The following is a 115,343-nucleotide window of genomic DNA, read 5'->3' as shown; positions in this document are numbered from 1 at the left end:
TCTACGAGCTCACGGAGCACGTCAGCGCGTTGAAGATCGCCACCCTGGTGCTGAACATCCTCGCCGTCCTCTACATCGCCATCGCCAAGCGGCTGTTCGGGCTGCGCGGCGGACGCAGGGCGTTCGACGAGGAGCGGCGGAGCGCATCGCTGCTGGAGGTCGAGGAGTCGGCGGGGCTGGCGGGCGCACGGTAGGTCCCCGGACCTCGCGAGCTCCTCACGAGGCCTCGGCCGCGTACCGCCAGAAGTCGCGCATCAGGGCGGTGGGGCTCGGGTTCTCCATCGCGCGCTGGGTGAGCAGGATCGCGACCGTGCCGGTGGCCGGGACGATGTGCGCGGTGGTGCCGGTGCCGCCGACCCAGCCGTAGCGACCCGGCACGGTCCACGGGTCGGTGGTCGCGATGTCGACCGAGCCACCGTAGCCCCAGCCCTGTCCCTCCAGGAACAGCGTGCTCGAGGCGCGCTGCTCCGGGGTCAGATGGTCGGTGGTCATCCGGCGCACCGACTCGGCGGTCAGGACACGGCGTCCGTCCGGCGCGGTCCCGCCGTTCAGCAGCATCCGGCCGAAGGCCAGCCAGTCCGCGGCCGTTCCGGCCAGTCCGCCCGCTCCGGAAAGGAACGCGGGCAGGCTGCTCCAGGCGCCGTCCGGGGTGTCCGTCGGCTCCAGGCCGCCCTTGCCGTCCGGCTGGTAGGCGGTGGTGAACCGGTGCCGCCTGGCGGCCGGCACCTCGAATCCGGTGTCGGCCATGCCGAGCGGTGCGAGGATCCGCTCGGTCAGAACCTCGGGAAGCGGGCGGCCGGTGGCGCGGGAGATCAGGATCCCCTGGAGGTCCGAGCAGGTGTTGTAGAGCCAGGCGGTGCCCGGCTGGTGCAGCAGTGGCAGACGGGCCAGTCCGGCGAGCCAGGTGTCCGGGTCGGGGAGGCCGGCCGGGGTGCGGCCGTCCTTGTGCACGGCGAGCAGTGCCTTGACCTGCGGAAGGGAGAAGTCGTCGGGGAAGCCGTATCCGGCGCGGAAGGTCAGCAGGTCGTCGACGGTGATCGGGCGGGTGGCGGGCACCACGTCCTGAAGCGGACCGGCCGGCGTACGGACGACCGCGGGCTGGGCCAGCTCGGGCAGCCACTCCGAGATCGGGGCGTCGAGGGCGAGGGTGCCGTCGTCGACGAGGGTCATGACGGCGGCGGCGACGACGGGCTTGGTGATCGAGGCCAGCCGGAAGACGGCGTCCGGAGGCATCGGGGCCGATGCGGTGGCGTCGAGGAAGCCGACCGCCGCGGTCTCCGTGCTGCCGTGACGGTCGATCAGCGCCACCGCGCCCGGGGCCCAGCCCTTGTCGACATACGTCTGGAGGAGGTGGTGCAACGTGGTCATCGATCCGTCCGCCTTCGTCGGGGGCTTTGGGAGACGAGACCGCCGGGGCGGGCGGAAATCATCGGTGCGCCCGGACACCGCGGTCGACGGGGGTCTCCGGCCGGCCGATCGGGCGCGGAGAGCAGCCCCACCGCCGTCGTCCTCGGCGAACTGGCCGCTGCCTTCCAGGTCCCCATCTCCGTCCGGCTCGCCCCGGCCGAGGCCAGTGGGGTGCACCGGACGGCCGACGCCACGGAGTGGCACGATCCGGCCACCGGATATCGCCGGCGCCAGATCACCGGGCCGCGCTTCCCGGCAGACATCGCCGAGGTCCGCCTGCCGCCCGGGGCCCGCGTGTCGTATCCGGCGGCATCCCTGGCCTTCCAGCGGGAGGCCGTCTGGGGTGCTCGACGGCCGGCTGACCTTCCACGAGGGCGATGTGGTGCATGAACTCGGCCCGGGTGACTCGATCGAAGTCGACGGACCCGTTCCGTGCGTCTTCGCCAACACCGGCGATGCCGAGTGCCGCTATGCGGTCATCCTGGCCCGCGCCGAAGGGCCGTGATCCTTCCCTGCATCCGGCAATTCCCACGGCGTCAGTGCCCGGCCCCACGACGACGACGTCGATCGTCCCGTCGTCCCCCGGTGGGGCGCGAGTGGGCGGGCCGCCCGGCCCGAGCGCTTCCCCTGACCCCGGCGTCAAGGATTACGGTCGAACGCATGCGAATCGGCGAGCTGGCGGCGCGGGCCGGTACCACCACACGGGCCCTGCGGTACTACGAGTCGCGGGGGCTGCTGCCCGCGCGACGAACCGGCAACGGGTACCGCACCTATGACGATCGGGATCTGAAGCTGCTGCGGCAGATCCGCACGCTGCAGGACTTCGGGTTCGACCTGGAGGAGACGCGGCCCTTCGTGGAGTGCCTGCGGGCCGGGCACCCGGAGGGTGACTCGTGCCCGGCGTCGCTCGCGGTCTATCGGCGCAAGCTGGACGAACTCGACACGCTCATCGGCGAGTTGCAGGCGGTGCGGGCGCAGGTCGGCGAGCAGTTGGTGAGGGCCGAGCGGGCGCGTGCGGCGCTGGCCGCCGACGCGGCGGTTCCGGGTGGTCCGGAACCGGAGTGCGAGCTGGGAGGACGCAAGCAGTGATCAGGGCGGCAGGCGTGACCGAGGTGACGGACGCGGACTTCGAGACCGAGGTGATCGGGGCGGACCTTCCCGTGCTGGTGGAATTCACCGCGGACTGGTGTCCCCCGTGCCGGCAGATGGGGCCGGTGCTCACCGACCTCGCGGCCGAGGAGGAGGGCCGGCTCAAGGTGGTGCAGCTGGACGTGGACGCCAATCCGGCGACGACGAACGCCTACAAGGTGCTGTCGATGCCCACGTTCATGGTGTTCCGCGGCGGTGAGCCGGTGAAGGCGATGGTGGGGGCGCGGCCCAAGCGGCGGCTGCGGGAGGAACTGACCGACGTGCTCTGAGCCGTCTGCACGAAGAAATCCCCCGAGCAATTGCGCTCGGGGGATTTCTCTGCGTATATTCAATGATTCGCGACTTCAATGATTCGGTCGCGAAGAAGTTCAATGCGCACAGTATATCCGGGCGGGAGCGGAATTGTCAAACACCGAATTTCCAGACGACGACTTGCGCCGGGAACAGGAATTCATCGACGCGTTGTATGCGCGCGTGGACGTGCTGCGCGGCGACACCGAGTCCTCCGTCGAGGACGCGCTGGCGCAGGGCGACAAGCCCATGCAGGCCCGGCTGGAGCGGGACATCCTCGTCGCCGAACGCTCGGGACTGCTCGCGGCGCTCAACGCCGTGGACGGGGCGCTCTGCTTCGGCCGTATCGACCTCTCCTCCGGGCAGAGCCACCACATCGGCCGCATCGGGCTGCGCACCGACGACGCGGACCGGACACCGGTCCTGATCGACTGGCGGGCCGAGGTCGCCCGGCCCTTCTATCTGGCCACCGGTCACACCCCGATGGGGCTGCGCCGGAGGCGGCACATCGCCACCGAGGGGCGCCGGGTGACGGCCCTGCACGACGAGATCCTCGATCTGAGCGACCGCGAGCGCACCGGACACGAGGACCCGACGGGCGACGCCGTGCTGCTCGCCGCGCTGAACTCGGCGCGCACCGGCCGTATGAGCGACATCGTGCAGACCATCCAGGCAGACCAGGACCGCATCATCCGCGCGCCGTACCGGGGCGTGCTCGTGGTGGAAGGCGGCCCCGGCACCGGCAAGACCGCCGTCGCCCTGCACCGGGCGGCCTACCTCCTCTACGAGTACCGGGAGTTGCTCGCCCGCCGCGCGGTCCTCGTCGTCGGCCCGAACCCGGCGTTCCTCGGGTACATCGGCCAGGTGCTGCCCTCGCTCGGTGAGACCGGCGTCCTGCTGGCCACGGTGGGGGAGTTGTTCCCCGGTGTGAAGGCGAGGACGGCAGACACCCCCGAGGCGGCCGCCGTGAAGGGGCGCGCCGACATGGCCGACGTCCTCGCCGCCGTCGTACGCGACCGGCAGTCGCTGCCCGACCCGGTGATCGCCATCGCTCACGACCGCGAGGTCCTGATGCTCGACGACGGCCTGGTGAACATGGCCCGCGAGCGCACCCGTGCCGCCCGGCTGCCGCACAACGAGGCGCGCGAGCACTTCGAGGGCCACATCCTCAACACGCTCACCGACATGGTCGCCGAACGCATCGGCACGGACCCGTACGACGGGTCCAGCCTCCTCGACCCGAGCGACCTCACCCAGATCCGCGACGAACTCGCCGAGAACCGCGAGGTGTGGTCCGCGATCGACTCGCTGTGGCCGCGGCTGACGCCGCAGCGGCTGGTCGCCGACTTCCTCGCCGATCCCGGGGGCTATCTGTCCGACGAGGACGCGTCCGCCGTCCGCCGCCCGGTCACCCGCGCCTGGACCACCGCCGACGTGCCGCTGCTCGACGAAGCGGCCGAACTGCTCGGCGAGGACGACCGGGTGGCGAAGGCGCACGCGGAGCGCGAGCGGGAGACACAGGTGGCGTACGCGCAGGGCGTGCTGGACGTGTCCTACGCCTCCCGGACGTACGAGTTCGAGGACAAGGAGGAGGGCGACCCCGAGGGCTCGGAGGTGCTGTCCGCGCACGACATCATCGACGCCGAGCGGTTCGCCGAGCGGCAGGAGGAGGCGGACCACCGCAGCGCCGCCGAGCGAGCGGCGGCCGACCGCACCTGGGCGTTCGGGCACATCATCGTCGACGAGGCGCAGGAACTCTCGCCGATGGCGTGGCGCCTGCTGATGCGGCGCAGTCCGACGCGCTCGATGACCCTGGTCGGGGACCCGGCGCAGACGGCCGAGGCGGGCGGTGTCGGATCGTGGTCGGAGATCCTCGAGCCGTATGTCGGGGACCGCTGGGAGCACACACGACTCGGCGTCAACTACCGCACGCCGTCCGAGATCATGGAAGTGGCGGCTGCCGTGGTCCGCGCGGAGAACCCCGGCTTCGAGCCTCCGAGTTCGGTGCGGTCCACGCGGGTACGGCCCTGGGTGCGCGCCACCGACGACCTGCCCTCCGCGGTGGAGAAGGCGGTCGAGGAGCTGACCGCGTCCCTCACGGGCCCGGAGCCGGAACGGGATGAACCGCAGGAGCGGGACGGCACCCCCGCGGGCAGGCTCGCCGTGATCGCCCCGCGCGAACTGCACCGGGCGCTGGCCGTGCGCCTCGAAGGGGTGACGGCAGGCGAGGAACCGGATCTGACCCGGACCGTCGTCCTGCTCGACCCCCGCCAGGCCAAGGGGCTCGAGTTCGACGCTGTCCTGGTGGTCGAACCCGGACGCTACGGCACGAGTGATCTGTACGTGGCGCTGACCCGGGCGACGCAGCGGCTGGGTGTGCTGCACACCGGCAAGCTGCCGAAGGCGCTGGGGGCCGGGCTGTCCGAGCGGCCCGACTCCTCCGCCTGAACGGGCTGCTCCCGGGTGTCCGGAAGCCGGATCACGGCTTCCGGACGCCCGGGAGTGACGACGTCACGCCGGGCGGAGCCAGAGTGTCGCCAGCGGGGGCAGGGTCAGCCGCAGGCTCGCCGGGTGGCCGTGCCAGGGCGTGGGCTCCGGCTTCAGCGGGTCGGGGTTGTGGATGTCGCTGCCGCCGTACTTGGCCAGGTCGGTGTTGAGCAGTTCGTGCCAGGCGGGGATGTCGTCGGGGACGCCGAGGCGGTAGTCGTGGCGTACGACGGGGGAGAAGTTGGACACGGCCAGCACGGGTGTGTCCTCGTCGTCGTAGCGCAGGAACGCGAACACGTTGTCCTCGGCGGCGTCCCCGACCGTCCACCGGAATCCGGAGGGTTCGGTGTCCCGCTGCCACAGGGCCGGGGTGCGCAGGTAGACGGCGTTCAGGTCGCGTACCAGGTCGCGTACGCCGCGGTGGTCGGCCTGTGCGCCGTAGGCCGGGTCCAGCAGCCACCAGTCGGGGCCGTGGGCCTCGGACCATTCCGCGCCCTGGGCGAACTCCTGTCCCATGAACAGGAGTTGCTTGCCCGGGTGGGCCCACATGAAGCCCAGGTAGGCGCGGTGGTTGGCGCGCTGCTGCCACCAGTCGCCCGGCATCTTCGACACCAGCGAGCGCTTCCCGTGCACGACCTCGTCGTGGGAGATCGGCAGCACGTAGTTCTCGCTGTAGGCGTACACCATCGAGAACGTCATCTCGTGGTGGTGGTACCTGCGGTGGACCGGCTCATGACTCATGTACTGCAGCGAGTCGTGCATCCAGCCCATGTTCCACTTCAGTCCGAAGCCCAGACCGCCGAAGCCGCTCGGGCCCCTGTGGTGCGTGGCGCGGGTGACGCCGTCCCAGGCGGTGGACTCCTCGGCGACGGTGACGACGCCGGGGCAGCGGCGGTAGACGGTGGCGTTCATCTCCTGCAGGAAGGCGACCGCGTCCAGGTTCTCCCGGCCGCCGTGCTCGTTCGGGCTCCACTGACCGGGCTCGCGGGAGTAGTCCAGGTAGAGCATCGAGGCGACCGCGTCCACCCGCAGCCCGTCGATGTGGAACTCCTCGCACCAGTACACGGCGTTGGCGACCAGGAAGTTGCGCACCTCGCGCCGGCCGTAGTCGAACTCCAGGGTGCCCCAGTCCGGGTGGGCGGCCCGCAGCGGGTCCTGGTGCTCGTACAGGGCGTGCCCGTCGAACTCGGCCAGCGCCCAGTCGTCGCGCGGGAAGTGCGCGGGCACCCAGTCCATCAGGACACCGATACCGGCCTGGTGCAGCGCGTCGATGAGGTACTTGAAGTCGTCGGGGCCGCCCAGCCGGGCGGTGGGCGCGTAGAAGCCGGTGACCTGGTAGCCCCAGGAACCGCCGAAGGGGTGCTCGGCGACCGGCATCAGCTCCACATGCGTGAAGCCCAGCTCCTTCACATACGCGGGAAGCTGCCCAGCGAGCTGACGGTAAGTCAGCCCCGGCCGCCAGGACGGCAGATGCACCTCGTACACGGAGAACGGCGCCCGGTGCACCGCGGTGTCCGCGCGATGCGCCAGCCACTCCCCGTCCCCCCACTCGTGATGCGACGCATGCACGATCGAGGACGTGTTCGGAGGAGTCTCCGTACGGCGCGCGAGCGGGTCGGCCCGCAGCGTCCTGGACCCGTCGGGCCGGGTGATGTCGTACTTGTAGAGCGCGCCCTCGCCGACGCCCGGCACGAACAGCTCCCAGACACCGCTCGAGCCCAGCGAACGCATCGGGTGGCCGGTGCCGTCCCAGAAGTTGAAATCACCGGACACGCGTACGCCCCGGGCGTTCGGCGCCCACACCGAGAAGCGGGTGCCGGTCACACCCTGGTGGGTCATCGGGTGGGAGCCGAGCACCCGCCACAGCTCCTCGTGCCGGCCCTCGCCGAGCAGGTGCAGATCGAACTCACCGAGGGTGGGCAGCAGGGCGTAGGCGTCCTCGGTGTCCTGCACCGAGCCCTCGTACTCCACGAGGAGCCGGTACGACGGGACGTCCCGAAGCGGCAGCAGCCCGGAGAAGAAGCCGTCACCGTCGTCGTGCAAGGCGGCCCGAAGGGAGTCGGCGACGACGGTGACGGAGAGCGCGTACGGCCTGAAGGCCCGGAAAGCGACCCCGCCGGGCACCGGGTGTGCGCCGAGCACCCCGTGCGGATCGTGGTGGGTGCCGGCGAGCAGCCGTTCACGGTCCTGAGCGGCGACGGCGGGGGAGAGGACCACGTCCTGTCCCGCAACGCCGGTCGGTACCGCAGGCGCCCCGGCCACGGGGGCCGCCGCTGAGTCCTGCTCGACCGCCTCACGTGCCATCGGCACCGTGGCCGGGCGGCCCGCGCGGGTCCCGACCGGGGACGCCGGGCCGGCGGAACCCCGGTGTGCCGAGGTCCTCGCGTCCGCTGCCTTTCCTGCGCCCGCCTTCTTGACCGCGGCCTTCCTCGCCGGAGCCGCTTCGGCGGTTCGTGCGGCGGCGATCGGGGCGGCTGCCGTCCCCGCCGTGGTCTTCACCGGGGCCGCCTTCTTGGCGGAAGCCTTCTTCGCCGGCGCCTTCTTCGCAGGCGCCGTTTGCGCCCCGGTCCGTTCGGCCGCGGCCTTCTTCAGCGCGGCCGTCGCCTTCTGCGTTCCGGTCGCCGCCTTCTTCGCCACCGCCTTCTTCTTGCCGGCCGCCGACTTCCCGGCGGCGGCTGCCGCCTTCTTCCCGGCGGTCGCCTTCTTCGCACCGGTCTTCTTCGGACCGTCGCCGTTGTTCTTCGTACTGTCGTCGGACGGAGGACGGGGGGTCACGGACGGGGCCTCCTCGGCAGGGGGTTGGTGGTTCACGGTGTGACGCCGGCGGACAGGCGGTGTATCGCGGCCATCGGCACGGGCAGCCAGTCGGGGCGGTGCCGGGCCTCGTACACGACCTCGTAGACGGCCTTGTCCGTCTCGTACGCGCGCAGCAGGACCGGTTCGGTGCGTGGATCGTGCTCCGCGACGTCCGCGTACCCGGAGCAGTAGGCGGCCCGGCAGGAGTCGGCCCAGTCCGCTGCCGGGGGCCCGGCCGAGTGCGCGGCGTAGTCGAACGAGCGGAGCATTCCCGCGATGTCCCGTACCGTCGGCTGCGGCATCCGCCGCTCGGCCAGCGGCTTGGACGGCTCGCCCTCGAAGTCGATCAGTGACCAGGAGCCGGACGGTGAGCGCAGGCACTGGCCCAGGTGCAGATCGCCGTGGATGCGCTGGGCGGTCCAGACGTGCCCCTCGGCGGCGAGGTCGGCCAGCGCCTCGAACGCGGAGCGCAGCCCGGGCGCGTACGGCCGCAGCGCGGGCACCGCCTGTGCCGCCGCGTCCAGACGCTCGATCATGCCGTCGGCGAGCAGCCGTATCCGGGCGTGGCCGAGGGTGACCGTCGGCAGGGCGCGGGCCAGCGCCAGATGCACCTCGGCCGTCGCCCGCCCCAGTGCCCGTGCCTCCCCGGTGAAGTCCTCGCCCTTGGCTAGTTCGCGCAGCGCGAGTTCCCAGCCGTCGGTCGCACCGCGCAGATAGGGCTGGAGCACGCCGAGGACGTAGGAGTCGTCGAGCCCGTCGAGGTCGGCCAGCAGCCAGCCGGCCGGCGCCGGCACCCAGGGGCTGTTCTCGCGCGCGAGCATCAGCGGAAGCTCCAGGTCCGGGTTGGTGCCCGGGACGAGGCGCCGCAGAAGCTTGAGGATGAACGTATCTCCGTATACGACAGAGGAGTTGGACTGCTCCGCGGTCACCACCCGCGGCGTCAGTCCTTCCCCTATCGTCTGGTGCGCGTCCCCCTCGAAGCGCAGCCGGCCGATACGGGCGCGGCTGCGGATCGCCTCCAGGAGGACGGACGTGGCCCGGGCGTCGTACAGCGCCTCGTAGACGGTCCGCCCGGCGAGCGGTCCGTCCTCCGGGTGCCCGATGAGTGCGGGCGCCAGCCGCGGCGGCAGTGCCTCGCGCACCCCGATCAGCAGCTGGTAGCAGTCGCCGGGGTGCGGCACGGCACCCTGGGTCGGTACGTCGGGTTGATGGGCCCGCACGAGCAGATGGAGCAGGCTCAGCGTGCCCCCGGGCGGCAGCAGTTCGGTGGCCGCCACCAGGGAGAACCCGGTGACGGGGCGGCCTTTGCCCGCGAACCAGCGCTGACGCGGCAGCCATTCCCTGAGCAACGGGTCCAGGGAGGCGAGCAGACCGGGCTGGGTCGCGGCGGGGTGGGTGACGGCTTCCGGCATGGCGTGCGTCCTTTCCCCGGGGGGCGGTCGGGGTGTCACTGGCTGCGTGCCCCGGGCGGGGCGGTGGAAACCGCCCCGCCCGGCCACTACACGGGGTCCTTGCGGAGTCGGAACCAGTAGAAGCCGTGGCCTGCGAGGGTGAGCAGGTAGGGGAGTTCGCCGATGGCGGGGAAGCGGACTCCGCCGATGAGTTCCACCGGGTGGCGGCCGTTGAAGCGGCTGAGGTCGAGTTCGGTGGGCTGGGCGAACCGGGAGAAGTTGTGCACACACATCACCAGGTCGTCCTTGTACTCGCGCAGGAAGGCCAGCACGGCCGGGTTGGAGGACGACAACTCCGTGAAGGAGCCCAGACCGAACGCCGGGTTCTGCTTACGGATCTCGATCATGCGGCGGGTCCAGTGCAGCAGCGAGGACGGCGACGACATCGACGCCTCCACGTTCGCCACCGGGTAGCCGTAGACCGGATCCATGATCGTGGGCAGGAAGAGCCGGCCCGGATCGCACGAGGAGAAGCCCGCGTTGCGGTCCGGGGTCCACTGCATCGGGGTGCGGACCGCGTCCCGGTCCCCGAGCCAGATGTTGTCGCCCATACCGATCTCGTCGCCGTAGTACAGGATCGGCGAGCCGGGCAGCGACAGCAGCAGCGCGGTGAACAACTCGATCTGGTTGCGGTCGTTGTCCAGCAGCGGAGCCAGCCGTCGGCGGATCCCGATGTTGGCGCGCATACGGGGATCCTTGGCGTACTCCGCCCACATGTAGTCGCGTTCCTCGTCGGTGACCATCTCCAGGGTCAGCTCGTCGTGGTTGCGCAGGAAGATGCCCCACTGGCAGTTGGAGGGGATCGCCGGGGTCTTGGCCAGGATCTCCGAGACCGGATAACGCGACTCACGCCGCACCGCCATGAAGATGCGCGGCATGACGGGGAAGTGGAAGGCCATGTGGCACTCGTCGCCACCACTGCCGAAGTCCCCGAAGTAGTCGACCACGTCCTCCGGCCACTGGTTCGCCTCCGCCAGCAGCACCGTGTCCGGATAGTGGGCGTCGATCTCCTTGCGCACCCGCCGGAGGAACTCGTGCGTGGCGGGCAGATTCTCGCAGTTGGTGCCTTCCTGCTGGTAGAGGTAGGGGACGGCGTCGAGGCGGAATCCGTCGATGCCCAGGTCCAGCCAGAATCTCAGCGCGGAGATGATCTCCTCCTGCACGGCCGGATTCTCGTAGTTGAGGTCCGGCTGGTGGGAGAAGAAGCGGTGCCAGTAGTACTGCTTGCGGATCGGGTCGAAGGTCCAGTTGGAGGCCTCGGTGTCCACGAAGATGATCCGCGCGTCCTGGAACTGCTTGTCGTCGTCGGCCCATACGTAGTAGTCGCCGTAGGGGCCGTCGGGATGGGCGCGCGATTCCTGGAACCACGGGTGCTGGTCGCTGGTGTGGTTCATCACGAAGTCGATGATCACGCGCATGCCGCGCTGGTGGGTGGCGTCCACGAACTCCACGAAGTCCGCCAGATCACCGAACTCCGGCAGCACCGCCGTGTAGTCCGACACGTCGTAACCGCCGTCCCGCAGCGGCGACTTGAAGAACGGCGGCAGCCACAGGCAGTCCACACCCAGCCACTGCAGATAGTCCAGCTTCGCGGTCAGCCCCTTCAGATCACCCACACCGTCGCCGTTGCTGTCCTGGAAGGACCGGACCAGGACCTCGTAGAAGACGGCACGCTTGAACCACTGCGGATCACGGTCCGCGGCGGGAGTGTCCTCGAAGGTGTCCGGGACGGGCTCGTTGACGATCATCGTGTGGGTGACCCTCCGGTCTGCAGTGAGGACGGTCGCAGGACGGTCAGCACGTGCGCGGGAGCCTCGCCCGGCGAAAGACGCACGTAGTTGGTCCTGCCCCAGTGGTAGGTGACACCGGTGAGCTCATCACGCACCGGCACCGACTCGTGCCAGTCCAGACCGAGCCGCGGCATGTCCAACGACACCGTCGCCTCCTGGGTGTGGTGCGGATCGAGGTTCGCCACCACCACAACCGTGTTCGAACCCGAACGCTTGGAGTAGACGATCACCTCGTCCTTGTCCGCGTGATGGAAGTGCAGGTCCCGCAACTGCCGCAGCGCCGGACTGGCCCGCCGGATCGCGTTCAACCGCGTGATGAGCGGTGCGATGGTGCGTCCCTCACGTTCGGCCGCTTCCCAGTCCCGGGCCCGCAACTGGTACTTCTCGGAGTCCAGGTACTCCTCACTGCCCTCCCGCAACGGCACGTTCTCACACAACTCGTAACCCGAGTACACCCCCCACGTCGGCGACAACGTCGCCGCCAGCACCGCCCGCACCTCGAACGCCGCACGCCCCCCACCCTGCAGATACGCATGCAGGATGTCCGGCGTGTTCACAAAGAAGTTCGGCCGCAAGTACGACGCCGACTCCCCCGACAACTCCGACAGATACTCCGTCAACTCCGCCTTCGTGTTCCGCCACGTGAAATACGTGTACGACTGCTGGAACCCCACCTGCGCCAGCGTCCGCATCATCGCCGGCCGCGTGAACGCCTCCGCCAAAAAGATCACATCCGGATCCCGCCGGTTGATCTCCCCCAGCACCCGCTCCCAGAACACCACCGGCTTGGTATGCGGATTGTCCACCCGGAAAATCCGCACCCCATGCCCCATCCAGAACCGAAGGACCCGCAACGTCTCCGCCACCAGCCCCTCCATGTCCGCATCGAAGAACACCGGATAGATGTCCTGATACTTCTTCGGCGGATTCTCCGCATACGCGACCGACCCGTCCGCCCGATGCCTGAACCACTCCGGATGCTTCTCCACCCACGGATGATCCGGCGAACACTGCAACGCGAAATCCAGCGCCACCTCCAACCCCAACGACCGCGCCCGCCCCACGAACCACACAAAATCCTCGACCGACCCCAGATCCGGATGCACCGCATCGTGACCGCCCTCCGGCGACCCGATCGCCCACGGCACCCCCACATCCCCCGCACCCGCCGACACACTGTTGTTGCGCCCCTTGCGGAACGTCGACCCGATCGGATGCACCGGCGGCAGATACACCACGTCGAAACCCATCCCCGCGATCACCGGCAACCGCCGCGCCGCCGAACGAAACGTCCCGTGCGGACGCTCCACCGTCCCCTCCGACCGAGGGAAGAACTCGTACCAGGAGCCGAACAACGCCCGCTCCCGCTCCACCACCACCCCCCGCACCTCCGAACACGACACCCCCTCACGCAACGGAAACCGCCCCAACACCCCACCCACCTCAGGCGTCAACGCACCCGCCAGACGAGCGGCCGCCGGACGGCCGGTGTCCCGCAGGGCGTCCACCGCGGCCAGGAGGGCCTGTCGTCCGTCCTCGTCCTCCGGGACGCCGGCGGCCGCGCGTTCGTAGAGCCGTGCGCCTTCCTCCAGGACCAGTTCGGTGTCGAGACCGGCAGGGATCTTGATCTCGGCGTGATGCCGCCACGTGGTGACCGGATCGCCCCACGCCTCAACGGCGTAGGTCCACCGGCCCTCGCTCGGCAGGGAGACGGTGGCGCCCCAGCGGTCGGTGCCGGGGGCCAGTTCGCGCATCGGGGTCCAGGGGCCGGGCCGGCCTTCGGGGTCTGCGAGGACGACATTGGCGGCGACGGCGTCATGGCCCTCGCGGAAGACCGTGGCGGAGATCTCGAACTCCTCGTCCACCACCGCCTTGGCCGGACGCCGGCCCTGGAGGACGAGGGGGCGTACGTCGAGTACGGGGATTCGCCCGATCGTGGGACCGGTGTCCGGGGGCGGAGTGGGACTCGGGCCCGCGGAGGGTGCCCGCGGGGCGGCGGGCACGGCGTCGGCCTGCTCCAACGAGGAGGTGACGGTGCTGTTGGTCGAGGGTGCCGGCGAGTGGTGCGTCGGGGGCATGACCGCTCCTGTCCGCATCGACGTGGGTGGGCGGATGAGGGTGTCGGAAGACGGGGCAAGCGGGGCTACCGGAGGAGCCTTCCCACCCGGTGCGGGTGGGCATTCCGGCACTTTGTTAACTACTCACGCGTATGTCTACCTTCAAGACCGGCCGCATCCGGAACGGCGAAAAGGTCCGGCCCCGCCCTCAGGGGCGAGGCCGGCAAGGTTACGCGTGTCCGGTTAATTCTTCTTTACGCCTGTCCGTTCGACTGTCGGTCAGGGATTGGCCACGTGCAGCAGCCTGTCGGGTGATCCGGTCCCCGCGTTCTTCACCCTCCCGCGCACCGCCTGCTGCACCAGTGCCCGGCTCACCTGTGCCGGAGTGGCCTTCGGATGTTTGGCGAGATAGAGCGCCGCCGCCCCCGCGGCATGCGGTGCCGCCATCGACGTACCGGACAGGGTCGCCGTGGCGGTGTCGCTCGCGGACGAGTCGGAGGTGATGGCGACGCCGGGGGCGAACAGGTCCAGGCCCGAACCCCAGTTGGAGAAGACCGCCCGGGTGTCCTTCCGGTCGCCGGCACCCACCGTGATGGCCTGGGGGACGCGGGCCGGGGAGTACAGACCGGCCGGGAGCCCCTCGTTGCCGGCGGCGACCGTGTAGCTGACGCCGGAGGCGATGGAGTTGCGCACGGCCGCGTCCAGTTGGGTGCTCGCGTAGCCGCCGAGGCTCAGGTTGGCCACCGCGGGCTTTCTCGCGTGCCTGGTGACCCACTCGATGCCGGCGATCACCTGCGCGGTGGTGCCCGCGCCCTTCGCGTCCAGGACGCGCACCGCGACGACCTTCGCCCGCTTGGCGACCCCGTACCGGGTGCCCACGGCGGTCCCGGCGACGTGCGTGCCGTGCCCGTTGGCGTCGGACGCGGTCCTGTCGTTGTCCACGAAGTCCCAGCCGTAGCCGGCCCGGCCGCCGAAGTCCTTGTGCGAGATGCGGATCCCGGTGTCGATGACGTACACCGTCACGCCCGCGCCCGCCGGTTCGGGCCAGGTGTAGCCGTGGTCGAGCCGCTGGTTCGGCTGGTCGATACGGTCCAGGCCCCACGAGGGCGGGTTCTTCTGGTAGTGGTCCAGGGTGACTCTGGTGTCCTGGACGACCGATGCCACGTGGGAGTCCGCCGCCAGGCGCCGGGCCTGCCGCTCGTCGACTCTCACCGCGTACCCGTTGAGGGCGGTTCCGTAGGTCTGGCTTATTTTCGCCCCGTACTTCTCGGCGATGCTCCTGCCGAGTGCCGACGGGGCCTTCGTTCCCCCCTTGAGCGTGACGATGTAACTTCCGCTGACTGTGCCGGGGCCACCGGCGCCCAGGACGACCCCCTCCGGGGCGGCCTGCGCGGTCGGGCTGAGGGCCGAGAGCGCGGCGACCGTGGTGACCGCGGTGAGGCTGCCTGCCCAGCGCAGACGCGCGTTTCCCGTCCGTGTCATGACTCGAGTTCCCCTCCTCGACTCGGCGTGGCGCGGCCGGGGTTCGTCCGTGTCCGGGCGGTGCTCCGGCCGCTACGCCAGTGGGCAGCCTCTCGTGCGGCGTGAACCGTCACAAGGTCGCCCAGGAGGGCGGAATCGGCCATATCGGTAGGGGTCGGTATGTAAAGGTTGCGTTGTCTTTCGGGCGTCCCGGTTCGGGCGATCCCGTCCCGTCCGGCGCGCGGGGGCGCCTCGTAGGGCCGCCGGGCGGGCGTCCGGAGGACGGCGGAACCTCGCCGCGGCCGCGACCCGGGCTGCGTACAAACCCGACGGTAGGCGAACCGAGCGGCGTACCGTCGGGTGTGACATGCCGCCCACGTCCTCCGTGAAGGTGGAATTCGTGAAGGCCATCCGCAGGTTCACCGTACGTCCCGTCCTCCCCGAAGCCCTTCACCCGCTGAGCGACCTGGCGCGCAATCTGCGCTGGTCGTGGCATGCGGAGACCCGTGACCTCTTCCAGTCCGCCGACCCCGAGTGCTGGGCCGCCTGCGACGGCGACCCGGTGCGGCTGCTGGGGAGCGTGCCTCCCGCCCGGCTCGCCGAGCTGGCCGAGGACCGCCGCTTCCTGCGCCGCCTCGCCGCGGTCGGCGACGACCTCGCCGACTATATGAGCGGCGACCGCTGGTACCAGTCCCGTTCGTCCGGCTCCGACCTCCCCGCCGCCATCGCCTACTTCTCGCCCGAGTTCGGCATCACGGCGGCGCTGCCCCAGTACTCCGGCGGCCTCGGCATCCTCGCCGGCGACCATCTGAAGGCGGCCAGCGACCTCGGCGTCCCCCTGATCGGCGTCGGTCTGCTGTACCGCCACGGCTACTTCCGGCAGACCCTCTCACGGGACGGCTGGCAGCAGGAGCACTATCCGGTGCTGGACCCGAACGAACTGCCCGTGGTGCCCCTGCGCGAGCCCGACGGCACGCACGCCCGGGTCTCCCTGGGGCTGCCGGGCGGCCGCCGGCTCCAGGCCCGCGTCTGGCTCGCCCAGGTGGGCCGGGTGCCGCTGCTGATGCTCGACTCGGACGTCGAGGAGAACGACCTCGGCGAACGGGGCGTCACCGACCGGCTGTACGGCGGCGGCAGCGAGCACCGGCTGCTGCAGGAGATGCTGCTCGGCATCGGCGGGGTGCGCGCGGTACGCACGTACTGCCGGCTGACCGGGCACGCCGAGCCCGAGGTGTTCCACACCAACGAGGGCCACGCCGGTTTCCTCGGCCTGGAGCGGATCGCCGAGCTGTGCGACGGCGGTCTCGACTTCGACTCCGCCCTGGAAGCGGTCCGGGCGGGCACGGTCTTCACCACCCACACCCCCGTCCCCGCGGGCATCGACCGCTTCGACCGGGAGCTGGTGGCCCGGCACTTCGGCCCGGACGCGGAACTGCCCGGTATCGACGTGGAGCGGATTCTGCGACTCGGGATGGAGACGTACCCGGGCGGTGAGCCGAATCTGTTCAACATGGCGGTGATGGGTCTCAGGCTCGGCCAGCGCGCCAACGGCGTGTCCCTGCTGCACGGCAACGTCAGCCGGGGGATGTTCTCGGGCCTGTGGCCGGGCTTCGATCCCGACGAGGTGCCGATCACGTCCGTGACCAACGGGGTGCACGCGCCGACCTGGGTGGCGCCGGAGGTGTTCCGGCTCGGGGCGCGGCAGATCGGCGCCGAGCGCACCGAGGACGCCCTGACGGTGGGCGGCCCCGAACGCTGGGACGCGATCGAGGAGATCGCCGACCAGGAGATCTGGGATCTGCGCCGGGACCTGCGCGAGCAACTGGTGGTGGAGGTACGGGAGCGGCTGTACGCGTCGTGGCGGCAGCGGGGTGCGGGGACGGCCGAACTCGGCTGGATCGACGGGGTGCTGGATCCCGACGTGCTCACGATCGGATTCGCCCGGCGTGTGCCCTCGTACAAGCGGCTGACGCTGATGCTGCGCGATCGGGACCGGCTGATGGAACTGCTGCTGCATCCCGAGCGCCCGATCCAGATCGTGGTGGCCGGCAAGGCGCATCCGGCGGACGACGGCGGCAAGCGCCTGATCCAGGAACTGGTCCGGTTCGCGGACGACCCGCGCGTGCGCCACCGGATCGTCTTCCTCCCGGACTACGGCATGGCGATGGCGCAGAAGCTCTATCCGGGCTGCGACGTCTGGCTGAACAACCCGCTGCGCCCGCTGGAGGCCTGTGGCACCAGCGGTATGAAGGCGGCGCTCAACGGCGGCCTCAACCTCTCGGTCCGGGACGGCTGGTGGGACGAGTGGTACCAGCCGGACTTCGGCTGGGCGATCCCCACGGCCGACGGCGCGGCGACGGACGAGGACAGGCGCGACGACCTCGAGGCACATGCGCTGTACGAGCTGCTGGGGCAGCGGGTGGCCCCGCGCTTCTACGAGCGGGGCCAGGGCGGACTGCCCGACCGCTGGATCGAGATGGTCCGCAGGACGCTGATGAACCTGGGCCCGAAGGTGCTGGCCGGGCGGATGGTGCGCGAGTACGTGGAGCGCCTCTACACCCCGGCGGCCCATGCGCACCGGGCGATGCGGCCGGACGCGGCGCGTGAGCTCGCGGTGTGGAAGGCACGGGTACGGGCGGCCTGGCCGGGCGTCACGGTCGACCACGTCGAGACCCCGGCAGCGGCGGCGACGGCCGAACTGGGCACGACACTGGCGCTCCGCGTCCGTGTCGGCCTCGGCGAACTGGCGCCCGGCGACGTGGAGGTCCAGGCGGTCTCGGGCCGCGTCGACTCCGACGACCGCCTCGCGGACGCGACGGCGACCGCGCTGAAACCGGCGGCCGGTCCCGAGCCGGACGGCCGCTGGGTGTACGAGGGCCCGCTGGCGCTGGACCGGACGGGGCCGTACGGCTACACCGTGCGGATCCTGCCGGCGCATCGCCTGCTGGCCTCCGGTGCGGAGCTGGGCCTGGTGGCGGTGCCGTCGGAGGAGGCGGGGGAGGGAGCCGGGGTGCTGCTGCGCTGAGCGCGGCGTGCGGGCCGGCGCCGGTCCTGTCGCCGTGGGCCAGGGCCTGTCGTTCGGATCATGTCGGCGTCGATCGAGTGGCGCGGTGCCGACCTGATCCGGACGACGGACCCTAGGAGTCCTCGTCCCCGCACAGCCTCTGCAGCGCCGCGCCGCACCGTCGTGCGTAGGCGTGCTGGAGGCCCCGCGCGGCCGGGCCGCCCGCCTTGGTGTACCACTTGGCCGGGCGGCTGAAGGCCGTGATCGTCAGCCAGACCGTGCCGTCCCCGGTGCGGTCCACGACGAAGGACTCCTCGCCGCACTCCGGGTGGCCGGGCAGCGTCCCGTACGCCCAGCCCGCCCGGCGGTGCTCCTCGACGGTCCAGACCACCCGACAGGGTGCCTTGATCACACCGCCGAGGGTGACGGTGACATCGACTCCGGTGGCGGCCCGGTCCTCGGCCGCGATGACGCCGAGGCCCGCAGCCCGGTGCATCTCCCAGGTGAGGACCGCCTCGGCCGCCCGGCGGAACACCTCCTGGCCCTCGCCGATCCTCGTGCGAAGGTGCAGGGGACGGAAGCCCTCTGGGCAGTGGCCGGGCTTGCGGGTCGCACCCACATCCTCGTACGTGAACGACATGGGCCCAGCGTAGGACGGTCCCCGGCGACGTCGTCGCGCCGGGGGCCGCCATGTCCTATCTGCGTACTAGTTCACGTTGACGGCGGACCAGGCCGATGCCACCGCGTTGTACTCGGCGCTGCCGGAGCCGTAGAGGGCGGCGGCAGCCGAGAGCGTGCCCGTGCGGGCCGACTTGTAGTTGGTGGTCGACGTGAAGTACGTCGTGAGCGCCTTGTACCAGATCTGGAGCGCCTTGGCGCGGCCGATGCCGGTGACGGTGGAGCCGTTGGAGGTGGGTGAGTTGTAGGTCACCCCGTTGATCGTCTTGCTGCCGCTGCCCTCCGACAGCAGGTAGAAGAAGTGGTTCGCCACGCCCGACGAGTAGTGCACGTCGAGGTTGCCCACGCTCGAGGACCAGTTGTCGGCGGAGCCGCCGTCCTTGCTGGGCTTGTCCATGTAGCGCAGCGGCGTGCCGTTGCCGTTGATGTTGATCTTCTCGCCGATGAGGTAGTCGCCCGGGTCGGCGGAGTTGTTCGCGGCGAACTCGACGCCGGTGCCGAAGATGTCCGAGGTGGCCTCGTTCAGGCCGCCGGACTCGCCGGAGTAGTTGAGGCCCGCGGTGTTGGAGGTGACGCCGTGGCTCATCTCGTGACCGGCCACGTCCAGCGAGGTCAGCGGGTGGTTGTTGCCCGAGCCGTCGCCGTAGGTCATGCAGAAGCAGCTGTCGTCCCAGAACGCGTTGACGTACGAGTTGCCGTAGTGCACCCGGGAGTAGGCGGCCTTGCCGTCGTTCTTGATGCCGCTGCGGCCGAAGGTGTTCTTGTAGAAGTCCCAGGTGGCCTGTGCGCCGTAGGCGGCGTCCGCGGCCGCGGTCTGGTCCGTGGAGGAGCTGGAGGCCGTGCCCGTGCCCCAGACGTCGTCCGCGTCGGTGAACAGCGTGCCGGTGCCGGAGGTCCTGTGCGCCAGGTTGTACGTCTTGTGACCGCCGCGCGTGGTGTCGTACAGCTGGTACGTCGAACCGGACTTGGTGGTGTTCAGGGTGACCGTGCCCGAGTACAGGCTCTTGCCGGTGCCGGTCTCGATCCCCTGGTACTCGTAGAGCTTCTTGCCGGTGGCGGCGTCGGTGACGACGTGCAGCTGGTTCGGGGTGCCGTCGTCCTGGAGCCCGCCGACGACCGTCTCGTACGCGAGGACCGGGGTGCCCGAGCCGGCCCAGATCACCTTGCGCGCCGTGCCGTCGGCCGCGGACCGGTCCGAGCCCGCCGCCTGCGCGGCCTTGACGGCCTGCTTCTCGGCCGTCGCCGCGGTGACCTGCGGCTTGAGGGAGGCCACCTTGATCGTCGCCTGCGTCGCTCTGGTCACGCCCTCGGTCCTGCCGGACTTCGACTCGTGGACGACCAGGTCGCCGCCGAGGACCGGCAGGCCGGCGTACGTGCGCTCGTAGCGTGTGTGGACCGTTCCGTCGACGTCCTTGACGACGTCCTTGACGACCAGTTCCTCCTTGACGCCGAGGCCTATCTTCCGGGCCGTCTCGGGTGCCGCGGTCCGTGCCTGCTCGACGAGGGAGGCGCGCGCGGTCGAGGACAGGGTGACCGGGGCGGCGGCGAGCGGGGCTGCGGTCCTGCCCGCTCCCGGGGTCGCGTCCTGGGCGGTGGCGACGCCGGTGCTCAAGCCGGTGGTGAGCAGGGCCCCTGATGCGACGGCGGTGGCGATGGCCAGGGTGGTGCGCTTGTGACGCGCGTAGAGGGAAGTCACGCAAACTCCTTCTGTGGGGGCGCCCGGACGGCGTGGGGTGCCGTTCGGACGGAATGAAGTTGCGGTGCGGGTGAGCCGTGCGGTGGAAGAGTGACACCAAAGACGCGTACATGTCAGGTGCAGGACGTGAGGTTGTCTCAAATTCGACAGAGCGATGAACGTTGCCGGAAGACGAACGGGCGCCGCCCGGAGGGGTCGACCCCCGGACGGCGCCCTGTCCCCGCCGCTTGCGTGAGCGGTTTACGGGAAGGTCAGCTTCCAGCTGTTGATCCGGCCGACGTCCTGGGCCGCCTGGTCCTGGACCCTCAGCTTCCACGTCCCGTTGGCCGTTTGGGCCGAGGCGTTGACCGTGTAGGTGGCCTGCACGTTGTCCGCCGAGTCGGACGAACTGGCGTTCTTCAGCCGGTACGCGGTGCCCGAGGGACCCACCAGGTCGATGACCAGGTCGCCCCGCCAGGTGTGCGTGATGTCGACGGTCACCTGGAGATTGCTCGGCGCGTTGCCGGTCCTGCCGGACACGGTGATCGACGAGGTGACCGCCGGTCCGTTGTCCGGAATGGACACCGGGGTGGTGTTCTCGAACGAGGTGCCGCCACCGCCGCCCCCGCCGGAGCGGGCCCCGACCGCGACCGCCGCCCAGGCGTCCTGCACCGCCTTGTACTCGGCGCTCGTGGTGCCGTACAGCTCACCGGCCGCCGCGAGCGTGCCGGTGCGGGCCGCCGCGTAGTTGGTGGTCGAGGTGAACTTGGTGGTGAGCGCGCGGTACCAGATCTGCAGCGCCTTGTCGCGGCCGATGCCGGTGACCGGCAGGCCGTCCGCGGTCGGCGAGTTGTAGCTCACGCCGTTGATGACCTTGGCGCCGCTGCCCTCGGACAGCAGGTAGAAGAAGTGGTTCGCGGGGCCCGACGAGTAGTGCACGTCGACCGACCCGATCCCCGAGTACCAGCTGTCCTTGGACGCGCCGTCCTTGCTGGGCTTGTCCATGTAGCGCAGCGGGGTGCCGTCGCCGTTGATGTCGATCTTCTCGCCGATCAGGTAGTCACCCGGGTCGGCGGAGTTGTTCGCGTAGAACTCCACGCCGGTGCCGAAGATGTCCGACGTCGCCTCGTTCAGGCCGCCGGACTCGCCGGAGTAGTTGAGACCGGCGGTGTTGGAGGTGACACCGTGGCTCATCTCGTGACCGGCCACGTCCAGGGCCGTCAGCGGGTCGGCGTTGCCCGAGCCGTCGCCGTAGGTCATGCAGAAGCAGCTGTCGTCCCAGAACGCGTTGACGTACGAGTTGCCGTAGTGCACCCGGGAGTAGGCGGCCTTGCCGTCGTTCCTGATGCCGCTGCGGCCGAAGGTGCTCTTGTAGAAGTCCCAGGTGGTCGCGGCGCCGTAGTGGGCGTCGGCGCCGGCGGTCGCGGCGTTCGACGTGGTGCCGTTGCCCCACGTGTCGCTCGACTGCGAGAACAGCGTGCCGGTGCCGGACGTACCGCGGTTGAGGTTGTACGTCTTGTGGCCGCCGCGCGAGCCGTCGTTCAGCGTGTACGTCGAGCCCGACTGCGTGGTGGTCAGCGTGACCTGCCCGCTGTACTGGGTGTTGCCGATGCCGTTCCTGACACCTTGGTAGCGGAAGAGCTCCTTGCCGGTGGCGGCGTCGCTGACGACGTGCAGCTGGTTCGGCGTCCTGTCGTCCTGGAAACCGCCGATGACCGTCTCGTACGCGAGGGTGGGCTTGCCGCCGGCCGCCCAGATCACCTTGCGGGGCGCGCTGTCGGCGCCGGTCTGCTGCGAGCCCGCCGCCCGGGCGACGGACAGCGCCTGCTTCTGCGCGGTCGAGGCGGAGACCGCCGGCGTGAGCGAGGCGACCTTGATGGTGGCCTGGGTCGCCTTGACGACCTGCTCGGTCTGCCCGGACGCGGCCGTGTCCACCACCAGGTCGCCGCCGAGGACCGGAAGGCCGGCGTAGGTGCGCTCGTAGCGGGTGTGCAGGGTGCCGTCGCCGTCCTTGACGACGTCACGGACGACCAGCTTCTCCTGGGCGCCGAGGCCGATCGTCCGGGCGGTGTCCGCCTTCGCCGTGTCGGCGTCGCGGATCAGCTCGGCACGCTGCGAGGGGGACAGCTTCAGCGCGGTGTGCGCGGGATTGATCTTCCCGGCGGCGGGGGCGGCCGGAGGAGCCGCGGCGCTCGCGGCGCCCGTCTGGACGGCGGCGGCCAGCAGGGCGGAGACGCCGACGAGGGCGAAGGCGACGGCGCTGCGGGCGGGGGTGTGGGAGGTGCGTCTGCGAGAGGAACTGCTTCTCAACACTGACTCCTTCTGCGTGGCCGCGGGTCGCGCGGCCAGGGGAGACCGGACGGCTGGTCGGCCGTCCGGGCAGAACAGGCGGAACGCGGAACCAGGTGCATGAAGGTGACGGGCCGCCGCACGACGTGGAGCTGTGGGGGTGCTGTGAAGCGGCCGTGGGAAGCGTGCCAGGGGAGTGCGCTTTCTGTCAGGAGCGCGTCAAGAACTTGTCCGGAAATGGTTCGTTGGGTGAAAGGTCACGTTCGGTATACGGACTGTTCGGCCGATCCCGGGGTGCGGACCGTCCCCTCAGGCAGGCGTCGGCCGCTCCCCGTGCCAGGAGCGCCACAGCGCGGCGTACGCTCCGTCGGCCGCCACCAGGTCGTCGTGCGAGCCCAGTTCGGCCAGCCGGCCGTCCTCCATCACGGCCACCCGGTCCGCGTCGTGCGCGGTGTGCAGCCGGTGCGCGACGGCGATCACGGTTCTGCCCTCGAGCACCGCGGCCAGGGCGCGCTCGGTGTGGCGTGCGGTGCTCGGGTCCAGGAGCGCCGTCGCCTCGTCGAGGATCAGGGTGTGCGGATCCGCCAGGACCACCCGGGCCAGGGCGAGTTGCTGCGCCTGGGAGCCGTCCGTGGCGAGGCTCCCTCCCGGCCGATCGGCACCGGAGCCCGGCGAGTGGCCGCCCGGTTCCAGCGCGGTGTCCAGGCCCTCCGGCAGGTCCCGCACCCAGCCGTCGGCGCCGACGGCGGCCAGGGCGGCCCACAGGCTCTCGTCCGTGGCGGACGGGTCGGCGATCCGCAGATTGTCGCGGACGGTGCCCAGGAAGACGTGGTGCTCCTGGGTGACGAGGACGACCTGGCGGCGCAGTCGTTCGGGGCCGAGACCGGCGATCGGCACCCCGCCGACGGTCACCGAGCCCGCTCCGGGCGCGTCGACGCCGGCCAGCAGTCTGCTCAGTGTGGTCTTCCCGGCGCCGGAGGGGCCGACGACCGCCAGCCGCTCCCCGGGCCGCACGGTCAGGTCCACCCCGCGCAGCACCTCGCCCCCGCGGTCGTAGGAGTAGCGGACCCCGCGCACATCGATCCGGTCGTCCGCCGGGCCGGGACCGTCGCCGTCCGGCGCGGAGCGCGGGGACCGGGCCAGCCCCTCCACCCGGGCGAAGGAGGCGCCGCTGCTCTGCAACTGCTCGACGCGCACCAGGATCTGGTCGAGCGGTTCCGCGAACTGCCGCAGATAGAGCGAGGCCGCCACCACCGCCCCGAGACTCATGGCCCCGTGCGCGTGCAGCACCCCGCCGACCAGCAGCACGCCCGCGACCGGGAGGATGTACGAGACCTCCACCACCGGGAAGAACACGGTGCGCAGGTGGAGCGTGTACATGCGGGTACGCCGTGAGGTCTCCAGCGCGTCGTGGCTCGCGGCGGTCCGCCGCTCCTGCAGCCCGAACGCCTCGACCGCGCGGGCACCGGACGCGGTGGCCGCGAGGATCTCCGCGACCTCCGAGGTCGCCGCGCCCTCGGCCAGATAACCGTCCCGGGCCCGGCGCAGATACCAGCGCAGCGCGAACCGGACGGGCACGATCCCGAGGATCCCGACGGCGCCCAGCAGGGGATCGAGCACGAACACCGTACCGAGCACGAACGCCGCGTGCACGGTGTTGATCAGAAGCTCGGGACCGGCGTCGCGCAGGGTGGTGCCCACGGCGGACACATCGGCGGTTCCACGGGCCGTCAGATCGCCGGTGCCGGCCCGTTCCACCACGGAAGCGGGCAGCGCGAGGGCCCGGTCGACGAACTCCTCGCGCACGCGTGCGAGCGTCCGCTCCCCGAAGCGGTGCCCCACGTACCGGGCCCAGCGGGCCAGCAGCAGCTGTGCCAGCGAGCACAGCAGGATGGCGAGTGCCATCCGGTCCACGGCACCGACACCGTGCCCGGCCTTGACCTCGTCGACGATGCGGCCGACCAGCCACGGCCCGACGAGCCCGGCGCCGGCCGCCGCCGCGTTCAGGGCCAGTGCGGCGCCGAAGGCGCCCGCGTCGGCCCGCACAAGGCGCGCGGCGGCGCGCCGCACGTCCGCCGGCTCCGCGATCGGCAGCCGGCCCATGGCCTTCGTGGTCAACGCACGGCCTCCTCGGCGTCCGCGTCCCGCGCCACCAGCGCCCGGTAGCCAGGGTCCGCCGCGAGCAGGCCACGATGGCTGCCGGTGGCCGCGACCTTCCCGTCGACCAGGAAATGCACGGTGTCCGCACGGTCCAGGACGAGCGGCGAGGTGGTGGTGACGACGGTGGTGCGGCCGCTGCGGGCGGCGCTCAGCCGGTCGGCCACCACCGCCTCGGTGTGGGCGTCGAGCGCCGAGGTGGGTTCCACCGCGAGCAGCACCTCGGGGTCGGCCAGCAGTGCCCGTACCAGCCGTACACGCTGGCGCTGGCCGCCGGAGAGGCTGCGGCCCTGCGCGGCCACCTGCGTGTCGAGACCCTCGGGCAGGCCGAGCACGATGTCGTCGGCGGCGGCCGCGTGGACCGCTCGCCCGATGTCGTGCTCGTCGCGCTCCCGGCGCCCGCTCACCAGTTCGCGCAGCGGTCCGGCGAACAGGTCGGCCTCGTGGTCGGCGACCAGGATCCGTTCGCGCACCTGCGCCAGGGCGATCCCGTCCAGCCGGGATCCGCCCCAGGTCGCCTCGGACGGGACGTAGCGGCCCAGCCGGTCGACGACGGCCCTCGCGTCGGCGGACCGGGCGGCGGCCAGCGCCGTCAACCGGCCCGGCGGCACCCGCACACCGGACTCCGGGTCGTGCAGAACCGAGGGTTCGGCGGGCGCGTCCGCGGTGCCGTCGTCCGCCACCGGTTCGAGACGCAGCAGCCCCACGACGCGGCGGGCGGCCACCACTCCCCGGCTGAGCTGGTAGCCGGACTCGATGAAGAACGCCACCGGGCCCACCAGGACGGCGACATAGCCGTACACCGACACGAGCTCGCCCACGGTGATGTCGCCGCGCGCGGCCAGCCGGGCCGCCAGCCAGGTCACCACCGCGAGGAACAGCGTCGGCAGCCCCACGCCGAGTGCCTGGATCCAGCTCGTCACCGCCCCCACCCGGTAGCCCTGCTCGCGCAGCCGCTGCGAGTCCCTGCGGAAGGCGTCGGCGAACAGGCGCTTGCCGCCCAGGCCGTTGAGCACGCGCAGACCGCCCGCGAGATCGCCGATCCGCGCGGTCAGCACACCCTGCCGCTCCCGGTAGCGCGCCTCCGCCCCCTGAAGCCGCACCGTCAGCGGTCCGACCAGCAGGGCGATCAGCGGGACGCCGAGCAGGACCACGACGGCGAGTTGCAGGGACACCGACAGCAGCAGTCCGGCGATCACCGCGTAGGCGACGACCGCCCCGACCCCCGGTCCGACGAAGGTCAGGGACTGGCCGATCGTCTGCACGTCGCCCACCCCGATCGTGACCACCTCCCCGGCCCCGGCACGTCCGGGCAGCGACGCCCCGAGCCGGACGGCCTGCCCCAGCACGACCTTGACCGTCCGGAAGTTGGCGTCCATCCGCACCCGGGTCATCGTGCGGTGCCGCATGATGCTCAGCCAGGCGTTGAACGACCCCACCACGAACAGCGCCACGGTCCACCCGCACAGCGCGCCCATGTCACCCGGCTCCAGGCCGTCGTCGATCGCTCGGGCCATGAGGTACGGCGTCGCGGCCAGCAGCACCATCCACGCGGTGCCCAGCAGAGCCCCGGCGGCGCACCGGCCCGGCTGACGGGTCACCAGCCACCACAGGTACCACCAGCCGCCGCGGTGGTCGGGCGTCCCGGGATCCTCGTACGCGTCGACGCCCCTCACGCGAGACTGTCCCGCCAGGCCCGGTGCAGGTCCGCGAACCGGCCCGTGCCCGCGATGAGCGCGGCCGGGCTGCCGTCCTCGACGACACGGCCGTTCTCCATGACCAGCACACGGTCCGCGATCTCCACCGTCGACAGCCGGTGCGCGATCACGACGGCCGTGCGTCCCCGCAGCACCGTCACCATCGCCCGCTGGACGGCCCGTTCACCGGGGATGTCCAGGGAGCTGGTCGCCTCGTCGAGGATCAGGACGGCCGGGTCGGCGAGCAACGCGCGGGCGAACGCGACGAGCTGCCGCTGACCCGCCGAGATCCGGCCGCCGCGTTTGCGCACATCGGTGTCGTAGCCCTCGGGGAGTGCGCTGATGAAGTCGTGCGCGCCGATGGCCTTGGCCGCCTGTTCGATCTCCTCCCGGGTCGCGTCGGGGCGGCCGATCGCGATGTTCTCGGCGACCGTGCCCGAGAAGAGGAACGCCTCCTGGGTCACCATCACCACCCCGCGCCGCAGCTCGGCCAGGCCGAGGTCGCGCAGGTCCGTGCCGTCCAGCAGGACCCGGCCGTCTGAGGGGTCGTAGAAGCGGGCGAGCAGCTTGGCGAGCGTGGACTTCCCGGCACCGGTCGCGCCGACGACCGCGACGGTCCGGCCGGCGGGCAGCGTCAGCGAGAAGCGGGGGAGCACCTCGGCTCCCGTACGGTACGCGAAGCGCACTTCATCGAACACGACTTCACGTCCGGGCTGCTCGCCCTCGAGCGGCGGGAGCTGCGCGGGCTCGGAGGGCTCGGGCACCGTGGGAACCTGAGCCAGCAGCCCCGCGATCTTCTCCATCGAGGCCGCCGCCGACTGGTAGGCGTTGAGGAACATGCCGAGCCGGTCGATGGGGTCGTACAGACGTCGCAGATACAGGACCGCGGCCGCCAGCACACCGAGCTCCAGCGAGCCCTCCGCCACCCGGTAGGCGCCCCACAGCACGATTCCGGCGACGGCCGTGTTGGCGATCAGCCGGGAGCCGACGACATAGCGGGCCATCTCCAGGAGCGCGTCGCCGTTGGTCCGGGCGTGCCGCTCGTTGAGGACGCGGAAGGCGGCGTCGTTGGCTGTCTCGCGCCGGAACGCGCGCACCGGTCTGATGCCGTTCATCGTCTCGGCGAACTTCACGATCACCGCGGCGATGGCCGTCGACCGACGGTGGAAGATCCGCCCGGCCCGGCGCTGGTAGAGCCGTACGAGCCAGTAGAGCGGCACCAGCGACGCCACGGCCACCGCGCCGAGGCCGAGGTCCAGCCACAGCAGCAGCGCCGAGATGTAGACGAACGACAGGACGACCGTGACCAGTTCCTGCAGTCCCTCGGCGAGCAGTTCGCGCAGCGACTCGACGTCCGTGGTGGACCGCGAGATCAGCCGGCCGGAGGTGTAGCGCTCGTGGAAGTCGACGCTGAGCGCCTGCGCGTGACGGAAGATCCGGCCGCGCAGATCGAGCAGTACGTCCTGGTTCACACGGGCGGAGACGACGATGAACAGGTACTGCAGCCCGCCCGCGGTCGCTGCGGCCAGCAGATAGGCGACCGCCACCGCGATCAGCGGCCCGTGGTCGTGGTCCCTCAGCGCCGGTACCGCGTGGTCGATCGCGTACGCCACCAGCAGCGGGCCCACCTGCACCGCGGCCTGCTGAAGCAGGAGCAGCACACAGGTCAGCACGACCTGGGGCCTGAGCGGTGCGAGCAGCGAGCGCAGCAGCAGGGCCGTGGCGCCCGGGGGCGCCGGGAGGGTGTCGTGGTCGAAGGGGTCGTCGGAGGCGGCGGACGGCGGTTGTGGCCGGTACCGGTCCAGGTCCCGGCCGTGCGGCGCGTCCGGTCGGGGTCCTTCCTGCTCGGACGACGTAGAGAGCTTGGGGGCGGGCGCGGTCATCGGGCCTCCTCGCATTCCTCGTCCTGGGGATCTCCGGACATCAGATGGGCGTACTCGGCGTTCGTGCGCAGCAGTTCATGGTGGGTGCCGACGGCGGTGATACGGCCGCCGGAGAGCAGGGCGACGCGGTCGGCCAGCAGGACCGTGGACGGGCGGTGGGCCACGACCAGGGCGGTCGTCCCTTCGAGGACCCGGCGCAGGGCCGCCTCGACCGCGGCCTCCGTGTGCACGTCGAGGGCGGAGAGGGGATCGTCCAGGACGAGGAAGCGAGGGCTGCCGACGACCGCGCGGGCCAGGGCGAGGCGCTGCCGCTGCCCGCCGGAGAGGCTGAGTCCTTGCTCGCCCACCTGGGTCCGGGTGCCCTGGGGGAGCGCGTGGGCGAAGTCGGCCTGTGCGATGCCGAGGGCCTGCTCGAGGTCCTGCTCGCCGGCGGTGTCCGGGGCGCCCATCAGGACGTTGTCGCCGACGGTGGCGGAGAAGAGGGTCGGTTCCTCGAAGGCGACGGCCACGAGTTCGCGCAGGGCGGCCCGGGGCATGGCGGTGATGTCCCGCCCGTCCAGCGTGATCCTGCCGGAGGTGACCTCGTGCAGTCGGGGGATGAGGGCGGTGAGGGTGGTCTTTCCGCTGCCGGTGGCCCCGACGAGGGCCATGGTCTCGCCCGGGCGGATATGGAGGTCGATGCGGTCGAGGACCGCGGGGGAGCCGGGCGGGGCGTCCGGGTAGCGGAACCGGACGTCGTCGAACCGGAGTCCGTCCTGTGCCGTGAGGACCGCTCCGGCGGGTTCGGGGCGGGCGCCTTCGGGCGCCGGGCCGCGCGGCCCGGTCCCGGCCGGTGACGGCTCCGGGACGCCGGCCCCGGCGGACTCCGGTTCCTCGCCCATCACCTCGAAGTACCGCTCCGTCGCGGTCGCCGCCTCCTGGCTCATCGCCAGCAGGAACCCGATCGAGTCCACCGGCCACCGCAACGCCAGCGCCGTGGACAGGAAGGCCACCAGCGTCCCCGCGGACAGGCCGCCGTCCGCCACCTGGACCGTCCCCAGCACCAGCGCCGCCCCGATGGCGAGCTCCGGCAGGGTGACGATGACCGCCCAGATCGACGCCAGCAGCCGTGCCTTGGCCAGTTCCGTGCCGCGCAGCGTCCTCGACAGCTCCCGGAAGGTGCGTGCCTGGCTGCGGTGCCGCCCGAACCCCTTGATGATGCGGATGCCGAGGACGCTCTCCTCGACCACGGTGGTCAGATCGCCCACCTGGTCCTGGGCCTGCCGCGCCACCTCCGCGTACCGCCGCTCGAAGAGCGCGCACATCACCACGACCGGGATGCCCGGGCCGAGGATCACCAGCCCGAGCGTCCAGTCCTGGAGCAGCATGATGATCACGCCCACCAGAATGGTCACGCCGTTGACCAGGAGGAACGTCAGGGGAAAAGCGAGGAACTGACGCAGCAGCATCAGATCGGTCGTGGCACGCGAGAGCAGCTGCCCCGACGCCCAGCGGTCGTGGAAGGCGACGGGCAGCCGCTGCAGATGCCGGTACAGGTCCGCCCGCATGTCCGCCTCGACCCGGGACAACGGACGGGCCACCAGCCACCGCCGTATCCCGAACAGCACCGCCTCGGCGATCCCGAGCAGCAGCAGGTACAGCGCGCCGAGCCACACCCCCGCCGGATCCCGGTCGGCCACCGGCCCGTCCACGAGCCACTTGAGGACCAGCGGGATCACCAGGCCGACGCACGACGCGACGATCGCGACGAACGCGGCGGTGGACAGCCGCACCCGCACCGGTCGCACATACGGCCACAGGCGCAGCAGGGTGCGCACGGCGGAGCGGTCCTTGGGGGTTACACGTTGTGTGGGCATCAGGGGGAGCCTACGGACCGGCACCGACAGTGCCCAGCGAGTTTTGGCCGGACCCGGATCGGTCTGCGGTCCTACGACCTGCGTGTACGAGGAGTCGCCCGGTCCGTCGGCCGCCGGGTCGTACCCCCGCATCAACCGATCGGCTGATGCACCTTCGAGCGAGGCGGCCGATGTGCCGGACGGGCTCCGGCCGGGACCCTCGAGCCATGACCACGCATCCCGTCATCGAAGTCAGCGGACTGCGCAAGTCCTACGGGGGAAGGGCCGTCGTCGACGGCGTCACCTTCGCCGTGGAGGAGGGCGAGATCTTCGGAATCCTCGGCCCGAACGGCGCGGGCAAGACCACCACCGTCGAGTGCGTCGAGGGCCTCAGGACTCCCGACGAGGGACGGGTCCGGGTCGCCGGGCTCGATCCCGTCGCCGACCACGAGCAGGTCTCCCGGGTCCTCGGCGCCCAGCTCCAGCAGAGCGAACTGCAGGCCAAGATCACCGTGCGCGAGGCGCTGGAGCTGTACGCGTCCTTCTACCCGCACCCCGCCGACTGGCGCCCGCTCGCCGAACGCCTCGACATCACCGGACAGCTCACCGCCCGGTTCGGCAAACTCAGCGGCGGCCAGAAACAGCGCCTGTTCATCGCGCTCGCCCTCATCGGCAACCCGAGGGTGGTCGTCCTCGACGAGCTCACCACCGGACTCGACCCGCGAGCCCGCCGCGACACCTGGCGGCTCATCGAGGACGTACGGGGGAACGGCGTCACCGTCCTGCTCGTCACGCACTTCATGGAGGAGGCGCAGCGGCTCTGCGACCGGATCGCGGTCATCGACAAGGGCCGGATCGCCGCCCTGGACACCCCGGCCGGACTGATCCGCAGGGCGTCCGGCTCCACGGTCATCAGCTTCACCCCGTCTGCGCCGCTGGACGAGGACGAACTGCAGGCGCTGCCGGCGCTCGCGTCCGTCGCCCACAAGGACGGCCGGATCACGCTCGCCGGCACCGACGAGACCGTCAACGCGGTCATCTCCCTGCTCGCCCGGCAGCACATCACCGCCCATCAACTCCGCGTCACCGACGCCACGCTGGACGACGCGTTCCTGGACCTGACGGAGGCCTCGGCATGAGCACCTCGACCCTTTCCGCGGCGCGTCCGCGGGCGGCCGTCCTGCGCACGGAGGTACGGCTCTTCCGCCGCGAACCCGGCGGCATCTTCTGGATCCTGATGTTCCCCACGCTGCTGCTGGTGATCCTCGGCTCCATCCCGGCCTTCCGGGAGAGCGACAAGTCCCTCGGCGGCCTCAGGCTGGTGGATCTGTACGTCCCCGTGGTGGTCCTGGTCGCCATGATCACCGCCGGGGTGCAGTCGATGCCGCAGGCCCTCACCGGCTACCGCGAGCGCGGCATCCTGCGCCGTATGTCCACCACGCCCGTGCGGCCCTCGTCACTGCTGTCCGCGCAGATGTTGGTGCACGGACTGGCCGTCCTCGTCTCCACGCTGCTCGCGCTCGCCGTGGGCCGGGTCGCCTTCGACGTGCGTCTGCCGGAGCAACTCGCCGGATACGTCCTCGCCCTGGTCCTGGCCGTCCTCGCCGCCCTCGCGCTGGGTTCGGTGGTCTCGGCCGTCTCCCGTACGACGAAGATCGCGGGTGCGATCGGGTCCGCCGTGTACTTCCCGATGATGTTCTGCGCGGGGGTGTGGCTGCCGGTGCAGTCCATGCCGCACACCCTGGCCCGGGTCGTGGAGCTGACCCCGTTCGGGGCGGCCGCCCGTGCGCTCGGCCAGGCGGCCTCCGGCGACTGGCCCGGCTGGGGCCACCTCGGCGTGCTCGCCGCATGGACGGTGCTCCTGTCGGCCCTGGCCGCACGATGGTTCCGCTGGGAGTGAGACCGGTACCCGCTGTGCAGACTGGTCGTATGACAGCCGAGACGCAACAGGTGCCGGGCATCGCCGTCGGTGCCTGGTCGGCCCCGGGCTCGGCCGCGGTGGAGCAGCGCTGGGCGGCCTGGCACCGGTGGGGACCGTACGGTCTCCTCGCCGGGGGGACCCTGACCTCGATCGTCTCCGCGGACGCGGTCGGCATGACCACCCGGGCCAGGTACGCGGCCGGTGCGATGGTGGCGGCGGCCCTCCTCCTGCAGTGGGTGTGGGGGAGGGCGTCCCGTGGGCGCACGGGACCTTCCCGGGCGGGCGCCGCCTACTACACCGTCCGCTGGGTGCTCGGCTTCGCCCTCAGCTGGCTCAATCCGTTCTTCGCCCTCTTCGCCGTCACGGGCTACTTCGGCGCCAACCGGCTGCTGCCGCAGCGCCTGGTGAAATACGGCCTTGTCGCCACAGCCGTCACGATGTCCGGTTCACAGGCCGGGGGCATGCCGCCGCAGGGCGGGGTCGGCTGGCTCGGCTTCGGGGTGCTGCTCGGAGTCAACCTCGCCCTGCTCGCCGTCTTCGCCCGCATCGCGGCGCACGAGGACGAACGCGCCCGTGTGCAGAGCGACACCATCGCCGAACTCGAGCGCACCAACGCGGCCCTGAAGCAGGCCCTCGACGAGAACGCGGCCCTTCACGCCCAACTCCTCCTCCAGGCCAGGGAAGCCGGGGTCGCCGACGAGCGCCGGCGCCTCGCGGCCGAGATCCACGACACCATCGCGCAGGGCCTGACCGGGATCATCGCCCAGCTCCAGGTGGTCGCGGGCGCCTGCGACCTCACGGTGGCCCGCACCCATCTCGACCGGGCCTCCGCGCTCGCCCGGCACAGCCTCGGCGAGGCCCGCCGCTCCGTCCACAACCTCGCCCCCGTCGACCTGGAGCACGCCGGGCTGCCCGAGGCCCTGGACAAGACGGTCGCCCAGTGGGGCGAACGGACCGGAGTGGGGGCCCGGTTCACGGTCACGGGCACCGCGGTGCCGCTCCACGACGAGGTGTCCGCCACGCTGCTGCGTATCGTGCAGGAGGCACTCTCCAACACCTCCCGTCACGCCTGCGCCACCCGCGTCGGAGTGACGCTCAGCTTCATGGGCGACGAGGTGAGCCTCGACATCCGCGACGACGGCCGCGGTTTCGATCCGCACCGGCTCCCGGAACGCACCGGCACGAGGGGCTTCGGGCTTGACGGCATGCGGGCCCGTGCCGAGCGCATCGCGGGCTCCCTCGTCCTCGAGTCGGAGCCGGGACAGGGCACGGCGGTCTCGGCTCGCGTACCGTTGGTGGGCGATGACCGATGACGCGACCGTCTCCCTGCTGATCGTCGACGACCATCCCGTCGTTCGGGACGGGCTGCGCGGCATGTTCGAGAACGCCCCCGGGTTCCGCGTCCTGGGCGAGGCGTCGGGCGGTGTGGAGGCGGTGGCCCTGGCCGCGGGACTCGACCCGGACGTCATCCTGATGGATCTGCGGATGCCGGGAGGCGGCGGGGTGGAGGCCATAGCCACGCTCACCCGCTCGGGCGCCCGCGCGAAGATCCTGGTCCTGACGACGTACGACACCGACTCGGACACCCTGCCCGCGATCGAGGCGGGCGCGACGGGCTATCTGCTCAAGGACGCGCCGCGCGACGAACTCTTCACCGCGGTACGGGCCGCGGCCGAGGGCCGCACGGTGCTGTCCCCGGCGGTGGCCTCCCGGCTGGTCTCGGCGGTGCGCTCCCCCGGGAACGAGCCGCTCTCCGTCCGTGAACGCGAAGTGCTGGCGCTCGTGGCCAAGGGCACGTCCAACCGCGAGATCGCCCGGGTGCTGTTCATCAGCGAGGCCACGGTGAAGACCCATCTGACGCATCTCTACGCCAAACTGGGCGTCAAGGACCGGGCGGCGGCGGTGGCGGTGGCCTACGACCGCGGGATTCTGGGCTAGGGCCGGTCCGCCCGGTGCCACGGGACACCCTCACTCCGAGACCCGCAGCAGCAGCACCGCCCGCGCCGGCACCGTCACCGTCGTACCCGCCCGGTGCACCGTCTGCGGTGGCAGGGTCTGCTCCTCGCAGGAGGTGTCCACGACCAGTTCGTAGCGTTGCGCCCATGGCGGTCCCGGCAGCACGAAGGCCGTCGGGCGGTCCCCGGCGTGCAGCACCGCGAGGAAGCTGTCGTCCACCACCGGGGCGCCCCGGGAGTCCCGGCCCGGGATGTCGCGGCCGGAGAGGTACATGCCCAGGGTGGCCGCGGGCGCGTACCAGTCGCGTTCGGTCATCTCCGCCCCGTGTGCGGTGAACCACGCCAGGTCCCGCAGACCGTCCGCCGAATGGGCCCGCCCGGAGAAGAACGCACGGCGGCGCAGCACCGGATGGCGGTGGCGCAGCTCGATCAGACGCGAGGTGAGGTCGAACAGCGCCCGCCAGCCCGGGTCCTGAAGCAGGCTCCAGTCCACCCAGCCGATCTCGTTGTCCTGGCAGTAGGCGTTGTTGTTCCCGCGCTGGGTGCGGCCCATCTCGTCGCCCGCCACCAGCATCGGCACACCCGTCGACAGCAGCAGTGTGGTCAGCAGGTTCCGCAACTGCCGCCGCCGCAGCGTGCGTACCCGCTCGTCGTCGGTCTCGCCCTCCGCGCCGCAGTTCCAGGAGCGGTTGTCGTCGGAACCGTCTCGGTTGCCCTCGCCGTTCGCCTCGTTGTGCTTGCGCTCGAACGACACCAGGTCGCGCAGTGTGAAACCGTCGTGCGCCGTCACGAAGTTGACCGACGCGTACGGCCTGCGGCCGCCCCATGCGTACAGGTCGCTGGAGCCGGACAGGCGGTAGCCCAGGTCCCGTACGTCCGGCAGCGCACCCCGCCAGAAGTCCCGTACGGCATTGCGGTAGCGGTCGTTCCACTCCGTCCACAGGGGTGGGAACGCGCCGACCTGGTATCCGCCGGACCCCACGTCCCACGGTTCCGCGATCAGTTTCACCCGGCGCAGCACCGGGTCCTGGGCGATCACCGCCAGGAACGGGGAGAGCATGTCCACATCGTGCATGGACCTGGCGAGCGCCGCTGCGAGGTCGAAGCGGAAGCCGTCGACGCCCATCTCGGTCACCCAGTAGCGCAGGGAGTCGGTGATCAGCCGCAGGACGTGCGGCTGCACCACGTGCAGCGTGTTGCCGCAGCCCGTGTAGTCCGCGTACTGGCGGGCGTCCGACTGGAGTCGGTAGTAGCCGCGATTGTCGATGCCCTTGAGGGACAGCATCGGGCCGAGCTGGTCCGCCTCCGCCGTGTGGTTGTAGACGACGTCGAGGACGACCTCGATCCCCGCAGCGTGCAGCGCCCGCACCATCCGCTTGAACTCGCCGACCTGCTGGCCCGTCGTGCCGGAGGCCGCGTAGCCCGCGTGCGGGGCGAAGTAGCCGATCGAGTTGTAGCCCCAGTAGTTCCTCAGTCCGCGCCGCAGCAGGTGGTCCTCGTGCGCGAACTGGTGGACCGGCAGCAGCTCCACGGCGGTCACGCCCAGCTTCACCAGGTGCTCGACGGCGGCCGGGTGCGCCAGACCGGCGTAGGTGCCGCGCAGTTCCCCGGGGATGTCCGGGTGCAGCCGGGTGAAGCCGCGGACGTGCAGCTCGTAGATCACCGAGTCCGCCCACGGCGTTTTCGGACGGTGGTCGTCCGCCCAGTCGTCGTCATCGTGCACGACCACGCCCTTGGGCACATGGGGCGCGGAGTCGCGTTCGTCGCGCACGGTGTCCGCCACCCGCTGGTCGGGCCAGTCCCGCACATGCCCGTACACCTCGGGCGGCAGGCCGAAGTCGCCGTCCACAGCGCGTGCATAGGGGTCGAGGAGGAGCTTGGCCGGGTTCCACCGCGCCCCGGTCCACGGGTCCCAGCGGCCGTGCACCCGATAGCCGTAGCGCTGCCCCGGCATCACGCCCGGTACGAAGCCGTGCCAGATCTCATGGGTCAGCTCGGTGAGCCGCACCCGAGTCTCGCGGCTCTCCGCGCCCGCCCCGTCGAACAGGCACAGTTCGACCGCCTCCGCGCCGCCCGCCCACAGCGCGAAGTTGGTGCCCACGACCCCGTCCGGGCCCGCACGGAAGCGCGCCCCCAACGGCGTGGGCGCGCCCGGCCACACGGGCACGGGCAGCACCGGACGCCGACTGCCGTTCAGCACGGCGGCCGGGCGCACGGACCGCACCCCGTCCGCCCGCTCCCCCTGCACTGCCTCCCGCTCGGCTGCGCTCGACACCTGTAAGCCTCCCGCGGCTCGGTGGACGACGCGGAAAACGGCGCACGGCGTCCCGCCCTTTCCTGGCTTGTCCGCCTTCGACGCGCCCCTGCGGCTCACGGGCGCGGCTCGTCGTCGCGTCGTCCTCCCCCCTGTTCTGCCCAGAGCTTGGCTCGCACTCACGTTTCCCCAGGAGGGGCTGGGTCGTTGGAATCGTCGTGATGCACGTACAGACGCGCGCGTGGCGCGCAGGCGCCGTCCTCGCGACGGCACTGACCTGGGTGGCCCTCCTGGCCGGCTGCACTTCGAGCGGGGTCGGCGACGTGTTCGGCAGGCCCGCCGCGCCCGACGACGTCATCCGCGTCTCTCCCGACGACGGCAGCAGGGACGTGCACGCCGGGGGGCGGCTGCGGGTCCAGGTGCCGAGCGGCCGTCTCGAGTCGGTGACCGTCGTCAGGTCGCAGGACGGCCAGGAGTTCCCGGTGCTCGGGCGTCTGTCCGCCGACGAGACGGTCTGGAAGCCCGACGACCCCCGGCTGGTCCTCGCCGCCGAGTACACGATCGACGCGGTGGCCCTCGACGGTGACGGCCGGCGTGTGGCCCGCCACGCCACCTTCACCACCTTTGTTCCCGACCGGCGCTTCGTCGGATACCTCATGCCGGAGAACCGCGCGACCGTGGGCACCGGAATGATCGTGTCCGTCCAGTTCAACCGGCAGATCACGAATCGTGCCGCCGTCGAGCGGGCGATCCGCGTGACGGCCAGGCCGGCCGTCGAGATCCGTCCCCACTGGTTCGGCGACAAACGCCTCGACTTCCGGCCCCGGCAGTACTGGAGACCCGGCACCAGGGTGACCGTCGCGCTGCGGCTGCGTGATGTCGAGGGCGCGCCGGGGGCGTACGGACTGCAGTACAAGAACGTCTCGTTCACGGTCGGACGCAGTCAGGTCTCGCTCGTGGACGCGGCGGCGCACACGATGAAGGTCCGCCGCGACGGCAAGGTGGTCGCCACCGTGCCGATCACCGCGGGCGCTCCCAGAACCACCACCTACAACGGGAAGATGGTGGTGATGGAGAGGCTGGCCGTCACGCGTATGAACAGCCGCACCGTCGGCTTCGGCGGCGAGTACGACATCCCCGACGTCCCGCACGCCATGCGCCTGACCGAGTCGGGCACCTTCGTCCACGGCAACTACTGGTCGCCCGACGCCCCCGGGCGCGTCAACGTCAGCCATGGGTGCGTCGGTCTGAAGGACGTCAAGGGCGGCGGGTCCGGCACCCCGGCGGGCTGGTTCTTCGACCGCAGCCTCGTCGGCGACGTGATCGAGGTCGTCCACAGCGACGACAAGAAGGTGGCGCCCGACAACGGGCTGGGCGGCTGGAACATGGGCTGGGACGAGTGGAAGGCGGGCAGCGCGGTGTGGTAGTGCCGCATGGGGGGCACACGGGGGGTGCGCGGCCCCTGGACGCGATGCGCCTGCGCGCGGCCCCGCTTTGGGACTGAACAGTGACAATCGCGGGGAGTCATCGGGGCAGGGGGTGTGATTAATTTGCGCAATGCGCGCGCGGGTCGCGCAGGAGTGCGGGCCTCAACAGGCCGTGCGAGGGGAGAAACAACGTGAACGGGCGACCGATATCGGGGGCGTCGGTTGGTGCGGGGAAGCGCGGACGGACGGGGGTCGTGGCGCTGATATGCGGTGCCCTCCTGCTCGCCGCCACCGCGTGCGGCGGAGGAGGGGGCTCGGACGCAGGAGCCGGGGACGCCAAGGCCGGGGACTCGACCAAGTCCGCCAGCAAGCAGTCCCAGGCCGTGGTCACCATAGCCCCGAAGAACGGGGCCAAGGCCGTGGACACCAGCGGTGCCCTCAAAGTGACGGCCGCCAAGGGCAAGTTGACCGAGGTCAAGGTGGAGGACGCCAAGGGCACGGAGGTCGCCGGGTCGATAACCGGCGAAGGCGCCACCTGGACGCCCGCCTCCCACCTCGCCGCCGCCACCACGTACAAGGTCCACGCGGTCGCCAAGGACTCCGCGGGTCTCACCTCCGCGGAGGAGTCCTCGTTCACCACGCTCACCCCGAAGAACACCTTCATCGGCAACTTCCGGCCCGAGGACGGTTCCACCGTCGGTGTGGGCATGCCGTTCTCGATCCGCTTCACCCGGGGCATCACCCACCCGGCCGACGTCGAGAAGGCCATCACCATCAAGACCGAGCCGGCCGTCGACGTCCGCGGCCACTGGTTCGGCAACGACCGCCTCGACTTCCGGCCCGAGAACTACTGGCAGGCCGGCACCAAGGTCACCGTCCGCCTGAACCTCGACGGCGTCGAGGGCCGCCCCGGTGTGTACGGCAAGCAGGCCAAGACCGTGAGCTTCACCATCGGCCGCAGCCAGGTCTCCACCGTCGACGCCAAGAGCCACAAGATGGTCGTCAAGCGCGACGGCAAGGTCCTCAAGACCCTCCCGGTGACCACCGGCAAGCCGGGCTACGACACCTGGAACGGCCAGATGGTCATCAGCGAACGCCTGGTCGTGACCCGGATGAACGGCGAGACCGTCGGCTACGGCGGCGAGTACGACATCAAGGACGTGCCGCACGCGCAGCGCCTGACCGATTCCGGCACCTTCATCCACGGCAACTACTGGGGTGGCGGCGCCTTCGGCAACTACAACGCGAGCCACGGCTGCGTGGGTCTGCGCGATGTGCGCGGCGGCTACGACAAGTCGGTGCCGGCCTCGTGGTTCTACAACAACTCGATGATCGGTGACGTCGTCGTCGTGAAGAACTCCAACGACAGGACGGTCGCGCCCGACAACGGACTCAACGGCTGGAACATGCCCTGGGACGAATGGATCAAGTAGCTCCGATCCGGTGACCCGGGCCCGGTGTGCCGCTGTGAGCGAGCACACCGGGCCCGTCGCCGTTAGTGGCCGTTAACCTTCCTGCATGACTGTGCATCTCGAAGTCGCCGAGGGCGTGGGCACCCTCCGTCTGGACCGCCCGCCCATGAACGCGCTGGACGTCGCCACCCAGGACCGGCTCAGGGAACTGGCCGAGGAGCTCACGCGCCGCGAGGACGTGCGCGCCGTGATCATCCACGGTGGGGAGAAGGTGTTCGCCGCGGGTGCGGACATCAAGGAGATGCAGGGCATGGACCATGCCGCGATGGTCCTGCGCTCCCGCGCCCTGCAGGAATCCTTCACCGCGATCGCCCGCATCCCCAAGCCGGTCGTCGCCGCCGTCACGGGCTACGCCCTCGGCGGGGGCTGTGAGTTGGCGCTGTGCGCGGACTACCGCATCGCCGCCGAGAACGCGAAGCTGGGGCAGCCCGAGATCCTGCTCGGCCTGATTCCCGGTGCCGGCGGCACCCAACGCCTTGCGCGTCTGATCGGCCCGTCCAGGGCGAAGGACCTGATCTTCACGGGCCGTATGGTGAAGGCGGACGAGGCGCTGCGACTCGGTCTGGTCGACCGGGTGGTGCCGGCCGAGGACGTGTACGCCGAGGCGCACGCCTGGGCGGCGAGGCTGGCCCAGGGCCCGGCGATCGCGCTGCGCGCCGCCAAGGAAGCCGTCGACACGGGCCTGGAGACGGACATCGAGACGGGTCTCGCCGTGGAACGGACCTGGTTCGCGGGGCTGTTCGCGACCGAGGACCGCCAGCGCGGGATGCGCAGCTTCGTGGAAGAGGGCCCGGGCAAGGCGAAGTTTCTCTGATCCGGCCGTCACCGACCGTGCACGACGGGCGATTTGGCCGTCATAGATGAGAATCATTCAGTAAATCACCCCGGACCTCTTGCAGTTGACGCCGTGTCTCACCCGAGGTCCCTCGACGGGCGGTTTATCGCAGCCTTAAGACAACCTTAAGCGCGCCTCGGTACGAGCATCTGGCGATTGCCCCCGACTGGCCTGTTTCCGCAGATCAGTCGGGGTGCCGCTGGCCCCGAATTGCATCTGGCATATGCCGGGTGAATGGTGTGGAATGTGTGTTTCCGGGGGGCGTTTTCCGTCGTAACACCTCCGGACTGCCCTGCGGGCGGCCATGATGGGTCCATGGCGGGGCTGGAGGGTATCGAACAGCCGCGGCGGCACGGGAGTGCAACCGCGGCACGCTGGTCGCCGGCGATCGAGGACGAACGGGCGCACAAGGCGCTGGAGTTGTTCGGGAACCCTACGGAGGCGGAGGTGCCGCTGCCGTCGCGGCCCGAATCCGCGGCAACCGCACGGCGGCTCACCCAGGTCGTGATTCTGCGTCACTGGGGGCTCACTCCGAGGATGACCGAGGACGCGGTCCTGCTCGTCTCCGAACTCGTCGGCAACGCGGTGCGGCACACCGGGGCGCGTGTCTTCGGGTTACGCATGCGGCGCCGCCGGGGCTGGATCCGTATCGAGGTCCGCGATCCCTCCCGCGGGCTGCCCTGCCTGATGCCGGTCCAGGAACTGGACGTGAGCGGCAGGGGCCTCTTCCTCGTCGACAAGCTCTCCGACCGCTGGGGCGTCGACCTGCTTCCGCGCGGCAAGACGACCTGGTTCGAGATGCGGGTCGCCGACCGCTGATCCCCTGCGGCGCGTACCGTCCGCGGACCGGGCCGAGCGACCCGCCCCCGCGTCCATCGGGCCAATCGCCGCTTTTGGGACCTTCTCGCCCTTAAATGGGAAGGGTGACCACGCCCGTCCCTCCCACATCGCCGGACCCCGATACGGGCCCCGCGGATACGGTGCCCGACCGCCGCACGGCGCTGCGCGCGGGCGCGGGAGTCGCCGTGGGTGCGTTCGCCGCCGCCTGTTCCCCCGGCGGCAGCGTGGTGCAACGGCCTCTGCCCTCCCGCGCCGCCGGTACCTCGCGCACCTCGTCCGCGGCTCCGCCGCCCCGCTCCTATCCGCACCAGCCGGACCAGATCACCCACGGTCCACGGGACCACCCCAGGGTGGCGCTCACCTTCCACGGCCAGGGCGACCCCGACATCACCCGGTCGATCCTCGACACGGCGGAGAAGGCGGGCGCGAAGGTCACGGTGCTCGCGGTCGGAACCTGGCTCGACGACCACCCGGACGTCGCCCGGCGCATCGTCGACGGCGGTCACGACCTCGGCAACCACACACTGCACCACCGCGGTATCAACACCATGTCCGAGTCGGACGCCACCGCCGAGATCCAGGGCTGCGCCGACCGACTGCGCCGCCTCACCGGATCCATCGGCACCTGGTTCCGCCCCTCCCGCGCGCCCCGGGCGACCGACGCCGTCGCACGTGTCGCCCGCCGCGTCGGCTATCCGCACGTCCTGTCGTACGACGTCGACTCCCTCGACTACACCTCACCGGGCGCGTCCGCCATCACCCGCAGGGTCGTCGACGAGGTCCGCAACGGTTCGGTGGTGAGCCTGCACCTCGGCTACCCGGACACGGTCACCGCCTTCCCCGTCCTTCTGCACGAACTCGACCACCGCGGCATCTCCGCGGTGACCGCCACGGAGCTGCTGAGCTGATGCACCCCACGACCGTCACACGTGTACTGATCGCCGGCGCCGCACTCACCGCGCTGGCCGGCTGTGGCATCGGCTCGTCCCACAAGGACGAGACCCGTCCCTCCAGGAGCGCCGTCGCGCCCACCCAGCAGCAGCGGACCGTCCGGACCCTGCCGGGCATGCCCCCGGTGCTCGATCCGAAGGACCTCTACGCCGCGGACCGTCCCGATCGGCTCTCCGAGGTGGTCAAGGACTTCCCGTCCCGCGTCTACGTCCCCAACACCAACTCCAACACGGTGTCCGTCATCGACCCCGGGACGTACAAGGTCATCGAGACGATCCGGGTCGGCCGCCAGCCCCAGCACGTCGTGCCGTCCTGGGACCTGAAGACACTCTGGGTCAACAACGACCTGGGCAACTCCCTCACCCCCATCGACCCGAGGACCGGGAAGGCGGGTGATCCGGTCGACGTCCACGACCCCTACAACCTGTACTTCACGCCGAACGGCAAATACGCGGTGGTGATGGCGTCCAAGGACCGCAGGCTGGTCTTCCGCGACGCACACACCATGAAGGTGGCGAAGTCCCTGCCGGTCGACTGCTCGGGCGTCAACCACGCCGACTTCTCGATCGACGGCCGCTACTTCATCGTCTCCTGCGAGTTCAGCGGCGAACTCCTCAAGGTCGACACCGAGAAGATGGAGGTGATCGGCCGGCAGAAGCTGCCGTTGCGCGGGGCCATGCCGCAGGACGTGAAGATCTCGCCGGACGGCAGGACGTTCTACATCGCCGACATGGAGGCCGACGGGCTGTGGATCCTCGACGGCGACCGCTTCGGCGAGCCCTCCTTCCTGCGCACCGGCAAGGGCGCGCACGGCCTCTACGTGAGCCGGGACTCCCGCGAGATGTACATCTCCAACCGCGGCGAGGGCACCGTCTCGGTGTTCGACTTCGCGACGCGCCGGCTCGTCAAGAAGTGGCGCCTGCCCCAGGGCGGCAGCCCCGACATGGGCGGTGTCTCGGCGGACGGCACGGTGCTGTGGCTCTCCGGGCGCTACAACTCCGAGGTGTACGCGATCGACACCCGGACCGGGCGTCAACTGGCCCGCATCAAGGTGGGGAGCGGTCCGCACGGGCTCGCCGTCTACCCGCAGCCAGGCCGCTACTCGCTGGGTCACACGGGTGTCTTCCGATGACGCGCGGCCGCCCGTGGCGCCGCCCTGCCACACGCTAGCGTGCGAGGAAGAGCGCCTCCGAGGCCACCGGGCGGTATCCGGCCGCCTGGAACGCCCGCAGACTGCGGGCGTTGCCCGCCGACACCTGGGCCCACACCGGTTCGCCCCCGCTCAGCCGCCGCGCCGCCGAGACCAGCGCACGCCCCAGTCCCCGGTGCCGTGCCTCCGGGGCCACCTCGACGGCCACCTCCAGGCGTCCGGCCACCCCGCGTCCGAGGACGAGCAGACCGCCTTGTGCCGTCCACACCCGCACGTCGTCCCGGCGCCTGCGCGAGCCGACCACCCGGGGATGGCCCGGGCCCTCGACCGGCCGCAGCGGCAACGGCGGTTCACCGGCCAGCGCGGACCCGACCAGGAGCACGTCGATCGTGTCGGTCGTGCGCCCGGTGCGTTCCATGAAGGCGGCGAGGAATCGGGCGTTCATCGTCGCGGCCAGCGCGTCGCACTCGATGCCCCGCAGTGTTCCGCGCACCCAGTCCGGGTCCTCGTCCGTGAACACCACGGAGTGCGCGGTGAAGGCGATGATCCCCGCGTCACGGGAGGAGTGCTGGCGTACGACCGTGGTGCCGCCGTCGGCCGGAGGGAAGACGTCCCGCGCCGCGGCGTCCAGAATGTCCCGCAGACCGTCGGCCATGAGTGCGTCTCCTCGGCTTGAGTCTCCACCCACTGGAAGGCCCACACTCGCAGACATGATCGAGAACGGCACCGGCCTTTTCACCATCGGCGAACTGGCCAGGGCGACCGGACTGACCGTCCGCACCATTCGCTACTGGTCGGACGAGGGCGCCCTGCCCCCGGTGGCCCGCTCCTCGGGCGGCTACCGGTTGTACGACGCCGCGTCCGTGGCCCGCCTCGAGCTGATCCGCACCCTGCGCGAACTGGGTCTCGGCCTGGCGGACGTGCGCAGGGTGCTGGGCGGCGAGGCAACGGTCGCCGAGGTGGCGGCCGCGCATGTGGCGGCCCTGGACGCGCAGATCCGCGCTCTGAAGGTGACCCGGGCGGTGCTGTCGACCGTGGCGCGACGCGGTTCGAGTGCGGAGGAGATGACCCTGATGAACAAACTGGCGAGGCTGTCGGCGGCCGAGCGGAAACGGATCATGGAGGGGTTCGTGGAGGAACTGCTCCACGGGCTCGACACGGTGGACCCGGCGATCCGGGAGCGGATGCGGCGTTCCGCGGCGGACCTGCCGGAGGACCCGACACCCGAGCAGGTCGACGCCTGGGTGGAACTGGCCGAGATGCTCCAGGACCCGGACTTCCGGGCCACGATGCGGAAGGCGACCGAGTTCAACGCCGCGGACCGGGGACCCGACGTCCCCGCCGGTGCGTCCCTGTGGTTCGTCAAGCGCCTGGTGGAGCTGGCGGGGGCGGCACGGGAGCGGGGGATCGCGCCGGAGACCCCGGCGGCCGATCCGGTGCTGCACGACCTGCTCGGGGATGCCGACCGGGCCGCCGTACTGGACCGCATGGAGACGGCATTCGACGAACGGGTCGCCCGCTACCGTGAACTGCTGTGCGTCGTCAACGGGCAGCCGGCGCCGCAGCACAGGGAGGAGTTCGCCTGGGTGGTCGCCGCACTGAGGGCGCGGACGGGCCGTTAATCTGACCTCGTCAGTAGGACGGCCGTACGACGCGACGGCAGAGGCACCATGAAGGGGCGGATCGGTGGCGGACATCGAGGAAGCACGCAAGCAGTTCGAGCGGATCGATGCGGACGGTGACGGATTCATCACCGCCGCCGAGTTCAAGTCCGCCCTGGCCCAGGGGGGCGACTGGAACGTCACCGACACGGTGGCGGAGGCCGTCATCCGGACCCGCGACCTCAACGGCGACAAGGTCCTGTCGTTCGACGAGTTCTGGACCTACCTGAGCAGCTGAGCCGATGACGAGGGGGGTGTCCTCGTCCCGGCCGGGACAAGGACACCCCCCTCGTCGTACCCGGCCCCGGGGTCGCGTCGCACCCGGCCTCGCCCGAACGGGGTCACCCTGACGGCGTACGTCCGGAATAGTCCGCCGGAGCCCGAGGTTGGTGCTGGCCACAACCCTGTGCAAGGACACCGACCCCCCGGAAGGGCGACGCGAGTCATGAAGATCGGCATCATCGGCGCGGGCAACATCGGCGGCAATCTCACCCGGCGGCTCACCGCCCTCGGACACGACGTCTCCGTGGCCAACTCCCGCGGCCCGCACACACTCAAGGCACTCGCCGAGGAGACGGGCGCGACGCCCGTCACCGTCACGGAGGCGGCCCGCGACGCCGAGGTGGTCGTGATCACGGTCCCGGTGAAGGCGGTCCCGGACCTGCCGTCCGGCCTGCTGGACGGGGCGGCGCCGGGGGTCGCCGTGATCGACACCGGCAACTACTACCCCCGGGAGCGGGACGGCAGGATCGCGGGCATCGAGGACGAGGGACTCACCGAGAGCCGCTGGACCGAACGGCAGATCGGCCACCCCGTCGTCAAGGCCTTCAACGGCACCTTCGCCCAGGACATCCTGGAGCGCCCGCGCCCCGCCGGCGACCCCGACCGTATGGCGCTGCCGGTCGCGGGCGACGACGAGGCGGCCAAGCGCCGGGTGCGGGACCTCATCGACGCCCTCGGTTTCGACACGGTCGACGCGGGCGGCATCGACGACTCCTGGCGCCAGCAGCCCAACACCCCGGTCTACGGCCTGCGGGCGGGCGCCGGCGCCGTCGCCGGGGCGCTGGCCGAGGCCTCTCCCGAGCGCACGCCGGAGTTCCGCGGCTAGGGTCTGTCGTTCGGATCAGGCCGCTGGGAGCGACCGTGCTTGTCGATCGACCCGAGCGGGGCGTGGACCCGGTCGGCGGCCGTTTCGCACCGGGCCCCGCGCGGCGCGCGGTCACGCTCCGGCCGCCCACGTGCTCAGGGCGGCCTTGCTGGTGAAGTCGGCGACGTCCCGGTCCAGCGGGTCGGAGGTGTACTGGTGGAAGAGCCACTTCGCCTTGATGCGGGGCTTGCCCGCCGTCACGTAATCGGCGATCCACAGACCGTCGCCGGCGTACGAGGTGGTGTCGATGTTCAGCCAGAAGTTGCGGCTCGCATAGAGGAGAACCCGGTTGTGCGGCCGGAGTTGTTTGACCCTGCGGATGAACTGGTCCTTCTCGGCGTTGCTCGCGTGCGTGCCGTCGCCGGTCGTCTCCCAGTCCACGGCCAGCAGGTCGCCGGTCCTCTCAGGGGCGTTGGCGACGAAGTAGTCCGCCTGTGCCGAGATGTTGCCTGGCCACAGGAAGTGGTAGAAGCCGGCCACGCAACCGGCGTCCCGTGCGGTCTTCGTCTGTGTGGTGAGTTTGGGGTTCACATACGAACGGCCCTCCGTCGCCTTGATGAAGACGAAGGAGAGGCCGTCCGTGTCGTATGAGGACGATTGATAGGCGCTGATGTCGATGCCTCGCAGCATGGGGGCTCCCTGAAGTGTGCCGGTGGGGGACAGGGATGGATGCCTTGTCGCCATGACACGGGTGATATGCCCCAAAAGCTGGATGTTCAGCCCTGGTTGACGGCAGGATCCGGTTCGCGCCGTGGCCGGCGCCTTCGGAACCCCCGGCCGCCCTCGACTTCGCACTCGCCAACTTCGCTCAGACGAGGCCGGGTTGGCGGAAGCCGAGTCGGCCGGTGCCGTCAGCACTCGATGATGTTCACGGCGAGACCGCCGCGCGCCGTCTCCTTGTACTTCACGCTCATGTCGGCACCGGTCTCCTTCATGGTCTTGATGACCTTGTCGAGGGAGACCTTGTGGCTGCCGTCGCCGCGCATCGCCATGCGTGCCGCCGTGACGGCCTTGACCGCCGCCATGCCGTTGCGCTCGATGCACGGGATCTGCACCAGACCGCCGACCGGGTCGCAGGTCAGGCCCAGGTTGTGCTCCATGCCGATCTCGGCCGCGTTCTCGACCTGCTCCGGTGTGCCGCCCAGCACCTCCGCGAGCGCGCCCGCCGCCATCGAGCAGGCCGAGCCGACCTCGCCCTGGCAGCCGACCTCGGCACCGGAGATGGACGCGTTCTCCTTGAAGAGCATGCCGATCGCGCCGGCGGCGAGCAGGAAGCGCACGACACCCTCCTCGTCGGCGCCCGGCACGAAGTTGATGTAGTAGTGCAGTACGGCGGGGATGATGCCCGCGGCGCCGTTCGTGGGCGCCGTGACCACGCGGCCGCCCGCCGCGTTCTCCTCGTTCACCGCCATCGCGTAGAGCGTGATCCACTCCATGGCGCGGGAGAGCGGGTCGCCCTCGGCACGCAGCTGGCGGGCGGTGACGGCAGCGCGCCGGCGCACCCGGAGGCCGCCCGGCAGGATTCCCTCACGCGACATGCCGCGCTCCACGCACGCCTGCATCACCCGCCAGATCTCCAGCAGGCCCTCGTGGATCTCCTCCTCGGTGCGCCAGGCGCGCTCGTTCTCCAGCATCAGCGACGAGATCGACAGGCCCGTCTCCTTCGTCAGGCGCAGCAGCTCGTCGCCCGTGCGGAAGGGGTACTTCAGCACCGTGTCGTCCAGCTTGATGCGGTCCGCGCCCACCGCGTCCTCGTCGACGACGAAGCCGCCGCCCACGGAGTAGTACGTCTTCGACAGCAGCTCGTCGCCCGAGGCGTCGAACGCCCACAGCGTCATGCCGTTCGCGTGGTAGGGGAGGGTCTCGCGGCGGTGCAGGACCAGGTCGTCGTCGAAGGAGAAGGCGATCTCGTGCTCGCCGAGGAGCCGGATCCGGCCGGTGGTCCTGATGTCCTCCACCCGCTGGTCGGCGGTCCCCACATCCACCGTGCGCGGCGAGTCGCCCTCCAGGCCGAGCAGCACCGCCTTGGGCGTGCCGTGGCCGTGGCCGGTGGCGCCGAGCGAGCCGTACAGCTCCGCCCGTATGGACCCGGCCGAGTCCAGCAGGCCCTCGTTGCGCAGTCGCAGGGCGAACATGCGCGCAGCGCGCATGGGGCCGACCGTGTGGGAGCTGGACGGGCCGATACCGATCGAGAACAGGTCGAAGACCGAGATGGCCACGGTGACTCCTCAGGTACAGGGGGTGGTGCAGGGGGCGGGGCACCGCGCACGAGCATGTGCTTCCAGTGTGCGCGATGCCCCGAGGTGTCTTACTTCCGCAGGCCCGGGTACAGCGGGTGCTTGTCGGCCAGGGCCGTGACCCGGGCCTTCAGCGCCTGCGCGTCGTAGGACGGCTTGAGCGCCTGCGCGATGACGTCCGCGACCTCGGCGAAGTCCGCGGCCGTGAAGCCGCGGGTCGCCAGGGCGGGCGTACCGATGCGCAGGCCCGAGGTGACCATGGGCGGACGCGGGTCGTTCGGGATCGCGTTGCGGTTGACCGTGATGCCGACCTCGTGCAGCCGGTCCTCGGCCTGCTGTCCGTCGAGGTCGGAGTCGCGCAGGTCGACGAGGACGAGGTGCACGTCGGTGCCACCGGACAGCACGTCCACGCCCACGGCCCTGACGTCGTCCTTCACCAGACGCTCGGCGAGGATACGCGCGCCCTCCAGGGTCCGGCGCTGCCGCTCCCTGAACTCCTCGGTGCCGGCGATCTTGAAGGCGACGGCCTTGGCGGCGATCACGTGCTCCAGCGGTCCGCCCTGCTGACCGGGGAAGACCGCGGAGTTGATCTTCTTGGCCAGCTCGGCGGTGGACAGGATCACACCACCGCGAGGGCCGCCCAGCGTCTTGTGGGTCGTGGTGGTGACCACATGGGCGTGCGGCACCGGGTTCGGGTGCAGGCCCGCCGCGACGAGACCGGCGAAGTGCGCCATGTCGACCATGAGGTACGCGCCGACCTCGTCCGCGATCCGGCGGAAGGCGGCGAAGTCCAGCTGCCGCGGGTAGGCGGACCAGCCGGCCACGATCAGCTTCGGCCGGTTCTCCTTGGCCAGGCGCTCGACCTCGTCCATGTCGACGACACCGCCGTCGCCGACGTGGTAGGCGACCACGTTGTAGAGCTTGCCGGAGAAGTTGATCTTCATTCCGTGGGTCAGGTGCCCGCCGTGCGCGAGGTTGAGACCCATGATCGTGTCGCCGGGCTGCAGCAGCGCGAACATCGCGGCCGCGTTCGCCTGTGCGCCGGAGTGCGGCTGCACATTGGCGTGCTCGGCGCCGAAGAGCTCCTTGATGCGGTCGATGGCGATCTGCTCGACCACGTCGACGTGCTCACAGCCGCCGTAGTAGCGGCGGCCGGGGTAGCCCTCGGCGTACTTGTTGGTGAGGACAGAGCCCTGCGCCTCCATGACCGCGACCGGAGCGAAGTTCTCCGAGGCGATCATCTCGAGGGTGGACTGCTGACGGTCCAGCTCGGCGTCGACGGCCGCGGCGACGTCCGGGTCGAGCTCGTGCAGGGGCGTGTTCAGAAGCGACATGTGGTGCTGTGACTCCTCAGCCGGCGATGTGAGCGTCGTACTCGTCGGCGGTGAGCAGGTCGGCGGGCTCCTCCGTGACGCGCACCTTGAACAGCCAGCCGCCCTCGAAGGGGGCGGAGTTCACCAGCGACGGATCGTCGACCACGTCCTCGTTGACCGCCGTGACCTCGCCGCCGACCGGCGAGTAAAGGTCGCTCACCGACTTGGTCGACTCCAGCTCGCCGCAGGTCTCGCCCGCGGCCACCGTGTCACCGACCTCCGGGAGCTGGACGAACACGACATCGCCGAGGGCGTTGGCCGCGTGCTCGGTGATACCGACCGTCGCGACACCGTCCTCGGCGGCCGACAGCCACTCGTGCTCCTTGCTGTAACGCAGCTGCTGGGGGTTGCTCATGGCCTGAATTCTCCTGAAAGGTCGGAGGAGTGTGGTGATGGAGGACTGGTGGAGACGCTCGTGAGCAGGGACGGACGCGATCGCGGAGCCGTCCGCCCTGGCCCAGTCTCTACTTCTGGCGCTTGTAGAACGGCAGCGCCACGACCTCGTACGGTTCGTGGCTGCCCCGGATGTCCACCCCGACCCCGGGGGCGCCCGGCACGGAGTGCGTGGCGTCGACGTACGCCATCGCGATCGGCTTGCCCAGCGTGGGGGAGGGCGCACCCGAGGTGACCTCGCCGATCACCTCGCCGCCCGATACGACCGCGTAACCGGCGCGCGGGACGCGACGGCCCTCGGCGACGAGGCCGACCAGGACGCGCGGCGGGTTCTGCTCGGCGCGCCCGGCGGCCCGGAGCAGCGCCTCGCGCCCCACGAAGTCGTCCTCCTTCTCGAACTTCACGACCCGGCCGAGTCCGGCGTCGAACGGGGTCAGGGCGGTGGTGAGCTCGTGGCCGTACAGCGGCATGCCCGCCTCGAGGCGCAACGTGTCCCGGCAGGAGAGGCCGCAGGGGATGAGGCCCACCGGCGAGCCCGCCTCCGTCAGCGCCAGCCACAGCTTCTCGGCGTGCTCCGGGGCGACGAACAGCTCGAAGCCGTCCTCCCCGGTGTAGCCGGTGCGGGCGATGAGCGCCGGGACGCCGGCGACCGTGCCGGGCAGCCCCGCGTAGTACTTCAGTCCGTCGAGGTCGGCGTCGGTCAGCGACTTCAGGATGCCGGGGGACTCGGGGCCCTGCACGGCGATCAGCGCGTAGGCGTCCCGGTCGTCGCGCACCTCGGCCTCGAATCCGGCCGCCCGCTCCTGGAGCGCGTCCAGCACGATCCGGGCGTTGGAGGCGTTGGCGACGACCATGTACTCCTGCTCACCGAGCCGGTACACGATCAGGTCGTCCAGGATGCCGCCGTCCTCCTGGCAGATCATGGTGTAGCGGGCGCGGCCGACACCGACGGAGGAGATGTTGCCGACCAGGGCGTGATCGAGGAGCCGGTTCGCCTGGGGCCCGGTGACCGTGATCTCGCCCATGTGCGAGAGGTCGAACAGACCTGCCTTCGTACGGACGGCCAGGTGCTCGTCACGCTCGGAGCGGTATCGCAGGGGCATGTCCCAGCCGGCGAAGTCGGTCATCGTCGCGCCCAGCGAACGATGCAGGGCATCGAGCGCGGTACGGCGCAGGGGGCTGTTGCTGCTCATCGGTTGTGCTCCCGGGGCGATGGGTCCCTCGCACGGGCGAGCCGGGCGCAGGGGAGGGCGAGGTCGTTCCTCCCCATCTGTCATCGGAACCTGAGAGGTTCGCCATGACTCCCGAGACGGGTCGTCAGGGCTTGCACCTTGGGTGGAGCCACCAGAAGCGGCCCGCTTTCCAGATGTGCCTCGCCCGCGCGGTATCGGGGCCTGAGAGATTCAAGGGAGGGACTTGCTCCTTCGGCGTCCGGCACACAGACGTGTGACCGGAACTCTCCCGCGCGGATTCAAGCGGCCGGTATGCAGTTGGCGCGCACATCATTGCACGCATCGCCCCGTGGTGGCAGGGCGGCATCTGTGACCGGCTTGTGGCGGCACCAGCATGAAAACGGGAGACCGGCGCATTACCTTCTCTTTACACTCGACGGGCAGGCAACTTCCTGACCCATGGGGAGGGCGATGACGGTGAACAGGACGACGGTGTACGCCACCACCTCGGGCCTCGCGGTGTCCGGGCAGCCCGGTGCCCCGGCGCGGGGTGCCTGCGGACCGCTGCGCAAGGGCGTGGTCCGCGATCTGCGCGACCGCGCGGGCCGCAGCCCGCAAGGGCTCACCTTCCCCGCGGGCGACGTCGTCGTCGTCACGGGTCTGCCCGGCAGCGGCAAGTCCACGCTGATGCGACGCGCCGTGCCAGGTGTCCGGGTCGACTCCCAGGACACCAGGGACCGCTGGGACACCCGTCTGGCCCGCTTCCTTCCCTACGCGGTGTACCGCCCCCTCGTCCGCCTGGCGCACTACGCGGGTCTGCACCGTGCCCTGCGCGCCGGTACCGGAGTCGTCGTGCACGACTGCGGCACACAGCCCTGGGTGCGTGGCTGGCTGGCCCGTTCGGCACGGCGCCGCGGCGGCACGCTCCGGCTGCTCGTGCTCGACGTCTCCGCGGACACGGCCCTGGACGGACAGCAGGCACGCGGCCGCGGCGTCTCGCGGTACGCGTTCCTCAGGCACCGCCGGGTCACCCGCCGGCTGCTGCGCTCGGTCGAGCAGGGCCGGCTGCCCGAGGGCTGCGGCTCGGCGGTGCTGCTCGACCGGGACGCGGCGGACGCTCTGCGCCGGATCGACTTCGCGGCCGAATGACCGTCCGCGCGCACCCGCTAGCCTTTTGTGCCACAGCAGTGGTTCTGAGCAGGCGGTAAGCAGATGGATCTTCCGGCGGACCTTCCCGCGGACTTCCCCCCACAGGCACAGCCCCATCCGCACGGCGGATGGCCCGGCAACGAACTGGAGGAGGTGCTCTCCGCCTCCCTCGGCGTCCCCGGGGCGGGCGGCCGGATCATCGAGGTACTCGGTCGCAGCTTCCTCTGGGTGCCGCTGCCCGGCGACGGCGGCCCGCACAGCGGGCCGCTGGACCTGCCCACGCTGGAGATCGAGGGACAGGTGTTCGTCCCGGTGTTCAGCTCGGAGGAGCAGTTCCGCCAGGTCGTCGGCAACCACATGTCGTACACGATCGCGCCCGCCGTCGAGTTCGCCCGCGGGCTGCCCGCGCAGGTCGGGATCGCTGTCAATCCGGGCGGGGTCGTCGGTGTGCCGGTGCCGCCGGACGCGGTGGCCGAGCTGTGCCGCGCCGGGACGACCGCGCTGGACGGCCTCGTGAGCGGCGGCCGGGTCCGTCTCTTCGAACCGGACTGGCAGGAGGAACCGGTCGACTTCCTGGCCGCCGCCTCCGCCGAGTTCGCCGCGACCGGGGTGGTGCTGAGCGCGCGGCGCTGCCTGGCCGCCATCGAGACCACCGACCCGGTGATGTTCATAGGCGTCGAACTCGTCGCCGCGGGACCGGACGCCCGCACGCCCGCGCTGGACGCGCTCGGCCGGGCGCTCGCCAGGGTGCCGGTGGGGACATCCGTGAACATGGTGTTCCTGGACGTGGCGCAGGACCCGGTGGGGGACTGGATGCGCGAGCGGGTGCGCCCCTTCTACCAGTACGGTTACTGAACCGCCGGCGAGCGCGGCGCCCGACGCCGGGACGATGTGGGGCGGCGCTCGTCAAGTTGCTGTCAAGATGGCGCCTTAACCTGGTTTCATGGCCGGAGCGGGGGAAGCTCGCGACCGGCCGGGGGCCGGCCCGCGGCGGTCCGCATGGGGGTGTGGTGTCCCCGGGCAAGGAAGAATGGCTCGGTCGGGGCGGTGCGGCTCGGTTCGTGCCGGCGCTCGGGAGACCTCCTTCGGGGTTGTCAGGTTCGTGGTGAAGGGGCGGTAGAGGGTGAGCGCGTCGGGCACGGCCGCGGCCGGGCAGGTCGAGCACATGCTGCGCCAGGTGACGCCCGGGCGTTACGACGCCTACGAGGCGCTTCTTCGCGCGCTCGCGACCCCGTCGTCCGGCCAGGTCTGGATGCTGCTCTGGCACGGCCAGGCCGGATCCCCCGACGCCCAGTACGGGAACATGGAGGTGGACGGCCACGGCTACGCGCCCTGTGTCACCTCCGCCCAGGAGCTCTCGGCCAGCGGCTGGAACCGCTCGTACGAAGTGATCGACGGCCTCGACGCGGCCCGCACCCTCTACCCGGACCACTACGGGCTGTGGCTCAACCCGCACGCACCGGGCGGCGGCGTCGGCATCCCCTGGCCGGATCTGCGGCGGATCGCCACCGGTCTCGAGCGCCAGCCCGCCGGACCGCTGCGGCTGTCCGAACCGGCCATCGAGATCCCGCAGTTCTACGCCCTCCTCGCGCAGAACGCGCACCGCACCCCCGCCCTCCGCTCGCTGCGCCGGGCCTGGGTACAGCCCGCCCTCGGCGCGCCGTACCTGGCCATCGGCCTGGATGTGTACGACACGTCGCCGCCCGCCGTCGACTCGGTACGCGCGATGATGCAGCAGTCGATCGTCGCCGTGCCCGACGGCCTGCCCGTGTCGACCGTCGTGATGTCCGACGACTACGACCCCGTCGTGCTGTGGCTGCGTGCCGGCGCCCGTCCGTTCTACGACCGTGAGGCCCACGCGGCCCCGGTCCAGGCTCCCGCGGCCGGAGGCTACGGTTATCCGCCGGTCGGCGGGGGCTACTGACCTCCTTCCCCCCTCCCCGTCGGAGCGCTCGCCGCGCCGGCCGCTGCCGCCGACGTGTCCGCTGCGGGGGAGCGGCCCTCACGCGGCAGCTGCCCCGGCCGGGATGCGCAGCTGCTGCGGGGCCGCCTCGCCATCGCCGCTCGCGCGGCTCCGGGTCCGACGGTCCGCGGAAGGGCGCCTGACGGACGAACTCGTGATCATGGCCCCGAACGCGGTGACGCCCGCGTGGCCCCGTACGGGACCGTGCACGGTGTCCGCCTGCGCCGCCCGTCCTCTGTAAAGGCACCGAGTGCCAGGGGATCCGCGGCCCGCTCACAACAGGCGAATCGTTCCCGGTGTGGATTCTCCCTTGCAGACAGGGTCGGTTCCCCAGGTACGGCGTCATACTGACCGGGTGTCAGCCCGTCCGCGGCCCGCGTGGGCGGGCCCGGACGACGCATGTCGTCGAGCAGGGCCCGGGTGAGACGCCGGCTTGGGCGTCGGGGGTGTGAAGACCGCCCGGCACCCGGCAGCGGCCGCCGTCCGAGGGCCCGTGGTGATCACGCATCGGATCGCAAAGCTTCGCTGGCAGGAAAGGGACTCGGCCCCGGAATTTCGGTGCATGGTGCATCGGAGTGCCCCGCAACGGGGGAAAACCCCTGCCGGCGCGCTCGCGGCCTCCTGGCCTGCAAGTGCTGCAACCGCGAGGTGCGAACGGTGCGGGAGTGCCGGATGTTTCGCGGACGAGGTTTCGACGGCCCCTCGTCCGGTAGGCGCGCCTCGTTGTCCGGATAACAGAATCCCCCAGTCGTCATCACGGTTACGCATACTTTCTCCATCAGACCTGGCGCGTGATCGTGAACGCGTTGAAGACTCGCCTCTCAGACGCGAGGCCATCGATCCTGCGATCGAACCAATCACTGGATCAGTTGGACAGTTGGGCCGCCACCATCGTGCGGCCGCCGCGGAGCACGTAAGCGAATCAAGCCGCCGACAGCGGCGGACAAAGGCCGGTGACCACCGGCCAGAGGGGTCAGGTCATTGTGACCGCACCGATCGAGACCACCGGCGCGGAGGCCGGAGCGCCGCCCGAATCTGTGCTCTCCGGGGCCAAGAAGAGCCAGATCGAGGGGCGTTCCCTCAGCCAGATCGCCTGGACCCGGTTCAAGCGGGACAAGGTGGCGGTGGCAGGTGGCATCGTCGTCATCCTGCTCGTGCTGATGGCGGTGCTCGCCAAGCCGATCGAGTGGATCTTCGGGCTCGACCCCGACAAGTTCCACCAGGACCTCATCGACCCTGCGCTGCTGGCGCCGAAGGGCGCCTGGGGCGGCATGAGTTGGGACCACCCGCTGGGCGTGGACCCGCAGTACGGCCGCGACATGCTCGCCCGGATCATCGACGGTTCCTGGGTCTCGCTCCTGGTCGCCGGCGGTGCCACGCTCCTCTCGGTGGTCATCGGTACCGTGCTGGGCGTCGTCGCCGGCTACTACGGCGGCTGGATCGACAGCGTCATCAGCCGGCTCATGGACACCTTCCTGGCGTTCCCGCTGCTGCTCTTCGCCATCGCCATCTCGGCCTCGGTGCAGGACGGCTTCTTCGGCCTGAACGGCCTGTCGCTGCGTATCTGCGTGCTGATCTTCGTGATCGGCTTCTTCAGCTGGCCCTACATCGGTCGTATCGTGCGCGCCCAGACGATGACGCTGCGGCGCCGGGAGTTCGTGGAGGCCGCCCACAGCCTGGGTGCCCGCGGCCCGTACATCCTGTTCCGGGAGCTGCTCCCCAACCTCGTCGCACCGATCCTCGTCTACTCGACGCTGATCATTCCGACGAACATTCTCTTCGAGGCCGCGCTGAGCTTCCTCGGAGTCGGTATCGCTCCGCCGCAGGCCTCCTGGGGCGGCATGCTCAGCAACGCCGTGGATCTCTACACCGCAGATCCGCAGTACATGTTCGTGCCCGGTCTGGCGATCTTCATCACCGTCCTGGCATTCAACCTGCTGGGTGACGGGCTGCGTGATGCGCTCGATCCTCGCAGCAAGTGATCCATCGATAGAGGGGGCTTTCCTCACGTGAAGACGAGAAGGGTAACCGCCGCCGTGGCGACGGTCATCGCGCTCTCGCTGGGTGCTGCCGCATGTGGTGGCGGCGGCGGAGGCGGCAACAACAGCAGCAACGGCGGTAACGCCAAGAAGGACGCGGCGCTGGACTCCATCGTCAACGCGTCGAGCAAGAAGGGGGGGACGGTCAACCTCGAGGACTCCGACGTGCCGGACTCCCTGGACCCGGGCAACACGTACTACGGCTTCGTGCAGAACTTCTCGCGTCTCTACGCGCGTACGCTCGTCACGTTCAAGCCGGCCGCCGGCAAGGACGGCCTCACGGTTGTCCCGGACCTCGCCGAGTCCCTCGGCAAGGCCAGCGCCGACGCCAAGACCTGGACGTACCACCTGCGCTCCGGCCTGAAGTTCGAGGACGGCACGCCGATCACGTCCAAGGACGTCAAGTACGCGATCGAGCGCTCCAACTTCGCGCCCGAGGCCCTCTCCAACGGCCCGACGTACTTCAAGGCCTACCTCGAGGGCGGCGACAAGTACAAGGGTCCCTACAAGGACAAGTCGCCCGACGGCCTGAAGTCCATCGAGACGCCGGACGACCAGACGATCGTCTTCCACCTGGCGAAGCCGTTCGCCGACTTCGACTACCTGGCCACCTTCTCCCAGACGGCCCCCGTGCCGGCGGCGAAGGACGACGGCGCCAAGTACGTCCAGCACATCGTGTCCTCGGGCCCCTACAAGTTCCAGTCGTACGAGGAGGGCGCCAGCGCCTCCCTCGTCCGCAACCCGAACTGGGACCCGAAGTCGGACCCGATCCGCAAGGCGCTGCCGGACAAGATCAACGTCAAGTTCAAGGTCAACGGCGTCACCATCGACAACAACCTGATGGCTGACAAGACCACGGCGGACATCGCCGGCGCGGGTGTGCAGCCGCAGACCCAGCCGCGCATCCTGTCCGGCAAGTACTCCAAGCAGACGGACAACTCCTACGCGGGCGCCACGGGTTACATGGCCCTGAACGTGAACGTTGCTCCGTTCAACAACGAGCACTGCCGCAAGGCGGTCCAGTGGGCCCTCGACAAGCAGTCGGTGCTCGACGCCATGGGCGGTTCGCCCAAGGGCGACGTGGCCACCACGCTGCTGCCGCCGTCGGTCAACGGCTACACCAAGTTCGACACCTACCCGACCCAGGGCAACAAGGGTGACGCGGCCAAGGCCAAGGAAGAGCTCAAGGCGTGCGGTCAGCCGAACGGCTTCTCCACCACGCTGACGGCCCGTTCCGACCGTGCCTCCGAGGTCGCGGCCGCCACGGCCATCCAGAACTCGCTGAAGGCCGTCGGCATCAAGGTCGACATCAAGCAGTACCCCTCCGGCAAGTACTTCTCCAACTTCGCCGGTGTCCCGAGCTACGTCCACCAGCACAAGCTCGGCATGATGATGATGGCGTGGGGCGCCGACTGGCCGACCGGCTACGGCTTCCTCGACCAGATCATCGACGGTTCGGCCATCAAGCCCTCGGGTGGCAACAACCTGATGGAGCTGAACGACCCGAAGATCAACAAGGCCCTTGCGGACGCGATCGCCAACACCGACTCGGCGGCCCGCACCAAGGCCTGGGGCGACATCGACAAGATGGTCATGGACAACGCCTCGGTCGTCCCGCTCGTCTACCGCAAGAACCTGCTGATCAGGCCTACGTCCGCGACCAACGTCACGGTCACGCAGGCGTACCTCGGCATGTACGACTACACGCTGCTGAGCTCCTCGAAGTAACAGCAGGCCGGATACCCCCGAAAGGCAGGTGAAGGCACCGGGTGGCCGGGACGGACACACTCCGTCCCGGCCACCCGGAGCCGCACAGCTGTGGCTGCGTACATCATCCGACGCGTCTTCGGCGCCGTGGTACTGCTGCTGGTGGTCAGCGCAGTCACCTTCGCAATCTTCTTCCTGGTCCCCCGCCTGGGCGGCCAGACAGCCACTCAGCTGGCCACCCAGTACGTCGGCAAGGACGCCAACCCCGAGTCCATCGCGGCGATCAAGAAGAACCTGGGATTCGACCAGCCCATCTACATCCAGTACTGGGACTACATCAAGGGCCTGTTCGTCGGCGCCGACTACAAGTTCGGCCCCGATGCGACGCACTGCAGCGCCCCCTGCTTCGGGTACTCCTTCAAGAGTCACGTCGAGGTGTGGCCTCAGCTCACACAGCGCATCCCGGTCTCCTTCTCGCTGGCAGTCGGCGCGGCGGTGATCTGGCTGATCTTCGGTGTGACGACCGGTGTCATCTCGGCCCTTCGCAAGGGCAAGCCGGTGGACCGCCTCGCGATGTTCATCGCGCTCGCCGGCGTCTCGCTGCCGATCTTCTTCACCGGCCAGGTGATCAACGCGCTGTTCGTCTACCAGTGGCCCGTGTGGGACAGCACCGACTACGTGCCGTTCACCCAGAACCCGGCCGACTGGGCCTGGCACCTGCTGCTGCCCTGGATCAGCCTCGCGTTCCTGTTCTCCGCCACCTACGCCCGGCTCACCCGGGCGGGCATGCTGGAGACGATGGGCGAGGACTACATCCGGACGGCCCGGGCCAAGGGCCTCAGGGAGTCCACCGTCGTGGCCAAGCACGGCCTGCGGTCCACGCTCACGCCGATCGTGACCATCTTCGGCATGGACTTCGGCACGCTCGTCGGTACCGCGGTGCTCACCGAGACCGTGTTCTCCCTCCAGGGGATCGGCGCGTACTCGATCCAGGCCATCCGGGACAACGACCTGCCCATCGTGATGGCCGTGACCCTGGTCGCCGCGTTCTTCATCGTCTTCTGCAATCTCCTCGTCGACCTGGTGTACGCAGCCATCGACCCCCGCGTGAGGTACTCGTGAGCAAGCTCGAAAAGGCGGCGCTGGGCGAGCCGGCCCCTGTCGCCCCGTCCGACGCCGACGACGCGTTCCTCTCCGTTCGCGATCTGCGCATCCACTTCCAGACCGACGACGGTCTGGTCAAGTCGGTGGACGGCGTCAGCTTCGACGTACGGCGGGGCAAGACCCTGGGCATCGTCGGTGAGTCCGGCTCCGGCAAGTCCGTCACCTCGCTCGGCGTGATGGGCCTGCACCGCTCGGCCAACGCCAAGGTCTCCGGCGAGGTGTGGCTCGACGGTCAGGAACTGATCGCGGCCGACCCCGACGAGGTGCGCCGCATGCGCGGCCGCAAGATGGCGATGATCTTCCAGGACCCGCTGTCGGCCATGCACCCCTACTACACGGTCGGAACGCAGATCGTCGAGGCCTACCGGGTCCACCACGACGTCAGCAAGAAGGTCGCCAAGAAGCGCGCGATCGAGATGCTGGACCGGGTGGGCATTCCCGAGCCCGACAAGCGGGTGGACGGCTACCCGCACGAGTTCTCCGGCGGTATGCGCCAGCGCGCGATGATCGCGATGGCGCTGGTGAACAACCCCGAGCTGCTCATCGCCGACGAGCCGACCACCGCCCTGGACGTCACCGTGCAGGCGCAGATCCTCGACCTGATCCGGGATCTGCAGAAGGAGTTCGGCTCCGCGGTCATCATGATCACGCATGACCTCGGTGTCGTCGCCGAGATGGCCGACGACCTGCTGGTCATGTACGGAGGCCGCTGTGTGGAGCGCGGGCCCGCCGAGTCGGTGTTCTCCGAGCCCCGCCACCCCTACACCTGGGGCCTGCTCAGCTCGATGCCGCGTCTCGACCGCGACGACATCGACCGCCTCATCCCGATCAAGGGCTCCCCGCCCTCGCTGATCAACATCCCGTCCGGCTGCGCCTTCAACCCCCGTTGCCCGTACGCGGACATCCCGAAGGACAACGTCACCCGCACGGTCCGCCCCGAGCTGGCCGAAGTCGGTGGCCGGCACTGGGCGGCCTGTCACATGACGCAGGAGCAGCGGGAGCGTATCTGGACCGAAGAGATTGCGCCGAAGCTGTGAGCGACGAAAAAGCAGTGAAGATCCCTGCGCAGAGTGACGGTGCCGCCCCCACCGAGGGGTCGCAGTCCGGCGAGATCCTGCTGAAGGTGACGGGGCTCCAGAAGCACTTCCCGATCCGCAAGGGCCTGCTCCAGCGGCAGACGGGGTCGGTGCGCGCCGTCGACGGCATCGACTTCGAGGTACGCAAGGGCGAGACCCTGGGCGTCGTGGGCGAGTCCGGCTGCGGCAAGTCGACCATGGGCCGGCTGATCACGCGGCTGCTGGAACCGACCGCGGGCAAGGTCGAGTTCGAGGGCAAGGACATCACGCACCTCGGTGTCGCGGGGATGCGTCCGCTGCGCCGCGATGTGCAGATGATCTTCCAGGACCCCTACTCCTCGCTGAACCCTCGTCACACCGTCGGCACCATCGTGGGCGCCCCCTTCAAGCTCCAGGGCGTCGAGCCCGAGGGCGGCATCAAGAAGGAGGTGCAGCGGCTGCTGTCGGTCGTGGGTCTCAACCCCGAGCACTACAACCGCTACCCGCACGAGTTCTCCGGTGGTCAGCGCCAGCGCATCGGCATCGCCCGCGCGCTCGCGCTCAGCCCGAAGCTGGTCGTGGCCGACGAGCCGGTCTCCGCGCTGGACGTGTCGATCCAGGCGCAGGTCGTGAACCTGCTGGACGACCTCCAGGAGGAACTGGGCCTGACGTATGTGATCATCGCGCACGACCTGTCGGTCGTCCGGCACGTCTCGGACCGGATCGCGGTGATGTACCTCGGCAAGGTCGTGGAGCTCTCCGACCGCGACTCGCTGTACAAGGCGCCGATGCACCCGTACACCAAGGCGCTGATGTCGGCCGTGCCGATCCCGGACCCGAAGCGCAAGAACGAGAAGAGCGAGCGCATCCTGCTCAAGGGTGACGTTCCCTCGCCGATCTCGCCGCCGACCGGCTGCCGCTTCCACACCCGGTGCTGGAAGGCGACGGAGATCTGCCGCACCACCGAGCCACAGCTGCTGGAGCTGAAGCCCGGCCAGCGGGTGGCCTGCCACCACCCGGAGAACTTCGAGGACCAGGCCCCGCAGGACACGGTGCTGCTGTCCGCCGCCAAGGAGGCCGCCGAGCTGGTGCCCGACGAGGTGCTGGAGGAGTCGGCCCAGACCTCGGCGGCGGTCGCCGCCGAGGTGGAGGCCGTGGCCGCCCCCGAGGAGCCGGCGGCCGCTGAGGCCGAGGGTGCCGCGGCTGCGTCCGACGCCGAGGGGTCACAGGACGCTCCGGAGGAGCCCGGCGCCTCCGAGGACTCCGACGAGTCCGGCCCCGCCGCCGATGCGGACACCTCCGCGGAGTCCGGCAAGCCGGAGGCCTCGGCGGGACAGGAGTCAACAGAGAAGTAACGCATGACGAGTTGGTAAAGTCATGCACATGCCCGAACGGGAGAGCGCAGAGTCTGGCGTGTCCGTCTGATCGACAGCACGCTCGAAGGGACGACTCATGGCACTCTCCCGTTCGGCACGCTTAGGGGTCCTCGTCACCGCGGCTGCCTCCTTCCTGGCCATCGCCGCCTCCTCCGCTCCCCGCCCGGGAGCCGACGGCATCGGTGACCCCTACTTCCCGCAGCTCGGCAACGGCGGCTTCGACGCCCGCCACTACGCCCTCGATGTGGCGTACAACCCGGACACAGACCGGCTCGACGGCCGTACGACGCTCACGGCCCACGCCACCCAGAACCTCTCCTCCTTCGATCTCGACCTGCAGAAGCTCCAGGTCACAGGGGTCGAAGTGAACGGCAGACGCGCCCAATTCACGCGCGAGGGCGACGAGATACGCATCACCCCCAAGGGTGTCCTGTCCAAGGGCCGGGACTTCACGGTCACCGTCACCTACGGCGGCGTCCCGGAGCCGCTCGGCGGTCCCATCGTCTTCGGCTCCAGCTACGGGTGGATGAAGACGGCCGACGGAGTCTTCGTCGCCTGCGAGCCCAACGCCGCCTCCACCTGGTTCCCGTCCAGCGACCACCCGTCGGACAAGGCCACCTACGACATCCGCATCACGGCCCCCAAGGGCCTGACCGCCGTCTCCAACGGCCGCCTGATATCCACCCACGGCGAGGGCGGCCAAACCGTGACCCACTGGCGCGAGTCCAGGCCCATGGCGACCTATCTGGCGACGGCGACCATCGGCAAGTTCGACGTGAAGACCGGCAGGACCCCGTCGGGCATCCCGATCTACGTCGCCATCGACCCCGTCCTGGCCGGCAGCAACAGCGTCGACGTGTACGGCGTCACCGCCGAGGCCACCGACTACTGGTCGAAGATCTTCGGGCCGTACCCCTTCGAGGAGACCGGCGCCATCGTCGACGACATGCCGGAGGCGGGGTTCTCGCTGGAGGTCCAGTCGAAGCCCGCGTACTCGGCCGTCCGCTCGGAGTCGACCATCGTGCACGAGCTCGCCCACCAGTGGTTCGGCGACTCGGTCTCGGTGGAGCACTGGAAGGACATCTGGCTCAACGAGGGCTTCGCGACGTACGCCCAGTGGCTGTGGAGCGAGCACAGGGGCACCGCCTCCGCGCACGACTCCTTCCTCGCCGGATACAACTCGCGCCCGGCCGACAGCTCCTTCTGGCAGGTCAAGGTGGCGGACCCGCAGCGCGACACCATGTTCGCCTCCGCGGTCTACCAGCGGGGTGCGATGACGCTCCAGGCGCTGCGCGAGCGCATCGGCGACACCGCGTTCTTCAAGCTGCTGCCGGCCTGGACCAAGCTCCACCGGTACGGCAACGCGAACACGGACGACTTCATGCGGCTGGCGGAGAAGATCTCCGGACAGCAGCTCGACGACCTGTTCCAGAAGTGGCTCTTCACGACAGGGAAGCCTGCCCTGTAACCCTGGCGTTTCGCTTCTTTCACCTTGGTTTGTAAGGCGCACCCTCGCCGATGGGTGAGAATATAAGGGTGCTCCAGCAATTGTTCAGCCCCTCCGTCCAGCACACTCTGGATCTCGTCGGCATCTTCGTCTTCGCGATCTCCGGCGCGCTGCTGGCCGTCCGCAAGAACTTCGACGTCTTCGGCATCGCCGTGCTCGCCGAGGTCACCGCGCTGGGCGGAGGGCTGTTCCGTGACGTGGTCATCGGCGCCGTGCCGCCGGCCGCCTTCACCGACCTCGGGTACTTCCTGACCCCGCTGCTCGCCGCCCTGCTGGTCTTCTTCCTCCATCCGCAGGTGGAGCGCATCCAGATCGCCGTCAACGTCTTCGACGCGGCCGGTCTCGGGCTGTTCTGCGTCGCCGGCACGACGAAGGCGTACGACCACGGGCTCGGACTCACCTCGTCCGCCGCCCTCGGCCTGGCCACGGCCGTGGGCGGCGGCGTGCTGCGCGACGTCCTCGCCAACGAGGTGCCCTCGCTGCTGCGCTGGGACCGGGACCTGTACGCGGTACCGGCGATCGTCGGCGCCACGATGGTGGCGATATGCATCCACTACGAGGTGCTGACACCCTTCACGTCCGGGCTGGCCGTGGTCACCGCCTTCGTGCTACGTCTGCTGGCGATGAGGTTCCACTGGCGAGCGCCGCGGGCCTGGAATCGTCGCTCCACGGTTGCCGAGGAGCAGTCCCGGTGACCGCCGTGCCGGTCATCTGCTGGGTCAGCCAGGTGAAGACGTACGGGATCTGGGGCCGCCACAGGGCCATGCTGTGGCCCCCCGCACTGCGCGGGATCAGAACCGCGCGGACCGTCGTCGGCGGCGCGGCGAGGGCCCGAAGCGCCACCGCCGCCTGGTAGCCGTCGCCCAGCTGGCCGGACAGGTACAGAGAGATCCGGGGCGGCGTGCGGTAGCCCCTCAGCAGCATGAACGGGTTGTTCTCCCGGCGGAGCGTCAGGCTCCGCGCGGCGAGCGAGTGGCGTTCGCCGATCGGGTCGTTGTAGCCGGACAGGCTGATCGCGGCCCGGTACCGGTCGGGGTGCGCCACGACGAGCTTGGCGGCGCAGTGCGCACCGGCGGAGTATCCGGCGGCCGCCCAGCCGTCCGGCGCGGGCCGGGCGCGGAAGTTGTCCGTCACCATTTTGGGCACGTCGATGCTGAGCCAGGTGTCGGCGTTCACGACGCCCGGGATGTTCGCGCAGCCGGTGTCGACCTTCGCGATGAGGTTGGTGCGCGGGGCCACGAGGATGAAGGGCGCCACCTGCCCGCTGCGCATCAGCGGCAGCAGTTGCTCGTGCACCCTCAGTGTTCCGAACCAGGCCTTGGCCGAGCCGGGATACCCCGACAGCAGCTCCACCACCGGGAACTTCCTGTGCCGGTAGGCGGGCTCGTCGTACTGCGGCGGCAGCCAGACGTAGACCTCGGCCTCGACGCCCGACACCCGGCCCCTGAGCTGGGTGACGCGCACCCCTCCGGCCGTGTGTGCGCCGGCACCGTCGGCCGGCGTGAACGTCTGGCGCACCCTGGGCAGGGCCTTGACCTGGATGCCGCCCGTGCCGTCCTTGCCGAGGTCGGCGGCCCGCTGCACATGGTTGCCCGTGCCGAGGAGGTCCGCCCAGTTGTCATACAGGTTGTTGGCGTTGTTGACCATGACGAAGACCAGGGTGATCGCCGTCGTCTGGGCGAACAGCAGCATCAGGACGCGGGCGACGTGCCGGAGCGCCATCGGGCCGCGGATCCGCGACCACAGAAGCAGCGGCAGGAGCAGGGCGACCGTCACGAGGGCGATCGACGTGAAGAGGAACGGCGTCCCGGTCAGACTCATCGGCGTATCCGTCTCTTCCTGTGAACGTGCGGATCACGCTGTACGTCTTCTGAGAGGGAACCGGGGGGCCATCGGTCACGGACGAGTGCGGACACTTACTCAGAAATTGCCAAAATCTCACCTATGGGTGTCCGGATCCATATGGATTCGACGGAACCGTCATCGAGTCGCAACGGGAAAAGCTACTGCTTAGTAATTACTTGTTGTACCGTTCAGGCATGGCAGAAGCAGCTACCGCGCAGGCCGCGCGCGCCACGATCGGCGACAGTGAGTTCGACCGGGACACCGCGGTCACCCTCCGGGAACCCGGCGTCTACGGGATCGACCTCTCCGCCGGCTGGACGATCATCAACGCCGTCAACGGCGGCTATCTGCTGGCCGTACTGGGCCGCGCCCTCGGGGACGCGCTGCCGCACCGCGACCCGTTCACCGTCTCCGCGCACTACCTCACCGCCTCCCGGCCGGGACCCGCCGTGATCCGCACGGACGTCGTCCGCACCGGCCGCACCCTCTCCACCGGCCAGGCGTCGCTCTTCCAGTACGACGACGAGGGCCGCGAGGTCGAGCGGATCCGCGTCCTCGCCTCGTACGGCGATCTGGACTCCCTGCCCGACGACGTCCGCACGAGCGCGAAGCCGCCCGCCATCCCGCCACCGGACCGGTGCTTCGGTCCCGAGGACGGTCCCGCGCCGGTCTCCGGCAGCTCGGCCATCACCGACCGGCTCAAGCTCCGGCTCGATCCCGCGACCCTCGGCTGGGCGCTCGGCTCACCGTCCGGGAAGGGTGAGATGAGGGGGTGGTTCGGGCTGGCCGACGGCCGCGACGCGGACCCGCTGTCCCTGCTGCTCGCGGTGGACGCCCTGCCGCCCACCGCCTTCGAGCTCGGGATCTCCGGCTGGGTCCCGACCGTCGAGCTGACCGTGCACGTGCGGTGCCGCCCGGCGCCGGGTCCGCTCAGGGTGTCGATCACCACGCGCAATCTCGCCGGCGGATTCCTGGAGGAGGACGCCGAGGTCTGGGACAGCGCGGACCGCCTGGTCGCGCAGTCCCGGCAGCTGGCACGGGTCCGGCTCACGTCCTGAGCCCCGTCCGGCCTCCCCGGCCGGAGTGGGAGCCGCACCCCGAGGGTGCGCCTTGTGCTGCGCGTCGTGCGCCGACGGTCGGGCGCGCGGGTCCGGACGGCCTCGCGCGGGCCGCATCTCGGGCGCCGGTGGTGTCGTGGGCGCCGGTCGGTCCTGCCGGTGGTGGCGTCCCGCGCGGGCCGGACCTGGGCCGCGCCGGTCAGTCCTGCCAGTGGTGGCGGCCGATGCCGACGAGCCGCAGCCGCTGTGCCGCCGTTCGGGCCACCCGCTCACGCTCCTCGGCGGGGCCCTCCATCGCCTCCAGGAACTGGGAGGCGGTCATCAGCATCTGGTCGACGTACAGACCCGCGAGCATCAGCAGGTCCTCGTCGCTCCACCCGGCGGACTCGCGTCGGCCGGTCAGCGCCACCTTCACCTCTTCGGCGAACCGGGCCAGTTGACGGCGGATCGCCTCCCGGACCGGCTGGACGCCGCCGTGCCGCTCACGTGCGATGAAGCGCACATGGGCGGGGTACGCGTCGACATGGCGGGCGATCAGATCGACGGCGCGGGTGATGCGTTCGTCGCCGTCGCCGGTCGCGTACACCGTGGACCCGATCATCGGGTGGAGGCTGCCGAGCGCCTCCTCGACCAGTTCCACGCCGAGGTCCGCGGTCGACCGGAAGTGCCGGTAGAAGGCGGTCGGAGCGACACCGACGGCGCGGGTGACCTCACGCAGGCCCAGGCTGCTCAGGCTCTGCTCCTCCAGCAGCCCCAGGGCCGCGTCCAGGAGCGCCTGCCGGGTCTTCTGCTTCTGGGCCTGCCGGATGCCGAGGGTGTGACTCATGCCATGCAGTTAACAACTGTTCTCCGGAATTGCAAAGCCGTCCGGCGCGCTAGACTCCATAGTCAGTGAACAACTGTAACGACAATCGTTCACCGAACTGTCATGAGAGGCATACCGGAGGGGATCCGATGCTGTTCCTCGTCGCCGCACTCCTACTGCTGGGCATGGTCATGGGAACCGTGGCCCACACCCCGCTCCCCGTCACCCTCGTCGCCGCAGGCGTGATCGCCGTGTGGCTCGTGGTCTTCGCGATCCGCGAGCGGCACGGGCGCAGGCGGCAGACGTCCGCCCACTGACCCGCGCACACGAACCGACCGTCGGGAGTCGACGCATCATGCATCTCACCGCCGTACGAACCGCACACACCGGGGCCGGCGCCGAACCGGCCCGCGCCGGGGGGAGCCGCGACGCGGACGGCATGGCCGTCGCGTCCTTCATCCTGGGCCTGCTCGGCCTCCTCGTGCTGAACGTCCTCCTCGGCCCCATCGCGATCACCCTGGCCGCCGTGGCGCTGTGGCGCGGCACCGCACGCCGGGGCCGGGCGCTCCTGGGTCTGGGCCTGGGCGTCGCGGACCTGGTGGTCCTCGTGACCGCAATGCAGCTGGACCACACCGTGTCCTGGAGCCTGTAGGCGGCGGCCCGCCCGCCGACGGCCGGACCCGTGGACGACGGGCCGACCGCCGGCAGCCGCACAGGGGGCTCCGGGGCGCGGGCCGTGCAGGGCGGGCCCGTAGAATCAGGCCCACCATGGCTTACCTCGACCACGCCGCGACCACTCCGATGCTCCCCGAGGCGGTCGAGGCACTGACCGCGCAACTCGGCATCACCGGCAACGCCTCCTCGCTGCACGCATCCGGCCGCCGTGCGAGACGAACCGTCGAGGAGGCGCGCGAAACCCTGGCCGAGGCGCTGGGCGCCCGTCCGAGCGAGGTCGTCTTCACCTCGGGCGGCACCGAGGCCGACAACCTCGCGGTGAAGGGCCTGTACTGGTCCCGCCGCGACGCCGACCCGGCTCGTACACGCGTGCTCTCCAGCCCCGTCGAACACCATGCCGTCCTCGACGCGGTGCACTGGCTGGGCGAGCACGAGGGCGCAACGATCGAATACCTGCCCGTCGACTCCTACGGCCGCGTCCGGCCGGAGGTGCTGCGCGAGGCCATCGCCCGCAACCCCGAGGACGTCGCGCTCGTCACGGTCATGTGGGCCAACAACGAGATCGGCACCGTCATGCCGGTCCGCGAACTCGTCGGGGTCGCGACGGAGTTCGGCATCCCGGTGCACTCCGACGCGGTACAGGCGTTCGGCCAGGTCCCGGTGGACTTCGAGGCCTCCGGTCTTGCCGCGATGACCGTATCGGGCCACAAGATCGGCGGCCCGTACGGGATCGGCGCGCTGATCCTCGGCCGTCAGTACAGCCCCGTCCCGGTCCTGCACGGCGGCGGACAGGAGCGGCATGTGCGCTCCGGCACCCTCGATGTACCGGCCATCGCCTCCTTCGCCGTGGCCGGAAGGCTCGCCGCCGAGCAGCGTGAGTGGTTCGCCCGTGAGATCGGCGCCCTGCGCGACGGCCTGATCGCGGCGGTCCGTTCGGCCGTCCCGGACGCGATCCTGGGAGGCGACCCGGTGCACCGGCTCCCGGCCAACGCCCACTTCACGTTCCCCGGCTGCGAGGGCGACTCCCTGCTCCTGCTGCTGGACGCACAGGGCATCGAGTGCTCCACCGGCTCCGCCTGCACCGCCGGGGTCGCCCAGCCGAGCCATGTGCTGCTCGCCACCGGCGCCGCTCCGGACCTCGCCCGCGGCACCCTGCGCTTCTCCCTCGGACACACGTCCACGGAGGCCGATGTGGAGGCGGTCGCCAAGGCGATCGGACCCGCGGTGGAGCGTGCCCGCACCGCGGGGCTGACCTGAGGGCGGAGGCTGTGGCGCGGGTCACGGTGCACGGCGCTTGACCCGGGGGTGGTGCAAGGCGTGGGGTCGAGTCGGACGGACGCCGTGCGGGCCCTCACCGGCCGGTGCGCGGCTGTACGTCCCGACTCCCGCTGAAATGAAGCCCATTCGACGTTCATCAGGTCATGTGTGAAGCGTGGGACGCTTCGGACCCATGTTTCGAGAAGGCCGCCCGCAGTATCTGTGAGGTGTGATGTGTGTCACATCCTTGGCCGACTGCTCCGCCGCTACGCCCGAGCCGTCCGCGCCCGCCGTACGAGCCCCATGTAGCGGCCCCAGTCCCAGTGCGGGCCCGGATCCGTGTGGTCCGTGCCCGGCACCTGCACGTGCCCGATGACGTGCTCCCGGTCCACGGCCATGCCGTAGCGCCCGCATATCGCCGCCGTGAGCCGCGCGGACGCCTCGTACATGGCGTCCGTGAACGAGGAGGCGTCCTCCACGAACCCCTCGTGCTCGATGCCGACGCTGCGCTCGTTGTACGCCCGGTTGCCCGCGTGGAACGCCACGTCCAGTTCGCGGATCATCTGCGTGACACCGCCGTCCCTGCGCACGATGTAGTGCGCCGCCGCACCGTGTCCCGCGTTCTGGAAGGCCCGTACCGCGCTGCGGTAACCGCCCTGGGTGACGTGGATGATCACGCGGTCAATGACGTAGTCGTCGGGCCGGTCGGCACGCCGCAGGTTCGCCGGCGAGGCCGCCACCCACCTGGCTCCGCGGAAGTCCACCGCGCCCTCGACACGGGGCTTCTCGACGCCGGGCAGCCGCCACCACAGATGCGACAGCTCATCCCGCGCCAGCGCGGCCGTGCCCACCGCTGCCGCGGCGCCTCCGACGATGAGCGCCCGGCGCCCGAGCCGCCGGTCGCCGTCCTTCCCCGTCCTGCCGTCCCCCATGTGATCGTCAACGGATACTCACGCGCTCCGGTTCCCTGCGGGCCCGTACTCTTGAAGGGCTATGACTGAGACCCCGCAGCGCCCCCTCCGCGTCCTCGCCGCCATGTCCGGCGGGGTCGACTCCGCCGTCGCCGCCGCCCGCGCCGCCGAAGCGGGCCATGACGTCACCGGTGTCCACCTCGCGCTGTCCGCGAACCCGCAGTCCTTCCGCACGGGTGCGCGCGGCTGTTGCACCATCGAGGACTCGCGCGACGCCCGGCGCGCCGCGGACGTCATCGGCATCCCGTTCTATGTCTGGGACCTCGCCGACCGGTTCCGCGAGGACGTGGTCGAGGACTTCATCGCCGAGTACGAGGCCGGGCGCACCCCGAACCCGTGCCTGCGCTGCAACGAGAAGATCAAGTTCGCCGCGCTGCTCGACAAGGCGCTCGCCCTCGGCTTCGACGCGGTCTGCACGGGTCACTACGCCAAGGTCGTCACCCTCGAGGACGGCACACGCGAGTTGCACCGGGCCTCCGACATGGCGAAGGACCAGTCGTACGTCCTCGGGGTCCTCGACGACCGGCAGCTGGCCCACGCGATGTTCCCCCTCGGGGACACCGTCACCACCAAGGACGAGATCCGCGCGGAGGCCGAGCGCCGCGGCCTCGCGGTCGCCAGGAAGCCCGACTCGCACGACATCTGCTTCATCGCGGACGGCGACACCCAGGGGTTCCTCGCCCGGCGGCTCGGCACGTCCGAGGGCGACATCGTCGACGAGTCCGGTGCCAGGCTGGGCACGCACGACGGCGCCTACGGCTTCACGATCGGCCAGCGCAAGGGCCTCAGGATCGGCACCCCCGCCCCCGACGGCAAGCCGCGCTACGTCCTTGACATCTCCCCGGTGGACAACACCGTCACGGTCGGCCCGGCGTCCTCCCTCGACGTCGACGGCCTGACGGCGGTCAAGCCGCGCTGGTGCGGCGCCGCACCGGTCGGCTCCGCCTCCTACACCGCCCAGTTGCGCGCCCACGGCGGCGAGAGCGAGGTCGTCGCGGAACTCGTCGACGGCGAACTCAGGGTCGACTTCGTCGAGCCGGTCCGGGGCGTCGCCCCCGGCCAGGCCGTCGTCCTGTACGACGGCACACGTGTGGTGGGTTCGGCGACGATCGCGTCCACCACCCGCGCATCGAGCGCGGTGGCCTGAGCGCCCGCCCTAACGGGAGAAGAACTCGGCCAGCACCGGTGCGAGCACCTGCGGTTCCACCATGTGGTTCTGGCCCTCCAGCACGTGGTACGTGCCCTCGGGCGCCGCGTCCGCGACCGACTTCGTCGCGCGGCGCAGCCACTCGGGACTCGCGGAGCCGGCGACGGCCAGGACGGGGACGGTGATCCCGGCCAGCCGGTCCCGGGGCACCAGCCCGTCGCCCATCACGGCGTCGTCGTAGGCGAGGGTCGGGGCGATCGCCTCCATGTCGGCCCACATCGGGGACCGGCGGGCGTTCGCGATCATCCCGGGGGCCAGCCCGGTGAGCCGGAGGAAGAGCTCCACCGCGTCACCGCGCCGATCATGCTCGAGCGCCTCGGTGAGCTGTCCCGTGTACTTCGCGCGCTCCTCGGCGCCGCCGCCGTAGTCGGCGAAGGGCGTCTCGTACACGGCCGCCCGCCGCACCGGCACACCGCTCGCCGCGGCCTCGAGCACCAGCGCGCCGCCCGACGAGATGCCGTACAGCGCCGTCTCGCCGCCCGCCGCCTCGATGAGCGCGGCGAGGTCCTCGACCTCCCGCGCCACCTCGTACGGCCGTGTGTCGCCGCTGTCGCCGCGGCCCCTGCGGTCGTACACGAAGACGTCGAAACGGTCCGAGAGATGCGCGGCCAGGGGCGCCACCGTGGCGCCCGTGGACATCGCGCCGCTCACGAGGACGACCGCCGGGCCCTGCCCGGTGCGTCGGTATGCGATGCGGGTTCCGTCGCGTGAGATCGTCTGCTTGTCCATACCCGTGAGACTGCCGCAGACGACCGCGTTAATCGCTCACGACACCTCTACTTCGTAGAAGCAGAGGTGGTCCTTGATCCTCGCGACGTCGGACTTGGGGTCGGGGTACGCCCACACCAGGTCCGCCGCGTCCGGCAGGGACCAGTAGGACGCGGTGCCCTTGAAGGGGCAGACGGTGTGCGTCTCGGAAGGCGTCAGCAGGTCCAGGCGTACGTCCTCGGCGGGGATGTAGTACCGCGGGGGACAGCCGGTCTCGTGCAGTACGAGGGCCCGGTCGCTCTCCGCGAGCACCTGCCCGCCGTGCACCGCGCGCACATGCCGGTCGCCTTGCTCGATGGTGATCGTGTGTCCTTCGGCCATATCCGAACAGCGCCCGCCGGCCGCCGATTCTTCCCGCGTACCGTTACGGCATGAACATCTGCGTCTTCCTCTCCGCCGCCGACCTCGCCGACCGGTACACGGGACCCGCACGTCAGTTCGGGGAACTGCTCGGCAAGGGCGGCCACGCCCTGGTGTGGGGAGGTTCCGACACGGGTCTCATGAAGGTGGTCGCGGACGGTGTGCAGGAGACGGGCGGCCGGCTGGTGGGTGTCTCCGTCGGATTCCTGGCGGCCAAGGCCAGGGCGGGCGCCGACGAGATGGTGATCGCGAAGGATCTCGCCGAACGCAAGCGGCTGCTCCTGGAGAAGGCCGACGCGGTCGTGATCATGGTCGGTGGGACCGGGACGCTCGACGAGGCCACCGAGATCCTGGAGCTGAAGAAGCACGGGCACACCGACAAGCCGGTGGTCCTGCTGAACACGGCCGGCTTCTACGACGGTCTCAAGGAGCAGTTCCGCCGCATGGAGGACGAGGGCTTCCTGCCGCGACCGCTCACGGAACTCGTGTTCTTCGCGGAGGAGCCGGTGGGGGCGCTGGCGTATCTGGAGGAGTCGATCGGAATCCGCTAGCACCGGGGTGCGAGCATGGCGGACATGGCTACACATGTGATCACCGGAGCGGGCTCCGGCATCGGCGCGGCCGTGGCCCGCCGTCTGCACGCGCGCGGGGACGACCTCGTGCTGCACGTGCGCGACGCGGGACGCGCGAAGGAGCTGGCGGCGGAGTTCCCGGGGGCGAAGACCCTGGTGGGCGATCTCGCGGAGCCGGACAGGCTGTCCTGGGCCTTCTCCCACCAGACCCTCCCGGACCGGGTGGACTCCCTGCTGCACATCGCCGGGGTGGTCGACCTGGGCCGGGTGGACGAACTGACCCCGAAGTCCTGGCACCACCAGCTCGACGTCAACCTGGTCGCACCCGCCGAGCTGACCCGCCACTTCCTGCCGCAGCTGCGCGCCGCGCGCGGCCATGTGGTGTTCGTGAACTCCGGGGCCGGTCTGAGCGCCCATGCGCAGTGGTCCGCGTACGCCGCCTCCAAGCACGGCCTGAAGGCACTCGCGGACGCGCTGCGCGAGGAGGAACACGCCCATGGCGTCCGGGTCACCTCGGTTTATCCCGGCCGTACGGCGGGCCCGATGCAGGCCAAGGTCCACCAGCAGGAGGGCAAGGAGTACGACCCGTCGCAGTGGATCGACCCCGAGTCGGTGGCGACGACGATCCTGATGTGCCTGGATCTGCCGAGGGACGCGGAGGTCAACGACCTGACGGTACGGCCGGGGCGCTGACCGCGCCGACGGGTTCCGTAGTCTTCCGGGGTGAGTGAAAACAGCGAGTTCAGGTTCGGTGCCGCCACCGGTGTCGGGTCCATGCCCGGAGAGGACGCGCGGGAGGCGGCCAAGACCGTCACCGGGAGCTTCGAGGACTTCCCGTTCCTTCCCGAGCTTCCGGCCCGCGGGCCCGGCGCCGACATGATCGGACGGACCGCGGGGATGCTCGTCGACCTGTACGCGCGCGTGGAACCGAGCGGCTGGCGAATCTCCGACCGGCCGGGGCGGGACAGCAGGCGGGCACGCTCCTGGCTCGGTGAGGACCTCGACGCGCTGGAGGAGTTCACCCAGGACTACGAGGGGCCGCTGAAGGTGCAGGCGGTGGGCCCCTGGACGCTCGCCGCCGCGCTGGAGCTGAGGAACGGCGAGGTCGCGCTCTCCGACGCCGGGGCGTGCCGTGATCTCGCCGGATCGCTCGGCGAGGGGCTGCGGCTGCACCTCGACGAGGTGCGCCGGCGCATCCCCGGCGCACGGATCGTGCTGCAACTGGACGAGCCCTCGCTCACCTCCGTCCTGCGCGGGCAGGTCAGGACGGCCAGCGGCTACCGGACCCATCGGGCCGTCGACCGGCAGGTCGTCGAGGCCGCGCTGCGGGACGTCGTCGGGGTTCACGCGGACGGGCCGGTCGTGGTCCACTCGTGCGCGCCGGACGTTCCGTTCGCGCTGCTGCGCAGGGCGGGCGCGGCGGCCGTCTCCTTCGACTTCTCGCTGCTCACCGAGCGTGACGACGACGCGATCGGAGAGGCGGTGGAAGGGGGCACCAGGCTCTTCGCCGGGGTGGTGGCCAGCACGGACGCCCCGTTGTCGGACCCTGCCGGTAGCGTCATGGGTGTCAGGACGTTGTGGCGCAGGCTGGGGCTGAATCCGGGGCTTCTCGCGGAGGCGGTCACGCTCACGCCGACGTGCGGCCTGGCGGGCGCGTCCCCGGACTTCGCCCGCAAGGCGCTCGCCCACTGCGTCCGGGCGGCGAGATCCCTCGCGGACAACCCAGAGTAACGGGAGGACAACACGGTGGCCGGCGACAAGCAAGCGGAGACCACGGCGCCCGCCGAGGCGCGGGAGCAGCACGCGCAGATCGCTGAGCAGGTCGAGGAACACCGCTTCCGGTACTACGTGAAGGACGCCCCCGTCGTCAGCGACGCGGAGTTCGACCGGCTCCTGCGCTCCCTGGAGGCGCTGGAGGAGGAGTATCCCGATCTGCGCACGCCCGACTCGCCGACCCAGAAGGTCGCCGGCGCGTACGCGACCGAGTTCACGGCCGTCCAGCACCGGGAGCGCATGCTCTCCCTCGACAACGCGTTCGACGATGCGGAGCTGGCCGCCTGGGCGGATCGCGTCGCCAAGGAGGTCGGCACCTCCGCGTACCACTTCCTGTGCGAGCTGAAGGTCGACGGCCTCGCGGTCAACCTCACCTATGAGCACGGCCGTCTGGTCCGGGCGGCGACCCGGGGCGACGGCCGCACCGGCGAGGACATCACCCCCAATGTCCGTACGATCGCGGAGATTCCGGACCGCCTGGACGGCGACCGCGTCCCCGACCTCGTGGAGATCCGGGGCGAGGTCTACTTCCCGATGGAGAAGTTCGAGGAGCTGAACGCCCGCCTGGTGGAGGGCGGTGACAAGCCCTTCGCCAACCCGCGCAACGCGGCGGCCGGTTCGCTGCGCCAGAAGGACCCGCGCATCACGGCCACCCGCCCGCTGCACATGGTGGTGCACGGCATCGGTGCGCTGGAGGGCTTCCAGGACGGCCTCGGCCGTCTCTCCGAGGCGTACGACCTGCTGCACTCCTGGGGCCTGCCCACCGCCAAGTACAACAAGGTGGTCGACGACCTCGACGGCGTACGGGAGTTCGTCGCCTACTTCGGCGAGAACCGCCACTCGGTGGAGCACGAGATCGACGGAGTCGTCGTCAAACTCGACGAGATCCCGCTCCAGGGCCGGCTCGGCTCCACCTCCCGCGCCCCCCGCTGGGCGATCGCGTACAAGTACGCGCCCGAGGAGGTCAACACCAGGCTCATCAACATCCGCGTGGGTGTGGGCCGTACGGGCAGGGTCACGCCGTACGCGCAGGTCGAGCCGGTGACCGTCGCGGGCTCCGAGGTCGAGTTCGCCACCCTGCACAACCAGGACGTCGTCAAGGCCAAGGGGGTGCTCATCGGGGACACGGTGGTGCTGCGCAAGGCCGGTGACGTCATCCCGGAGATCCTCGGTCCGGTCGTCGATCTGCGCGACGGCACGGAGCGGGAGTTCGTGATGCCGTCCGAGTGCCCCGAGTGCGGCACACCGCTGCGGCCGATGAAGGAGGGCGACGTCGACCTCCGCTGCCCGAACGCACGTGCGTGCCCGGCCCAGCTGCGCGAGCGCCTGTTCTACCTCGCGGGGCGCAAGGCGCTGGACATCGAGCACTTCGGGTACGTGGCCGCCGCGGCCCTCACCAAGCCGCTCGAGCCGTCCGAGCCGCCGCTGAAGGACGAGGGCGACCTCTTCGACCTCACCGTCGAGCAGCTGCTACCCATCAAGGCCTACGTCCTCGACCAGGACAGCGGTCTGCCCAAGCGGGACCCGAAGACAGGCGAGGAGAAGGTCGCCACGGTCTTCGCCAACCAGCAGGGCGAGCCCAGGAAGAACGCCGTCGCCATGCTGGAGAACATCGCGGCGGCCAAGGAACGCCCGCTCGCCCGGGTCCTCACCGGACTGTCGATCCGTCATGTCGGCCCGGTGGCCGCCGAGGCGCTGGCCCGCGAATTCCGTTCGATCGAGCGCATCGAGCAGGCGAGCGAGGAGGAGCTGGCCGGTACCGACGGGGTCGGGCCCATCATCGCCGCCTCCCTCAAGCAGTGGTTCACCGAGGACTGGCACCGCGAAATCCTCCGCAAGTGGAAGGCCGCCGGCGTCCGCACGGAGGAGGAGGGCTCCGCGGAGGACGAGGGTCCGCGCCCCCTGGAAGGGCTCACGGTCGTCGTCACCGGCACCCTGGAGCACTTCACCCGCGACGGGGCCAAGGACGCCCTGCAGAGCCGCGGGGCGAAGGTGACCGGTTCCGTCTCCAAGAAGACGTCGTTCGTCGTCGTGGGCGAGAATCCCGGATCGAAGTACGACAAGGCCGTGCAGGTGAAGGTCCCCGTGCTAGACGAGGCCGGTTTCGGCGTCCTGTTGGAGCAAGGACCGGAAGCGGCGGCAGAAGTCGCGCTTCCGACCGAGGAGTAGCGGCCCAAGGTCACCCGTTCGGCGCATACCAGATGCATACGGGTGGCCGGGTCGCATTCGGGCAACCGTCGACGACCGCTGCCCGTGGAAGCCTTCTGCGGCCTACTGTTGAGGTGCGCGCCTGCCGTGCCCGGAGGCGTGGTGGGTTTTCGGACGCGGTGGTCCTGACGGTTCGTCGGGCCTCGGACCGCGTGGCGTGGGCACCGCCGGCTGTGAGAGGGACGGGAATGGAACCGACCGAGAGCGCCGCTCCGGACTCACGGCTGCCCCTGTGCCGGATAGCCGGCACCTGGCGGGCCGGCCGCCGGGCAGCGAGGCCGTCGGGGCGCGCGGGGACGCACCCGTCGAGCGCCGTGCCGGGGCTCCTCCCCGGCGCGGGACTGGGGCCGGGTGCCTCCGCGGGAGCGGTACCGCCGATCGCGGCGCACGTGGTGGGACTGCACGGACTGCACGACCAGGACGGCGAGCAGCACGGGTCCCGGCCCGCGCTGCCCGTCGTGATCATCGCCGCCGCCGGCCTCGTCCTCGGGGCCGGCTTCTATCACGCGTTCGACGGACACCACGCGCTCTTCCCGGACGGCACGGTCGGCTGGTCGCTCGCCGTGCTCACCGGCCTCATCGTGGGCCACCTGGTGGCGCTCGGACGCGCCCGCTGGTGGGGAGGCACGGGCTCCGGCGCCGCCCTGACACTGGCCGTCCTGCTGCTGTACGGCTGGGTGCCCGCCGGGCTGGTGAGCCTCACGGTGGTCGTGCTGGTCGGCATCGCCCGGCCGGGCCGCTGGCGTCAGGGCATCCTGCAGGGCGCTGTCGACATCCTCGGCCTGGGCGCCGGAGCACTCGTTCTGGCCCTCTTCGGCAGCGTGCCGACCGTCGAGACGCCCTGGGACCCGCAGAACTGGACGGCCTACGCCCTGCCCGAGGTCCTCCTCGTCGCCACCGCGTACCTGGCGGTGACCCGGCTGCTGCTCCGGTACCTGCAGGCGCCGCACATCGACGAACTGCCCGCCTTCGCCCGCCCGGCGCTGGTCCGCCAGGGCCTCGTGGCCGTCGCGCTGCTCGGCATCGCGCCGCTCATCTGCGTGGTGGCCGTGGCGCTCCCGATGCTGCTGCCGCTGTTCGCCATACCGCTCGTGGCGCTGGACTCCACCCTGTGGATAGCCCGCGCCCGCGCGGAGGAGCAGTTGCGCGATCCTCTGACCGGGCTGCCGAACCGGCAGTGGCTGCTGGCGCGCACCTGGACCGCGCTCGACGACGCCGAGCGGCTCGGGGCCCGCGCCGCGCTGATGCTCATAGACCTCGACCGCTTCCGGTCGGTGAACGACACACTGGGGCATCTCGCCGGCGACCGGCTGCTTCTGCAGATAGCGGAGCGGCTGCGGCTGGCACTGCCGCGCGGGGCGGAGGCCGCGCGGCTCGGCGGAGACGAGTTCGCCGTGTTACTGCCCGTCGCGGACTCCACCACGTCGGCATCGCGGGCGGCCCGCAATCTGGTCGCGGCGCTCAGCTCGCCGCTCGATCTCGACGGGCTCACGCTCGTCCTGGAGGCCAGCGCCGGGGTCGCCGTCTTCCCCGATCACGCGCTCGACGCGGAGGGCCTGCTGCGCCGTGCCGACGTGGCGATGTACCAGGCGAAGCGGGACCGCACCGGTGTGGAGGTCTACGAGTCCAAGCGGGACTCGAACACCCCGGACCGGCTCGGGCTGCTCGGAGATCTGCGGCGTGCGCTGGACGCGCACGAGGTGCAGCTGCACTACCAGCCGAAGGTGCGCTTCGACGGGCATGTCGCCGGGCTCGAGGCGCTGGTGCGGTGGGTGCATCCCGAGCGGGGCAGGGTGTCTCCGGACGAGTTCATCGCGATAGCGGAGTCGTCGGGGCTGATGCCCCATCTGACGGAGTACGTGCTGGAGACGGCTCTCGGGCAGGTGGCGCGGTGGCGTGCGCAGGGGCTCCAGGTCCCGGTCGCCGTCAACGTCTCGCCGCGGGACGTCCACACCCCCGGTTTCGCCGGCGCGGTCGCCGCCCGGCTGGCGCGGCACGGGGTGCCCGCGGGGGCCCTGCAGCTGGAGATAACGGAACACGTGCTCCTCGAGGACCCGCAGCGGGCCGCGGACACCCTGGCCGCGCTGGCCGGGCACGGGGTGAAGATGTCGCTGGACGACTTCGGCACCGGCTACTCGTCGCTGGTGCATCTGCGGCGGCTGCCCGTCAGCGAGCTGAAGATCGACCGCTCGTTCGTGGCACGGCTGGCGGTGGACGCCGAGGACGCCGAGATCGTGCGCTGCACGGTCGACCTCGCCCACTCGCTGGGTCTGCTCGTCATCGCCGAGGGCGTCGAGGACGACGAGACGTGGGAGCGGCTGCGTGACCTGGGGTGCGACGCTGTCCAGGGCTGGCTGGTCGCCGCCGCGATGCCGGCCGAGGAGACCACGGCATGGCTGCTGGCGCGCGGCGCGCGGGGCTGGCGGCGGCCCCGAGCGGCCCTTCCCGCGGCGACGGGTGACGAGTAGCCGGTCCCGCCCCGGGCGGAACCGGACCCTCGGCACGGAGGGCCACGGGCAAACCCAGGCGCGGGCACTGGGACCGGCGCCATAGGATTGGGCCCAAACCACACACTCTCACCCCAGAGGATCGCTGCATGCCTGGCATCACGCGCGAGGAGGTCGCCCACCTCGCCCGGCTGGCGCGTCTGGAGCTGAAGCCCGAAGAGCTCGACCACTTCGCAGGCCAGCTCGACGACATCATCGGCGCGGTCGCCCGCGTCAGCGAGGTCGCCGACCAAGACGTACCGCCGACCTCTCACCCGCTGCCGCTGACGAACGTCATGCGCCCGGACGAGGTCCGTCCGTCGCTCACCCCCGAGCAGGCGCTGTCCGGCGCCCCGGCCCAGGAGCAGCAGCGTTTCAAGGTGCCGCAGATCCTGGGGGAGGAGTAGACCGTCATGACGGACAAGAACAGCATCATCCGGCTCACCGCCGCCGAGACCGCCGAGAAGGTCGCCTCCGGCGAGCTGACCGCCGTCGAGGTCACCGAGGCCCACCTCGCCCGGATCGAGGCCGTCGACGAGAAGGTGCACGCCTTCCTGCACGTGGACCGCGAGGGCGCGCTGGCGCAGGCCCGCGCCGTCGACGAGAAGCGGGCGCGGGGCGAGAAGCTCGGCCCGCTCGCGGGTGTGCCGCTCGCGCTCAAGGACATCTTCACCACCAAGGGCGTGCCCACGACCGTCGGGTCCAAGATCCTCGAGGGCTGGATCCCGCCGTACGACGCGACCGTCACCAGGAAGCTGAAGGACGCCGACGTCGTCATTCTCGGCAAGACCAACATGGACGAGTTCGCCATGGGGTCGTCGACGGAGAACAGCGCCTACGGCCCGACCGGCAACCCCTGGGACCTCACCCGCATCCCCGGCGGCTCCGGCGGCGGCTCCAGCGCCGCGCTCGCCTCCTTCCAAGCCCCCCTGGCCATCGGCACGGACACCGGCGGTTCCATCCGCCAGCCCGCCTCCGTCACCGGCACGGTCGGCGTCAAGCCGACGTACGGCGGGGTCTCCCGGTACGGGATGGTCGCCTTCAGCAGCAGCCTCGACCAGGGCGGACCCTGCGCCCGTACGGTCCTGGACGCCGCCCTTCTGCACGAGGTCATCGGCGGGCACGACCCGCTCGACTCCACCTCCATCGACGCCCCGGTGCCGCCGGTCGTCGAGGCCGCGCGCAACGGCACCGTCCGGGGCATGCGCGTCGGTGTCGTCAAGCAGTTCCGCGGTGAGGGCTACCAGGCCGGTGTCATCCAGCGCTTCGACGAGTCCGTCGCCCTGCTCAAGGAGCTGGGCGCCGAGATCGTCGAGCTGGACTGCCCGTCCTTCGACCTGGCGCTGGCCGCGTACTACCTGATCGCACCGAGTGAGTGCTCCAGCAACCTGGCGCGCTTCGACGGTCTGCGCTACGGGCTGCGCGTCGGCGACGACGGCACGCGTTCCGCGGAGGAGGTCACCTCCATCACGCGTGCGGAGGGCTTCGGCCCCGAGGTCAAGCGCCGGGTCATGCTCGGCACCTACGCCCTGAGCTCCGGCTACTACGACGCGTACTACGGGTCCGCGCAGAAGGTCCGTACGCTCATCACCCGGGACTTCGAGAAGGCCTTCGAACAGGTCGACGTGATCGTGTCGCCGACGACCCCGACGACCGCCTTCGCGATCGGCGAGCGCGCCGACGACCCGATGGCGATGTACCTGGCCGACCTGTGCACCATCCCGGTCAACCTGGCGGGCAACGCCGCCATGTCGCTGCCCTGCGGTCTCGCGCCGGAGGACAACCTCCCGGTGGGCCTGCAGATCATCGCCCCGGCGACGAAGGACGAACGCCTCTACAAGGTCGGCGCCGCCGTCGAGGCCGCCTTCGTGGAAAAGTGGGGGCACCCGCTTCTCGAGGAGGCTCCGTCGCTGTGAGTACGGCACTGTCCAAGGCCAAGGGCTTCAAGAAGTCCAAGTCCGGTATGTACCTGTCCATGGCCACCACCGCGTTCGGCGCGTTCGGTGTCGCGAAGCAGGCCAAGAAGGCCCGCCTCGAGCACGACACGCTGCGCCTGATCGACGCGGCCGTGTCCGCCGCCGCCATCGTCACCGGCCTCGCGATCCTCTACCGCGAGCTGAAGCGGCTGGGCGACGACGACGTCCTGCTGGGCTGAGAGGGAAGTTTCACCGTGACCACCATGACCGACCTGGTGTCGTACGAGGACGCACTGGCCTCGTACGACCCCGTCATGGGCCTCGAGGTCCATGTCGAACTCGGCACCAAGACCAAGATGTTCTGCGGCTGCTCCACGGCGCTCGGCGCCGAGCCGAACTCGCAGACCTGCCCCACCTGTCTCGGCATGCCCGGCGCGCTCCCCGTCGTGAACACGATCGGCGTGGAGTCCGCGATCCGGATCGGTCTCGCGCTGAACTGCGAGATCGCCGAGTGGTGCCGCTTCGCCCGGAAGAACTACTTCTATCCGGACATGCCGAAGAACTTCCAGACCTCCCAGTACGACGAGCCGATCGCCTTCAACGGCTACCTCGACGTGCAGCTGGAGGACGGCGAGACCTTCCGTGTGGAGATCGAGCGCGCCCACATGGAGGAGGACACCGGCAAGTCGACGCACGTCGGCGGTGCCACGGGCCGCATCCACGGCGCCGACCACTCCCTGCTGGACTACAACCGCGCCGGCATCCCGCTGATCGAGATCGTCACCAAGCCGATCGTCGGAGCGGGCGAGCGTGCGCCCGAGGTGGCGAAGGCGTACGTCCGCGAGCTGCGCGAGCTCATCCGGGCCCTCGGCGTCTCCGAGGCCCGGATGGAGATGGGCCAGATGCGCTGCGACGTGAACCTGTCGCTGATGCCGAAGGGCTCCGAGAAGTTCGGCACCCGCTCCGAGACGAAGAACGTCAACTCGCTGCGTTCCGTCGAGCGCGCCGCCCGTTTCGAGGTCCAGCGGCATGCCGCGGTGCTCGACGGCGGCGGCAAGGTGATCCAGGAGACCCGCCACTTCCACGAGGACACCGGCACGACGACCTCGGGCCGTACCAAGGAGGAGGCCGAGGACTACCGGTACTTCCCCGAGCCGGACCTGGTGCCCGTCGCGCCCCCGCGCGAGTGGGTGCAGGAGCTGCGCGGGACGCTGCCGGAGTTGCCTCTCGTGCGCCGCACCCGGCTGCTCGAGGAGTGGGGCATCTCCGCCACGGAGATGCAGGCGATCCTCAACGCCGGTGCGCTCGACTCGATCGTCGCCACCATCGGGGCGGGCGCCGACGCGGCTTCCGCCCGCAAGTGGTGGATGGGCGAGCTCGCCCGGCATGCGAACGAGGCCGGCACGACGTTGGAGGAGCTGTCGATCTCGCCGGAGCAGGTCGCCCGAGTCTCCGAGCTGGTGGCCTCCGGCGATCTGAACGACAAGCTCGCCCGCCAGGTCATCGAGGGTGTGCTCGCGGGCGAGGGCACGCCGGACGAGGTCGTCGACAAGCGCGGTCTGAAGGTCGTCTCCGACGAGGGCGCCCTGACCTCCGCGGTCGAGGAGGCCATCGCGGGCAATCCGGCGATCGCTGACAAGATCCGCGGTGGCAAGGTCGCGGCGGCCGGTGCCCTGGTCGGCGCCGTCATGAAGGCCACCCGCGGGCAGGCCGACGCCGCGCGCGTCAAGGAGCTGATCCTGGCGAAGCTGGGCGTCGGCGAGGGCTGATACCAGCCGCAGAAGCGCTCACAGGGGCGGTCCATCTCTGAGATGGACCGCCCCTGTGTCGCTTACCGAAACCTTATATAGCAAGGAAACCGCGCAGATTGTTCCCTTGAATCGTTTGCCGCCTTGTGACGAAGCCCACGAAAGCGACAAACGATCTCCTGCTGCTGCCAGAGTGATGGAGATTGCTCATTCGTTCTTTCCGGGCTGTTCGGTTCATCGACGACTTTTCCCGGACAAAGATCCACGAATCACTCCCAGGGAGCACGTCCGTTGGCAGACCTCGCACGCTGGTGTGTACGCCACCGTCTCGTCACCGTTGTGCTCTGGCTGGTCGCCCTCGCCGGTGTCACCACGGCGTCCACCGTCGCGGGCACCGCGTACTCGAGTGACTACGGAATCCCCGGCACCGAGTCCCATCGCGCCGCCGGGCTGCTCGAGCGGGGCTTCCCCGGTCTCGGTGGCGACAGCGACACCGTCGTCTGGCAGACCGGTGCCGAGGGTGTGCGTGCCGCCGACGTCGAGCAGACGATGACCCGCACCCTGGACCACATCGCGGACCTCCCCGGCGTCGCCGCCGTCACCAGTCCCTACAAGGACGGCCACAGCGACCAGATCAGCCGGGACGGCCGCATGGCGTACGCCACCATCACCTTCGAGCGGTCGGCCGAGGACATCGGCAAGGGCGAGGCCAAGGCCGTGGTCGACGCGGCCGAGTCCGCCGAGACCGACGGCCTCAAGGTCGAGCTGGGCGGCAGCGCCGTCGGGGCGACCGAGGCCAAGGGCGGGCATCTCGCCGAGATCGTCGGTGTTGCCGTCGCCGCACTGGTGCTCTTCCTCGCCTTCGGATCACCGGCCGCCTCCCTGTTGCCCATCGCCACCGCCCTGACCGGGGTCGGCACCGCGTACGCGGGCATCGGACTGCTCGGGCACGCGATGACCGTCGCCGACTTCGCGCCCATGCTCGGCATGCTGATCGGGCTCGGCGTCGGCATCGACTACGCGCTGTTCATCGTGACCAGGCACCGGCGCAGCCTGAAGCGCGGTGTCCCGGCGGACGAGGCCGCGGCGGGCGCCGTCGCCACCACAGGGCGGGCCGTGGTCTTCGCGGGTGCGACCGTGTGCATCGCGCTCCTCGGCATGCTGATCCTGCGCCTCGGGTTCCTCAACGGCGTCGCGATCGCCGCCAGCCTGACCGTCCTGCTCACCGTCGCCGCCTCGGTGACCCTGCTGCCCGCGCTGCTGTCCTTCATCGGCCCGCGCGCCCTCAGCAGGCGTGAGCGGCGCAGGCTGCAGGAGCACGGGCCGGGGCCCGAGGTGGCGACCGGGCTCTCCGCCCGCTGGTCCGCGTTCGTCGAACGCCACCCGAAGAAGCTCGGCGTCGTCGCCCTGGCCGTGATGGCCCTGCTCGCGCTGCCCACGCTCTCCCTCCACCTCGGCACCTCCGACCAGGGCAACGACCCCAAGGCTTCGACCACCCGGCAGGCCTACGACCTCATGGCGGAGGGCTTCGGGCCCGGCGTCAACGGCCCGCTCACCCTGGTCACGCAGGTGCGAGGCGCCGAGGACAAGCTCGCGCTCGACAATCTGGACAGCGCCCTCGAGGCCACCCCGGGTGTCGCCTCGGTGACCCCGGCGACGTACAACAGCGGCGGCGACACGGCCTACCTCACCGTCGTACCGGACTCCGCCCCGCAGTCGCAGCAGACCAGTGAGCTGGTGAAACGGCTGCGCTCCGAGGTGCTGCCGCGTGCCGAGCAGGGCACGGACCTCGACGTGCACGTCGGCGGCATCACGGCCGTCTACGACGACTTCGCGAATGTGATCGTCGGAAAGCTGCCGCTCTTCGTGGGTGTGGTGATCGGCCTCGGCTGTGTGCTGCTCCTGCTCGCCTTCCGGTCCCTCGCCATCCCGCTGAAGGCCGCCGTGATGAACGTGGCCGCCGTCGCCGCCGCGTTCGGCGTGGTCGTCGCGATCTTCCAGTGGGGCTGGGGGAGCGAACTGCTCGGACTGGGCCGGGCCGGGCCGATCGAGCCCTTCCTCCCCGTGATCATGGTCTCGGTGCTCTTCGGGCTCTCCATGGACTACCAGGTGTTCCTGGTCAGCCGCATGTACGAGGAGTGGCTGGAGACGGGCGACAACCGGCGCGCGGTGCGGGTGGGTCTCGCCGAGACCGGCCGGGTGATCAACTCGGCGGCCGTCATCATGATCTCCGTCTTCCTGGCCTTCGTGCTCAGCGGCGACCGTGTGATCGCCATGTTCGGCATCGGGCTCGCCTCGGCCGTCGCCCTCGACGCCTTCGTACTGCGCACCCTTCTCGTCCCCGCCCTGATGCATCTGCTCGGCAGTGCCAACTGGTGGCTGCCGACCTGGCTCGAGCGCAGGCTGCCACGCCTGTGCATCGAGCCGGCTGAGTGCCGTGCGACGATTCCGGAGCAGCGCGCCGGCGAGGCCGTACCGGCGCACGTGGGGGCGAAGGAGCAGCACGAGGATGTACGCGATATCCCTGGGTGACGACGGGGCCGAACTGCGTCCGCTGGAACCGTGGCACGCCGAGGAGTTCCTGGCGCACCTGGACCGCGGGCGGGACTTCGTCACCGAGCACATCCCGTTCGGGGCGGCCGCCACGGACGTGGGCTCCGCCGGGGAGATCCTGCAGTCGTACGCCGACAAGCGTGCCGCCGACGGGGGAAGCCTGCACGGGCTGTGGCTGGAGGGGAAGCTGGTCGGGGGCGTGCTCTTCCGCGTCTTCGACGCGGCGGGCGGCACCTGCGAGGTCGGCTGCTGGCTGGAGCCCGCCGGGACCGGGCGGGGTCTGGTGACACGCGCGATGCGGGTGCTCATCGACTGGGCGATTGACGAGCGCGGCATCCAGCGTGTGGAGTGGTACGCGTCGTCCGCCAACATTCCGAGCATCAATGTGGCGCGACGGCTGGGCATGAGTCGTGACGGCGTGCTGCGGCAGAGGTTCCTCCACCGCGGAGTACGCCAGGACACCGAGGTGTGGTCGGTGCTCGCGCCCGAGTGGCGGGCGGCACGCGCGCAGGACGCCCGCGACGATCATTAAGAGACCTCTCAGACAGCGTCCGTACGGTGCGAGGCATGGGAACCAAGACAGTTGACGAGGCCGGGATCGAGACCGGCGCCGAGACGACGAACGACGAGGACAAGGTGAACGCCACCGAGGCCGGGGAAACCGCCGGCGACACGGGCGAGAAGCCCGCGAACGAGGTCGTGTCCGAGGAGACGGCCCCCCAAGAGACCGCGCCCGAGGAACTCGCGCCCGAGGAGGCCGCCTCCGAGGGGCCGTCGGGGGTGGGACAGGGCGCCGGAGCGGTGGTGTCCGCAGGCCTCGGCGTCGTCTCGCTGACCGGCAGCTGGATGGGCACCGTGGCTGCCGCCCGCGAGACGCTCGTGGGCCAGTTGCAGACCTCGTCCTCGGCGAGCGTCGCCAAGCAGATCCAGGCGGTGTACGGCGACGCCTGGCAGGCCACCGCGCTGTGGGGCGGCGTGTTCGCACTGGCCGCGCTGCTCGTGGGCGTCGTGGTCCTCGCCCGCCCCGCGTTCGGCGCGCCGGGCCGGCCGCAGGCGCCGTGGATCAAGTCGGCCGCCTGGGCGGGTGTGGCCCTGGGCGTCGTCGGCCTGCTCCTGGCCGTCCTCAAGTACACCGACGTCCTGCTCGGACTGCCGTCCGCCGGCTGAGCCGGGACGGACCCGAGGGGTCCTAGGGCCTGCGTCGCATCCTTACGCAGGCCCTGGGACCCCCTTCGTGTCTCTAAGGCCCCCGCGCACCGCGGAAGATGCGGAACCCTCCCGATGTGGCGGACCCCCCTGGGGGACGAGGGTTGAGGCCTCGCAAGGAGCGAGGTCGCCCATTGATCCGTACTGGGGGAAGAACCGTGTTCGAGTACGAACTGCAGCGCATCCGCACCGCCGAGCTGATCCGCGAGGCGGAGCGCCACCGGCTCAGCCGGGAGGCACTGCGCGGGCGCCGCGTCGCCCGCAGGGCCGCCCGGGAATCCGAAGGGGAGGGCCGGGATCACGGCCACGACCGGCATCGGTCCCGCCGTGCGCCCCGCACCGCGTGAACGCGCGGAGGGAGGGCGGCGACCTGCGTGCCGCGCTCCCCGCGGGCGGCCGCACGGGGGACGGCCGCCCGTATCCGGAGAAGCCCGCGAGGACCCGGGCGGCCGGCCCGGGCCGAGCCCCGGCGGCGGGCGGGCCGACCGCCCGGGCGCCACGGCAGAGGCCGCACCCGGCCGCGACCGGCTCCGCGGCGGCGGTTGCCGAGGGGCACACGGCGACGCCGAAGCCGGCCGACGGCGATGCCGCGTCCACCGCGGTCCCGGTGCCGGATGCGCCGACGGCCCGTACCCGGGCCGGCCTGAAGGCCGAACCGAGGGAACCAGCAGTGCGTGTACCGCCGCTCGCCTCCGTCCCGGATCCGCGGACGCGGTGCGACGCTTTACGCCTTCCGGTGCCGCGGTCCTTCGTGCCCGCCGGGCAGGCGGCGATATTCGGTGCCGGACTGTCGGACGCCCGTGTCATCCTCGGGAGCGTGGAGACCAGGTCCGTGAGCCCCGTGTTCGTCGGTCGCGTCGATGAGTTGACGGCGTTGCAGGACGCCCTCGTCCGCGCCGGCGGTTCCGGGGCGCCCGATGACGGCGGCGAGCCGCAGGCGCTGCTCGTCGGGGGCGAGGCCGGCGTCGGGAAGACCCGGCTGATCGAGGAGTTCGCGGCCGCGGCGGCGCGCGCGGGCGCCGTCGTCGCGCTCGGCGGCTGCGTCGAGATCGGTGCCGACGGGCTGCCCTTCGCCCCGTTCTCCACCGCCTTGCGGGCACTGCGCCGGCAGCTTCCCCGGGAGCTCGCCGCGGCCGCCGCCGGGCAGGAGGAGGAACTGGCCCGGCTGCTGCCGGAGTTGGGTGAGGCGCGGCGTGGCCCACGGGACGACGAGGAGGGCATGGCCCGTCTCTTCGAACTCACCGCCCGGCTGCTCGAGCGGGTCGCCGCCCGCCGTACCGTCGTCCTCGCCCTAGAGGACCTGCACTGGGCCGATGCCTCCACCCGCCATCTGCTCGCCTATCTTCTCCGCACCCTGCGCAGCGGCCGCCTGGTCGTCGTCGCCAGCTACCGCTCCGACGACATCCACCGCCGGCACCCCCTGCGCCCCCTCCTCGCCGAACTCGACCGCCTCCGTACGGTCCGCCGCATCGAGCTCGGCCGGTTCAACCGGGCGGAGGTGGAGCGCCAGATCGCCGGCATACTGGCCGCCGAACCGGACCCCGCCCAGGTCGACGACATCTTCGCCCGGTCCGACGGCAACGCCTTCTTCGTCGAGGAGCTGGCGGTGGCATGCTGCGAGGGCTGCTGCGGCACGGGCCTGACCGACTCCCTGCGCGACCTCCTCCTCGTCCGCGTCGAGAAGCTGCCGGACTCCGCGCAACGGGTCGCCCGGATCGTCGCCGAGGGAGGCTCCACGGTGGAGTACCCCCTTCTCGCGGCCGTGGCCCGGCTCACGGAGGACGATCTCATCGAGGCCCTGCGTGCCGCCGTGGGCGCCAACATCCTTCTCGCCACGCCCGACGGAGACGGCTACCGCTTCCGCCACTCGCTCGTGCGCGAGGCGGTCAGCGACGATCTGCTCCCCGGCGAGCGCTCCCGTCTCAACCGGCGTTACGCCGAGGCGCTGGAGGCCGACCCCGCACTCGTCCCGGCCGACCAGCGCGCCCCCCGGCTGGCCAGCTACTGGTACCACGCCCACGACGCGGCCAAGGCCCTGCCCGCGGTCCTCGACGCCGCCGTCGAGGCCCGCCGCCGGCACGCGCATGCCGAGCAACTGCGGCTGCTGGAGCGGGCGATGGAGCTGTGGGAGGTCGCCCCCGCCGATGTACGGGCCGCGCTGCGCCCGCTCGACCACGCCGAGGCGTATCCGGCCTGCGGCTGCGATCCGGCGACCACCCCTCTGCGATATCTCGATCTGATGGCCGAGGCGGCCGTCGCGGGCAGGCTCAGCGGAGAGCGCGAGCGGGCTCTGAAGATCACCAAGCGGGCTCTGCGCCTCATCGAGGAGGACGAGGACCCGCTGCGCGCCGCCTGGTTCTGGGTGCAGCGCTCCCGGCTGGTGCAGCACACGGCCCGCGGCGACGGCTGGAAGGAACTCACCACCGCTCAGGGGCTGGTGCGCGGACTGCCTCCGTCGGAGGTGCACGCCGAGGTGCTCGCCGCGGTCGCCGGCTGGTCGATGGAGCACATGCCCGGCCCCGAGGCGCTGTCGGCCGCCGAGCGCGCCGTGGAGTACGCGCGGATGGTGGGCGCCCGCGACATCGAGCTCAACGCCCGTCTCACCCTGGGCGGCCTCCTCGTCGAGGCGGGCGACATCGAGGCCGGGCTCGTGGAGATGCACGAGGTCAAGGAGCAGGCTGCGGCCCTCGGCAACACCTATGTGGCGGGACGCCTCCATGTGAACCTGCCGTCCTACCTGGAGAGCATCGGCCGGTCCAAGGAGGCCGTCGAGGTGCTCCGCGAGGGCCTGGACCTGACCCGGACGCTGGGTCTGACGGACTCCGAGGCCTGGGTGTGGGGCAATCTCGGGGAGTCCCTCACCTCCCTCGGCCGCTGGGACGAGGCCGCCGAGGCCGCGACGGCCTCCGAACGTGTCGGTCAGAGCGCCAAGCCCCGCGGCTTCCGCGCCACGCTCCACACGATGCTCGCGCTGGCCCGCGGCGACCTGCCCGAGGCGGAGCGCCAACTGGCCGCAGCCCGTCGGCACTTCGGCAGCCACGACACGATGGCGCAGCACGAACTGCCGCTGGTGCGGGCCGCCATCGGGATCGCCGCCGCCCAGGGCCGCCTCGACGACGCCCGCGCCGCCCTGGACGGCGCCCTGGCGACGGGTTTCCCCCCGGGCACCCAGCGCTACGCGTGGCCGCTGCTGCTCGCCTCGGCCACCGCGGAGGCCGACTCCCTGGGCCTGCCCGCGGCCGAGCCGGGCCGGGCCGGGGTCCTGGAGCGGATCCGCGACACCGCCAAGACGCTCACCACGAACGTCCCGGTGTGGCAGGCGTACGAACGATGGGTCCGCACCGAGTTGCTGCGCGCCCAGGGCTGCGGTGCGCCGCGCGACTGGTGGGAGGTCGCGACCGCCTTCGAGGCCCTGGACCGCCCGTACGACCTGGCCCGTGTCCGTCTGCGTCTCGCGGAGTCGCTGCTGGCCTCGGGCAGCGGCGAGGACGAGCGCGAGCGCGCCGCGGAGCTGTTGCGGCTGGCCGCCGCCGTGGCCGACCACCTGGGCGCCCGGCCGCTCGCGGAGTCGGTGGCGCTGCTCGGACGCCGTGCCCGGCTCACCCCGGCGTCCGCGGCGCGGCCAGCGGTGGTGGACCCCGCCGAGTCCCTGGGGCTCACCAATCGCGAGCGGGACGTGCTCCGCCTGGTCGCCGTCGGGCGCAGCAACCGCCAGATAGCCGAGGAGCTGTTCATCTCCCCGAAGACCGCCAGCGTCCACGTCTCGAACATCCTGGCGAAGCTCGGCGTCTCGGGCCGCGGCGAGGCCGCCGCGCTGGCGCACCGGCTGCGGCTGTTCCCGGCGGAGCCCGGAGACCGACTGACGGCGGGATGACCCGAGGCGCCGCTCTACGACACCTCGACCTCCAGGATCCGGTCGTCGGTCCCGGACGGGTCGCCACGGCCGTCCGTGTTGCTCGTGGTGAGCCAGAGCTTGTTGCCGCCGGCCGGGACCACCGTGCGGAGACGGCCGTAGGTGCCCTTCAGGAACGCCTGCGGCGGCGCGGACGACTGAGTGCCCTTGAGCGGGATGCGCCACAGCCGTTCTCCGCGCAGGCCCGCCATCCAGATGGAACCCTCCGCATAGGCGATGCCACTGGGGGACGCCTCGTCGGTGCGCCACTGGGCGATCGGGCCGTGGAACCGGGGATCGGTGGACTTCCCCTCGGCGATCGGCCAGCCGTAGTCGTCGCCGGGCTTGATCGCGTTCAGCTCGTCCCAGGTGTCCTGCCCGAACTCCGAGGCGAACAGCCGCTGTTTGTCGTCCCAGGCGAGCCCCTGGACGTTGCGGTGGCCGTAGGAGTAGACGACCGAGTCCCCGAAGGGGTTACCGGGCGCGGGTTCGCCCTCGGGGGTCATGCGCAGGATCTTGCCGCCGAGGGAGTCACGGTCCTGGGACAGCCCCCGGTTGCCCGACTCGCCGGTTCCGGCGTAGAGCATCCCGTCCGGGCCGAACGCGATCCGGCCGCCGTTGTGGATCGTTCCCTTCGGGATGCCCTTGAAGACCGTGTCCGGCGCCCCGAGCTGCTCACCGGAGGGCTTCTTCGTGTCGTACAGCATGCGCACGATGCGGTTGTCCGAGTCCGTGGTGAGGTACGCGTAGACCAGGTGGTCCGAGGCGTGGCCGGGGGAGAGGGCGATACCGAGCAGTCCGCCCTCGCCTGCCGCGGAGACACCTGGCACCGAGCCCAGGAGCGTCTTCTTGCCGGTCCTGTCGTCGATCCGCGTGATCGTGCCGTCGTCGCGGTCGGCGAGCAGCAGTCCGCCGCCGGACAGCGGTGCGAGGCCCCAGGGCGTCTTGAGGTTCGCCGCGACGGTGCGCACCACCCGGACCGATCCGGTCGCGGGCGGGGTGTGCTCGGCCGTCTCCCGGGAGCCGGAGGGCCCCGGTGCCGTACTGCTCGAGGAGGCGCTCCCGCCGCCCGGCGTGTCACCGCCGCCGGAGGAGCAGCCCGCCGCCAGCAGCAGCGCGGACGCGGCCAACGCGGTTGTCACAGCTCGACGTTGCACGATCACGGTCCCTTCGACGCGGTGCCCTCTTCCTTTCCTACACCGCTCGGGCCCCGGACGGTTCCATGCCGCCCCGATCGGGATCGTGGCGCTCACGCGCCGAAGGCGGGGCGATCAGGGCTCAGTCCCACGAGCCCTGGGCCGCCGGCAGGACGGCCACGTCCGAAAGGTCCTCCGCGCTCAGGCGCAGTCCCGGCGCGGCCGCGTTCTCCGTGACCCAGCGCTCCTGCTTGGCGCCCGGTACCGGCACCACGTGACGGCCCTGTGCCAGGACCCAGGCCAGCGCCACCTGGGCGGGGGTGACGTCCTCCCCGTGCCGACGGGCCACCTCCCGAAGACCGGCCACGATCGGCTGGTTCTCCGCCATCATCTCGGCCGTGAAACGCGGGTGCCGGGCACGCAGATCGTCGGGCTCGAAGCCCTCGCCGGGGGTCAGGGTGCCGGTCAGAAAGCCGTTGCCGAGCGGCATCGCGGCCAGGAAGCCGACCCCGCGCGCCGCGCACCACGGCAGCAGCGCGTTCAGGGCCTCCGGTGACCACACCGACAGTTCGGCCTCCACCGCGCTCACCGGGAAGACCTGCTGCACCCGCTCCAGTTGCCGGATCGTGTCGTCGTACAGCCGCGCCCCGGACCGCCGTCCGCCGCGTACACCCATGGCGCACAACCCCAGCGCCCGGACCTTGCCCGCGCGCACCAGCTCCGCCATGGCGCCCCAGGTCTCCTCGACGGGAACCTCGGGATCCGCGCGGTGCAGTTGGTAGAGGTCGATGACGTCCGTCTGCAACCGGCGCAGCGACGCGTCGCAGGCGCGCCTCACATAGCCGGGGCGGCCGTTGGCCACGATGTGCTGCTCGCCCACCAGCAGACCGGCCTTGGTCGACACGAAGGCCTCGGCCCGCCGCTCCTTGAGGACCCGGCCCACGAGCAGTTCATTGGTGAACGGCCCGTACATGTCCGCCGTGTCCAGCAGTGTGATCCCCAGATCCAGCGCCCGGTGCACCGTGCGTGCGGACTCGTCGCCGCGCTGCCGCGAACCGGAGTAGGCCCAGCTCATCGGCATGCATCCGAGTCCCACCGCCCCCACCTCGAGCGTCGCCGCGCCGATCGTCCTGCGCTCCACCTGGCCGTGCCCTCCCTTTCCTGGCACCCCAACCTAACGAATACGGTCCCGGACGCTTCGCATAGCCTCCTGGGCATGACTGTCGAGGTTTGGCTTCCGTTCCGCACCGACGAGATCGAGGGGCTGCCGGAGAGCCTCACGTACCGGTACTGGGACGGCGGCCCGGATTATCCCGCGGACCCGGCCGACTGCGCGTTCTACGCCGTCCCCTACATGAAGGGGAGCGAGGTCGCGGTGCGCCCGATGGCCGCGATGACGTCCGTCCGCGTCGTGCAGACGCTCTCCGCCGGCGTCGACCACGTCGAGCCGGGCCTCTCCCGACTGCCCGAGGGCGTACTGCTGTGCAACGCCCGTGGGGTGCACGACGCCAGTACCGCCGAACTCGCCCTCGCCCTGATCCTGGCGTCGCTGCGCGGGATCCCCGACTTCGTCCGGGGACAGGACGGGGAGGAGTGGCGGGCCGGCTTCCGTCCCGCCCTCGCCGACAGGTCCGTCCTCATCGTGGGTTACGGGGCGGTGGGCGCCGCCGTCGAGGACCGGCTCGTGCCGTTCGAGGTCGCGCGGGTGGCGCGCGTCGCGCGCCACGAGCGCGAGACGGCGCGCGGTCACGTGCATCCTCTCTCCCGATTGTCCGAACTTCTTCCCGAAGCCGATGTGGTGGTGATCGTCACGCCGCTCACGGAGGAGACGAAGGGCATGGTCGACGCCGGCTTCCTGGCCCGTATGAAGGACGGGGCGCTGCTGGTGAACATGGCGCGCGGACCGGTGGTCGACACCGGGGCGCTCCTGGCCGAGACGGAGACCGGCCGCCTCATGGCCGCCCTCGACGTCACGGATCCCGAACCGCTGCCGAAGGGGCACCCCCTGTGGCATGCGCCCGGCGTGCTCATCAGTCCGCATGTCGGCGGCCCCACCTCGGCGTTCTGGCCCCGCGTCAAGCGTCTCCTCGGCCTGCAGCTGAACCGCTTCGCACAAGGGGAGCCGTTGCAGAACGTAGTGTCGCGGACCGGGGCCTAGCGCCGCCGGGCGCGCGGGCACAAAGGGGTTCCGGGCCGTGAGCACGGCCCGGGCGGCGCGGGATCGGGCCTGAGCCGCGGACCGCGTACATGCCGTACGCGGTCGCACGACCGGCGCGTACATCGCTCGCCGTTCGCTCCGCGTCCGCTTCCGGCACACTCCGCAGTCCTTCGTGCGCGTTTCGTGCCCGAATCCTCGCCGATCGTCACTGAGCGTAGAGGAACTATGTCCCTGAGTGACGAGGCTGGTGTATCGTCCCGACAGGGGCAGCGCCGTGCACCGCTCGGCGCCGGGGACGGAGCTTTCAGACATGCGAGGGGGGCGACGGGCGATGCACGGCCTATGGACGAACGATCGGACGCGGCGGGGTCGCGGGCGGCGACCCTGGCGAGTCGCGACACGCAGGCGCGGCCACAGCGGTCACGGCGGCCATCACCACCACCGCAGGCACAGCGGCCGCAAGAGGCACTCCCACCCGGCGCACCGGGACCAGCGGGACCCGGCGGCGCCCCGGAGCGGGAGGGCCCGGTGAGTTCCCCCGGAGCGCTGGTGGCCCGCCGTCCGATGCCGGACGGCCGTATGCGCCTGGTTCCGCAACTCGTCCTGGCCCTGATCTGCGCGGGATACGCCGTCGGTTCCGCGGTCGGCTGGGGCTCCCGGGGCCTTGCGCTGTTCATGGGGGATTTCGGGCTGAGCGTCGCGGCAGGCACCGCGTCGGTCTCCTGTCTCGTCTACGCCCGCAGCCGCCGTGGCGTCTTCCGGCCCGCCTGGCTGCTGTTCGCGCTCTCCTCCGCCATGGCGGCGCTGGGCAACGGGGTCTGGGGCTGGTACGAGGTCGTCCTGGACCGTCCCGTCCCCTCGCCGAGCTGTGCCGATCTGTTCTTCCTCTGCTTCGCACCGCCCGCGATCGTGGGACTGCTCGTACTCGCCAAGAGGCCGGTCACCAAGGCGGGTTGGGTGTGTCTCGCGCTCGACGCGTGGCTGATCGGCGGCTCGCTGCTGACGCTGTCGTGGAGCCTCGCGCTGGCCCAGGCGGCGAAGTTCGACGGGCCGAGCGTCGCGCACACCGCGCTGTCGCTCGCCTATCCGCTGCTGGACATCGCCCTGATCAGCATGGTGGTGGCGCTCCACTTCCGGCGCTCGGCGGTGAACCGCTCCGCGGTCAACACCGCGATCGGTGGGCTCGCCCTGACCGTGATGTGCGACGCCCTGTTCACCTCGCCGCTGCTGCACGACAGCTATCACTCGGGCCAGTTGCTGGACGCCGGCTGGTTCGCCGGCTCGCTGCTGCTCGCCTACGCCCCCTGGGTCGGCGCCCGGTCCGAACACCCCGACGGCGACGGGCACGCCCGCCGTGTGCACGAACACGTACCGGAGCAGCGCCGACCGGACCGGCGAAGCGCCGACCTGCCGGGGGAGCACCCGCGCGAGCTCCCCGAGGACCGCGGCCACGGACTCCCGCCGGGTCCCGGCCACGACGGCCGCCCGCCCGTGCTCCCGCAGGACCACGACCGGTATCCGGCCACCCGCCCGATCTCCGGCTCGCTGGCCGCGCTCACGCCCTATCTCGCCGCCGCCGTCTGCACGCTGGGGATCCTCTACAACGTCCTCAACGGCCACCGTGTCGACCGGATGGTTCTCGTCACCGCCGGGGCCGTCGTCCTGGCGCTCGTCGTGCGCCAGGGCATCATGCTGCTCGACAACATCACCCTCACCCAGGAACTCGCCCAGAAGGAGAACCACTTCCGCTCCCTGGTGCAGGGTTCCAGCGACGTCATCATGATCGCCGCGCCCAACGGCATCCTCAGGTACGTCTCCCCGGCGGCCGCCGGTGTCTACGGACGGCCCGCCGAGGAACTCGTCGGGACCGAACTCGCCATGCTCATCCACCCCGAGGACCTGGGGCGTGTGGTGCACGAGGTGCGCCGGTTCCTCACCGCGGGCCACACCGAGGAGCCCACCACCCGCATCGAGTGCCGCTTCAGGTCCGGTGCCGGCGGATGGCTCAACGTGGAGTCCACGGTCAACCGCCACGAGGGCGGGCTGATCTTCAACAGCCGGGACATCACCGAGAGGGTGCGCCTGCAGGCGCAGCTGCAGCACAACGCGGAGCACGACCCGCTGACCGATCTGCCCAACCGCGCCCTGTTCACCCGGCGCGTCCAGCAGGCGCTGTCCGGGCGCCGCTCCTCCGACCGCGGCACCGCCGTCCTCTTCATCGACCTCGACGGGTTCAAGGCCGTCAACGACACCATCGGGCACCAGGCCGGGGACGAACTGCTCGTCCAGGCGGCCCGCAGACTCCATGACGCGGTCCGGCAGAGCGACACCGCCGCCCGCCTCGGCGGCGACGAGTTCGCGGCCCTCATCGTGGGCGACGGCACCCGCGACCGCTCCGCGCGCGAGCGGCACATCCTGGAACTCGCCGACCGGCTCAGGGGCACCCTCTCGCAGCCGTACGACATCGACGGCAACGATGTCCGGGTGGCCGCGTCCATCGGTGTGGCCTTCGCCGAGCCGGGTCTCGGCGCGGGCGAGCTGCTGCGCAACGCCGACCTCGCGATGTACCGCGCCAAGGCCGCGGGCAAGGGCCGCGTGGAGCTGTACGCACCGCAGATGCAGCAGGACGTGGTACGCAAGGCCGAACTGGCCACCCGGCTGCGGGCCGCGCTGCACGGCGGTGAGTTCACCCTGCTGCACCAGCCGGTGGTGTCGCTCGAGGGCGGCCGGATCACGTCGGTGAGTGCCCTGCCGCGCTGGCGCTCCTCCCAGGGTGTGCTCTTCACCCCCTGGGAGTTCCTGCGCGTCTCCGAGGACAGCGACAGAACCGCCGAGCTGGACCGCTGGGTGCTCGAGGCGGCGGTGGCGCAGGCCGCCGAGCGCGCCGCCACCGGGCACGTCGTGCCCGTGGCCGTCCGGATGAGCGCCCGCCGGCTCCTCGACCGCTCCCTGCCGCTGGGCTCCGTCGAGGCGTTGCTCACCCGGCACGGTCTGGCCTCGGGCGCCCTGATGATCGAGCTGTCCGACACCGATCCGGGGACCTGTCTGGAGGAACTGGAACGCCGGCTCGGTGCCCTGCGCAGAATCGGCGTCCGTGTCGCCCTGGACGGTTTCGGCAACGGCTACGCGACCATCACGGCACTGCGCCGGCTTCCGGTCGACGTGCTGAAACTCGACCGCAGCCTGGTGGAGGGGGTCGTCGAGTCGGCGCGGCTGCACAAGATCACCAGTGGGCTGCTGCGCATCGCAGGCGATCTGGGCCTTCAGTCGATCGCCTCCGGTGTGGATCTGCCCGAGCAGGTCGTGGCCCTGAGTGCGATGGGCTGCACCCATGGGCAGGGCATGGCGTTCGCCGGTCCGCTGGACGAATACCGGCTGCGCCGGGCGCTGGTCTCCGGCCACTACCCCGTGCCCCATGGGCCCGTCGAACCGGCCTTCGCCGGGGGCGGCGGGCGGGCGTACACCAGTGGTGTTCCTGCCGTTTTCGGAGGCGGGACGGGCCTACGCTCACATAATGAGACTCCTGTCCCACCCACTTGACAGTGGCAGCGTGCCGGGGGGAGGGTCAGTTCCATGCGCACCCGAATTCTCGTACTTGGACAGCGCGTCGGCTGAGCTGGGATCCACCGGAAATGAACCGGAGACCCCAGCGACCACACCCGGCGCGCTCCCCTCGCTTGCCTACCGGCACGAGGGGTTTTTTGTTGCACAGGCACCACTCGAACAACGTACAAACCTCGCAAAAACCCTCAGCATCGAGAAGAGAATGCCGATGACCGAGCAGGCCACCGGGGCCCCTCATCCGCAACCGCGGCCCCGATCCGGAGGACACCACTCCGCGCCCGAGCACGTGACGGGTGCGCAGTCCCTCATCCGCTCTCTCGAGGAGGTCGGCGCCGACACGGTATTCGGCATTCCCGGCGGTGCGATCCTTCCGGCGTACGACCCGCTGATGGACTCCCAGCGGGTGCGGCACGTGCTGGTGCGGCACGAGCAGGGTGCGGGCCACGCGGCCACCGGCTATGCACAGGCCACCGGCAGGGTCGGCGTCTGCATGGCGACCTCGGGCCCGGGCGCCACCAACCTGGTCACCCCGATCGCGGACGCCCACATGGACTCGGTGCCGATGGTCGCGATCACCGGCCAGGTCGCCTCCAAGGCGATCGGCACGGACGCCTTCCAGGAGGCGGACATCGTGGGCATCACGATGCCGATCACCAAGCACAACTTCCTCGTGACCAAGGCCGAGGAGATCCCCCGGACGATCGCGGAGGCCTTCCACATCGCCTCCACCGGCCGCCCGGGACCGGTCCTCGTCGACATCGCCAAGGACGCCCTCCAGGCACAGACCGTCTTCAGCTGGCCGCCCGTCATGGACCTGCCCGGCTACCGCCCGGTGACCAAGCCGCACGCCAAGCAGATCCGCGAGGCGGCCAAGCTGATCACGGCCGCGCGACGGCCCGTCCTCTACGTCGGCGGCGGCGTCCTGAAGGCGCAGGCGACCGCCGAGCTGAAGGTCCTCGCCGAACTGACCGGAGCGCCCGTCACCACCACCCTGATGGCGCTCGGCGCATTCCCCGACAGCCACCCGCTGCACGTGGGGATGCCGGGCATGCACGGTGCGGTCACCGCCGTCACCGCGCTGCAGAAGGCCGACCTGATCGTCGCCCTCGGAGCCCGCTTCGACGACCGTGTGACCGGCAAGCTGGACAGCTTCGCGCCGCACGCCAAGATCGTCCACGCCGACATCGACCCGGCCGAGATCGGCAAGAACCGCGTCGCCGACGTGCCGATCGTCGGTGACGCCCGCGAGGTCATCGCCGACCTCGTCCAGGCGGTGCAGCGGGAGCACAGCGAGGGCCACCGCGGCGACTACACCGCCTGGTGGAACGACCTCAACCGCTGGCGCGAGACCTACCCGCTCGGCTACGACCTGCCCGAGAACGGCTCGCTCTCCCCGCAGCAGGTCATCGAGCGCATCGGGCGGCTCGCGCCGGAGGGCACGATCTTCGCCGCGGGCGTCGGACAGCACCAGATGTGGGCCGCGCACTTCATCGAGTACGACAAGCCCCGCACCTGGCTGAACTCCGGCGGCGCCGGAACCATGGGCTACGCGGTCCCGGCGGCGATGGGTGCCAAGGCCGGCGCTCCGGACCGCACGGTCTGGGCGGTCGACGGCGACGGCTGCTTCCAGATGACCAACCAGGAGCTGACCACCTGCGCCCTGAACAACATCCCGATCAAGGTCGCCATCATCAACAACGGCGCCCTCGGGATGGTCCGCCAGTGGCAGACCCTGTTCTACAACCAGCGGTACTCCAACACCGTGCTGCACTCCGGCCCCGAGGGGCCGGGCGGCTCCGCCAAGCAGGCCGGCGCGGGCACCCGCGTCCCTGACTTCGTGAAGCTGGCGGAGGCCATGGGCTGCTACGCGATCCGCTGCGAGTCCCCGGAGGACCTCGACAAGGTCATCGAAGAGGCGAACTCCGTCAACGACCGTCCCGTCGTCGTGGACTTCATCGTCCACGAGGACGCGATGGTGTGGCCGATGGTCGCGGCCGGCACCTCCAACGACGAGATCATGGCCGCCCGGGACGTCCGTCCCGACTTCGGCGACAGCGAAGACGACTGAGAGAGCTGAGTGAGAACCATGTCCAAGCACACCCTCTCGGTCCTCGTCGAGAACACGCCCGGCATCCTCGCCCGGATCGCCGCCCTGTTCTCCCGCCGGGGCTTCAACATCGACTCGCTCGCGGTCGGTGTCACCGAGCACCCCGACATCTCCCGTATCACCATTGTGGTGAACGTCGAGGACCTGCCGCTCGAGCAGGTCACCAAGCAGCTCAACAAGCTGGTCAACGTTTTGAAGATCGTCGAACTGGAGCCGGCGCAGGCCGTTCAGCGGGAGCTCGTTCTGGTGAAGGTGCGTGCCGACAACGAGACGCGCTCCCAGATCGTCGAGATCGTCCAGCTGTTCCGTGCCAAGACCGTGGACGTCTCCCCCGAGGCGGTCACCATCGAGGCGACCGGCAGCAGCGACAAGCTCTCGGCCATGCTCAAGATGCTGGAACCGTACGGCATCAAGGAACTGGTCCAGTCCGGCACGATCGCGATCGGCCGCGGGGCCCGGTCGATCACGGACCGCTCCCTGCGCGCCCTCGACAGGTCCGCGTAGGACTCGGAGAGGATCCGTACGAACGGTGACGGGAGGCCGGCCGACCGTCGGCCGCCCGCATTGCGAGACCCTGAGACCTTCCCCTCGCCCGCCGTCATACGGTGGGACGCAACATCAGCATCCCAAGGAGAGAACCGAAAGTGGCCGAGCTGTTCTACGACGCTGACGCCGACCTGTCCATCATCCAGGGCCGCAAGGTCGCGGTCATCGGCTACGGCAGCCAGGGCCACGCCCACGCGCTGTCGCTGCGCGACTCCGGCGTCGACGTGCGCGTCGGTCTGCACGAGGGCTCCAGCTCCAAGGTCAAGGCCGAGGAGCAGGGGCTGCGCGTGGTGACCGTGGCGGAGGCCGCCGCCGAGGCCGACGTCATCATGATCCTGGTGCCGGACCCGATCCAGTCGCAGGTCTACGAGGAGTCCATCGCCCCGAACCTGAAGGACGGCGACGCGCTGTTCTTCGGTCACGGCTTCAACATCCGCTTCGGCTTCATCAAGCCCCCGGCGGGCGTGGACGTGTGCATGGTCGCCCCCAAGGGCCCGGGCCACCTGGTGCGCCGCCAGTACGAGGAGGGCCGCGGCGTCCCCTGCATCGTCGCGGTCGAGCAGGACGCCTCGGGCGAGGGCTTCGCGCTGGCGCTGTCGTACGCCAAGGGCATCGGCGGCACCCGGGCCGGCGTCATCAAGACGACCTTCACCGAGGAGACCGAGACCGACCTCTTCGGCGAGCAGGCCGTGCTGTGCGGTGGCACCACCGCGCTGGTCAAGGCGGGCTTCGAGACCCTGACCGAGGCGGGCTACCAGCCGGAGATCGCCTACTTCGAGTGCCTGCACGAGCTGAAGCTGATCGTCGACCTCATGTACGAGGGCGGCCTGGAGAAGATGCGCTGGTCGATCTCCGAGACCGCCGAGTGGGGCGACTACGTCACCGGTCCGCGCATCATCACCGACGCCACCAAGGCCGAGATGAAGAAGGTCCTCGCGGAGATCCAGGACGGCAGCTTCGCGAAGAACTGGATGGACGAGTACCACGGCGGTCTGAAGAAGTACAACGAGTACAAGAAGCAGGACTCCGAGCACCTGCTGGAGACCACGGGCAAGCAGCTGCGCAAGCTGATGAGCTGGGTCGACGAGGAGGCGTAAGCCTTGCGGCCGAGGGGTCGGAGCAGCCCGCTCCGGCCCCTTCGGCGAACCGGGTGACGTCCGCAGCGCGGCGTCGTCCCACCCGTCCAGCCACGGACGGGTGATCCTTTCGCAGCGCCGCGGAGCGACGCACGCCACGCCACTACACTTCTGGACAACAAGCGCGTCAGGCCCACAGCGTCGTGCGTCTTCCACGCGGCTAGCACCCCTCCACCGCCTGCGGCCGTCGGGACGGCCGTCCGCATTGGACTTGTGAGGACTCACGTGAGCTCGAAACCCGTCGTACTCATCGCTGAAGAGCTGTCGCCCGCGACCGTCGACGCCCTCGGCCCCGACTTCGAGATCCGTCACTGCAACGGCGCGGACCGCGCCGAGCTGCTGCCGGCGATCGCCGATGTCGACGCCATCCTGATCCGCTCCGCGACGAAGGTCGACGCCGAGGCCGTCGCCGCCGCCCGAAAGCTGAAGGTCGTCGCACGAGCCGGCGTCGGCCTCGACAACGTGGACGTCTCCGCCGCCACCAAGGCCGGCGTGATGGTGGTCAACGCCCCCACCTCGAACATCGTGACCGCCGCCGAGCTGGCCTGCGGTCTGATCATCTCCTCGGCCCGCAACATCCCGCAGGCGAACGCCGCTCTGAAGAACGGCGAGTGGAAGCGCAGCAAGTACACGGGCGTCGAGCTCGCCGAGAAGACCCTCGGCGTCGTCGGCCTCGGCCGGATCGGCGCGCTGGTCGCCCAGCGCATGTCCGCCTTCGGCATGAAGGTCGTTGCCTACGACCCCTTCGTCCAGCCCGCCCGGGCCGCGCAGATGGGCGTCAAGGTGGTGTCGCTGGACGAGCTGCTGGAGATCTCCGACTTCATCACCGTCCACCTGCCCAAGACGCCCGAGACGCTCGGTCTCATCGGTGACGAGGCGCTGCACAAGGTCAAGCCGACCGTCCGCATCGTCAACGCCGCGCGCGGCGGCATCGTCGACGAGGAGGCGCTGTACTCGGCGCTCAAGGAGGGCCGGGTCGCGGGCGCGGGCCTGGACGTGTACGCCAAGGAGCCGTGCACGGACTCGCCGCTGTTCGAGCTCGACCAGGTCGTCTGCACCCCGCACCTGGGCGCCTCGACCGACGAGGCGCAGGAGAAGGCCGGTATCTCGGTCGCCAAGTCGGTGCGTCTCGCGCTCGCCGGCGAGCTGGTGCCCGACGCGGTGAACGTCCAGGGCGGTGTCATCGCCGAGGACGTCAAGCCGGGTCTGCCGCTCGCCGAGCGGCTCGGCCGCATCTTCACCGCGCTCGCGGGCGAGGTCGCGGTCCGCCTCGACGTCGAGGTGTACGGCGAGATCACCCAGCACGATGTGAAGGTGCTCGAACTGTCCGCGCTCAAGGGCGTGTTCGAGGACGTCGTGGACGAGACGGTCTCGTACGTCAACGCTCCGCTGTTCGCCCAGGAGCGCGGTGTCGAGGTCCGCCTGACCACCAGCTCCGAGGCCACGGACCACCGCAACGTGGTCACCGTGCGCGGCACGCTCGCCGACGGCGAGGAGGTCTCGGTGTCCGGCACGCTGGCCGGCCCGAAGCACCACCAGAAGATCGTGGCCGTGGGCGACTACGACGTGGACCTGGCGCTCGCGGACCACATGGTGGTGCTGCGCTACTCCGACCGTCCGGGTGTGGTCGGCACGCTGGGCCGCATCCTCGGCGAGGCCGGCATCAACATCGCCGGTATGCAGGTGGCGCGTGACATCGCGGGCGGCGAGGCCCTCGCGGTCCTGACCGTCGACGACACGGTGCCGCAGAACGTGATGGCGGAGATCACCGACGAGATCGGTGCGACGTCCGCCCGCTCGGTGAACCTGGACTGACGTCCGAACACGACACAGCGGGGCCCGGCCGTGGTGAGGTGGCCGGGCCCCGCTGCGCGTCCTTTTCCGGCTACTCCTGACCGTCCCGCACCTTGATGCCCCGCAGGCAGGCGGCGGCCAGTGCGGCCGCGGCGAGCAGCAGTGCGGCACCGGCGATCGCAGCCGCCTGCATGCCGCTCGTGAACGCCTCGCGTGCGACGGCCAGCAGCTCCGCACCCGCGCGGCCGGGGAGCCCCTGGGCCACCGCCACCGCGCCGCCCAGCGTCTCGTGGGCCGGTGCGGGGGCCGAGGCAGGGATGCCGTGCCGGTACACGGCCGTGCCGATCGAGCCCAGGACCGCCATGCCGAGCGCACCGCCGAACTCCGCGCCCGTCTCCATCAGCGAGGACGCGGCGCCCGCCCGCTCCGCCGGAGCGGCACCCATGGCCAGGTCCATCATCTGCGCGATCACGGTGACGATCCCGGCGGCCAGCACACCCGCTCCGGCCAGCACCAGCCACATCGAATCGGTCCCGGCGAGTGCGAGCGTCCCGTAGCCGCACGCCGCGACCAGGAAGCCGCCCGTCACGACATGGGCGCGGTCGACACCCTTCTGCACCAGCTGGGTGGTCACCGGCGCCGCGACGCCGATCAGCACCGAGGGGAGCAGGGCCCAAAGGGCGGCCTCCAGCGCGCTCTTGCCGAGGACCGACTGCAGGTACTGCGTGGTGAAGTACGCCGAGCCCAGCATGGCGAAGGACGAGATCAGGTTGAGGGTGAGGGCGGGAGCGAAGCCCCTGGCGCGGAACAGGGCAGGTGAGATGAGCGGGTGCGCCGTTGTGCGCTGACGGTGCACGAACAGCGCGGCGAACAGCAGGCCCACCGTCAACGACAGCACGTACTGGACGTGCCACCCGTGCGCCGGGATCTCCTTCAGGCCGTAGATCACCGGCAGCACCGCCGCCATCGACAGCGGCACGCTGAGCAGGTCGAAGCGACCGGGCTCGGGGTTCTTCGACTCAGGGAGCAGGAAGGGGCCGAGGAGCAGCAGCAGGGCCATGGCGGGCAGGTTGACCAGGAAGACCGAGCCCCACCAGAAGTACTCGACGAGGACCCCGCTCATCACCGAGCCGAGGGCGATCCCGGCCGTCATCACCCCGGACCACAGCCCGATCGCCTTCGCCCGCTGTCCCGGGTCGGTGAACATCGTGCGGACCAGGGCCATCGTCGACGGCATGAGCGTCGCGCCGCCGATGCCGAGCACCGCGCGGGCCGCGATCAGGGTCTCGGCGCTGTTCGCGTACGCAGCCACCAGCGAGGCGGTCCCGAAGGCGGCGGCCCCGAGCAGCAGCAGCCTGCGCCGGCCGATGCGGTCGCCGAGCGCGCCCATCGTCATCAGCAGTCCGGCGAGGACGAAGGCGTAGATGTCGAAGATCCACAACTGCTGGGTGCCGCTCGGCTCCAGATCCGCGGTGATGGACGGGATCGCGAAGTAGAGGACCGAGACATCCATCGAGACCAGCAGCAGCGGAAGCATCAGGACGCCCAGGGCGGTCCACTCACGGCGGCCGGCCCGGGCCGGTGCGGCGGGCGCACCGAGGTCGTTGGTGGTGCTCGTCGGGTTCGTCATGCCAAGAACTGTACGAGCGTCTTAAACGCTTGTCTAGAACACTTGTATAGGTCATCTGTATAGGACGACTGTATGGATCGGCGGTAGAGTGACGGCATGGGACACCGTGAGGATCTGCTCGAGGGCGCCAAGCGCTGCCTGCTGGAGAAGGGCTTCCTGCGCACGACGGCGCGCGACATCGTCAAGGAGTCGGGGACGAACCTGGCGTCCATCGGCTACCACTACGGCTCGAAGGACGCGCTGCTGGTGCAGGCGTACGTGGCCCTGGTGGAGGAGACGGGGGACCGCTTCGAGCCCGGCAGGGAGGAGGCCGCGGCCGCGGCGACCGCGCCGCCCGGCTCACTGGAGCGCTTCCGGGAGGTGTGGGCGAACGTCATCCGCGCCCTGCCCGGGTCCCGGGCCATCTGGCTGCTGAGCTTCGAGCTCGTCCTCCAGGGCGACCGGCTGTCCGAGGTGCGCCGGATGCTCGGGGACGCGCAGAAGCAGGCGCTCTCGGGACTCGTACCCCTGTTCAACGACGTCCCGGAGGCCGAGCTCGACGAGGAGACCGTGCAAACGGAGGGCCGCCTCTACCAGACGCTCCTTCAGGGGCTCATGGTGCAGTGGGTCTTCGATCCGGAATCGGCCACCGACGCGGACCAGCTCACCGAGGGGCTGCGGCGGGTGATCGAGGCGAGCAGGAAGGCGCCCGAGGCCTCCTAGAGGCGTGCGCCCTTCAGCGCCATGTGCAGCAGCAGGCGGTCCTCGCCGTCGTCCAGGTCCAGGCCGGTGAGCTGCTCGACGCGGGACAGCCGGTAGTAGAGGGTCTGGCGGTGGATGCCCAGGGCCGCCGCGGTACGGCCCGCCTGGCCCGCACAGTCCAGGAACACCTCGGCGGTGCGGGCCAGTTCACGGTGTGCCGGGGTCAGCAGCACGCGTACGGCCGTGTCGTGGGCCGCCTGCGGCGGGAGCGACGTCAGCAGCCGGTAGGGGCCGATGGACGCCCACTGGGCGACGGGCCCGAGGCGCGGCTCGGCCAGCGCCGCGCGGGCCGCTCCGGACGCCTCCTGCCAGGCGATGCCCAGTTCGGTGAGACCGTGGCGCACGTCGGCCACGCCGGCCGCGGCCGGCCCGGTGCCGCGCGGTCCCCCCGCCTCGCGCAGCAGCCGGGCGGCCGCCGTCAGGGCCGGGGTCAGCACATCGGCCGAGCGCAGCCGCACCAGCAGCGCCAGGCTCTGCCCCGCGGTGGGCGTACGGGAGCCACGGCCGCGCCGCGGGACCGTGCACAGCGCGGTCGCGGCCGGGATCGTACGCACCGAGGGGGCGTCGTCCGGGTCCGCCGAGGGCCAGGGGTCGATGCAGACCAGTGTGTGCAGCCCCTCGGCCCGTGCGCCGAGCGCCGTGCGCAGTTCCGCCACCGCCATGTCCTGCTGCCAGCCGCGCTCGGCGATCAGGACCGCGCGCAGTTCACGCGTCAGGTCCGCGCCCGCCTGCGCCTCGTCCGCGAGCAGGTCGCCGATGCGCGCCGCGACCTCCATCGCCGTGGACAGCTGCGCCTCCGACGGACCCGGCTCGTCGGCCAGCAGCCACACGTAGCCGAGGACGACACTCCGATGGCGTACCGGCAGACAGATCCTTCCCCGGTAGACGCCCGCCTCCGGAGTGGGAGGGATGCGCACCGGACCGGTGGCACGGGCGATGCCGAATCCCTCGAACCATCTGCGCACCGCCGCCGTGGAGCGTCGGGTGAGGATCGAGCGGGTGCGGACCGGGTCGAGGTCCGCCTCGTCGAACTCGCCGTCGCTGTCGTACGCGGCGAAGGCGATCAGCTCGAAGTCCCGGTTCTCCAGGGTCGCGGGGGCCCCGAGCAGCGCCGAGATCTCGTCGACGAGCTCCTGGTAGTCGCCGCGGCCTGACTTGAAAACATCCGCCACACGGGCATTCTCCCGCATTTTCCCACCCCCCTCATACAGATGTCTGAGATCCAGGGCACGGATGCGTGACAGCTGTCGATGGCAGACGATCGAAGGGATCCTTAGGTTTCACGGTGGTTCTCCGTGCCGTACCCGAATGGTCGGGATTCGGCCTCCTGTTGCCCTTGTGGAGGTGCCCCGTGCTGGGTCCCGTGATTCTCGCCGCGTCGCGCAGCGACCGGATGCGCCGTCTGATCTCGGCGGCCCCGGTGACCAAGCAGGTCGTCGACCGCTTCATCCCCGGCGAGACCGTCGACGCGGTCGTCCCGATCATCGAGGACCTCACCGGCCGGGGACTCGAGCTCACCATGGACGTCGTCGGCGAGGACATCACGACCCCGGAGCAGGCCACGGCCGCGCGGGACGCGTACCTGCGGCTGATCGAGCGCCTCGGGGACCTGGAGCTCGGCACCAGGGCAGAGATGTCCATCAAGCTCTCGATGTTCGGCCAGGCGCTGGAGAACGGCCACGAACTGGCCCTCGCCAACGTCCGCCCGGTCGTCGAGGCCGCCGCCGCGATCGGTACCACGGTCACGCTGGACGCCGAGGACCACACCACCCTCGACTCGATGTTCGCCATCCACGAGGAGCTGCGGAAGGACTTCCCGCAGACCGGCTGCGTGATCCAGGCCTACCTCTACCGCACCGAGGAGGACGCCCGCCGCCTCGCCGCGAGCGGCAGCCGGGTGCGTATCGTGAAGGGGGCGTACAAGGAGCCCGCGTCGGTCGCCTACCAGCAGAAGGCCGAGATCGACAAGGCGTACGTCCGTGTCATGAGGACCCTCATGGAGGGCGAGGGATACCCGATGATCGGTTCCCACGACCCGCGGCTGATCTCCATCGCGCAGGAGCTCGCCCGGCGCTCAGGGCGCAAGCTCGACGAGTACGAGTTCCAGATGCTGTACGGCATCCGCAGCGACGAGCACCTGCGGCTGGCGGCCGAGGGCCATCGGATGCGGGTGTACACCGCCTACGGCACCGACTGGTACGGCTACTTCATGCGCCGTCTCGCCGAGAAGCCGGCGAACCTGCGCTTCTTCGTCCGCTCGATGGTCAGCAAGGGCTGAGCCCGAAACACCCGCTCACATCAAGGAGTTACGGATCTCATGGACGCTGTGACCCAGGTCCCCACCCCCGTCAACGAGCCGGTGCACGGCTATGCCCCCGGCTCGCCCGAGCGCGCTCGCCTGGAGGCCAAGCTCAAGGAGCTGGCCGAGAACCCGATCGACCTGCCGATGACCATCGGCGGCGAGAAGCGGATGGGCGGCGGGGAGGCCTTCCAGGTCGTCCAGCCGCACAACCACAAGGCCGTCATCGGCACGCTGCACAACGCGACCCAGCAGGACGCCCAGGACGCCATCGACGCGGCCCTCGCCGCCGCGCCCGCCTGGCGCGCGCTGTCCTTCGACGACCGCGCGGCGATCATCCTGCGCGCCGCCGAGCTCCTCGCCGGGCCGTGGCGCGAGACGATCGCGGCCTCCACCATGCTCGGCCAGTCGAAGACGGCCCAGCAGGCGGAGATCGACAGCCCGTGCGAGCTCGTCGACTTCTGGCGCTTCAACGTCCACTACGCCCGGCAGATCCTGGCCGAGCAGCCCCCGGCCAACTCGCCGGGCGTCTGGAACCGCCTCGACCACCGCCCGCTCGAGGGCTTCGTCTATGCGATCACGCCGTTCAACTTCTCGGCGATCGCGGGCAACCTGCCCACCGCGCCCGCGCTGATGGGCAACGTCGTGGTCTGGAAGCCGTCCCCGACGCAGACGCACGCCGCCGTGCTGCTGATGCAGCTGCTGGAGGAGGCGGGTCTGCCCAAGGGCGTCATCAACCTCGTCACCGGTGACGGCATCGAGGTCTCCAAGGTCGCCCTCGAGCACCGCGACCTCGCCGGCATCCACTTCACCGGTTCGACCAAGACCTTCCAGTACCTGTGGAAGACGGTCGGCAACAACATCGAGAAGTACCGCTCCTACCCGCGTCTGGTCGGTGAGACCGGCGGCAAGGACTTCCTGGTCGCGCACCCGAGCGCCGACCGCGCGGTCCTGAAGACGGCGCTGACCCGCGGTTCCTTCGAGTACCAGGGCCAGAAGTGCTCGGCGACCTCCCGGGCCTACATCCCGGCGTCGATCTGGGACTCCGGCTTCAAGGAGGAGTTCGCGGCCGAGGTCGACCACCTCGCCATGGGTGACGTCACCGACCTGTCGAACTTCATCGGCGCCGTCATCGACGAGCGCGCCTTCGCCAAGAACAAGGCCGCCATCGACCGCGCCAAGGAGGACCCGACCTGCACGATCGTCGCGGGCGGCTCCTACGACGACTCGGTGGGCTACTTCGTGCGCCCGACCGTCATCGTGTGCGCCGACCCGGAGAACGAGGTCTTCCGGACGGAGTACTTCGGCCCGGTCCTCGCGGTGCACGTCTACGAGGACGAGAAGTACGACGAGATGCTCGTCCAGATGGAGTCGGTCTCGGACTACGCGCTGACGGGTTCGGTCGTCGCCAACGACCGCGCCGCGGCGGCCCACACGGCCGAGAAGCTGCGCTACGCGGCGGGCAACTTCTACATCAACGACAAGTCGACCGGTGCGGTGGTCGGCCAGCAGCCCTTCGGCGGCGGTCGTGCCTCCGGTACCAACGACAAGGCGGGCGCGCCGCAGAACCTGCTGCGCTGGACGCTGACCCGTGCGATCAAGGAGGCGCTGGTCGCGCCGACGGACTACACCTACCCGCACATGGGCTGACGCCCCACCTAGCACCGCCCCCGCCCTGGGTTTTGACCACCGAGGACGGGGGCGGTCTTCATTTCCGGCCTTCGCGGGTCACGCGGCCCGGGTGCCCGGGTGCCCGGTGGGCCGGCGCCGCGAACCGCCGTCGGTCCCGACCGGGGCCTGGAGCGTGTCCCCGCCGCCGACAGTGTGCGGCGCGCTCGCCGGGCCCGACGGTCCGTCCGCCAGGTTCCGACCAGCGGGCGTCCCGCCCATCCGGCGTCCCGCGCATCGGCACGCCGGCCGTCCGCGCCGCGCACTCGGTGGTGCCGGCGACGCACCGGCGGTGGTCGCGGGAGTGCCGCGCCGGGACGGCCGAGCGGCCCGGGCTCCGGTGGGCGGACGCTTCTCCTCCGACGGGCCGGCAGCTGTTCCGGGACGCCGGGGGCCTCGGGCCGCTGGGCGGGAAGTGCGCGGCGGAAGCCGTACCGACGCCCCGTCACCGCCGATCGCGGAACCCTCCTTGTCCACGGTCCGGTGCGCGGCGACGGCCTGCGCCATCAAGGGGACCGGCAACCGGGTGTCCGATGTCCACGCAGGTCAGGGGTGTGTGACCCGATCGGCCGTCTCAGATAGTAGGAAGTCCGAGTAATTGTGGAGACAGATGCCCGCTCCTCGCTTAGTTTTGTAGAAGTCGAACGTCTCGCTTGATCGAGCGACTGGCGGTCGTGAGCCGGGCCCCGTGCAGGCAACCCCTGCGGCACCGCTCCCCGCTCCTCTGGGGGCACCGCCCACGCCCATCAGGCAGTGGGGGAGTCTCGTCACCCTTTCCGCCCTCCGGGTTCCCGAAGGAGTCGATTCCCCATGGCTGAGACGACTGCCCGCCGCCGAGTCCGTCACGTCTCCCGTACGAGCGAGTCCGACCGCAAGAAGGCCGCCGCCGCGCTCCAGCGTGCACTCGACCGCCGGGACAACGGCGGCGAGACCGGCCACTGAGCCGCGGCCGACCCGCATCCCCGGATCACCCGCCGTCACGGCACGGACCGGGTGATCACCCGGCGAGAGCCGCACCCGCGCGGGGGTGCTGCGCGGCCGGACACCTTCCGTCCCCGCCGCGCCGCGCCCCGAAGCGGCGGACCCGCTCGGTGGTTCGCATGGGCGGTCCTGCCGCCCCGCCACGTCGAAGGCGTCCGGGCATTCCGGGACGGGCGACGTCCCGGCCCGTCTCCAACGGCCGCCCTCCGTACGGGTGAAGGTGCGGCACCGCAAAAGAGCCGTCCGCATCCTGGACGCCCTGTGTCATTCCATGGGACACGGAGTACGGTGCCGTCATGTCTCGCAGCATCAATCTCGCAGTGATCCCCGGTGACGGCATCGGCCAGGAGGTCGTGGCCCAGGGGCTGAAGATCCTCTCCGCCGTCCTTCCGCAGGATGTGAAGCTGGAGACCAAGGAGTACGACTTCGGCGCCCGGCGTTACCACGCCACGGGTGAGACGCTGACCGACGCCGACCTCGAGCAGCTGAAGCAGCACGACGCGATCCTGCTCGGCGCGATCGGCGACCCGTCGGTGCCCTCCGGGGTCCTGGAGCGCGGCTTCCTGCTCAAGCTCCGCTTCGCCTTCGACCACCATGTCAACCTGCGGCCCTCCAAGTTGCTGCCGGGTGTCGGGACCCCGCTCGCGGGCCAGCCCGAGATCGACTTCGTGGTGGTCCGCGAAGGCACCGAAGGCCCCTACACGGGCAACGGCGGCACCATCCGCGGCGGCACCCCGCACGCGGTCGCCACCGAGGTCTCGCTCAACACCGCCTTCGGGATCGAGCGCGTCGTGCGCGACGCCTACGCCCGCGCGCAGGCACGCCCCCGCAAGAAGCTGGCCCTGGTCCACAAGAACAACGTGCTGGTGCACGCCGGCCACCTGTGGACGGACATCTTCAACAAGGTGGGCGAGGAGTTCCCCGAGGTCACCACCGAGTACATGCATGTGGACGCCGCGACGATCTATCTCGTCACGCAACCCGAGCGGTTCGACGTGATCGTCACCGACAACCTCTTCGGCGACATCATCACCGACCTGGCCGCCGCCATCTCCGGCGGCATCGGGGTCGCCGCCTCCGGCAACATCAACCCGTCCGGCCGGTTCCCGTCGATGTTCGAGCCCGTGCACGGCTCGGCGCCCGACATCGCGGGCCAGGGCAAGGCCGACCCGTCGGCCACCGTCCTGTCGGTCGCCCTCCTGCTGCGTCACCTCGGCTACGAGACCGAGGCCGCCCGCATCGAGGAGGCCGTCTCCGCCGACCTCGCCGAGCGTGTGGGCGCACCCGCCCGTACCACCGACGAGATCGGCGACGCGCTCGCCGTACGAGTAGCCGGCTGACCCGCGCCACTCACACTCCCTGAGAAAAGCCGCCGGGTCGCCCTTGCGCCCGGCGGCTTTTCCATGCCCTCGCCGGGTGTCACCATCGACCCACCCCTGGGCTGCCCCAAGGGCCGCATTCACACCGTTTCGGGCACGACTCGGCGCTTGCGATAATCGAACGAAGAGCCGCGGTATGAGGGAATGCTCGGACGTCCGAACACCTGTGATGGGTGGCAGGGGCGTGAGCGCGGCCCGTCAACACAACCGGTGAAGGACAACCACACATGACGACGCCCACGATCGAGCTGAAGCCCTCCGCCAACCCGCTCTCCGACGCGGAGCGGGAGGCCATCCTGGCCAACCCCGGGTTCGGCCGCCACTTCACCGACCACATGGTGACGATCCGGTGGACCGAGGGGCGGGGCTGGCACGACGGTCAGCTCGTTCCCTACGCTCCGATCTCCCTCGATCCCGCCACCAACGTGCTGCACTACGCGCAGGAGATCTTCGAGGGCCTCAAGGCGTACCGCCGTCCCGACAACTCGGTCGCGACCTTCCGCCCGGAGATGAACGCCCGCCGGTTCCAGCGTTCCGCCCGGCGCCTCGCGATGCCCGAGCTGCCGGTGGAGACCTTCATCGAGGCGTGCGACGTCCTCGTCCAGCAGGACAAGGCGTGGGTGCCGGCGCACGGCGGCGAGGAGTCGCTCTATCTGCGTCCGTTCATGATCGCCACCGAGGTCGGCCTCGGTGTGAAGCCGGCCAACGAATACCTCTTCCTGGTGATCGCCTCTCCCGCGGGCGCCTACTTCGCGGGTGGCGTCAAGCCGGTCTCCATCTGGGTGTCGGAGGACCGCGTCCGCGCCGTCCCCGGCGGCATGGGCGACGCCAAGACCGGCGGCAACTACGCCGCCTCGCTGCTCGCCCAGGCGGAGGCCGCGGTCAAGGGCTGCGACCAGGTCTGCTACCTCGACGCCGTGGAGCACACGTGGGTCGAGGAACTCGGCGGGATGAACCTGTACTTCGTCTACGGCAACAAGATCGTCACCCCGTCGCTCACCGGTTCGATCCTGGAGGGCGTCACCCGAGACTCCCTTCTCACCGTCGCCCGTGACCTCGGCCACGAGGCGGAGGAGCGGCGCGTCTCCATCGACGAGTGGCAGGCGGACTCCGAGAACGGCACCCTCACCGAGGTCTTCGCCTGCGGCACCGCGGCGGTCATCACCCCCGTCGGCACGGTCAAGCGTGCGGACGCCGAGTGGAAGCAGTCCGACGGCGAGCCGGGCGAGGTCACCGTCAAGCTGCGCGAGGCGCTGCTGGACCTCCAGCGCGGCACCCGTGATGACACGCACGGCTGGATGCACCAGCTCGGCTGAGCCGGCCGTGAATTCGCCGAGAGCCCGCCCGGGATGCTTCATCCGGGCGGGCTCTCGGCGTTCGGTGAACGCGGTCGCCTGCATATGATTTAGATCATTGTTCAAAACTCGTGACCGGCATCGACCGCCGCGGAGGGTTCCGCTTCCCGTATCCAGGATTTAGAGTGAGGTGGCATTTAGAGCAGCACTCTAAAGTCTGGGAAGCAAGGAGGTGCCGCCTCGTGAGACTCACCCCCACGGAACGTGATCGGCTGCTGTTGTTCGGGGCGGCCGAGCTGGCCCGTGCCCGCCGGGCCCGAGGGCTGAGGCTGAACGTGCCGGAGGCCACCGCTCTGATCGCGGACACCGTCTGCGAGGCCGCCCGGGACGGGAAGCGCCTCGCCGAGGCCATCGAGGCGGCACGGTCCGTGCTCGGTCCGGACGACGTGCTGCCGGGCGTCGCGGACGTCGTCACCGAGGTGCACGTCGAGGCGGTCTTCGACGACGGATCGCGGCTCGCCGTGGTCTCCGACCCCATCGGAGCAGGACTGGGCGCCGGGGCGCCGGGTGCCCTGCTTCCGGGGCCCGTGCACGCCGAGCCGGAGGCGGTCAGGCATGTCTCCGTCACCAACACGGCCGCCGTCCCCGTGTCCGTCACCTCCCACTTCCACTTCTTCGAGGCCAACCCGCGGCTCGACTTCCCCCGCGCCGACGCCTACGGAATGCGCCTCGCCGTGCCCGCCGGGTCGTCCGTCCGCTTCGGACCGGGGGAGCGCGTCGAGGTCGGCCTCGTGCCCATCGGAGGCGCCCGGACGGTGATCGGTTTCGCGGGCCTGGTCGACGGTCCGCTCGACGCGCCGGGAGCCAAGGAAGAGGCCCTTCGCCGGGCCACCGCCTGCGGATATCTGGGAGCCGACCGGTGAACCCCTATGAGTACGCGGCCACTCACGGCCCCCGCGCCGGCGACCGTCTCCGGCTCGGCGACTCGGGTCTGGTGATCCGTGTCGAGTCCGACGCGCAGAAGCATGGCGACGAGTTCCTCGCCGGTTTCGGCAAGACCGCGCGGGACGGTCTGCACCTCAAGGCCGCGGCCGTCCGCGCGACCTGCGACGTCGTCATCAGCAACGTCGTCGTGATCGACGCCGTGCAGGGGATCCGCAAGGTGTCGATCGGTATCCGCGAAGGCCGTGTCTGCGCGATCGGCCGGGCCGGCAACCCGGACACCCTCGACGGGGTCGACGTCGTGGTCGGCACGGGGACGTCGATCGTGTCCGGCGAGGGGCTGATCGCCACCGCCGGAGCCGTCGACACCCATGTGCACCTGCTGTCACCGCGCATCATGGAGGCCTCGCTCGCCTCCGGCGTGACCACGATCATCGGCCAGGAGTTCGGTCCGGTATGGGGCGTCGGCGTCAACTCGCCGTGGGCGCTGCGGCACGCCTTCAACGCGTTCGACGCCTGGCCCGTCAACATCGGCTTCCTGGGCCGGGGTTCGTCGTCCGACAGTGCGCCCCTGATCGAGGCACTGGCCGAGGGCGGTGCCTCCGGCTTCAAGGTGCACGAGGACATGGGCGCCCACACCCGCGCCCTCGACACGGCCCTGCGGGTCGCCGAGGAGCACGACGTCCAGGTGGCCCTGCACAGCGACGGCCTGAACGAGTGCCTGTCCGTCGAGGACACGCTCCGGGTCCTCGACGGCCGCACCGTCCACGCCTTCCACATCGAGGGCTGCGGCGGCGGCCATGTGCCGAACGTCCTGAAGATGGCGGGCGTGGCGAACGTCATCGGGTCCTCCACCAACCCGACCCTGCCCTTCGGCCGGGACGCCGTCGCCGAGCACTACGGCATGATCGTTTCCGTCCACGACCTGAAGACCGACCTGCCCGGCGACGCCGCCATGGCCCGCGATCGCATCCGCGCCGGCACCATGGGGGCCGAGGACGTGCTGCACGACCTGGGCGCCATCGGCATCACCTCGTCCGACGCACAGGGCATGGGGCGCGCGGGCGAGACCGTGCGGCGCACCTTCGCGATGGCGGGGAAGATGAAGGCCGAACTCGGCCCGCTGGAAGGGGACGGCCACGGCGACGACAACGCCCGTGTCCTGCGCTACATGGCGAAACTGACCATCAACCCGGCCGTCGCGCACGGGCTTTCGCACGAGGTGGGCTCCATCGAGCCCGGCAAGCTGGCAGACATCGTGCTGTGGCGGCCGGAGTACTTCGGTGCCAAGCCGCAACTGGTGCTCAAGGCCGGCTTCCCGGCGTACGGCGTGGTCGGCGACCCGAACGCGGCCACCGACACATGCGAGCCCCTCGTGCTGGGACCGCAGTTCGGTGCCCATGGCGCCACCGCGGCCGACCTCTCGGTGGCCTTCGTCGCGCAGGCCGCCGCAGACCAGGGCAACGACCGGGTCCCGACCCGCCGCCGCCGGGTGGCCGTCCGCGGCACCCGCGGCATCGGCCCCGCCGACCTGCGCCTCAACTCCCGTACCGGGTCGGTCGACGTCGACCAGCGGTCCGGTCTGGTGACCCTCGACGGCGAGCAGATCCGTTCCGATCCCGCCGACTCGGTGTCCCTCAACCGCCTCTACTTCCTGTGACCTTCGCGAGGACCCCGCCATGAGCACCCCTGCCGCCGACGGCTTCCGCATGCCCGCCGAGTGGACCGCGCACGAGCGCACCTGGATGGCCTGGCCGGGCCCCAACGCGACCTTCGACGACCCAGCGGCCCTGGCCGCCTCCCGCGCGGCCT

The 115,343-nt window shown here is 70.8% G+C and carries 92 protein-coding genes and 1 riboswitch (2 of these 93 cut by a window edge); of the genes, 63 read left to right on the top strand and 29 right to left on the bottom strand.

Going from position 1 to position 115,343, the window contains the following annotated elements:
• Positions 1-194, top strand: partial view of a DUF2127 domain-containing protein gene (locus tag RCR19_RS11935; RefSeq protein WP_331265119.1) — the final stretch only. Its footprint begins 577 nt before the window's first position; only the last 194 of its 771 coding nucleotides appear in the window; its start codon lies beyond the left edge, outside the window; it ends in the stop codon at positions 192-194.
• Positions 195-216: 22 nt separating this feature from the next.
• Here RCR19_RS11935 and RCR19_RS11930 read toward each other — a convergent pair whose 3' ends face one another.
• Positions 217-1,368 (bottom strand): serine hydrolase domain-containing protein, encoded by a 1,152-nt coding sequence (locus RCR19_RS11930; RefSeq protein ID WP_331265118.1) that lies wholly within the window; start codon positions 1,366-1,368, stop codon positions 217-219.
• Positions 1,369-1,750: 382 nt separating this feature from the next.
• Here RCR19_RS11930 and RCR19_RS11925 point away from each other — a divergent pair, with 382 nt between their 5' ends.
• From RCR19_RS11925 to RCR19_RS11910, 4 genes are all read left to right on the top strand, one after another.
• Positions 1,751-1,912 carry a cupin domain-containing protein gene (locus tag RCR19_RS11925; protein ID WP_331265117.1) on the top strand — a complete coding sequence of 54 codons (162 nt, stop codon included), beginning with the start codon at positions 1,751-1,753 and terminating at the stop codon, positions 1,910-1,912.
• Between the two features lie 155 nt (positions 1,913-2,067).
• Positions 2,068-2,496, top strand: coding sequence for a MerR family transcriptional regulator (locus RCR19_RS11920; protein ID WP_331265116.1), 429 nt, complete (start codon positions 2,068-2,070; stop codon positions 2,494-2,496).
• A 14-nt stretch (positions 2,497-2,510) separates the two neighbouring features.
• On the top strand, positions 2,511-2,825 hold the full coding sequence (gene trxA / locus RCR19_RS11915; RefSeq protein ID WP_331265115.1) for a thioredoxin: 315 nt from the start codon (positions 2,511-2,513) through the stop codon (positions 2,823-2,825).
• A gap of 133 nt (positions 2,826-2,958) precedes the next feature.
• Entirely contained in the window at positions 2,959-5,295 is a 2,337-nt protein-coding gene (locus tag RCR19_RS11910; RefSeq protein ID WP_331265114.1) for an ATP-dependent DNA helicase, read from the top strand.
• 63 nt (positions 5,296-5,358) lie between these two features.
• Here RCR19_RS11910 and glgB read toward each other — a convergent pair whose 3' ends face one another.
• The 5 genes from glgB to RCR19_RS11885 all read right to left on the bottom strand — a co-directional run bounded on the left by glgB (position 5,359) and on the right by RCR19_RS11885 (position 14,910).
• Positions 5,359-8,109, bottom strand: coding sequence for a 1,4-alpha-glucan branching enzyme (gene glgB, locus RCR19_RS11905; RefSeq protein ID WP_331265113.1), 2,751 nt, complete (start codon positions 8,107-8,109; stop codon positions 5,359-5,361).
• 32 nt (positions 8,110-8,141) lie between these two features.
• Complete coding sequence (locus RCR19_RS11900) at positions 8,142-9,542, bottom strand: maltokinase (RefSeq protein WP_331265112.1); 1,401 nt, start codon at positions 9,540-9,542, stop codon at positions 8,142-8,144.
• 86 nt (positions 9,543-9,628) lie between these two features.
• Complete coding sequence (gene treS / locus RCR19_RS11895; protein ID WP_115976347.1) at positions 9,629-11,329, bottom strand: maltose alpha-D-glucosyltransferase; 1,701 nt, start codon at positions 11,327-11,329, stop codon at positions 9,629-9,631.
• Positions 11,326-13,449: a maltotransferase domain-containing protein gene (locus RCR19_RS11890; RefSeq protein WP_331265111.1), complete on the bottom strand. Its 2,124-nt coding sequence runs from the start codon at positions 13,447-13,449 to the stop codon at positions 11,326-11,328. Before RCR19_RS11890 ends, treS begins: the two co-directional genes overlap by 4 nt.
• Before the next feature lie 258 nt (positions 13,450-13,707).
• Complete coding sequence (locus RCR19_RS11885; protein ID WP_331265110.1) at positions 13,708-14,910, bottom strand: S8 family peptidase; 1,203 nt, start codon at positions 14,908-14,910, stop codon at positions 13,708-13,710.
• Between the two features lie 379 nt (positions 14,911-15,289).
• On the opposite strand from RCR19_RS11885, the gene RCR19_RS11880 reads away from it, so the two are divergent.
• Positions 15,290-17,914, top strand: a complete 2,625-nt coding sequence (locus tag RCR19_RS11880) for a glycosyltransferase family 1 protein (RefSeq protein ID WP_331269415.1) — start codon at positions 15,290-15,292, stop codon at positions 17,912-17,914.
• A 112-nt stretch (positions 17,915-18,026) separates the two neighbouring features.
• Here the strand turns inward: RCR19_RS11880 and RCR19_RS11875 are convergent, their stop codons facing one another.
• The 7 genes from RCR19_RS11875 to RCR19_RS11845 form a co-directional block, all read right to left on the bottom strand.
• A complete protein-coding gene (locus tag RCR19_RS11875) occupies positions 18,027-18,533 on the bottom strand; it encodes a DUF1990 domain-containing protein (RefSeq protein WP_331265109.1) in 507 nt (168 codons plus the stop codon).
• Positions 18,534-18,599: 66 nt separating this feature from the next.
• Complete coding sequence (locus RCR19_RS11870; protein WP_331265108.1) at positions 18,600-20,267, bottom strand: M4 family metallopeptidase; 1,668 nt, start codon at positions 20,265-20,267, stop codon at positions 18,600-18,602.
• A gap of 240 nt (positions 20,268-20,507) precedes the next feature.
• Complete coding sequence (locus RCR19_RS11865) at positions 20,508-22,556, bottom strand: M4 family metallopeptidase (protein WP_331265107.1); 2,049 nt, start codon at positions 22,554-22,556, stop codon at positions 20,508-20,510.
• A gap of 288 nt (positions 22,557-22,844) precedes the next feature.
• Complete coding sequence (locus tag RCR19_RS11860) at positions 22,845-24,638, bottom strand: ABC transporter ATP-binding protein (RefSeq protein WP_331269414.1); 1,794 nt, start codon at positions 24,636-24,638, stop codon at positions 22,845-22,847.
• 11 nt (positions 24,639-24,649) lie between these two features.
• Positions 24,650-26,368 (bottom strand): ABC transporter ATP-binding protein, encoded by a 1,719-nt coding sequence (locus RCR19_RS11855; protein ID WP_331265106.1) that lies wholly within the window; start codon positions 26,366-26,368, stop codon positions 24,650-24,652.
• The gene (locus RCR19_RS11850) at positions 26,365-28,272 is read right to left on the bottom strand and encodes an ABC transporter ATP-binding protein (protein WP_331265105.1); all 1,908 of its coding nucleotides are present in this window, start codon (positions 28,270-28,272) and stop codon (positions 26,365-26,367) included. The genes RCR19_RS11855 and RCR19_RS11850 overlap by 4 nt, the downstream gene beginning before the upstream one ends.
• Positions 28,269-30,128 (bottom strand): ABC transporter ATP-binding protein, encoded by a 1,860-nt coding sequence (locus tag RCR19_RS11845; protein ID WP_331265104.1) that lies wholly within the window; start codon positions 30,126-30,128, stop codon positions 28,269-28,271. The genes RCR19_RS11850 and RCR19_RS11845 overlap by 4 nt, the downstream gene beginning before the upstream one ends.
• 206 nt (positions 30,129-30,334) lie before the next feature.
• Here RCR19_RS11845 and RCR19_RS11840 point away from each other — a divergent pair, with 206 nt between their 5' ends.
• Genes RCR19_RS11840 through RCR19_RS11825 form a run of 4 tightly spaced genes read left to right on the top strand, consistent with a single transcriptional unit; the run spans position 30,335 to position 33,966 of the window.
• The gene (locus RCR19_RS11840; protein WP_220292286.1) at positions 30,335-31,246 is read left to right on the top strand and encodes an ABC transporter ATP-binding protein; all 912 of its coding nucleotides are present in this window, start codon (positions 30,335-30,337) and stop codon (positions 31,244-31,246) included.
• Positions 31,243-32,007, top strand: a complete 765-nt coding sequence (locus RCR19_RS11835) for an ABC transporter permease (RefSeq protein ID WP_331265103.1) — start codon at positions 31,243-31,245, stop codon at positions 32,005-32,007. Before RCR19_RS11840 ends, RCR19_RS11835 begins: the two co-directional genes overlap by 4 nt.
• A gap of 29 nt (positions 32,008-32,036) precedes the next feature.
• A complete protein-coding gene (locus RCR19_RS11830) occupies positions 32,037-33,341 on the top strand; it encodes a sensor histidine kinase (protein WP_331265102.1) in 1,305 nt (434 codons plus the stop codon).
• A complete protein-coding gene (locus tag RCR19_RS11825) occupies positions 33,331-33,966 on the top strand; it encodes a response regulator transcription factor (protein ID WP_331265101.1) in 636 nt (211 codons plus the stop codon). Before RCR19_RS11830 ends, RCR19_RS11825 begins: the two co-directional genes overlap by 11 nt.
• Before the next feature lie 30 nt (positions 33,967-33,996).
• Here the strand turns inward: RCR19_RS11825 and glgX are convergent, their stop codons facing one another.
• The gene (glgX, locus tag RCR19_RS11820; protein WP_331265100.1) at positions 33,997-36,258 is read right to left on the bottom strand and encodes a glycogen debranching protein GlgX; all 2,262 of its coding nucleotides are present in this window, start codon (positions 36,256-36,258) and stop codon (positions 33,997-33,999) included.
• A gap of 200 nt (positions 36,259-36,458) precedes the next feature.
• On the opposite strand from glgX, the gene RCR19_RS11815 reads away from it, so the two are divergent.
• From RCR19_RS11815 to RCR19_RS11790, 6 genes are all read left to right on the top strand, one after another.
• On the top strand, positions 36,459-37,664 hold the full coding sequence (locus tag RCR19_RS11815) for an Ig-like domain-containing protein (RefSeq protein ID WP_331265099.1): 1,206 nt from the start codon (positions 36,459-36,461) through the stop codon (positions 37,662-37,664).
• 191 nt (positions 37,665-37,855) lie between these two features.
• On the top strand, positions 37,856-39,097 hold the full coding sequence (locus RCR19_RS11810; RefSeq protein WP_331265098.1) for an Ig-like domain-containing protein: 1,242 nt from the start codon (positions 37,856-37,858) through the stop codon (positions 39,095-39,097).
• Between the two features lie 85 nt (positions 39,098-39,182).
• On the top strand, positions 39,183-39,950 hold the full coding sequence (locus tag RCR19_RS11805) for an enoyl-CoA hydratase-related protein (protein WP_331265097.1): 768 nt from the start codon (positions 39,183-39,185) through the stop codon (positions 39,948-39,950).
• Between the two features lie 336 nt (positions 39,951-40,286).
• Positions 40,287-40,790: an ATP-binding protein gene (locus RCR19_RS11800; RefSeq protein ID WP_331265096.1), complete on the top strand. Its 504-nt coding sequence runs from the start codon at positions 40,287-40,289 to the stop codon at positions 40,788-40,790.
• Positions 40,791-40,885: 95 nt separating this feature from the next.
• Positions 40,886-41,719 (top strand): polysaccharide deacetylase family protein, encoded by an 834-nt coding sequence (locus tag RCR19_RS11795; protein WP_331265095.1) that lies wholly within the window; start codon positions 40,886-40,888, stop codon positions 41,717-41,719.
• The gene (locus RCR19_RS11790; RefSeq protein WP_331265094.1) at positions 41,719-42,894 is read left to right on the top strand and encodes a YncE family protein; all 1,176 of its coding nucleotides are present in this window, start codon (positions 41,719-41,721) and stop codon (positions 42,892-42,894) included. The genes RCR19_RS11795 and RCR19_RS11790 overlap by 1 nt, the downstream gene beginning before the upstream one ends.
• 34 nt (positions 42,895-42,928) lie before the next feature.
• Here RCR19_RS11790 and RCR19_RS11785 read toward each other — a convergent pair whose 3' ends face one another.
• The gene (locus tag RCR19_RS11785; protein ID WP_331265093.1) at positions 42,929-43,567 is read right to left on the bottom strand and encodes a GNAT family N-acetyltransferase; all 639 of its coding nucleotides are present in this window, start codon (positions 43,565-43,567) and stop codon (positions 42,929-42,931) included.
• 55 nt (positions 43,568-43,622) lie between these two features.
• On the opposite strand from RCR19_RS11785, the gene RCR19_RS11780 reads away from it, so the two are divergent.
• The 3 genes from RCR19_RS11780 (at position 43,623) to RCR19_RS11770 (ending at position 45,681) form a co-directional block, all read left to right on the top strand.
• A complete protein-coding gene (locus RCR19_RS11780; protein ID WP_331265092.1) occupies positions 43,623-44,534 on the top strand; it encodes a MerR family transcriptional regulator in 912 nt (303 codons plus the stop codon).
• A gap of 64 nt (positions 44,535-44,598) precedes the next feature.
• Positions 44,599-44,811 carry an EF-hand domain-containing protein gene (locus RCR19_RS11775; RefSeq protein WP_059128983.1) on the top strand — a complete coding sequence of 71 codons (213 nt, stop codon included), beginning with the start codon at positions 44,599-44,601 and terminating at the stop codon, positions 44,809-44,811.
• 168 nt (positions 44,812-44,979) lie between these two features.
• Positions 44,980-45,681 carry an NAD(P)-binding domain-containing protein gene (locus RCR19_RS11770; RefSeq protein WP_331265091.1) on the top strand — a complete coding sequence of 234 codons (702 nt, stop codon included), beginning with the start codon at positions 44,980-44,982 and terminating at the stop codon, positions 45,679-45,681.
• Between the two features lie 111 nt (positions 45,682-45,792).
• Here RCR19_RS11770 and RCR19_RS11765 read toward each other — a convergent pair whose 3' ends face one another.
• From RCR19_RS11765 to gcvT, 5 genes are all read right to left on the bottom strand, one after another.
• Complete coding sequence (locus RCR19_RS11765) at positions 45,793-46,350, bottom strand: glycoside hydrolase family 25 protein (protein ID WP_331265090.1); 558 nt, start codon at positions 46,348-46,350, stop codon at positions 45,793-45,795.
• A 221-nt stretch (positions 46,351-46,571) separates the two neighbouring features.
• The gene (locus RCR19_RS11760; RefSeq protein ID WP_331265089.1) at positions 46,572-47,939 is read right to left on the bottom strand and encodes an L-serine ammonia-lyase; all 1,368 of its coding nucleotides are present in this window, start codon (positions 47,937-47,939) and stop codon (positions 46,572-46,574) included.
• Between the two features lie 89 nt (positions 47,940-48,028).
• Positions 48,029-49,291, bottom strand: a complete 1,263-nt coding sequence (gene glyA, locus RCR19_RS11755) for a serine hydroxymethyltransferase (RefSeq protein WP_059128979.1) — start codon at positions 49,289-49,291, stop codon at positions 48,029-48,031.
• A gap of 16 nt (positions 49,292-49,307) precedes the next feature.
• Positions 49,308-49,685 carry a glycine cleavage system protein GcvH gene (gcvH, locus tag RCR19_RS11750; RefSeq protein ID WP_331265088.1) on the bottom strand — a complete coding sequence of 126 codons (378 nt, stop codon included), beginning with the start codon at positions 49,683-49,685 and terminating at the stop codon, positions 49,308-49,310.
• 109 nt (positions 49,686-49,794) lie between these two features.
• Complete coding sequence (gene gcvT / locus RCR19_RS11745; protein ID WP_331265087.1) at positions 49,795-50,916, bottom strand: glycine cleavage system aminomethyltransferase GcvT; 1,122 nt, start codon at positions 50,914-50,916, stop codon at positions 49,795-49,797.
• A 179-nt stretch (positions 50,917-51,095) separates the two neighbouring features.
• Positions 51,096-51,197: riboswitch (glycine riboswitch) on the bottom strand.
• Positions 51,198-51,366: 169 nt separating this feature from the next.
• Here gcvT and RCR19_RS11740 point away from each other — a divergent pair.
• The 10 genes from RCR19_RS11740 (at position 51,367) to RCR19_RS11695 (ending at position 63,550) form a co-directional block, all read left to right on the top strand.
• Positions 51,367-52,044 carry an AAA family ATPase gene (locus RCR19_RS11740; RefSeq protein ID WP_331265086.1) on the top strand — a complete coding sequence of 226 codons (678 nt, stop codon included), beginning with the start codon at positions 51,367-51,369 and terminating at the stop codon, positions 52,042-52,044.
• A gap of 63 nt (positions 52,045-52,107) precedes the next feature.
• Complete coding sequence (locus RCR19_RS11735; protein ID WP_331265085.1) at positions 52,108-52,899, top strand: enhanced serine sensitivity protein SseB C-terminal domain-containing protein; 792 nt, start codon at positions 52,108-52,110, stop codon at positions 52,897-52,899.
• 268 nt (positions 52,900-53,167) lie between these two features.
• Positions 53,168-53,968: an enhanced serine sensitivity protein SseB C-terminal domain-containing protein gene (locus RCR19_RS11730; RefSeq protein WP_331265084.1), complete on the top strand. Its 801-nt coding sequence runs from the start codon at positions 53,168-53,170 to the stop codon at positions 53,966-53,968.
• A gap of 1,022 nt (positions 53,969-54,990) precedes the next feature.
• Positions 54,991-55,989 (top strand): ABC transporter permease, encoded by a 999-nt coding sequence (locus tag RCR19_RS11725; RefSeq protein WP_331265083.1) that lies wholly within the window; start codon positions 54,991-54,993, stop codon positions 55,987-55,989.
• Between the two features lie 27 nt (positions 55,990-56,016).
• Positions 56,017-57,774, top strand: a complete 1,758-nt coding sequence (locus RCR19_RS11720) for an ABC transporter substrate-binding protein (protein ID WP_331265082.1) — start codon at positions 56,017-56,019, stop codon at positions 57,772-57,774.
• 90 nt (positions 57,775-57,864) lie between these two features.
• Positions 57,865-58,875: an ABC transporter permease gene (locus tag RCR19_RS11715; RefSeq protein ID WP_331265081.1), complete on the top strand. Its 1,011-nt coding sequence runs from the start codon at positions 57,865-57,867 to the stop codon at positions 58,873-58,875.
• The gene (locus RCR19_RS11710) at positions 58,872-59,954 is read left to right on the top strand and encodes an ABC transporter ATP-binding protein (RefSeq protein ID WP_331265080.1); all 1,083 of its coding nucleotides are present in this window, start codon (positions 58,872-58,874) and stop codon (positions 59,952-59,954) included. Before RCR19_RS11715 ends, RCR19_RS11710 begins: the two co-directional genes overlap by 4 nt.
• Before the next feature lie 14 nt (positions 59,955-59,968).
• Positions 59,969-61,327, top strand: coding sequence for a dipeptide ABC transporter ATP-binding protein (locus RCR19_RS11705; RefSeq protein ID WP_331265079.1), 1,359 nt, complete (start codon positions 59,969-59,971; stop codon positions 61,325-61,327).
• Between the two features lie 97 nt (positions 61,328-61,424).
• The gene (locus RCR19_RS11700; protein WP_331265078.1) at positions 61,425-62,816 is read left to right on the top strand and encodes a M1 family metallopeptidase; all 1,392 of its coding nucleotides are present in this window, start codon (positions 61,425-61,427) and stop codon (positions 62,814-62,816) included.
• A gap of 68 nt (positions 62,817-62,884) precedes the next feature.
• On the top strand, positions 62,885-63,550 hold the full coding sequence (locus RCR19_RS11695) for a trimeric intracellular cation channel family protein (RefSeq protein ID WP_331265077.1): 666 nt from the start codon (positions 62,885-62,887) through the stop codon (positions 63,548-63,550).
• Here the strand turns inward: RCR19_RS11695 and RCR19_RS11690 are convergent.
• On the bottom strand, positions 63,450-64,676 hold the full coding sequence (locus tag RCR19_RS11690; protein WP_331265076.1) for an alpha/beta hydrolase-fold protein: 1,227 nt from the start codon (positions 64,674-64,676) through the stop codon (positions 63,450-63,452). The two genes, RCR19_RS11695 and RCR19_RS11690, sit on opposite strands and share 101 nt — an antisense overlap.
• A gap of 218 nt (positions 64,677-64,894) precedes the next feature.
• Between RCR19_RS11690 and RCR19_RS11685 the strand changes: the two genes are divergently transcribed.
• On the top strand, positions 64,895-65,758 hold the full coding sequence (locus tag RCR19_RS11685) for a thioesterase family protein (protein WP_331265075.1): 864 nt from the start codon (positions 64,895-64,897) through the stop codon (positions 65,756-65,758).
• A 199-nt stretch (positions 65,759-65,957) separates the two neighbouring features.
• On the opposite strand, the gene RCR19_RS11680 is transcribed toward RCR19_RS11685, so the two are convergent.
• Complete coding sequence (locus RCR19_RS11680) at positions 65,958-66,584, bottom strand: TetR family transcriptional regulator (RefSeq protein ID WP_331265074.1); 627 nt, start codon at positions 66,582-66,584, stop codon at positions 65,958-65,960.
• A 128-nt stretch (positions 66,585-66,712) separates the two neighbouring features.
• Between RCR19_RS11680 and RCR19_RS11675 the strand changes: the two genes are divergently transcribed.
• The 3 genes from RCR19_RS11675 to RCR19_RS11665 all read left to right on the top strand — a co-directional run bounded on the left by RCR19_RS11675 (position 66,713) and on the right by RCR19_RS11665 (position 68,495).
• Complete coding sequence (locus RCR19_RS11675) at positions 66,713-66,880, top strand: hypothetical protein (protein WP_199839179.1); 168 nt, start codon at positions 66,713-66,715, stop codon at positions 66,878-66,880.
• 38 nt (positions 66,881-66,918) lie between these two features.
• Positions 66,919-67,215, top strand: coding sequence for a DUF4190 domain-containing protein (locus RCR19_RS11670; RefSeq protein ID WP_331265073.1), 297 nt, complete (start codon positions 66,919-66,921; stop codon positions 67,213-67,215).
• A 116-nt stretch (positions 67,216-67,331) separates the two neighbouring features.
• Entirely contained in the window at positions 67,332-68,495 is a 1,164-nt protein-coding gene (locus RCR19_RS11665) for a cysteine desulfurase family protein (protein ID WP_331265072.1), read from the top strand.
• Positions 68,496-68,761: 266 nt separating this feature from the next.
• On the opposite strand, the gene RCR19_RS11660 is transcribed toward RCR19_RS11665, so the two are convergent.
• The gene (locus RCR19_RS11660) at positions 68,762-69,427 is read right to left on the bottom strand and encodes an N-acetylmuramoyl-L-alanine amidase (RefSeq protein WP_331265071.1); all 666 of its coding nucleotides are present in this window, start codon (positions 69,425-69,427) and stop codon (positions 68,762-68,764) included.
• A gap of 61 nt (positions 69,428-69,488) precedes the next feature.
• On the opposite strand from RCR19_RS11660, the gene mnmA reads away from it, so the two are divergent.
• Positions 69,489-70,613 carry a tRNA 2-thiouridine(34) synthase MnmA gene (gene mnmA, locus RCR19_RS11655; RefSeq protein WP_331265070.1) on the top strand — a complete coding sequence of 375 codons (1,125 nt, stop codon included), beginning with the start codon at positions 69,489-69,491 and terminating at the stop codon, positions 70,611-70,613.
• 9 nt (positions 70,614-70,622) lie between these two features.
• Here the strand turns inward: mnmA and RCR19_RS11650 are convergent, their stop codons facing one another.
• Positions 70,623-71,402, bottom strand: coding sequence for an alpha/beta hydrolase (locus tag RCR19_RS11650; protein ID WP_331265069.1), 780 nt, complete (start codon positions 71,400-71,402; stop codon positions 70,623-70,625).
• A gap of 36 nt (positions 71,403-71,438) precedes the next feature.
• Positions 71,439-71,762, bottom strand: coding sequence for a DUF427 domain-containing protein (locus RCR19_RS11645; protein ID WP_331265068.1), 324 nt, complete (start codon positions 71,760-71,762; stop codon positions 71,439-71,441).
• A 50-nt stretch (positions 71,763-71,812) separates the two neighbouring features.
• On the opposite strand from RCR19_RS11645, the gene RCR19_RS11640 reads away from it, so the two are divergent.
• The 14 genes from RCR19_RS11640 to RCR19_RS11575 all read left to right on the top strand — a co-directional run bounded on the left by RCR19_RS11640 (position 71,813) and on the right by RCR19_RS11575 (position 90,137).
• The gene (locus RCR19_RS11640) at positions 71,813-72,352 is read left to right on the top strand and encodes a TIGR00730 family Rossman fold protein (RefSeq protein ID WP_331265067.1); all 540 of its coding nucleotides are present in this window, start codon (positions 71,813-71,815) and stop codon (positions 72,350-72,352) included.
• Positions 72,353-72,367: 15 nt separating this feature from the next.
• Complete coding sequence (locus RCR19_RS11635; protein WP_331265066.1) at positions 72,368-73,066, top strand: SDR family oxidoreductase; 699 nt, start codon at positions 72,368-72,370, stop codon at positions 73,064-73,066.
• Positions 73,067-73,096: 30 nt separating this feature from the next.
• Positions 73,097-74,104: a methionine synthase gene (locus RCR19_RS11630; RefSeq protein WP_331265065.1), complete on the top strand. Its 1,008-nt coding sequence runs from the start codon at positions 73,097-73,099 to the stop codon at positions 74,102-74,104.
• Between the two features lie 15 nt (positions 74,105-74,119).
• Positions 74,120-76,315, top strand: coding sequence for an NAD-dependent DNA ligase LigA (ligA, locus tag RCR19_RS11625; RefSeq protein WP_331265064.1), 2,196 nt, complete (start codon positions 74,120-74,122; stop codon positions 76,313-76,315).
• Between the two features lie 227 nt (positions 76,316-76,542).
• Positions 76,543-78,822, top strand: coding sequence for a bifunctional diguanylate cyclase/phosphodiesterase (locus RCR19_RS11620; protein WP_331265063.1), 2,280 nt, complete (start codon positions 76,543-76,545; stop codon positions 78,820-78,822).
• Positions 78,823-78,950: 128 nt separating this feature from the next.
• Complete coding sequence (gene gatC, locus RCR19_RS11615) at positions 78,951-79,247, top strand: Asp-tRNA(Asn)/Glu-tRNA(Gln) amidotransferase subunit GatC (RefSeq protein WP_004925108.1); 297 nt, start codon at positions 78,951-78,953, stop codon at positions 79,245-79,247.
• Positions 79,248-79,253: 6 nt separating this feature from the next.
• Complete coding sequence (gene gatA / locus RCR19_RS11610; protein ID WP_331265062.1) at positions 79,254-80,756, top strand: Asp-tRNA(Asn)/Glu-tRNA(Gln) amidotransferase subunit GatA; 1,503 nt, start codon at positions 79,254-79,256, stop codon at positions 80,754-80,756.
• Positions 80,753-80,995 (top strand): hypothetical protein, encoded by a 243-nt coding sequence (locus RCR19_RS11605; RefSeq protein WP_059128952.1) that lies wholly within the window; start codon positions 80,753-80,755, stop codon positions 80,993-80,995. Before gatA ends, RCR19_RS11605 begins: the two co-directional genes overlap by 4 nt.
• 15 nt (positions 80,996-81,010) lie before the next feature.
• The gene (gatB, locus tag RCR19_RS11600; protein ID WP_331265061.1) at positions 81,011-82,525 is read left to right on the top strand and encodes an Asp-tRNA(Asn)/Glu-tRNA(Gln) amidotransferase subunit GatB; all 1,515 of its coding nucleotides are present in this window, start codon (positions 81,011-81,013) and stop codon (positions 82,523-82,525) included.
• 270 nt (positions 82,526-82,795) lie between these two features.
• Complete coding sequence (locus tag RCR19_RS11595) at positions 82,796-85,036, top strand: MMPL family transporter (protein ID WP_331265060.1); 2,241 nt, start codon at positions 82,796-82,798, stop codon at positions 85,034-85,036.
• Positions 85,014-85,589: a GNAT family protein gene (locus RCR19_RS11590; protein ID WP_331265059.1), complete on the top strand. Its 576-nt coding sequence runs from the start codon at positions 85,014-85,016 to the stop codon at positions 85,587-85,589. The genes RCR19_RS11595 and RCR19_RS11590 overlap by 23 nt, the downstream gene beginning before the upstream one ends.
• 35 nt (positions 85,590-85,624) lie before the next feature.
• Entirely contained in the window at positions 85,625-86,224 is a 600-nt protein-coding gene (locus RCR19_RS11585) for a hypothetical protein (RefSeq protein WP_331265058.1), read from the top strand.
• Between the two features lie 197 nt (positions 86,225-86,421).
• A complete protein-coding gene (locus RCR19_RS11580) occupies positions 86,422-86,610 on the top strand; it encodes a hypothetical protein (protein ID WP_331265057.1) in 189 nt (62 codons plus the stop codon).
• Positions 86,611-87,068: 458 nt separating this feature from the next.
• Entirely contained in the window at positions 87,069-90,137 is a 3,069-nt protein-coding gene (locus RCR19_RS11575) for an AAA family ATPase (protein WP_331269413.1), read from the top strand.
• A gap of 14 nt (positions 90,138-90,151) precedes the next feature.
• Here RCR19_RS11575 and RCR19_RS11570 read toward each other — a convergent pair whose 3' ends face one another.
• Complete coding sequence (locus RCR19_RS11570; RefSeq protein WP_331265056.1) at positions 90,152-91,318, bottom strand: PQQ-dependent sugar dehydrogenase; 1,167 nt, start codon at positions 91,316-91,318, stop codon at positions 90,152-90,154.
• A gap of 115 nt (positions 91,319-91,433) precedes the next feature.
• On the bottom strand, positions 91,434-92,432 hold the full coding sequence (locus RCR19_RS11565; protein ID WP_331265055.1) for an aldo/keto reductase: 999 nt from the start codon (positions 92,430-92,432) through the stop codon (positions 91,434-91,436).
• Positions 92,433-92,507: 75 nt separating this feature from the next.
• On the opposite strand from RCR19_RS11565, the gene RCR19_RS11560 reads away from it, so the two are divergent.
• From RCR19_RS11560 to serA, 6 genes are all read left to right on the top strand, one after another.
• Positions 92,508-93,449: a 2-hydroxyacid dehydrogenase gene (locus tag RCR19_RS11560; RefSeq protein WP_331265054.1), complete on the top strand. Its 942-nt coding sequence runs from the start codon at positions 92,508-92,510 to the stop codon at positions 93,447-93,449.
• Between the two features lie 564 nt (positions 93,450-94,013).
• Positions 94,014-96,989 (top strand): EAL domain-containing protein, encoded by a 2,976-nt coding sequence (locus tag RCR19_RS11555; protein WP_331269412.1) that lies wholly within the window; start codon positions 94,014-94,016, stop codon positions 96,987-96,989.
• 226 nt (positions 96,990-97,215) lie between these two features.
• A complete protein-coding gene (locus tag RCR19_RS11550) occupies positions 97,216-99,081 on the top strand; it encodes an acetolactate synthase large subunit (RefSeq protein WP_331265053.1) in 1,866 nt (621 codons plus the stop codon).
• Positions 99,082-99,099: 18 nt separating this feature from the next.
• Positions 99,100-99,624, top strand: coding sequence for an acetolactate synthase small subunit (ilvN, locus tag RCR19_RS11545; RefSeq protein WP_059128941.1), 525 nt, complete (start codon positions 99,100-99,102; stop codon positions 99,622-99,624).
• Positions 99,625-99,764: 140 nt separating this feature from the next.
• Complete coding sequence (ilvC, locus tag RCR19_RS11540; RefSeq protein ID WP_059128940.1) at positions 99,765-100,763, top strand: ketol-acid reductoisomerase; 999 nt, start codon at positions 99,765-99,767, stop codon at positions 100,761-100,763.
• 264 nt (positions 100,764-101,027) lie between these two features.
• Positions 101,028-102,617: a phosphoglycerate dehydrogenase gene (serA, locus tag RCR19_RS11535; RefSeq protein WP_059128939.1), complete on the top strand. Its 1,590-nt coding sequence runs from the start codon at positions 101,028-101,030 to the stop codon at positions 102,615-102,617.
• Between the two features lie 70 nt (positions 102,618-102,687).
• On the opposite strand, the gene RCR19_RS11530 is transcribed toward serA, so the two are convergent.
• Positions 102,688-104,226: an MFS transporter gene (locus RCR19_RS11530; protein ID WP_331265052.1), complete on the bottom strand. Its 1,539-nt coding sequence runs from the start codon at positions 104,224-104,226 to the stop codon at positions 102,688-102,690.
• 96 nt (positions 104,227-104,322) lie between these two features.
• Here RCR19_RS11530 and RCR19_RS11525 point away from each other — a divergent pair, with 96 nt between their 5' ends.
• Positions 104,323-104,928 carry a TetR/AcrR family transcriptional regulator gene (locus tag RCR19_RS11525; protein WP_331265051.1) on the top strand — a complete coding sequence of 202 codons (606 nt, stop codon included), beginning with the start codon at positions 104,323-104,325 and terminating at the stop codon, positions 104,926-104,928.
• On the opposite strand, the gene RCR19_RS11520 is transcribed toward RCR19_RS11525, so the two are convergent.
• Complete coding sequence (locus RCR19_RS11520; protein ID WP_331265050.1) at positions 104,925-106,157, bottom strand: helix-turn-helix domain-containing protein; 1,233 nt, start codon at positions 106,155-106,157, stop codon at positions 104,925-104,927. The two genes, RCR19_RS11525 and RCR19_RS11520, sit on opposite strands and share 4 nt — an antisense overlap.
• Positions 106,158-106,318: 161 nt before the next feature.
• Between RCR19_RS11520 and RCR19_RS11515 the strand changes: the two genes are divergently transcribed.
• The 8 genes from RCR19_RS11515 to RCR19_RS11480 all read left to right on the top strand — a co-directional run.
• Positions 106,319-107,245: a proline dehydrogenase family protein gene (locus tag RCR19_RS11515; RefSeq protein WP_331265049.1), complete on the top strand. Its 927-nt coding sequence runs from the start codon at positions 106,319-106,321 to the stop codon at positions 107,243-107,245.
• 39 nt (positions 107,246-107,284) lie between these two features.
• Positions 107,285-108,916: an L-glutamate gamma-semialdehyde dehydrogenase gene (gene pruA / locus RCR19_RS11510; protein WP_331265048.1), complete on the top strand. Its 1,632-nt coding sequence runs from the start codon at positions 107,285-107,287 to the stop codon at positions 108,914-108,916.
• 828 nt (positions 108,917-109,744) lie between these two features.
• Positions 109,745-109,876: a hypothetical protein gene (locus RCR19_RS11505; protein WP_107116645.1), complete on the top strand. Its 132-nt coding sequence runs from the start codon at positions 109,745-109,747 to the stop codon at positions 109,874-109,876.
• 335 nt (positions 109,877-110,211) lie between these two features.
• Entirely contained in the window at positions 110,212-111,255 is a 1,044-nt protein-coding gene (locus tag RCR19_RS11500; protein ID WP_331265047.1) for a 3-isopropylmalate dehydrogenase, read from the top strand.
• 266 nt (positions 111,256-111,521) lie between these two features.
• The gene (locus RCR19_RS11495; protein ID WP_331265046.1) at positions 111,522-112,610 is read left to right on the top strand and encodes a branched-chain amino acid aminotransferase; all 1,089 of its coding nucleotides are present in this window, start codon (positions 111,522-111,524) and stop codon (positions 112,608-112,610) included.
• A 221-nt stretch (positions 112,611-112,831) separates the two neighbouring features.
• A complete protein-coding gene (ureA, locus tag RCR19_RS11490; RefSeq protein ID WP_331265045.1) occupies positions 112,832-113,512 on the top strand; it encodes an urease subunit gamma in 681 nt (226 codons plus the stop codon).
• Positions 113,509-115,191: an urease subunit alpha gene (locus tag RCR19_RS11485; RefSeq protein WP_331265044.1), complete on the top strand. Its 1,683-nt coding sequence runs from the start codon at positions 113,509-113,511 to the stop codon at positions 115,189-115,191. The genes ureA and RCR19_RS11485 overlap by 4 nt, the downstream gene beginning before the upstream one ends.
• A gap of 19 nt (positions 115,192-115,210) precedes the next feature.
• Positions 115,211-115,343: the start of an agmatine deiminase family protein gene (locus RCR19_RS11480; protein ID WP_331265043.1), read on the top strand. It continues 917 nt past the right edge of the window; the window shows 133 of its 1,050 coding nt (coding positions 1-133); its start codon is at positions 115,211-115,213; the stop codon falls past the right edge of the window.

Source organism: Streptomyces sp. WAC07094 (assembly GCF_036320405.1).
GTDB lineage: Bacteria > Actinomycetota > Actinomycetes > Streptomycetales > Streptomycetaceae > Streptomyces > Streptomyces lannensis.
The sequence above is the reverse complement of the archived record's forward strand: the minus strand, read 5'-3'. Positions and strand labels throughout refer to the sequence as shown.

Excerpts from the sequence above, each read along its gene's own strand:
- RCR19_RS11930 (WP_331265118.1), bottom strand. The coding sequence starts at position 1,368 with ATGACCACGTTGCACCACCTCCTCCAGACGTATGTCGACAAGGGCTGG.
- RCR19_RS11920 (WP_331265116.1), top strand. The coding sequence starts at position 2,068 with ATGCGAATCGGCGAGCTGGCGGCGCGGGCCGGTACCACCACACGGGCC.
- RCR19_RS11900 (WP_331265112.1), bottom strand. The coding sequence starts at position 9,542 with ATGCCGGAAGCCGTCACCCACCCCGCCGCGACCCAGCCCGGTCTGCTC.
- treS (WP_115976347.1), bottom strand. The coding sequence starts at position 11,329 with ATGATCGTCAACGAGCCCGTCCCGGACACCTTCGAGGACACTCCCGCC.
- RCR19_RS11890 (WP_331265111.1), bottom strand. The coding sequence starts at position 13,449 with ATGCCCCCGACGCACCACTCGCCGGCACCCTCGACCAACAGCACCGTC.
- RCR19_RS11885 (WP_331265110.1), bottom strand. The coding sequence starts at position 14,910 with ATGACACGGACGGGAAACGCGCGTCTGCGCTGGGCAGGCAGCCTCACC.
- RCR19_RS11875 (WP_331265109.1), bottom strand. The coding sequence starts at position 18,533 with ATGTCGTTCACGTACGAGGATGTGGGTGCGACCCGCAAGCCCGGCCAC.
- RCR19_RS11860 (WP_331269414.1), bottom strand. The coding sequence starts at position 24,638 with ATGGGCCGGCTGCCGATCGCGGAGCCGGCGGACGTGCGGCGCGCCGCC.
- RCR19_RS11850 (WP_331265105.1), bottom strand. The coding sequence starts at position 28,272 with ATGACCGCGCCCGCCCCCAAGCTCTCTACGTCGTCCGAGCAGGAAGGA.
- RCR19_RS11845 (WP_331265104.1), bottom strand. The coding sequence starts at position 30,128 with ATGCCCACACAACGTGTAACCCCCAAGGACCGCTCCGCCGTGCGCACC.
- RCR19_RS11840 (WP_220292286.1), top strand. The coding sequence starts at position 30,335 with ATGACCACGCATCCCGTCATCGAAGTCAGCGGACTGCGCAAGTCCTAC.
- RCR19_RS11835 (WP_331265103.1), top strand. The coding sequence starts at position 31,243 with ATGAGCACCTCGACCCTTTCCGCGGCGCGTCCGCGGGCGGCCGTCCTG.
- RCR19_RS11830 (WP_331265102.1), top strand. The coding sequence starts at position 32,037 with ATGACAGCCGAGACGCAACAGGTGCCGGGCATCGCCGTCGGTGCCTGG.
- RCR19_RS11825 (WP_331265101.1), top strand. The coding sequence starts at position 33,331 with ATGACCGATGACGCGACCGTCTCCCTGCTGATCGTCGACGACCATCCC.
- RCR19_RS11815 (WP_331265099.1), top strand. The coding sequence starts at position 36,459 with ATGCACGTACAGACGCGCGCGTGGCGCGCAGGCGCCGTCCTCGCGACG.
- RCR19_RS11805 (WP_331265097.1), top strand. The coding sequence starts at position 39,183 with ATGACTGTGCATCTCGAAGTCGCCGAGGGCGTGGGCACCCTCCGTCTG.
- RCR19_RS11800 (WP_331265096.1), top strand. The coding sequence starts at position 40,287 with ATGGCGGGGCTGGAGGGTATCGAACAGCCGCGGCGGCACGGGAGTGCA.
- RCR19_RS11795 (WP_331265095.1), top strand. The coding sequence starts at position 40,886 with ATGGGAAGGGTGACCACGCCCGTCCCTCCCACATCGCCGGACCCCGAT.
- RCR19_RS11790 (WP_331265094.1), top strand. The coding sequence starts at position 41,719 with ATGCACCCCACGACCGTCACACGTGTACTGATCGCCGGCGCCGCACTC.
- RCR19_RS11785 (WP_331265093.1), bottom strand. The coding sequence starts at position 43,567 with ATGGCCGACGGTCTGCGGGACATTCTGGACGCCGCGGCGCGGGACGTC.
- RCR19_RS11780 (WP_331265092.1), top strand. The coding sequence starts at position 43,623 with ATGATCGAGAACGGCACCGGCCTTTTCACCATCGGCGAACTGGCCAGG.
- RCR19_RS11765 (WP_331265090.1), bottom strand. The coding sequence starts at position 46,350 with ATGCTGCGAGGCATCGACATCAGCGCCTATCAATCGTCCTCATACGAC.
- glyA (WP_059128979.1), bottom strand. The coding sequence starts at position 49,291 with ATGTCGCTTCTGAACACGCCCCTGCACGAGCTCGACCCGGACGTCGCC.
- gcvH (WP_331265088.1), bottom strand. The coding sequence starts at position 49,685 with ATGAGCAACCCCCAGCAGCTGCGTTACAGCAAGGAGCACGAGTGGCTG.
- gcvT (WP_331265087.1), bottom strand. The coding sequence starts at position 50,916 with ATGAGCAGCAACAGCCCCCTGCGCCGTACCGCGCTCGATGCCCTGCAT.
- RCR19_RS11740 (WP_331265086.1), top strand. The coding sequence starts at position 51,367 with ATGACGGTGAACAGGACGACGGTGTACGCCACCACCTCGGGCCTCGCG.
- RCR19_RS11735 (WP_331265085.1), top strand. The coding sequence starts at position 52,108 with ATGGATCTTCCGGCGGACCTTCCCGCGGACTTCCCCCCACAGGCACAG.
- RCR19_RS11700 (WP_331265078.1), top strand. The coding sequence starts at position 61,425 with ATGGCACTCTCCCGTTCGGCACGCTTAGGGGTCCTCGTCACCGCGGCT.
- RCR19_RS11690 (WP_331265076.1), bottom strand. The coding sequence starts at position 64,676 with ATGAGTCTGACCGGGACGCCGTTCCTCTTCACGTCGATCGCCCTCGTG.
- RCR19_RS11685 (WP_331265075.1), top strand. The coding sequence starts at position 64,895 with ATGGCAGAAGCAGCTACCGCGCAGGCCGCGCGCGCCACGATCGGCGAC.
- RCR19_RS11680 (WP_331265074.1), bottom strand. The coding sequence starts at position 66,584 with ATGAGTCACACCCTCGGCATCCGGCAGGCCCAGAAGCAGAAGACCCGG.
- RCR19_RS11675 (WP_199839179.1), top strand. The coding sequence starts at position 66,713 with ATGCTGTTCCTCGTCGCCGCACTCCTACTGCTGGGCATGGTCATGGGA.
- RCR19_RS11670 (WP_331265073.1), top strand. The coding sequence starts at position 66,919 with ATGCATCTCACCGCCGTACGAACCGCACACACCGGGGCCGGCGCCGAA.
- RCR19_RS11665 (WP_331265072.1), top strand. The coding sequence starts at position 67,332 with ATGGCTTACCTCGACCACGCCGCGACCACTCCGATGCTCCCCGAGGCG.
- RCR19_RS11660 (WP_331265071.1), bottom strand. The coding sequence starts at position 69,427 with ATGGGGGACGGCAGGACGGGGAAGGACGGCGACCGGCGGCTCGGGCGC.
- mnmA (WP_331265070.1), top strand. The coding sequence starts at position 69,489 with ATGACTGAGACCCCGCAGCGCCCCCTCCGCGTCCTCGCCGCCATGTCC.
- RCR19_RS11650 (WP_331265069.1), bottom strand. The coding sequence starts at position 71,402 with ATGGACAAGCAGACGATCTCACGCGACGGAACCCGCATCGCATACCGA.
- RCR19_RS11645 (WP_331265068.1), bottom strand. The coding sequence starts at position 71,762 with ATGGCCGAAGGACACACGATCACCATCGAGCAAGGCGACCGGCATGTG.
- RCR19_RS11640 (WP_331265067.1), top strand. The coding sequence starts at position 71,813 with ATGAACATCTGCGTCTTCCTCTCCGCCGCCGACCTCGCCGACCGGTAC.
- RCR19_RS11635 (WP_331265066.1), top strand. The coding sequence starts at position 72,368 with ATGGCGGACATGGCTACACATGTGATCACCGGAGCGGGCTCCGGCATC.
- RCR19_RS11620 (WP_331265063.1), top strand. The coding sequence starts at position 76,543 with ATGGAACCGACCGAGAGCGCCGCTCCGGACTCACGGCTGCCCCTGTGC.
- gatC (WP_004925108.1), top strand. The coding sequence starts at position 78,951 with ATGCCTGGCATCACGCGCGAGGAGGTCGCCCACCTCGCCCGGCTGGCG.
- gatA (WP_331265062.1), top strand. The coding sequence starts at position 79,254 with ATGACGGACAAGAACAGCATCATCCGGCTCACCGCCGCCGAGACCGCC.
- RCR19_RS11590 (WP_331265059.1), top strand. The coding sequence starts at position 85,014 with ATGTACGCGATATCCCTGGGTGACGACGGGGCCGAACTGCGTCCGCTG.
- RCR19_RS11585 (WP_331265058.1), top strand. The coding sequence starts at position 85,625 with ATGGGAACCAAGACAGTTGACGAGGCCGGGATCGAGACCGGCGCCGAG.
- RCR19_RS11560 (WP_331265054.1), top strand. The coding sequence starts at position 92,508 with ATGACTGTCGAGGTTTGGCTTCCGTTCCGCACCGACGAGATCGAGGGG.
- RCR19_RS11555 (WP_331269412.1), top strand. The coding sequence starts at position 94,014 with ATGCCGGACGGCCGTATGCGCCTGGTTCCGCAACTCGTCCTGGCCCTG.
- RCR19_RS11550 (WP_331265053.1), top strand. The coding sequence starts at position 97,216 with ATGCCGATGACCGAGCAGGCCACCGGGGCCCCTCATCCGCAACCGCGG.
- ilvN (WP_059128941.1), top strand. The coding sequence starts at position 99,100 with ATGTCCAAGCACACCCTCTCGGTCCTCGTCGAGAACACGCCCGGCATC.
- RCR19_RS11530 (WP_331265052.1), bottom strand. The coding sequence starts at position 104,226 with ATGACGAACCCGACGAGCACCACCAACGACCTCGGTGCGCCCGCCGCA.
- RCR19_RS11525 (WP_331265051.1), top strand. The coding sequence starts at position 104,323 with ATGGGACACCGTGAGGATCTGCTCGAGGGCGCCAAGCGCTGCCTGCTG.
- RCR19_RS11520 (WP_331265050.1), bottom strand. The coding sequence starts at position 106,157 with ATGCGGGAGAATGCCCGTGTGGCGGATGTTTTCAAGTCAGGCCGCGGC.
- pruA (WP_331265048.1), top strand. The coding sequence starts at position 107,285 with ATGGACGCTGTGACCCAGGTCCCCACCCCCGTCAACGAGCCGGTGCAC.
- RCR19_RS11505 (WP_107116645.1), top strand. The coding sequence starts at position 109,745 with ATGGCTGAGACGACTGCCCGCCGCCGAGTCCGTCACGTCTCCCGTACG.
- RCR19_RS11500 (WP_331265047.1), top strand. The coding sequence starts at position 110,212 with ATGTCTCGCAGCATCAATCTCGCAGTGATCCCCGGTGACGGCATCGGC.
- RCR19_RS11495 (WP_331265046.1), top strand. The coding sequence starts at position 111,522 with ATGACGACGCCCACGATCGAGCTGAAGCCCTCCGCCAACCCGCTCTCC.